Genomic DNA, 115,343 nt, shown 5'->3' with positions numbered 1-115,343 from the left:
CGCAGCATCAAGCGGTGGCTGGTCAGCTCCGCGTCGCTGGGGGTTTCCTTGGTGGTGTGCAGGTGGAACTGGGAGAGGCGCATCGTCGGCTTCGCTGAACGGCAGAAGCCGATATTCTGCCAGTCCGGCCGCCGCGATGGGTGTTGCCGTTGGTTTTGGCCACCTCGACGGGGCCGGTGGCTCAGGCCTTGGGGGTGCAGTAGGCCTGGATGGCGGCCTCGGCCAAGGTCTTCTGGGCGCTGCGCTGCTCGTCGGTCAGGGCGGTATCGGCCGTGCCGTCGCCATCGGCGTCCTGCATGACCTTGCCCGGCCCGTTGAGCAGGGTGAGATTGCCGCGGGCGTCGGTACAGGCCTTGTTCTCGGCCGGGGCGGTGGCGGTCTCGCGCGGGAGCGGGTCCCGGTTCTCGACCTGGCGGGCCTCGTACTTCTGCCCGGCCGGCGGCTTCTCCGAATACTGGGTGACGCCGTTGGCGTCTTTCCACTTATAGACAGTGCCGGCGCTGGCCGTGGCGCTGGCGAGCAGCAGGGCGCTCAGACGGGACAGGGCACGCATGGCAACTCCGGGAACGGGGCAGAACCGCGATTGCAGCACCCCGGGCCGGTGCTGGCAAGCTAAACTGGCCGCATGGATCAGATGAAACCCCCGCCGCGCTCGCGCAGCATTTACCTGCTGCCCAACCTGTTCACCACCGCAGGCCTGTTCGCCGGCTTCTACGCGATCATCGCCGCGGCCAACGGCGACTTCGTGAATGCCGCGGTCGCGGTGTTTGTCGCGGCGGTCATGGATGGCCTGGACGGCCGTGTGGCCCGCCTGACCGGCACCAGCAGCGAATTCGGCGTGCAGTACGACTCGCTGGCCGATCTGGTCAGCTTCGGCATGGCCCCGGCCCTGGTGATGTACCACTGGTCGTTGTCCTGGCTGAAGTTCGACGACCCGGTGCTCGGCCGCGTCGGCTGGGCGGTCGCCTTCCTGTATGCCGCCTGCGCCGCGCTGCGCCTGGCCCGCTTCAACACCCAGGTGACCGTGGTCGACAAGCGCTGGTTCATCGGCCTGGCCAGCCCGGCTGCGGCCGGCCTGATGATGTCCTTCGTCTGGGCGTTCGCTGATGGTAACCTCGGCTGGGACGGCAACCAGCTGCGCTATGTCGCGCTGGGCGTGACCCTGGTGTCGGCACTGCTGATGGTCAGCCGGATCCGCTTCTGGAGCTTCAAGGGCAGTGGCGAGAAAGGACCGCGCGCGGATCGCGTGCCGTTCCTGGCGCTGGCCCTGGTGCCGATCGCCATCGCGATCATGGTCATTGATCTGCCGCGCGTGCTGTTCGCGGTGGGCGTGGTGTATGCCTTGTCCGGCCCGTGCTACTGGGCGTGGCAGCGCACCCGCAAGACGGTCGAGCCGAACGCGTGAGCGGGCAGGCGCTGCCGCCATTGTGGTCGCCGGCGCAGCAGTCCTGGCTGCAGGCGATGGGTTATACGGTGTTCGTCGACGGCAGCGTCGAGCCGGAAGCCGCTGCGGTACCTGATGTCCAGCTCAGCGCGGCGCCGCTCGCCGAGTCGTCCGCGCCGGTGCGCCAGTCGCGGCCGGCACCGGCGGTGGATGCGCCCGCGCCGGTACGCCGAAGCGCGCCGCGCACGGTCGAAGAAGGCGCGCCGCCATCCGTCCCGGCGGCCACGCCGGCACGCGGAGGCGGAGGCCGCCGCGCGGCGGTCCGGATGCCCGATCGCCTGCAGATCGCCCTGTTGCGCGCCTCCGGCTGCAACCCGGCCGAGCCGGACACCCAGGCCTTGATGGCCAGCTGGAACCTGGATGAACTGCGCAGCAGTGCCGCCGCCAAGCGCGCGTTGTGGCCGCAGCTGCGCGCCCTGCGCAAGCGGGGCCGCCCGTGAGCGCGGTGAGCTCGCCGCGGCCGTTGTCGTTGCGCGCGCTGCGCGAAAGCGACCTCAATGCGGTGATGGCCATCGAGGTGCGCGGTTACCCGTACCCGTGGACCCGCGGCATCTTCCAGGACTGCCTGCGTGCCGGTTATCCCGGCCTGGCGATGGAAGAGGATGGCCTGCTGATGGGCTATGGCCTGCTCAGCATCGCCGCCGATGAAGCGCATATCCTCAACATCTGCGTGGACCCGCTGTGCCAATCGCGCGGCCACGGCCGCTACCTGCTGCGCGCGCTGGTGAAGCTGGCGCGTGACCACGGTGCGCACCGGGTGTTCCTGGAAGTGCGCCCGTCCAATACCTCGGCGGTGGCGCTGTACCACAGCGAAGGGTTCAACGAGATCGGCCGCCGGCCGCGCTATTACCCTGCCCGCGACGGGCGCGAGGATGCGCTGGTGATGGCCATCGAGCTGGTCGACGACGACATCCAGGTGATGCCGCCGCTCTGACAGCGTGGGGGGGTGCTACGCCAACCGCAGCACCACTGCCCCGAGCACGATCAGGCCGGCGGCGATCCAGCGTTGGCGGGTAACGCGTTCGCGCAGGAGCCACGCCGAGATCAGGATGCCGAACAAGATCGAGGTTTCGCGCAGTGCGGCGATCATCGCGATCGGCGCGACCGTCATGGCCCACAGCGCCAGCCCGTAGGAGACCAGCGTGCCGATGCCGCCGGTGATGCCGTAGCCCCAGTTGCGGCGCGCATAGTCACGCAGCGCGCTGGCGCGTGTGCACACCGCCCACAGTGGCAAAGGCAGGCCGGAAAGCAGAAACAGCCACAACGTGTAGCTCACCACGGCACCCGAGTGACGCGCGCCCCAACCATCGACCAAGGTGTAGGTGGCGATGACACCGGCATTGAGCAGCGGCAGCCACAGATGCTGGCGCGAGGTGCCGCGGGTCATGCACAGGATGCCCAGGCAGATCAGCCCGATGCCGGCCCACGCGATCCATGCCAGGCGCTCACCCAGAAACAGCGTGCTGATCAGCGCGACCAGGATCGGCGCGCAGCCGCGCATCAGCGGGTAGGACGCGCTCATGTCGGTCACTTGGTAAGTACGCGCGACAAGCACGTAGTACCCGACCTGGAGCAGGGTCGAGGCGGCCAGCCATGGCCAGCTCTGCGCGGCGGGTGTGGGCACGAACGGCAGCGCGATCGCGACAATCACCGCCGCCGAGCCGGTGACCAGGATCGTGGTCAGCAGCGTGTCGGTGCCACGTTTGACGATCGCGTTCCAGCTGGCATGCAGCAGGGCGGCCAACAGCACGATGCAGAAGAGGGACAGCGACATCGTGTCGGCGGTCATTCAATCCGTGGACGAACCCGCATCATGCCGCAGATGGGCAGGCATCGGGCCCGTAACCGCGCGGGCGGGCCCTACCTACGTTATCGGCCCAGGGTAGAGCCACCCCATGGGTGGCTGCACGCCATCCCGCCCCGGAAGGCAGCCACCCATGGGGTCGCTCTACCCTGGCCCCGCAGAAGCAGCCACGCATGGCGTGGCTCTACCCGTGCGCTTACAGCTTCGCGCGCTGCGAACGCAGACCGTCCAGCTGGGCGGTCCATTCGACCAGGCGCACGCGCTCCTGCTCGACCACAGCCGCCGGCACCTTGTCGGTGAACTTGGCCAGCTTGGTCCCGCTCTTTTCCTTCTCCGATTCCACCCGGGCGATTTCCTTGTCCAGGCGCGCGCGCTCGGCACCCAGATCGACCAGGCCCTCCAGCGGCACCAGCAAGGTGAGATCGCCCACGATCGCGGCGGCGGCCGGCGGCGTGTCGCTGCCGTTGGCCAGCCACTCGATGCGCTCCAGCTTGAGCAGGAACGACAGCGAGGAGGTGAAGCGGGTCATGCGCGCGCGGTCGTCGTCGCTGCCACCCTGCAGCAGCAGCGGCACCAGCTTGGACGGCGGCACGTTCAACTCGCTGCGCACTCGGCGCAGCGCGTTGACCATCGACTTCAGCCATTCCACGTCGGCTTCGGCGCGGGCGAAATCACCGGCGAACTCTTCGGCGGTCGGGTACGGCCGCAGCGAGATGGTGTCGTCGGTGAGGCCCAGGCGCGGGGCGACCTGGCGCCACAGCTGCTCGGTGACGAACGGGGTCAGCGGGTGCAGCAGGCGCAGCAGCGCTTCGAGCACGTACAGCAGGGTGTGGCGGGTGCTGTTGGCATCGTCGGCATCGGCGCCGTTGAGGGCCGGCTTGGTCAGTTCCAGGAACCAATCGCAGAACTCGTTCCAGGCAAATTCGTACAGGCACTGCGCCAGCAGATCGAAGCGGTAGTTGGCGTAATGCGTCTGCGCTTCGGCCGAGACCGCGGCCAGGCGCGCGAGGATCCAGCGCTCGGCATCGGTGCGCGGCTGCGGCACGCCGGTGAAGCTGCTGCCCTCAGTGTTCATCAGGGTGAAGCGGCTGGCGTTCCACAGCTTGTTGCAGAAGTTCTTGTAGCCCTCGGCGCGGTTCATGTCGAACTTGATATCGCGGCCGTGGGTGGCGAGCGCGGCGATGGTGAAGCGCAGCGCATCCGCACCGTGGGCGATGATGCCCTCGGGGAATTCGCGGCGCGTCGCCTTCTCGATCTTCGGCGCGTCCTTGGGCTTCATCAGGCCGGTGGTGCGCTTGGCGACCAGGTCCTCGATGGAGATGCCATCGATGATGTCCAGCGGGTCCAGCACGTTGCCCTTGGACTTGGACATCTTCTGGCCCTGCGCATCGCGGATCAGGCCGGTGATGTAGACGTCCTTGAACGGGATCTTCCCGGTGAAGCTGTCGGTGGCCATGATCATGCGGGCCACCCAGAAGAAGATGATGTCGAACCCGGTGATCAGCACCGACGACGGCAGGTAGCGCTCGAAACCGCGCGCGTCCATCGCCTGCTCGTTCGGCCAGCCCAGGGTGGAGAACGGCCACAGCTGCGAGGAGAACCAGGTCTCCAGCACGTCACTGTCCTGGTGCAGGGCGAGGTCGGCGGCGAGGTTGTTCTTCGCGCGCGCTTCGGCTTCATCACGGCCGACATAGCAGTTGCCCGCATCGTCGAACCACGCCGGAATGCGGTGGCCCCACCACAGCTGGCGGCTGATGCACCAATCCTGGATGTTCTCCATCCAGTGGCGGTAGGTGTTGATCCAGTTGGCCGGGACGAACTGGATGCTGCCGTTCTCGACCAGCTCCAGGCCGCGCTTGGCCAGCACGTCCATCTTCACGAACCACTGGTCGGTCAGGTACGGCTCGATCACCTGCTGGGTACGATCGCCACGCGGCACCTGCAGCTTGTGCGCACGGGTTTCGACCAGGATGCCCAGGTCTTCCAGCTCGGCCAGGATCACCTTGCGCGCTTCGTAACGGTCCAGCCCGCGGTATTTCTCCGGGGCGTTGTCGTTGATTGCCGCCACCGGGGTGAACAGGTTGATCATCGGCAGGTTGTGGCGCAGGCCGACCTGGTAATCGTTGAAATCGTGCGCGGGGGTGACCTTGACCACGCCGGTGCCGAACTCGCGGTCGACGTAATCATCGGCGATCACCGGGATCTCGCGGTCGGTCAGCGGCAGCTTCACCATTTTGCCGATCAGGTGCGCGTAGCGCTCGTCTTCGGGGTGCACCATCACCGCGGTGTCGCCGAGCATGGTTTCCGGGCGGGTGGTGGCCACGGTCAGGGTGCCGCTGCCATCGGCCAGCGGGTAGCTGATCGACCACAGGAAGCCGTCTTCCTCCACGCTCTCCACTTCCAGATCGGAAATGGCCGTCTTCAGCACCGGATCCCAGTTGACCAGGCGCTGGCCACGGTAGATCAGGCCCTGCTCGTGCCAGCGCACGAACGCCTCGACCACCGCTTCGGACGGCTGCGGGTCCATGGTGAAGGTGCTGCGCGACCAGTCGCTGGAGGTGCCCAGACGGCGCATCTGGCGCTCGATGGTGTCACCGGACTGCGCCTTCCACTCCCACACCTTCTCGATGAAGCCGTCGCGGCCCAGCGAATCGCGGGTCTCACCGGTGTTGGCCAGCGCCAGGTTGCGCGACACCACCATCTCGGTGGCGATGCCGGCGTGGTCGGTGCCGACCTGCCACAACGTGTCGTAGCCACGCATGCGGTGGTAACGCACCAGTGCATCCATCAGGGTCTGCTGGAAGGCATGGCCCATGTGCAGCGTGCCGGTCACGTTCGGCGGCGGCAGCAGGATGGTGTACGGCTCGCCCTTGCCGGACGGCTTGAAATGGCCGGCCTTCTCCCACGCGTCGTACAGCGCGGTTTCAAAGGTTTTCGGGTCGTAGCTGGAGGCGAGTTGGGTCATGCGGGAACCAGGATCGAATACGGAAGGTGGGGGTGCCGGAAGCTCAGCGCCCGAAGGCGCGGCGGATCTTCTGGTCGGTATGGAACTGTGAGACCGCGTAGGCGGCCCAGATCGCGGCGGGCAGCCAGCCGATCAGCGTGATCTGCAGGATCAGGCAGAGGATGCCTGCGATCGGGCGGCCGATGGTGAAGAAGGCGAACCAGGGAAAGATCAGGGCGATCAACAGGCGCATCAAGGGTCTCCGGGGGCGGCGGCGACCGGACGGGCGCCGCGCGGGTTACATGTCGTATTTGTTCAGGTCAAAGCCCAGTGCCTTGTACTGGCGCCAGCGCTCGCGCAGCGGTTCGCGCGCTTCCGGGTCGGCCGGCACCACTTCCAGCACGCGGTCGCAGGCGGCCAGGTAGGGATCGTCGCGCAGGTTGATCACCAGCGGCCGGGCCGGGGCCTCGGTGCCGGGAACGGCGATCAGCACCAGCGCCTCTTCCTCGTCCATGTCTTCGCCGGCGATCTGGTGCGGGATGTAGGCATCGTTGTCGAACGCCCACAGCAGCTCGTCCAGCTCTTCGGCCTGGGCCTGGTCGCGTGCCAGCACCAGGGTGAACAGCCCGGCGTCATTGGCCTTGCGGGCCAGTTCGCAGACCAGGCGCAATGGCTCGGTCAGGAAGCGGGGCTTGGCGATCAGGTAGAAATCAGCACGGGACATGGCAGGGCCTGGAGCGGAGGGAGAACCCGGCGCCAGGCCGGGCGGGATCGCGGCCACCCGCAGGTGGCCGCGATCGGGCAGGGCATCAGGCGCGGGCGACCTGGTCCAGCAGCCACTGGCTCAGCAGGCCGACCGGGCGGCCGGTGGCCATGCCGCGCTTGCCTTCGTCGCTGGCCACGCCGGCGATGTCCAGATGAGCCCAGCGCTGGCCTTCGGCGAAGCGCGACAGGAAGCAGCCGGCGGTGATCGCACCGGCCCAGCGGCCGCCGATGTTGTAGATATCGGCGAAGCTGGAATCCAGCATCGGCTGGTACTCGTCCCACAGCGGCAGGCGCCAGGCGCGGTCGAACACGTGCTCACCGGCGGCCAGCAGCTCGTTGGCGAGGTCGTCGTGCTTGCTCATCAGGCCGGCGGTCTGGTGGCCCAGCGCCACCAGGCAGGCACCGGTCAGGGTGGCCACGTCGATCAGCGCGGCCGGCTCGAAGCGCTGCGCGTAGGTCAGCGCGTCGCACAGGATCAGGCGGCCTTCGGCGTCGGTGTTGCCCACTTCGATGGTCTTGCCCGACATCGAGGTGATCACGTCCGACGGGCGGTAGGCATTGCCGTCGATGGCGTTCTCGACCGCCGGCACCACCACCACCAGGTTGAGCGGCAGCTTGGCCGTCACGGCCGCGACGAAGGTGCCGATGACGTTGGCGCCACCGCACATGTCGTACTTCATCTCTTCGATGCCGCCCTGGGTCTTCAGATTGACGCCACCGGTATCGAAGGTGATGCCCTTGCCGACCAGCACATAGGGCTTGGCGTCGCCGCCGTTGTTCCACTTCAGCACGACCAGGTGCGGGCGGTTGGCCGAGCCACGGGCCACGGCCAGCAGCGAGCCCATGCCCAGCGCTTCCATCTGGTGCTCGTCCAGCACCTCCGCTTCGGCGCCTGCATGCGCCTGCGCGAACGCGACCGAGGACTCGGCCAGGTAGGCCGGGGTGCAGACGTTCGGCGGCAGGTTGCCCAGCTCGCGGGCGTACTGCACGCCGGCGGCGATGGCCTGGCCCTGGGCCAGCGCCTGGGTGTCGGTGCCGGCAATGGCCAGCGTGGTCAGGCCCGGCTCGTCGGCCTTCTTCTTGCCCAGCGTGGCGCTGTAGCGGTAGGCGGCGTGGTCGGCGGTGATGATGGCCTGGCGGATGTTCCAGGCGGCATCGCGGCCCTTGACCTCGATCTCGGTCAGGGTGAACAGCGCCTGATGGTTGACGCCGCTCTTGAGGGCGCGGCTGGCATCGCCGACCGCCTTGAGGTACTGCGCCACGCCGAACTTGGCCGGCTCGCCCAGCCCGACCACGAGCACGCGTGCGGCGGTGACGCCGGGCAGATCGTGCAGCAGGGTCGTATTGCCGGTCTTGCCGCCCACGTCGCCGCGGGCGATCAGGGCCGACAGACGGCCACCGGACGCGGTGTCCAAGGCCTGTGCCGCGGGGCTCAGGGTCTGGTCGGCATAGGCGCCGACGATGACGCAATCGCACTCGGCCGAGGCCGGCGCTGCGTGGTTCAGGGTGAATTCCAGGGCCATTGATCAGATTCCGTTGGCAAAACCGTACAATCGCGAGCTGTTTACGTCCCGTCAGTAGACTGGGCAGCACCGCGAACGAATCCGAGAGTTTAAACCACCGCCCCATGTCGAAGCTCGATCGCTATCTCCTGCGTGATTTCGTCCAGAGTTTCCTGGCCACCCTCATCGTGTTGCTGGTGGTGAGTGTCGGCGGGGTCCTGGTGGACATCCTCGGCAACATCGCCGACGGCCGTCTGCCTGCCCGCCTGCTGTTCTCCCAGTTGGGCCTGCAGTTCATCGTCTACATGCCGCTGATCCTGCCGCTGGCGCTGATGCTGGGCCTGCTGCTGGCCACCGCGCGGCTCTACCGGGACTCGGAAATGGCGGTCATCACCGCCATCGGTGTCGGCCCCAAGCGCCTGCTGCGGCCCCTGATGATGCTGGTGGTGCCGGTGGTCGGCCTGATCGGGCTGTGCTCGCTGTGGCTGGGCCCCTGGGCCGACCGCACCAGCGAGACCATGATCGACGAGGCCAACCGCAGCGTGGTCATGGCCGGCCTGGAGGCCGGCAAGTTCACCCCGCTGCCCAACGGCGGCGTGGTCTACCTGGCCTCGGTCTCCCCCGACGGCACCCAGTTGGGCAAGGTGTTCCTGCAGCGCCAGAAGGAAGACCGCATCGAAGTGATCTCTGCCGACCACGGCCGGATGTACTTCGAGGGCGCCAAGCAGCGCTATCTGGAGCTGGATGACGGCCACCAGGTCGAGGGCCCGGCCAACGGTGCGCTGGATTACAAGCTGATGACCTTCGCCCGCAACGACGTGGCCATGCCCGACGGTGCCGAGACCCGCAAAGACGATGACCCCGAACTGCTGCGCACCACCGAGCTGTTCGGCGATGAGCGCCCGGAGGCCCAGGCCCAGCTTCACTCGCGCATCGCCCCGCCGCTGATCGCGCTCGCCTTCGCCCTGATGACCCTGCCGCTGGCCCGCAGTTCGCCGCGGCAGCAGCGCTACGGCCGGATGATGCTGGCCTTCATGGCCTACATGGTGGGCATGAACCTGATGTTCATCGGCACCCGCTGGATCGCCGATGGCAAGATCCCCGCCGTGGCGGGCCTGTGGTGGCTGACGCTGCCGTTGCTTGCCCTCGCCCTGTGGATGTATTTCCGCGACGGCAAACTGTCGCGTCCCCGGAGGACCGCATGAACGTGTTGCGCCCCATGCGGTTTGATCTGTACCTGGGCCGTGCCGTGTTCGGCACCGTCCTGCTGACCTGGGCGGTGCTGGTCGGCCTGGACGTGGTGATGGCCTTCTCCGGGGAGTTCAAGGACGTTGGCAAGGGCAGCTACACCGTCGGCCACGCGGCCGCCTGGGTGCTCTACACCGTGCCTCGCCGCGCCTATACCTTCTTCCCGACCGCCGCCGTGATCGGCGCGCTGATGGGCCTGGGCCAGCTGGCCGCCACCTCCGAACTCACCGCACTGCGCGCGCTGGGCCTGTCGCGCAAGCGCCTGAGCGTCTCGGTGGCGATCGCGCTGTCGCTGATGACCGCGGTCATGGTGTTCAGCGGCGAAACGCTGGGCCCCTGGGGCCAGAGCAAGGCCGATGACGTCAAGATCAGCGCAAGGTGGGGCAGCAGCCTGAGCGCGGCCCGCTATTCGGGCGTGTGGGCGCGGGAAGGCGATACCTTCCTCAACGCGATCAGCGGCGACGAGCAGCTGCAGGCCGGGGGCGGCACGCGCCTGATCCTGCACGACGTGCGTCTGTACAAGATCGCCGACGACGGCCGCTTGGCCTCGATGACGTATGCCACCACCGCCGAACATGACGCCAGAGGCTGGGTGTTGAACAAGGTGCGCCGCGATATCTTCGGTGAGCGTTCGGCAACGCGCGAGACGGCCGAGTCCGAGCCATGGGATTCACGCTTGGATGCGGCGGCGCTGGCCAGCGGCATTTCCAAGCCACGCAATCTGACGGCGATGGATCTGCGTAACAGCATCGAGTACCGCAAGCGCAACGGGCTGGATGCGCGCGATTACGAGGATGTGTACTGGAGCCGTTGGTTCTATCCGATCAATGTGTTGGCGTTGTGCCTGGCGGCGATACCGTTCGCGTTCGGTTCGCTGCGCAGTGGCGGTATGGGCAAGCGGTTGTTCCTGGGCATTCTGTTCGCGTTGGGCTTCTGGTTGCTGCAGTTGTTCTTCGGCCGCATGGCCGGTGCGCTGAAGTTCGATTACCGGATTGCGTATGCGTTGCCGCCGATCGTGATGATGGTGGTGTCCGGGTTGTTGTTCCGACGTAAGTCGGGCTGATTCATCCGGCCGGCCTGGCGGCAAACGCCGAAGCCAACGCCAACGCCGACGCCAAAGCGGCCACCATGTGCTGTCGAGCTAGGCGCGACGGGCTCGCCATTCCGGGACCTGCCGCAAGTACGTCCCTGTAGCAACGGTGTTGCTGGAGGGAGTTCGGTCCCTCCAGTAGACGGACGCGGTAGTGCCGGCCGCTGGCCGGCAGCCTTTGGAGATGTGCCCGTGCGCGCTTCAGGCCGGGATTGGTCCGCTTTGAGCGTCGCGCACGCGGGCGTTGAGGATCACCAGCATCTTCCGCATTACCGCCACGATCGCCACTCCTGACGGATCTCGGCTCGACCGCCGTGGATGCTTCGTTTTCCGCGTATCGTCCCGCTGTCGTGGGACATCGGTGCCACGCCCACCAGGCTGGCGATGGCCTTGCCGCTGATCTGGCCCAGCTCAGGCAGGTAGCTGGCCAGCACCGCCTGTAGCCCCGGTCCCACGCCCTTCATCGACTTCAGAATCGTGAGCTGGGGCTGTTGAGCGACTTGCTCGGCAATCTGCTTTCCCAGGCGTTCTACCAGTGTCTGCAAGCGGGTGATGTTGGTCTGCAAAAGCCGTCGCAATTCACGATCACGCACCATTTCCTGCTGCTGTCGCGCTACGGTCAGGGCCTGCATCATCTGTCGACGTGCCCGCACAAATTCCCGCAGTTTCTGCTGCCAAGGCTCTAGTGGCTGGTAGGCCGGCAGTTTCACCAGCGCGGCCATCTGTGCCAATGCATAGGCATCCAAGCGGTCTGTCTTGGCTATTTGGTCCAGCCCCTGAGCTAGTTTCCGCGCCCGAAAGGCATTGGCGCGCACCACCCGATGGCCTGCCTTGTGCAGGAAATCCAGCACGGGCTGCTCATATCCGCCGGTGGCCTCCAGCACGATCTGGATCGCTGGACGCTTCTTCAGCCAAGCGTTCAATTCAACAAAGCCAGAGGGGCTATTGCTGACCTGCAGGGTCTCTCTGTCCGTCGTGCCGACATCCAGCTGGCGCTTGCTTACATCAATCCCGATCCCGTTCATCGCCCGACTCCGTATAGTCTGGAAGGGTCGAGAGCTCCCCCGCTTGCCCAGTCTTATCGCTTCGAGTGTCAGCTCCAGCAACTGTTCGGGCGGATCAAGGGAGATTCCGGCGTGGGCGCCAAGCTACATGGCGATCGCTCAGATCCAGGCTCGTACGGCGGCCCACGCCGGCTCTCGGCACCTAAGCTGCCAGATTCCGAACAGATAAGGCTCGTGTGCTGCCATCCATGGCAGCACACGGTCCCGGCCTGGCAATCCCGCCGCGCCTCCGACAGTGTGCTGGTGGGGGAGGGGAGAGCAGCCGGGCATGGCCCGGCTCTACCCGTTCTGATGGATTGGCGAAGTGACGCTGTTCGTATTGAATCTTGGCGACTGAGCGACTGAGCGACTGAGCGACTGAGCAATTGAGCAATTGAGCAATTGATCGACGAAGGCTTGATCGATTGAGCGAAGGTACGACTTCGCTATGAAGATTGCGCTCCTTACGCGTCTTGATCGCGAGAGCCGGTACTGAGTGCGAAACGTCGGTCACGCAACAAATCCGCTTTGATCAACCGCACTTCGCAATCTGTCAATGCGGAGAGGCGCAGCCCATTTCAGGGCCGTAGTGCGCCATGGATGGCGCACTACGAGCTTACATGGACGTACTTGCAGCGGGCCCAGAAATGGGTTGCGCCTCTCCGCAAACGCACAGAAAACAGAGGCGCTGCTTTCAGCGCTGTTCTGGAAGGCTTTAGAGCGTCAGTGCGTCAGTGCGTCAGTGCGTCAGTACGTCAGCGCGTCAGTACGTCAGTACTTCGGCAGCCGGACAACCCGCGTTCCGCTGGCCCGGTCATGCCAGGTCAACCGCTGCCGATCCAGCAGCGCCCACCAGAACCCCAGGCCGGCCGCCAACACCGACAGCGACCCCACCGCATAGCGCCGCCACAACTGCCCGCGCGTCGGCACCGTGCCGTCCAGCGACACCACCCGCAACCGCCACGGGCGCATCCCCAGCGTCTGCCCGCCGCGGCGCCAACTCATCGTCGCGTACAGGCCCGTCACGACCCAGCAGCAGGCCCACAACGCCCACTGCCACGCACTGAACGGCGCGATGTTCTCGCGCTCCGCATGACCGCTCAACGTGTAGACCGCTACGAACACCGCACCGAGCAGCATCCACAGCGCCAGCGCCGGGAAGACGTCGTACAACAGCGACAACCACCGCCACAGCAGCAACGATGCAGGGCGATCAGCAGGGGGGGGCGACAGCGCGGTATCGGTCATGACCCGGAGCATACCCGGCCGGCCGCCCGCGTTCGATGGCCCACGCGCGGTCTGCTCCGTATGCTGTCCGCATGTCCGATGCCACTACCCCCGCCCTGCGTCGCCAGCTCATCCAGCACCTGCCCGAGCTGCGCGAGGATGACAACGTCCGCATCCAGCGTTTCCTCGACACCGCCTGGGCCGAGCACGGCCTCGCGCGTGCCAGCCTGGACAGTTACCGGCGCGATCTCGAAGGGCTCGCGCGCTGGCGTAATGGCGCCGCCGGCGGGCTGGCTGGCCTCGATCGCGCCGGGCTGTTCGATTACCTCGCTTGGCGCTCCCGCCATGGCTGGTCGCCGCGCAGCAATGCCCGCCTGCTGTCCGCGCTGCGGGCCTTCTTCGCCGATGCGGTTCGCCGCGGCGAGCGCGGCGATGACCCCAGCGCGTTGCTGGATCCGCCCAAGCTGCCGCGGCTGCTGCCCAAGGCGCTGGCCGAAAGCCAGATCGATGCGCTGTTGGCCAGCCCCGATATCGAGACGCCGCTCGGGCTGCGCGACCGCGCCATGCTGGAACTGATGTATGCCGCCGGCCTGCGCGTCAGCGAACTGGTCAACCTGCCGGCCAATGCCGTGAACCTGCGGCAGGGGGTGCTGCGCGTGACCGGCAAGGGCAGCAAGGAACGGCTGGTTCCGCTGGGGGAAGAATCCCAGCACTGGCTTGAGCGCTACCTGGCTGAATCGCGCCCGCAGCTCACCGGCAAGCGCAACGTGCCGACGCCGCAGGAGGGCGCCGTGCCGATGTTCCTGACGCCCTCGCTGCACCCGCTCAGCCGCCAGCAGTTCTGGGGGCTGGTGAAGACGTACGCGGTGCTGGCCGGGATCGACCCCGCCCGGATCAGTCCCCACGGCCTGCGCCACAGCTTTGCCACGCACCTGCTCAACCGGGGCGCGGATCTGCGCGCCCTGCAGATGCTGCTCGGCCACAGTTCGCTGTCCACCACCCAGATCTACACGCTGGTGGCCCGCGAGCACCTGCAGAAGCTGCACGCCAAGCACCACCCGCGCGGCTGAGAGGGTGCCAACCCCGGCCGCGCATCACCGTTCCACTGCGGTCCAGCTGTGTGAGCAGGCAGCTGTGCGAGAATCCAGCCTGACTCCTTACACCGGAATGCTCGATGCTCCGTGTTGCCATTGCGGCGCTCTTCGGCGCGCTCAGCCTGTCTGCCTGCGCGCAGCAACCGTCCGCTCCGGCGGCCAAGACCACTGCCGCCACCCCGGCCGCTGCCGGTGATGCTGACCAGCGCGTGCGTACCGCGCTGCAGCAGCTGGACCCCACCTTCAAGCCTGATTTCATCGGGGCCGCGCCGTTTGCCGGTTTCCGCGAGGTGCTGGTCGGTGGCCAGGTGCTGTATGTCTCCGATGACGGCCGCTACCTGATGCAGTCCCAGCCGTACGACATCCAGAACAAGGCGCCGGTCAGCAGCCAGGGCCTGCTCACCTACCGCCGCAAACTGCTCGATGGCGTGCCGCACACCGAGCGCATCGTGTTTGCCGCGCCGAATGCCAAGTACACCGTCAGCGTCTTCACCGACATCGAGTGCGGCTACTGCCGCAAGCTGCACCAGGACATCGCCGAGCTCAACCGCAACGGCATCACCGTGGAATATCTGGCGTTCCCGCGCATGGGCCTGGGCAGCCAGGACTACACCGACATGATCTCGGTCTGGTGCGCGGCCGATCGCAAGCAGGCCCTGACCGCCGCCAAGACCGGCAAGGCCGTCACCCCGAAGAACTGCACCAATCCGGTGGCCATGCAATACAAGCTTGGCCAGCAGATGGGCGTCAACGGCACCCCGGCCATCTTTGCCGCCGACGGCACCCAGCTCGGTGGCTACCTGCCGCCGGCCCAGCTCAAGGCCGCGCTGGAGCGCGTCTCGGCAGGCGGCAGCCGCTGAAAACAGAACGCCCCGGCCAGGCCGGGGCGTTTTTCTGTCAGCGGAGGAGCGGCCTGCTCGATCAGCGAGGCAGCGTCCCGCGCGACGGTGTCACTTCAAGCCGTCACTGATCGCCTTGGTCAGGGTGCCCTGCGCATCATCGCCGCTGAACTCCCAGAAGAATGCGCCGCCCAGGCCCTGTGCTTTCACATAGCCCATCTTCTCGGTGATCATGGCCGGCGTATCCAGACTCCAGAACGTGGTGCCGTTGGAGATCCACGTGGCCTTGGCGATGTTGTCGGTGTACACCGGCCAGTTGAGGTTCTTGAGCACCTTCCAATCTTCGATACCGGCTTCGTAGGTGCCCGGTGCCGCGCCGCTGGCGCTCTTGTAGAGCCCGTTGTTGCCGCTGGCCACGCCAGTCCAGCCACGCCCGTAGTAGCCGATGCCCAGGTTCAACTTGCTGGCCGGCACCCCGCGGCTGAGGAAGGCTTCCATCGCATCGTTGCTGTTGTAGAGCTTCTGGTCGCCGGTGGAGGGATCAGCCGGTGAATCGAACAGGGCCGAGTGATGGTTGGTCTGCGGATCCCACGCGCCGTGGAAGTCGTAGGTCATCACGTTGATGAAATCCAGGTACGGGTGGTAGCTGGCCGGATCGGTCACGCGCACCTTGTCCACGCCGGCACCGACGGCCACCGTCAGCAGCAGGCCGGGCCGCACTGCATCGAGTTGGCGGCGGAATTCGGCCAGCAGCGCGGTGAAGTTGGCGTTGTCGGCCGGCGTCCCGCAGCTCAGCCCGCAGGCCACCGGATACTCCCAGTCGATGTCGATGCCGTCGAACACGCCGAGCGCCGCACCCGCACCGCCCGCACCGTCGGCCACCGGCAGGTTGCCTTTGATGTAGGCATCGATGCATGAGGCCACGAACGCCTGCCGGTTGGCCGGCTGCGCCGCGCTGGAGAAGCCGCGCGACCAGGTCCAGCCGCCCAGCGAGATCAGCACTTTTACGTTCGGGTGTTTGGCTTTGAGCTGCTTGAGCTGGTTCCAGTTGCCCCGCAGTGGCTGGTCCCAGGTGTCGCCCGTGCCGCTGACGCTATCGCCGGCAGCGAAGGACTTGCCGTAATCGGCGTAGGCATCGCCGCCCACGCCGGTGTTCGAATCGGAGGCCTGGGTCACGCCCACTTCGCAGCGGTTGTTGCGCACGTTGCCGAAGGCGTAATTGATGTGGGTCAGCTTCGCCGCCGAGCCGCTGGTGTCGATGTTCTTGACCTGGTAATTGCGGCCGTAGATGCCCCACTGGGTGAAGTAGCCGATCACCCGCTTGGTGCTACCCCCGCCGCCACCGGCGGCCGTGGTCACGCTGATCGAGCCGCTCTGCGCCGAGGCATTGCCGGCGTTGTCGCGTGCCCGCACCGTGTAGGTATAGGCCGTGCTCGCGGTAAGGCCGCCATCGGTGTACTGGGTGGCGCTGGGCGAACCGACCAGGCTGCCGTTGCGGTACACGTCGTAGCCGGCCACACCGCTGCCGCCGCTGTTGTCGGTGGCCGCGTTCCAGGCCAGGTTCACCGTCGTGGCGGTCCTGGACGGGGAAGCCAGTCCGCCCGGGACGCTGGGGGGCGATGTGTCGTTGCTGGCCGCGGTGACGGTCACATTGACGGTGGCCGAGGAGGTCACCGCGTTGTTGTTGTCGGTCGCCACCGCCTTGAAGGTGTGGCTGCCGGCCGAGGCATTGCTCCAGACCACGCTGTAGGGCGCGCTGGTGTCGATGCCCAGCGAGGTACCGCCGCGGAAGAACTCGACCTTGCTGATGCTGCCGTCGGTATCGCTGGCATTGGCGCTGACCGTGATGCTGCTGCCGGCGGTGAAGCTGGCCCCGGCGGCGGGCGAGGTCAGCGCGACGCTGGGCGGCTGGTTGCTGCCGCTGCCATCGCAGGCACCGAGGTTGGTGTAGTAGGGCGCACCGGCCGGGTGGTCGGGGGGGGCATTCCAGATGTCCTGGTTGGCGCGGTACAGCACGCCGCCTTTCTGCAGGGTCTGGCCGGCCAGATAGATGGCCGCGCCATTCCACTCGGGCGCCCCGGTACAGTTCGCGGCCTGCACCAGTGTGGGCGTGCCGGCGGCAGCGGCCAAGGCCAGCGCCAGCAACCAGCGCCTTCGGCGCGGAAGCAGGGCGGGGGAGGAAAACGATGTCACTGCACGGCGCGCAATCGGGTCTGGCATGGTCGGTCTCCGATCAGGTGGTGTGCGCATGCCGCCGGGATGGCGGCATGCGTGCAGCAGGTCCGGGCGCCGGTGAGAGAGGCCGGCAACGACGTGGGGGACGGACGGCACCTGGCGCTGGGCCAGGTGGTGATAACGTTGTCATGTAATCGACATGCAATCCGTGAACCAGTCGATGGTTCGCGTGTGAACGGTGTCGTCCGCGGCCCCACGCCGGCCGATCCCCAGGGCCGGGCCGCGGCGGCCGACTTGGGTACAATAGTGGGCCCCGTTCCCAACCACGGTTCCCCGGACATGATGGTCCTCGAGGGCGCATCCGCCCTTTCGCCGTTCCGCCGCGAACGTCTTGAATCCCGCCTGCAGTCCCTGGCCGCCGATCTGCGCATCACCGGTGCCTGGCATGTCTACTTCATCCAGACCGAGGGCGATGCGGCCCCGGACCCGGCGATCCTGAGCCGGATCCTGGAAGCGCAGCCGGCGCTGGCCGGGTGCGAGGACGGGGCGGTATCGCGCTTCGTGGTGCCGCGGTTGGGCACGCTGTCGCCGTGGTCGAGCAAGGCCACCGAGCTGGTCCGCGGTGCCGGGCAACCGATCCGCCGGGTCGAACGTGGCCTGCGCATCGATCTGGCCGGCTGGCCGGCCGATGCCGCCGCGCAGGAAGCGGTGATCCGCGCGCTGCATGACCCGATGACCCAGTCCGTGCTGGCCGAGACCGCCCAGGCGCAGGCGCTGTTCAGCGCCCCGGCGCGTGGTGAGCTGGAACGGATCGCCCTGGAAGATCTGGAGGCAGCCAACAGCCGCCTCGGCCTGGCCATGGCCCAGGACGAGATCGACTACCTGCGCCAGCGCTTCGGCGCGTTGGGCCGCAAGCCGTCGGACGTGGAACTGATGATGTTCGCGCAGGCCAACTCCGAGCACTGCCGCCACAAGATCTTCAATGCCAGCTGGACCATCGACGGTGCCGACCAGTCGCACTCGCTGTTCCGGATGATCAAGAACACCCACCAGCAGACCCCGCAGCACACGTTGAGCGCCTACAGCGACAACGCTGCGGTGGTGGCCGGCTTCCCGGCCGCGCGCTATCGCCCTGATCCGGCCACCGGCCAGTACCGCAGCGAGGCCGTGGTCGATTCGGCGTTCTGCATCAAGGTGGAAACACACAACCACCCGACCGCGATCGCCCCGTTCCCGGGTGCGGCCACCGGTGCGGGCGGTGAGATCCGCGATGAAGGCGCGACCGGCCGTGGCGGCAAGCCCAAGGCCGGCCTGACCGGTTTCTCGGTCTCGCACCTGCGCATCCCGACCCTGCCGCAGCCGTGGGAGGCGCCGCGCGCGCTGAACCCGCGCATGGCCCCGGCGCTGGACATCATGCTGGACGGCCCGCTCGGCGGCGCCGCGTTCAACAACGAGTTCGGCCGCCCGAATCTGCTCGGCTACTTCCGCAGCTTCGAACTGCCCGAAGGCGAGGGCCTGACCCGCGCCTACGATAAGCCGATCATGCTGGCCGGTGGCCTCGGCGCGATCGACCAGAACCAGGTCGAGAAGCTGCGCCTGCAGCCCGGCGATGCGGTGATCGTGCTGGGTGGCCCAGCGATGCTGATCGGTCTCGGCGGCGGTGCTGCCAGTTCAGTGGCCTCCGGTGAGAGCGCCGAAGACCTCGATTTCGCCAGCGTGCAGCGCGACAACCCGGAAATGGAGCGTCGCTGCCAGGAAGTGATCGACCGCTGCGTCGCGCTCGGTCTGGACAACCCGATCCGCTGGTTCCATGACGTGGGCGCCGGTGGCCTGTCCAACGCGATTCCCGAGCTGCTGCATGACTCCGGCGTGGGCGGTGTGATCGATCTGGGCAAGGTGCCCGCCGATGACCCGTCACTGTCGCCGATGCAGTTGTGGTGCAACGAATCGCAGGAACGCTACGTGCTCGGTGTGCCGCAGGCACGCCTGGCCGAGTTCGCCGCGCTGTGCGCGCGCGAACGTTGCCCGTTCGCCGCCGTTGGTGTCGCCACCGCTGAAGAGCGGCTCGTCGTGGCGTACGGCGCCACCGTGGGCAATACCCCGGCGGATGCCCCGATCGATCTGCCGATGGACGTGCTGTTCGGCAAGGCGCCGAAGATGCATCGCGACACCGTGCACCCGGCGGCACCGCGCTGGCCGGCGCTGAAGACCGCCGGGCTGGACCTGCATGAAGCCGGTCTGCGCGTGCTGGCCCATCCCTCGGTGGCCTCGAAGAACTTCCTGGTCACCATCGGCGACCGCAGCGTCGGTGGCCTGACCGCGCGCGAACAGATGATCGGCCCGTGGCAGCTGCCGCTGGCCAACGTTGCCATCACCCTGGCCGGTTTCGACAGCGTGGCCGGTGAAGCCATGGCGATCGGCGAGCGCACCCCGTTGGCCCTGCTGGACGCGGCTGCGTCGGCGCGCATGGCGGTCGGTGAAGCGATCACGAACCTGTGTGCGGCGCCGGTGGATGCACTGGAAACGGTGAAGCTGTCGGCCAACTGGATGGCCGCGGCTGGCCATCACGGTGAAGACGCGCTGCTGTATGACGCGGTGCGTGCGGTCGGCATGGAGCTGTGCCCGCAGCTGGACCTGAGCATTCCGGTCGGCAAGGACTCACTCTCCATGCAGGCGCAGTGGCAGGCCGACGGCCAGGCGCACAAGTCGGTGTCGCCGGTGTCGCTGGTGATCTCGGCGTTCGCGCCGGTTGCCGATGCGACCGGCCAGCTGACCCCGCTGCTGGACCGTGACGCCGACAGCGAGCTGTGGCTGATCGGCCTGGGGGCGGGCAAACAGCGCCTGGGCGGCTCGATCCTGGCCCAGGTGCACGCCGACCATTCCGCACTGCCGGCCTTCGCCGGTGCCGTGCCGGATCTGGACGATGCACAGCGCCTGCGTGCCTTCTTCGAACTGATCCGCGATGCGCGCCAGGCCGGCCTGCTGCTGGCCTATCACGACCGCAGCGATGGCGGTGCGTTCGCCGTGCTGTGCGAAATGGCTTTCGCCTCGCGCCTGGGCCTGGATATCACCCTGGACGCCTGGGGCGATGATCCGTTCCGCAGCCTGTTCAATGAAGAGCTGGGTGCGGTGGTGCAGATCGCCAAGGAAGATCGTGCCGCGTTTGCTGATCTGGTCGAGCGTCATGCACTGACCGAATGCGCGCAGCGCATCGCGCGTCCGACCACCGCCCCGGTGGTGCGTGTCTCGCTGCAGGGCGAAAGCCTGGTCGAGTGGCGCTGGGAAGCGCTGTTCGATGCCTGGTGGTCGGTCACCCACGCCATGCAGAAGCTGCGCGACAACCCGGACAACGCCGACCAGGAGCGTGCGATCGCGCGCAACTTCAACGCTCCGGGCCTGAAGCCCAAGCTGACCTTCGATATCAGCGAAGACGTGGCGATGCCCTTCATCAACACCGGCGCGCGTCCGCGTGTGGCGGTGCTGCGCGAGCAGGGCGTCAACGGCCAGATCGAAATGGCGAACGTCTTCGAACGTGCTGGCTTCAGTTCGTTCGACGTGCACATGAGCGACCTGATCGAAGGCCGTGTCGCACTGTCCGATTTCACCGGTCTGGTGGCCTGTGGCGGCTTCAGCTACGGCGACGTGCTCGGTGCCGGCCGCGGTTGGGCCACCTCGGTGCTGGAGCGCAGCGCGCTGCGGGATGCCTTCGCCGCATTCTTCGCCCGCGAGGACAGCTTCGCCTTGGGCGTGTGCAACGGCTGCCAGATGATGAGCCAGCTGAAGGACATCATCCCCGGTGCCGAGCACTGGCCGCAGTTCCGCCGCAACCGCAGCGAGCAGTTCGAAGCGCGCACCGCGTTGCTGGAAGTGGTGGAATCGCCGTCGATCCTGCTGCGTGGCATGGCCGGCTCGCGCCTGCCGGTCGCGGTGGCGCACGGCGAAGGCCAGGCGGTGTTCGCCAATGCAATCGATCAGGCCGCGGCGCGCGTATCGCTGCGTTACATCGATGGCGATGGCAACGTGGCCACCCAGTACCCGCTGAATCCGAACGGCTCGCCCGACGGCATCACCGGCCTGACCACCACCGATGGCCGCACCACGATCATGATGCCGCACCCGGAGCGTACCCCGCGTGCGATCAACCACAGCTGGCATCCGGATGACTGGAACGGTGATTCACCGTGGCTGCGGATGTTCCGCAACGCAAGAGTATGGTGCGGCTGATACTGCGCACCGCATCAAAATCGATGCAGTGAAAATCGCGTGAAGAAACCGCCGGCCTGTCCGGCGGTTTTCTTTTGTGTGGGGCACAAACTGATCGGGAGCAATGAGTTACACGGCGTTACAACGTGAAAATCCGTTATATCGTTTGCTCACATGCAGCTAACAAAAATGCGCAATAACGCGGCGTTTTTGTGACGCGCGACACGGTCATATGAAAATCAACGTCAAAGTCTTGACGTTATTGAAACTGTACGTTAACACTGCATCCTCATTTCGACAGCGTTCAGTTCCACAGTAACCGCATGGATGGCGAGCACGCTGTAGGTATCTGCCAGCCATTGCGCACAACGCAGTAAATCAAGCGAAAAACGCCCCCAGGGGACGTTGGACCACGCGGTCCGGCGTTGGCGTCGCTTTGCCTAAAACCAGCCTAATCAGGAGCCGCATCGATGAATCGGATTTATCGCAAGGTCTGGAACAAAGCACTGGGGCAGATGGTCGTCGCCTCGGAATTGGCCAGCAGCCAGTCCTCGGGTGTCGTCATCGATCAACGCCGAACCTCTGGCGGACGCAACACCGCACTGCTCTCGGCCGCCATCGCGTTGACGCTCGGATTGGGCACGGCAGGCGCCACGCTGACAGCGCACGCGCAGTCGGTGGAAGTGGGTGGGAATGCGAACTGCCTGGTGCTCAACAGCGGCATCGTCGACAGCTGCGTGGTCGATGGCAACGCCACGGCATCGGGCACGAATGCGGTCGCGATCGGCAGCAACAGCACCGCCTCCGGGGCGAACAGCGTGGCGCTCGGCGCCGGCTCGAAGACCAACCGTGCCAACACGGTTTCGGTGGGTGACGCAGGCAAGGAACGGCAGGTCACCAACGTGGCCGCAGGGACCACGGCAACGGATGCGGTGAACAAGGCGCAGCTGGACAAGGTTGCGGTCGCTGCCGAAGGCGCGACCCGCTATTTCAAGGCCGATGGTGACGGCAACGACAGCGACGCGGCGAAGATCGATGGCGAGGGTGCACTGGCCGCTGGGGCCAGTGCCAACGCCGATGGCGACGGCGCAACGGCACTGGGCCGCGGCAGCCAGGCCATCGGCAATGCGACCACCGCAGTGGGCGGCGAGGCCTTGGCCGTCGGCCTCGGGGCGAGTTCGTTCGGGCAGGGCAGCATGGCTTTCGGTGATGCCAGCATCGCGCTCGGCCAGAGCGCCGCAGCGTTTGGTCTGGGTGATGTCGCCCTGGGTGCATCGGCGGTGGCCGCCAGCGAGAACGGCGCAGCAACGGCGATCGGTGGTCTGGCCGAAGCCAGCGCCGACGGTGCGACCGCGATCGGTGGCGGTGCACTGGCCATCGGGCCGGGCAGCACCTCGCTCGGCCGCGGTGCGGCCAGCGCAGGCGAAGCCTCGGTGGCGGTGGGGGCGTTCAGCGTCGCGGTCGCGGATTTCAGCGCGACGCTCGGCGCGAATTCGGCGGCGGTTGCGGTGGGTAGCGTGGCACTCGGTGCCGGCTCGTACGCCGATCGCGTCGACACGGTGTCGGTCGGCAATGCGGACAATGGCCTGCGTCGCCAGATCACCAACCTTGCCGATGGCACCGAAGACAGCGATGCGGTGAACAAGGCACAGCTCGATGAGGTCGGTGCGGTCGCCGCCAACACGAACAAGTATTTCCAGGCCACCGGCAGCAGCGACAGCGATGCCGGTGCGCTTGCGGCAGGCGACAACGCGACCGCGATCGGTGAAGCATCCAACGCGCTGGCCGACGGCGCGACCGCGCTCGGCAGCGGCGCCACGGTCACTGCGCAGAACGCGACGGCCGTCGGCTACAACGCCAGCGCCACCGGTCAGAACAGTGCAGCCTTCGGCACCAACGCGCAGGCCAATGGCCCGGGCAGCGTGGCCGTGGGTGGGGCGGCGGTGGATGCCGACGGCAACCCGCTGATCACCAATGGCGGGGTGCCGGTCGATACCGGCGCAACCAGCGCTGGCGTGGGCGGCACCGCAGTCGGCGCGAGTGCGGAAGCCGCAGGCTTCGCATCGTCCTCGTATGGTGTGGGCGCTTACGCCGCCGGTGCACAGGCCTCGGCGTTCGGCGCGGTGGCCAATGCCACCGGCGACTATTCCACGGCGGTCGGTACGCAGAGCGTGGCGACCGGCAACAGCAGTACCGCCATCGGGGGGCCGGCGGATCTGCTGCCGGGCCTGGGCTTCTTCGTGCAGACCCAGGCCAGTGGCGAAGCCGCCACCGCGGTGGGGGCCGGTGCGATCGCCAGCGGCGATTACGCCGTGGCCAACGGTACGTTGAGCGAAGCCTCGGGCACCGAAGCGACGGCCGTGGGCTACTTTGCCTACGCTCCGGGCGAGGGCGCCACCGCACTCGGCGCAGAGACCTGGGCCAGCGGTGAACTGAGCACGGCGGTGGGCTTCTACAGCACTGCGCGCGGCGCGAACAGCGTCGCCCTCGGCGCCAACTCCACCGCCACCCGGGACAACACGGTCTCGGTAGGTGACGTCGGCAACGAACGTCAGATCACCAGCGTCGCGGCCGGTACCGAAGCCACGGATGCGGTCAACAAGGCGCAGCTTGATGCGGTTGCGACCTCGGCCTCGGCAACCTCGGCGCAGTTCAAGGCGAACGGTGCGGCCAGCGGTGCGGTCGGTGCCTTCGCCGATGGCGAGGATGCGCTGGCGGCCGGTGAAGCCAGCAATGCGCTGGGGGCCGGGGCAACGGCGGTCGGCGGTGGTGCGACCGCGGTCGGCGATGACACCGTCGCGCTGGGCCGCAACAGCAGCGCCACCGGCAACGGCAGCGTGGCCATTGGTGGCCTGGGCCAGGCGTATGACGAGTACAACCAGCCGCTGGTGGATGACCAGGGCAATGCGATCCTGATCGGTGCCACCGCGGCGCCGGACAGCGTGGCGGTCGGTGCCGGTGCACAGGCTACCGGCACCACCAGCAATGCGTTCGGCAGCGGCGCACAGGCCACTGGCAGCAACAGCCTGGCCAGTGGCTACAAGGCACGCGCCACCGGCGATTACAGTGTGGCGCAGGGCGACAACGCCTTCGCCAGCGGTGAAGAAACCACGGCAACCGGCGCGTACGCGTGGGCCACTGCCGATGGCGCCACCGCCTTCGGTTCCAGTGCGTGGGCCACCGAAGCCAACGCCACGGCAGTGGGTCAGTCGGCGTGGGCCAGCGGTACCGGGTCCACCTCGATCGGCTACAACAGCTGGGCACGCGGCAGCAGTTCCACCGCGCTTGGCCGCGGTGCCTTCGGCTACGGCGACAACAGCGTCGCCGTCGGCTTCCAGGCCTTGGGCAACAGCATCAACAGCATCGCCATCGGCACCAACGTGGTCGCCGGCGGTGAAAGCGCGATCGGTATCGGTGCGGGCAGCAATGCCAGCGCTTCCAATACCGTGGCGCTCGGCGCGGGTTCGGTCGCCGACCGTGCCTACACCGTCTCGGTCGGCAACGATGGCCGGCAGCGCCAGATCACCCAGGTTGCCGCCGGAACCGAGGGCAGCGATGCCGTCAATCTGGATCAGCTGACCGCCGCGACGGACCGGTTCCAGGCCAGCGGTGACGGTGTTGCCGTCGCAGGTGGCGAGGAGAGTGTGGCCGCCGGTGCAAACGCGGCGACCGATGGCGACTACGCCACCGCGGTCGGTTCGAGCAGCTTCGCAGCCGGCACCGGTGCATCGGCGATCGGCAGCGGCGCCTTCGCCTTGGCCGACAACGCCAGTGCCGTCGGCTTCAACGCCGTCGCCAGCGCTGCCAATGCAAGCGCAACGGGCGCCAACGCACAGGCGACCGCCGAGTACGCGACGGCGACTGGTGCAGAGAGTCTGGCTTCCGGCGAGCAGAGCACCGCGACGGGTGCGGCCAGCGTCGCCTCCGGCGCCGGCAGCCTGGCCGGTGGTGCACTGTCCGACGCGGCCGGTGAGGAGTCGGTGGCCCTGGGCTACTTCAGCAGCGCCAGCGGTGAGGGTGCGACGGCCGTCGGCGCGGAAAGCGTGGTCAGCGGCACTCTCTCCGCGGGGTACGGGTTCGCTTCCGAAGCGACCGCCAATTACACCACCGCGATCGGCGGTTACGCGGTGGCCTCCGCCTTCAACGCGACCGCGCTCGGCAGTTTCGCCCAGGCGACCGGCTCCAACAGCGTCGCGCTCGGCGGCGATGCCGAAGCCTCCGGCGCGTACAGCACCGCGACCGGCCAGGGCAGCCTGGCCAGCGGCACCAACAGCGTGGCCGTCGGTGGCGCGCTGTTCGGCCTGCTGCCCACCGAAGCCTCAGGCAATTACTCCACGGCCGTCGGTGGTGGGGCGTGGTCGTCGGGCGTGAACAGCACCGCACTCGGCAACGCAGCGACTTCCAGTGGCGCCAACAGCGTGGCGCTGGGTGCCGACTCGATCGCTGACCGCGACGACAGCGTCTCGGTGGGCAGTGCCGATGCGCAGCGCCAGATCACCAACGTCGCTGCCGGTACGGACGGCACCGATGCGGTGAACGTGAATCAGTTGAATGCAGTAGCCGATGCGGCCGCGACGACCAGCAAGTATTTCCAGGCCAGTGGCAGCGCCGACAGCGATGCCGGTGCCTATGTGGAAGGTGACAACGCGCTGGCCGCCGGTGAGGCCGCCAACGCCATCGGCAACGGTGCCACCGCGCTTGGCAGTGGCAGCACCGTGATCGCCAACGAAGCCACGGCACTGGGCTTCAATGCCACGGTCACCGCAGACCACGCCGTGGCGATCGGCAGCAATGCCAACAGCAGCGCCGCTGGCGCGGTGGCGATCGGCGATCTGAGTGCGGCGTCCGGTGCGGCGTCGGTCGCCATCGGCGGCGGCTCGCTGTCGCAGGGCTTTGGTGCCGTCGCGGTCGGTGCTGGCGCCGAGGCCAGCGGTCTGGCCGCCACGGCGGTGGGGTATGGCGCCTGGGCGCTGGGGCGCGAGTCCACCGCGATCGGCAACTTCGCCACGGCGGACGGCTGGCAGGCCAGTGCGTTCGGTGCCAACGCCAACGCGGGCTTCTTCGGTACCGCACTGGGCAGCAATACGCAGGCCGCCGATGTTGCCACCGCCGTGGGTCAGGGCACGCGCGCGGATATCGCTGGCGCCGCCTTTGGCGTGCAGGCCAACGCCGGGTTGTACGGCGTGGCCGTGGGCAACAACGCCGCCACCGCCGAGGATGGCGTGGCCGTGGGCTTCAATGCGCTGGCCGGTGCGGATGCCGGGAGCGCGACCCAGGGCATCCAGACCACTGCCATCGGCAGTGAAGCCTGGGCGACCGAAGATGGTGCCACCGTGGTGGGCTACAACAGCTACGCGCAGGCGGTGAATTCCACCGTGGTCGGCAGCAACACCTGGACCACCAAGGACGCCGACAACAGCGTCGCGCTCGGCGCCGGTTCGCTGGCCGATCGTGCCAATGCGGTGTCGGTGGGCGCCGCACAGGCCTGGACCGATGCGGCGGGCGTGGTGCATCAGGCCATCGACCGGCAGATCACCAACGTCGGTGCCGGTACTGACGACACCGATGCGGTCAACGTCGCGCAGCTGAAGGAGGTGGCGGCCACCGCCGAGGCCACCAGCAAGTACTTCCAGGCCAGCGGCAGCGCAGACAGCGATGCCGGTGCGTATGTGGAAGGCGACAACGCGCTGGCTGCCGGTGAGGCCGCCAACGCCATCGGCGACGGCGCCAGCGCGCTCGGCAGTGGCGCCACCGCCATCGCCGACAATGCCACCGCGGTCGGCTTCAACGCATTGGCAAGTGCCGAAGGTGCCGCAGCACTGGGCAGCGACGCGCAGGCCACCGGCGAAGACAGCGTCGCCATCGGTAACGGCGCCAGCGCCAGCGATATCGGCGCCACTGCCACGGGTGCAGGCGCGCAGGCCGCGGGCGCCTACGCCACGGCCACCGGCAGCCAGGCCACCGCAGAGGGCCAGCAGGCGACCGCCAATGGCTTCCGCGCCAGCGCGTCCGAAGCCGGTGCCTCGGCCTTCGGCAGCTACAGCGAAGCAACCGGCCAGCTCTCGTCGGCGCTGGGCTATGGTGCGGTGGCCTCCAATGCCTACGCCGTAGCGGTCGGTGCGGCCTCGATTGCGTCCGGTTCGGGTGCGGTGGCGGTCGGCGAGTACTCCGAAGCCACCGGCGATGAGAGCGTGGCGATCGGTGGCACGACCTTCTTCGGTCTGCTGCCGTCGCGCGCCTCGGGTACGGGGGCATCGGCCTTCGGTGCAGGCGCCTGGGCGACCGATGACTACGCCACCGCGATCGGCTGGAACTCGTGGGCCGATGCAGGCAGTGCCACCGCGTTGGGCGCCAGCGCCAGCGCAGAAGGCGTGAACAGCGTGGCACTGGGTGCCGGGTCCGTCGCCGACCGTGACAATTCCGTCTCCGTCGGCACGGCCACCGCACAACGCCAGATCACCAACGTCGCCGCGGGTACGGAAGGCACCGACGCGGTCAATGTCGATCAGCTCACTGCAGTCGCCGATGTCGCCGGCAACACCAGCCGGTACTTCCAGGCGTCGGGCAGCGCCGACAGCGATGCCGGTGCGTATGTGGAAGGCGACAACGCGCTGGCTGCCGGTGAGGCCGCCAACGCCATCGGCAATGGTGCCAGCGCGCTCGGCAGTGGCGCCACCGCGCTGGGCAACTATGCCAGCGCGAGTGGCTACGGCAGCAGCGCAACGGCCGATTACGCCTCTGCCTCCGGCTATGGGAGTTCCGCCAGCGGTGACTCCAGCCTGGCCTTGGGGCGCGAAGCCTCGGCGCAGGGAGCGGGCAGCCTGGCGGCCGGTCAACTGGCCAACGCCAGCGGGGCGCTGGGCGTGGCCGTTGGCGCACTCAGCCAGGCCGGGGCGAGCAGTTCGGTCGCCGTCGGTACGCTGGCCAGCGTGGGCGAAGACGGGATCAACGGCATCGCGGTCGGTACGCTGTCCGGCGTCAACAGCGGGGCGCAGAACGCCATCGCCGTGGGCACCTATGCAACCTCGACCGAAGACCGCGCGATCGCGGTCGGTGGCATCTACGCTGGCGTCATCGACGGTGCGCTGATTACCCGCAATACCGTCGCCGATGGTGTGGATGCGATCGCCCTGGGTGGCGGTGCGCGTGCCAGCTCGGACAACTCCGTCAGCCTGGGCGCGATGAGCACCAGCAGCGCCGAGGGCGCGGTGGCGGTCGGTTTCAACAGTGCGGCCACCGCCGCCGACAGCGTCGCCATCGGCACCGCCTCGGTGGCAGACCGGGCCCGCACGGTCTCGGTGGGGGCGGCCGGTTCGGAGCGCCAGATCACGAACGTGGCCGAGGGTGCAGAATCCACCGATGCGGTCAACAAGGCGCAGCTGGACCGGGTCGCTGCCACTGCCGATGCGGTGGGCAAGCACTTCCAGGCCAGCGGCAGCGGTGTCGCCACGGCCAGCGGCAGTGACGCACTTGCCGCCGGCTCCGGTGCCACCGCCAGTGCGACACGCAGCAGTGCGCTGGGGACCGCGGCCGTCGCCTCGGCGACCGGGGCCACGGCGGTCGGTGCCGATGCCTCGGCACGCGGTGCCAACAGCACCGTGCTGGGCCGCCAGGCATCGACCAATGCGACCAACGGTGTGGCGATCGGCAACGGTGCGTTCGCCAGCAACGGGGCCAACAGCATCGCGATCGGTTCGGCGGCAGGTGTCTCCGGTGCCAACGCGGTGGCGCTGGGTGCCGGTTCGCGCGCGGTGGAAGCCAATGTGGTGTCGGTCGGTGGCGGCAACGGCACGGACGGCCCGGCCACGCGCCGCATCGTCAATGTCGGTGCCGGTCGCATCGCCGCGGGCAGCACGGATGCCGTAACCGGCGGCCAGCTCAACACCACCAACCAGCGGGTCGGCGCGGTGGAAACCCAGGTGGGCGACATCGACACCCGCATCGGCTCGGTCGAGAACGTCACCGCCAATGCGCTGACCTATGACGACAGCAGTCGCGACACGCTGACCCTGTCGGGTTTGCAGGGCACCACGCTGGACAACGTCGGCAGCGGCTCGATCGCGTCCGGCAGCCGCCAGGCCATCAACGGTGGGCAGTTGTTCCAATCGCTCACCGATGTCGCCACCTTCCTCGGTGGCGGTGCCAGCGTCGGCATGCAGGGCGTATTCGTTGCGCCGAACTATGTGATCCAGGGCGCGACGTACAGCAACGTGGGCGATGCACTGGGCGCGCTCGACCGCAAGGTCAGCGACCTCGATCAGCGCGTGGCCGGTGGCAGCAGTGGCGGTGCACGGGCACGCACCGCCGCGCTGGCAACCGCCAGCGTTGCACCGGACGCCAGCGTCATGAGCGCCACCAGCGACGACGCCATCGCCTCGGTGCAGGGCACGCCCACCGCCGCCAGCGTGGGCGGCAGCGAGCCGCTCAGCGCACCAGCCGCCGCACCGGCTGCCGTCAACGCGGTGGTGATGGGCGACGGTGCAGTGGCCAGCGGGGCCTCGGCCACGGCCATCGGCCAGGGCGCGACCGCCTCGGCCGCCAACTCGGTGGCACTGGGCCAGGGCTCGGTCGCCGATCGGGCCGATACGGTCTCGGTCGGCAGCGTCGGCAACGAGCGCCAGGTCGCCAACGTGGCGGCCGGCACCCAGGCCACCGATGCGGTCAACAAGGGCCAGCTGGACGGCGGCATCGCGACCGCCAACAGCTACACCGACCAGCGCTTCACCTCGATGGCCGACAGCTTCGACATCTACAAGGGCGAGATCGATCAGCGCCTGCGTCACCAGGACCGTCGCATTGATCGCCAGGGGGCGATGAGCGCGGCGATGCTCAACATGGCCACCAGCGCCGCCGGTGTGCGTACCCAGAACCGCGTCGGTGTCGGCGTCGGTTTCCAGGGCGGCGAATCGGCGCTGTCGCTGGGCTACCAGCGCGCGCTCAGTGATCGCGCCACGGTGACCCTGGGCGGTGCCTTCAGCAGTGATGACAGCTCGGTCGGCGTGGGTGCCGGCTTTGGCTGGTAAGCCGTTTCAACGCGGGGCCGTGCGCGGCCCCGTTGCAACGCAATGCAAGGCCTGAGGGGGCGGGTCACGGGAACCCTGGCCAGGGCCGGCCAGGGAGCTCGCATGGAGTGTTGGCCTGAACAGTCGTTTGATCCATGACCTTGAAGAGGACGTCAACGTGACCAGTAAGCAGAACCTTCGCATCAATGTGCTGGCAGCCGCCGTGCTGTCGTTGTCCGCAGGCGCCAGCGCCTATGCAGCGGGCCTGCCGGCCAAGGAGCCGGTGCGCCAGCCGGCTGCCGCCCAAGGCGCAGAGCGCATCATCGTCAAGTACCGCGCCGGCACCGCTGCGGCCACGGATCGTTCGGCCAAGCTGACGGCCGTGCAGTCGGCGGTCGCCCGCGCCAGTGTCGGTGGCTCCGCCGCCGGCCGTGCCAGTGCCGTGAACCCGCAGATCGTGCGCAAGCTCGGTGTCGGGGCCGATCTGGTCCGCCTGCAGGGCCGCTTGAGCCCGGCCGAACTGCAGAAGGTGCTGGCCGAGATCAAGGCCGATCCCTCGGTGCAGTACGCCGAAGTGGACGTGAAGCTGCAGCGCACCGATGTGCGCCCGCGCGACGCGACCCCCCAGCTCGTGCCGAACGATCCGTACTACGCGCAGTACCAGTGGCATCTGAACAGCGCCACCGGCGGCATCAATGCGCCGGCGGCGTGGGACATCGCCCAGGGCGAAGGCGTGGTGGTGGCGGTGCTCGATACCGGCATCCTGCCGCAGCATCCGGACTTCTCCGGCAATCTGCTGGCCGGTTACGACTTCATCAGCGATGCGGAAACCTCGCGCCGTCCGACCGACGAGCGCGTGCCGGGTGCGCTGGATTACGGTGATTGGGTCGAGAACGACAACGAGTGCTATGCCGGCTCGCTGGCCGATGACAGCTCCTGGCACGGCACCCACGTCGCAGGCACGATCGCCGAGTCGACCAACAACGGTGTGGGCATGGCTGGCGTTGCGTACAAGGCGCGCGTGCTGCCGGTCCGCGTCCTGGGCAAGTGCGGTGGCTACCTGTCCGACATCGCCGATGCGATCACCTGGGCCTCCGGTGGCACGGTGGCCGGCATCCCGGCCAACGCCAATCCGGCCGAAGTCATCAACATGAGCCTGGGCGGCGGCGGCGCGTGTGATGCGCTGTACCAGGATGCGATCAATGGTGCCGTGTCGCGCGGCACCACCGTGGTGGTCGCCGCCGGCAACTCGGCTTCCAACGCGTCCAATTTCCGGCCGGCCAGCTGCGCCAACGTGGTGGCGGTCGGCGCCACCCGCATCACCGGTGGGATCGCCTACTACTCCAACTTCGGCACCGTGGTGGACCTGTCCGGCCCGGGCGGCGGTGGCAGCGTGGACGGCAATCCGGGCGGCTACGTGTGGCAGTCCGGTTACAACGGCCTGACCACGCCGACCTCCGGCGCCTACAGCTACATGGGCATGGCCGGCACCTCGATGGCCTCCCCGCATGTCGCGGCGGTGGCAGCGCTGGTGCAGGGCGCGGTCGCGGCGGCCGGCAAGGATCCACTCACCCCGGCAGCGCTGGAAGCCCTGCTCAAGCAGACCGCACGGGCCTTCCCGGTCACCATCCCGACCGCCACCCCGATCGGCACCGGCATCGTCGATGCCAAGGCCGCCCTGGACAAGGCGCTGGAAGAAGAGTGCACCGAGAACTGCGGCCCGGTGGCCACGCCGCTGACCAACAAAGTGGCCGTGGGCGGCCTGAGCGGCGCCGGTGGCAGCGAAGTGCTGTACAGCTTCGAGGCGCAGGCCGGCAAGGTGTTGAGCCTGCTCACCTACGGTGGCAGCGGCAATGTGTCGGTGTATGTGAGCCAAGGCAAGGAGCCGACCGCGACGGCGTTCGATGCCAAGTCCACGCGTCCGGGCAATAGTGAAACGGTGCGCTTCACTGCACCGGTGGCCGGCACGTATTACATCAAGGTGGTCGGTGAGTCCGCGTTCAGCGGTGTGAGCATCCTCGCCAACCAGTAGGACAGGTAAAAGCCCAACGGGAGTCCGTCATGTGACGGGCTCCCGTTTTTACATCTGGACCGCGTGCAATCCCGCGTACGATCGCGGTGAACTGCTAAAGTCGCAGCGGTTGCCAGGAGAATGTTCTTGAACGCGGTTGCCCAGGATCCCACTGCAGAAGCCACCGCAGAATCCCGCATCGTCGGGGTATTGCTGGAGAAAGGTCGGCTCAAGGACAGCGACCTGGCCCGCGCGCGTCCGCTGCACCGTGAGTCCGGCGGCAGCCTGCTCGGTCTGCTGGTGCGGCTGGGGCTGGTCTCCGAACGCGACCATGCACAGACCTGTGCCGAGGTGCTCGGCCTGCCTTTGCTCGATGCCAAGGCTGTGCCGGAGGCACCGCCCGAAACGCTGCTCGATGGCTTGCCGCTGACGCTGCGTTTCCTCAAACAATTCCATGTCTGTCCGCTGGTACTCCAGGACGGCGTGCTCGATCTGTGGCTGTCCGATCCGCAGGACCCGTATGCGGCCGATGCGGTGCAGTTGGCGGTGGGCCTGCCGGTGCGGCTGCACGTGGGCCTGCGCTCGGAGATCGACGATCTGATCGAGCGCTGGTTCGGCCAGGGCCGCAGCGCGATGGGCGCGATCATCGAGACCGCCGATGGGGAGGGCGCTGCGGTCGACGACATCGAACACCTGCGCGATCTGGCCTCCGAAGCGCCGGTGATCCGGCTGGTCAACCTCGTCATCCAGCGGGCGGTGGAACTGCGCGCCTCGGATATCCATATCGAACCGTTCGAGAATCGCCTGAAAGTGCGTTACCGCGTGGATGGCGTGCTGATCGAAGGAGAAAGCCCGCCGGTCAATCTTACCGCCGCGGTGATCAGCCGCATCAAGATCATGGCGCGGCTCAACATCGCCGAACGCCGCCTGCCGCAGGACGGTCGCATCATGCTGCGCGTGCAGGGCAAGGAGCTCGATCTGCGTGTCAGCAGCGTGCCCACCGCGCATGGCGAAAGCGTGGTGATGCGCCTGCTCGACCGCGACACGGTGGTGTTCGATTTCCATCGGCTGGGTTTCACCGAGGCGTTCCTGCCGCAGTTCCGCAAGGTGCTCGAGCAGCCGCATGGCATCCTGCTGGTGACCGGCCCCACGGGCTCGGGCAAGACCACCACGCTGTACACCGCGCTGAGCCAGCTCAATACCGCCGACGTCAAGATCATCACTGTCGAAGACCCGGTCGAGTACCAGATCGAAGGCATCAACCAGATCCAGGCCAAACCGCAGATCGGGCTGGATTTCGCCAATGCGCTGCGCAGCATCGTGCGCCAGGATCCGGACATCATCATGATCGGCGAAATGCGCGATCTGGAAACGGCCCGCATCGCGATCCAGTCCGCGCTCACCGGCCACCTGGTGCTCTCCACGCTGCACACCAACAACGCCGCCGGTGGCATCACCCGCCTGCTGGACATGGGCGTGGAAGATTATCTGCTGACCTCCACCATCAACGGCATCCTCGCCCAGCGTCTGGTGCGCCGGCTGGAGCCGCAGCATGCGCAGCGCTACCGTGCCTCGCCGGAAGAGATCGACAAGTTCGGCTTGCGCCGGCTGCAGCCGGAGGGGGAGATTTTCCTGTACCGCGCACAGCCCTCGGCGATAGCGCCCACCGGGTATCTCGGCCGCACCACCATCGTCGAGTTCCTGGTGATGAACGATGCGCTGCGCAGCGCGGTGATGCGTCGCGCCGGGATGGGCGAGATCGAACAGATCGCGCGCGCGGCCGGCATGCGCACCATGTATGAGGATGGCCTGTCCAAAGCCCTGCAGGGCCACACCACGCTGGAAGAAGTACTGCGCGTGACGGAGGAATCCTGATGCGCGCATGCGGCCGGCACCCGGTGAGCGGCTGAGCATGGCCCAGTACCGCTACAAGGCGCTCAACGCGCATGGCGAACTGTTCGATGGCCAGATGGAAGCGGCCAGCGAAGCCGAGGTTGCCGCGCGCCTGCAGGACCAGGGCCACATGCCGATGGAGGCGCGCCTGGCCAGCGAGGGTGTCGCGGGGGCGTCGTCCTGGGCGGCGCTGCTGCGCCGCAAACCGTTCGACGGCGGCGGGCTGGTGCAGTTCACCCAGCAACTGGCGACGCTGCTCGGTGCCGGGCAGCCATTGGACCGTGCGCTCAGCATCCTGCTGGAACTGCCCGAAGACGAGCGCACGCGCCGGGTGGTCACCGACATCCGCGACATCGTGCGCGGCGGTGCGCCGCTCTCCACCGCGCTGGAACGCCAGCACGGGCTGTTCTCGCGGCTGTACATCAACATGGTGCGCGCCGGTGAGGCCGGTGGCAGCCTGCATGACACCCTGCAGCGGCTGGCGGATTACCTCGAGCGCAGTGCTGAACTGAAAGGCCGCGTCATCAATGCGCTGATCTACCCGGCGATCCTGCTGGCGGTGGTCGGCGGTGCGCTGCTGTTCCTGCTGGGCTACGTGGTGCCCCAGTTCGCGCTGATGTACGAAAGCCTGGATGTCGCGTTGCCGTGGTTCACCCAGTGGGTGCTCACTGCCGGCCTGGTCGTGCGCGAAGGCTGGATCATCATGATCGTGGTGCCTGCGGTGATCGCGCTGGTGGTGGAGCGGCGGCTGCGGCAACCGGCCACGCGCCTGGCCGTGGACGGCTGGCTGCTGCAGCGCAACGGCATCGGCCCGCTGCTGGCCAAGCTGGAAACCGCGCGCCTGGCCCGTACCCTGGGCACGTTGCTGCGCAACGGCGTGCCGCTGCTGTCCGGCCTGGGCATCGCGCGCAACGTGCTGAGCAACCGCGCGCTGGCCGCCGATGTCGATGCCGCCAGTGACGAGGTCAAGAACGGCAACGGCCTGTCGGCGTCGCTGTCGCGTGGCAAGCGTTTCCCGCGCCTGGCGCTGCAGATGATCCAGGTCGGCGAGGAATCCGGCGCGCTGGATACGATGCTGCTCAAGACCGCCGATACGTTCGAACAGGAAAGCGCGCGCGCGATCGACCGGCTGCTGTCGGCGCTGGTGCCGGTGATCACCCTGGTGCTGGCCTCGGTGGTCGGCCTGGTGATCGTGGCCGTGCTGGTGCCGTTGTACGACCTGACCAATGCCATCGGCTGACCGGCCGCTGGTGAATACCCCAACGATTCGATGCAAGGAGCCTGCCATATGCAACGCCGTCGCCTGACCCGCTTTTCTTCCGCGCGCCACCAGTCCGGCATGAGCCTGTTGGAAATCATCATCGTGATCGTGCTGATCGGGGCGGTGCTGACCCTGGTCGGCAGCCGCGTGCTCGGCGGTGCCGATCGTGGCAAGGCCAACATCGCCAAGGCGCAGGTGCAGACCATGGCCGGCAAGATCGACAACTACCAGCTCGATACCGGCAAGCTGCCGGCCAAACTGGATGATCTGGTCACCCAGCCCGGCGGCAGCGCGGGTTGGCTCGGCCCGTACGCCAAGCCGGCCGACCTCAATGACCCGTGGGGTCATGCACTGGAGTACCGCGTGCCGGGCGAGGGCCAGCCGTACGACCTGATCAGCCTGGGCAAGGACGGCAAGGTGGGTGGCAGCAGTTACGACGCGGACATCCGGTACGAGTAATCGGCATTGGGAGCGCCGTGGCCCGTGTCGATCAGACCGCCGCATCGCGTGCCCGCGGGCAGCCGTGCACGCGGTCTGTCGCTGCTGGAGATGCTGCTGGTGGTCGCCCTGATCGCGATCATCGGCGTGGTCACCGCCACCGCGATGAACGGTGGCATCGATGGCCTGCGGCTGCGCAATGCCGGCAAGGAGATCGCCACCCAGCTGCGCTACACCCGCACGCAGGCCATCGCTACCGGCCAGACGCAGCGCTTCGTGATCGACCCACGTGCGCGGACGTGGCAGGCGGCCAATGGTCGTCACGGCCAGATTCCCGCCGCGCTGGACGTCCGCTTCCGCGGGGCGAGCCAGCTCAGCACCGCGCCGGGGCAGGGCAGCATCGCCTTCTTCGCCGACGGCGCGGCCAGTGGCGGCAGCATCGACCTCAGCACGCGCGGCGCGGTGTGGGAGATCCACGTCGGCTGGATCACCGGCGAAGTCCGTGCCGGCCCGCGCCGGGAGGGCGGATGAAGCGTCAGCGCGGCTATTCACTGCTGGAGGTGATCATCGCCTTTGCGCTGCTGGCGTTGGCGTTGACCCTGCTGCTGGGCAGCCTGTCCGGTGCGGCCCGTCAGGTCGGTCAGGCCGACGTGCGCAGCAGGGCCACGCTGTATGCGCAGTCGCTGCTGGCCAGCACGGGCGTGGAGACGCCGCTTCAGGAAGGCAGCACGCAGGGCGAGTGGGAGCAGGGCAGGTACCGCTGGCGATTGCAGGTGGAACCGTACGCGGAGCCGCGCACGACCACCGCGCCGGTGACCACCGATGTCGGCGGCCCGACCCTGGCGCAGATCACCCTGCAGGTGCGCTGGGGCGAAGGCAACGGCGAGCAGTTGCAATGGCGCAGCCTGCGCTTGTTGCCGCCGGTAACGGGCGCACCGCGATGACGCTGCGCGCGCGCCGCGCCCGCGGCTTCACCCTGATCGAAATCCTGCTGGCGACCGCGCTGCTGGTCGGCGGCCTGGCGCTGGCCTTCGCCACCGTGCGCTCGGCCATGGCAATCAGCCAGCGCGGCGAGCGCATGGCCGCCCAGAACGAGCGCATGCGCGCGGTCGAAGGCTTTCTGCGGCGTCGCCTGTCCACCGCGCTGGTCATCGCGACCTCGCCCCCGGATCCCACCCGTGACCCGGTGTACTTCATTGGCGAGCCGCAGCGGATGCTGTTCGTCTCCGATCTGCCCGGCTACCTCGGCCGGGGCGGGCCGTATGCGCATGAGCTGCAGGTCCGTCGTGCGGGTGGGCAGGAACAGCTGGAGATCGGGCTGACCCTGCTGCAGAACGGCGAGGCGATCGAAGAAGACCCGCCGCGCCCGCCGGAGATGCTGGCCGATCAATTGCGCGAGGTGCGCTTCCGCTATCGCGGCACCGATCCACGCACCGGCCAGCTCACGCCGTGGCTGGACCGCTGGGACGATACCCGGCGGCTGCCGCTGCTGGTGTCGATCGAGATCGCACCGCTGCAGGGGCCGGCGTGGCCACCGATGATCGCAGCGCTCCCGCCGCCGCGCGGGGATCGCCGATGAGGCCGGCGCGCGGTGCCGCGCTGGTGCTGGTGCTGTGGTTGATCGCGCTGCTCACGGCGGTGATCGGCGCATTCGCGCTGAGCGCGCGCGTGGAGCACATGCAGCAGCGCGTGATCGGCGACGACGCCATCGGCCAGGAGTACGCGCGCGCGGGGCTCGAATATGCCCTGCATCGTCTGCAGCCCCGCGCCAGTCAGCCGGCGTGGGTGGCTGACGGTCGCCGCTACCGCTGGACCTTCGACGACCGCCGGATCGACCTGGCGATCCTCGATGAGAACGGCAAGGTGAACCTGAATCTGGCCGATGCCAGCTTCCTCGCTGCTTTCCTGCGTGCGATGGGAGAGGCGCCGGGGAGGGCCCAGCAGCTGGCCGGCGCCATCGTCGACTGGCGCGATGCCGACAGCCTCAAACAGCCCGGTGGCGGCGCGGAGACGCCGGACTACGTCGCGGCCGGCCTGCCCTATGGCGCACGCAACGCGCGCTTCGAGACCGTGGGCGAGCTGCAGCGCGTGCTGGGGATGGATGCGGACCTGTATGCGCGGATCGAGCCGATGCTGACCCTGTACAGCCGCCAGGCGCGGCCCGACCCGCGTTTTGCAGCCGGCCCGGTATTGACCGCGCTGGGGCTGGATGCCGAACGCCTGCTGGCCGAGCGGGAACGTGCGGCGACGGGCGATCAGGCCGGATTGCCTGCCGCACCGCTTGCAGGTGGCAGCGGCACCTATAGTATCGAGAGTCGCGCCACGGACGAACGCGGCCGGATATCGGTACTGCGCGCCGTGGTGAGGACGGGGTCGGCAGGCACGCCGGGAACGGCATACACAGTACTTCGCTGGGAACAGGGAATGGCAGCAAGATGACGGCATGGCGTGACAGTCTGGTGCGGGCCCGCGGGCGCTTGTCGCCTGGCGTGGGCAGCAGCCTGCGCTGGTGGCGGCAGTCCTTGCTGGCCTGGCTGCCGGTGCGGTGGCAATGGGCGATGGGCTGGTCGCGCTCGCGGCTGCTGTTGCAGCGCGATGGTGAGGTGTTGCGCCTGCAACGCCAGACGGGCGAGCAGATCGAGGCGATCGCCGAGCTGCCTTGGCCGGTATCGCCGGCCACCCTGGATACCGTGCTGGATGCGCGCCTGCGCAGCTTGCCGCGGCATTGGTTGCTGCCTGCCGGCAGCGTGTTGCGGCGCCCGCTGCGGCTGCCCGCCGCGGCCGCGGAGCGGCTGCGCGATGTGGTCGGTTTTGAAATTGATCGGCAGACCCCCTTCGATGCCAGCCAGGTCAGCTACGACGTGCGCGAGCTGGGGGCGCTGCCGGATGGCCAGTTGCAGGTGGAGCTGGTGGTGATCCCGCGCGTGCAGCTGGAGCAGTGGGCGCAGCAGGCCGGGCCGTGGGCGCAGGCCGTGGCCGGCATCGATGCGGTGGATGCCACTGGCCAGCCGCTGGATGTCAATCTGCTGCCGGTCGCGCAGCGGCAGCCGTATCGCGACCCGATGGCGCGCTGGAACGGGCTCCTGGCCGTGGGCGCGATCGTGCTGCTTGCGCTGGCCGGCCATCAGCTGATCGACAATCGCCAGGCCGCGGCGGACCAGTTGCGTGAGCAGGTCGATGCCGCCGCGCGTGATGCGCGTCGGGTTGCCGCCGAACGGCAGCAACTGCAGCGTCTGGTCGAAGGCGCCGCGTTCCTGGAGGGCAAGCGTGCCGAGCATGCGAGCACGGTGGAGATCTGGAATGAGCTTACCCGCCTGCTGCCCGATGGCACGTATCTGGAAAAGATGTCGATCGAAGGCAGCACGCTGCAGTTGATCGGGCTCAGCCGCGAAGCCTCGCAACTGGTGCCGCTGCTGCAGGACTCGCCGCTATGGCGCAAGGTCAACCTGACCGGCGTGCTGCAGGCCGATGGGGCGACCAGCGGCCGCGACCGTTTCACGCTGACTGCCGAGCTGCAGCCGCTGCCTGGTGCGACACCGCCTGCCAAGGAGGTTGCCGATGGCAGCACACCCGACGCGCCGTGATCGCTGGCTGGCACTGGGGCTGCTGTTGGCGGTGATCGCCGTGGCCTACCTGCTGCTGGTGCATCCGTGGTTGACCCGCCCGTTGCTGGCGATCAACGCCGACATCACTGCCGTGCAGGAGCGCCAGCAGCGCGTGGAGGCGCAGTTGGCCCAGCGCGGCCAGATCGCCACCCAGCTGGGCGAGGTGCAGGCGGCGCTCGAAGGCCGCCCCGGCTTCCTGCGCGAGGCCACGGCCGAATCGGCCGCTGCCGCGCTTTCCAGCCGCCTGCAGGATGCGGTGGCCTCCGCCAGCCCGGGCAATCGCAGCTGCACGATCAGCAATCGCACGCCACTGCCTGATGCCAGTCGCGAACCGGCCTTCCCGCGCGTGGCCCTGCAGGTGCGCCTGCGGTGCGGCGTGCCGGAGATGGCCGCCGTGCTGCACACGCTGGAGACGGGGACACCGCGCCTGTTCGTGGACAACCTCAATCTGCTGGCGCAGCGCTTCCAGCAATCGCCGAGTGAAACCGGCACCGGCCTGGATGTGTCGTTCGAGCTGGTCGGCTATCTGCGTCCGGGCGCCGCACTGGAGCCCGGTGCGCCTGCGCCGGTACCCCTTCCGCTGCCGGCGGGACAGGACGCTGGGCAGAGCGCTGACCCAGGTGCGGCCCTGCCCAGCGATGCGGCCGAACCCGCGCCGGTATCGGACGCTGCGGAGGAGGTTGAGCATGAAGCTTGAGGCAGCCGGCCTGCGCACCTGGTGGCTGGGGGGCATCGCGCTGTGGGCACTGGCGATCTGGATCGCCACGCTGTTCGGGCTGGGCAGCCGTATCGCGCCGGCCACGGATGGCGATATCGGCCCCGCGCCGTTGCCGCAGCTGGCACCGGCCGCGCCGGAGCGCATGGCCTCGGCCAGCACCTATGCGCAGATCGGTACGCGGCCGCTGTTCGCCGAAGACCGGCAGCCGCGCCCGTATCTGCTCGGCGGCACCGAGCAGGGCACCGCCAGCAGCGTCTCGTTGACCGGCGTACTGCTCACGCCTGACTTCGCCATGGCCATCCTGACCACCGATCAGCGCCAGTCGCTGCGGTTGCGCTTGAACGGTGAGGCGGTGAACGGCTGGCAGCTGCTGGCGCTGGAACCACGCCGGGCCACGGTCAGCGGGCCGGGTGGCACCCAGACGCTGGAACTGCCGGTGTTCAACGGCCAGGGCGGCGAACCGCCGACGGTACTGGGCAGCCCACAGCTCACCACGGTTCCACCGGCCGGTACCGGGGCCCGCCCGATCAATGGCGCAGCCGCCCCGGTGCCCGCACCACCGCCGGCTGCACCCCCTGCGCCGCAGGCAGGAACGCCCTCGAATGCGGCGGCCCCCGCGCAGAACGCGCAGGGCCCCAGCGAAGACCAGATGAAGGCGATCCGCGAGCGCATCCAGGCGCGCCGCCAGCAATTGCAGCAACAACAGCAACAGCAGTCGCAGCAACCGCCCGCGGGCGGCTCCGGCCACAACCCTTAGAGTGACAGCATGACCCTGCGCCTTTTCCCCGTGTCTTTCCTTGTCGCCCTGCTGGTGGGCTGCACCACCGTGCCCGCGCCGGAGGTGCGCCGCGATGCGGTCCTCGACAGCCACCAGGTGGTCGCCGGTGATGGATCCCACGCAGGCGTCGATGCCGAGCCACTGGGAACCAGCAGCGCACCGCAGGCGGTGATCCGCCGCGGCACCGGCACGATGATCAACCGCAGCGCCGCCGCCGCGCCGCAGCCATCGCTGGGCAATGCCTCCACCGGCAATGCGACCTTCAACTTCGAAGGGGAATCGGTGCACGCCGTGGTCAAGGCGATCCTCGGCGACTTCCTCGGCCAGAACTACGTGATCGCGCCGGGCGTGCAGGGCACCGTGACCCTGGCCACGCCCAAGCCGGTGTCCTCGGCGCAGGCCTTGAACCTGCTGGAAATGGTGCTGGGCTGGAACAACGCACGCATGGTCTACAGCGCAGGCCGCTACAACATCGTGGCCGCCGATCAGGCGCTGGCGGGCACCGTGTCACCCAGCACCGCCTCGCCGGCCAATGCGCGTGGCTTCGAAGTGCGCGTGGTGCCGCTGCAGTACATCTCCGCCACCGAGATGAAGAAAGTGCTGGAGCCGTACGCGCGCCCGAACGCGATCGTCAACGTCGACAACGGCCGCAACGTGATCACCCTCGGTGGCACCCGCAGCGAGCTGCAAAACTACCTGCGCACGGTGGAGATCTTCGACGTGGACTGGCTCTCGGGCATGTCCGTGGGCGTGTTCCCGATCCAGTCCGGCAAGGCCGAGCAGGTGGCCGCCGATCTGGAGAAGGTGTTCGGCGAGGAAAGCAAGACTCCCAGCGCCGGCATGTTCCGCTTCCTGCCGCTGGAGAATGCCAACGCGGTACTGGTGATCACCCCGCAGGCGCGTTACCTCGACCAGATCCAGCAGTGGCTGGACCGCATCGATACCGCCGGTGGCAGTGCGCGGCTGTTCTCCTACGAGCTGCGTTACGTCAAGGCCAAGGACCTGGCCGAGCGCCTGGCCGAGGCCTTCGCCAACGAGAACGGCCGCAGCGGCCGTGGCAGCAGTTCGCTGGCGCCGGGCGCGTCGCCGATGGACCTTGGCAGCCGCGATGGCAACAGCAACAGCAATTTCTCCAACACCGGCAGCAGCAACGGCGGCAGCCGCGGCGGGTTGGGCGATGGCACGATGAACCTGCCGCAGCGTCAGTCCGGCAACGCCAGCTTCAGCCTGGAAGTGCAGGGCGATACGGTCGGCGTGTCGGCGGTGGAGGAAACCAACACCTTGCTGGTGCGCTCCACCCCGCAGGCCTGGCGCTCGATCCGCGAAGTGATCGAAAAGCTCGACGTGATGCCGATGCAGGTCCACATCGAAGCGCAGGTGGCCGAGGTCGCGCTGACCGGTGACCTCAGCTACGGCGTGAACTGGTTCTTCGAGCAGGCTGTGGCCACCGGCAAGACCGAGAGCGGCATCGACCTGCCCAGCGCGCTTGGCCGTTCGATCTGGGGCAGCATCTCCGGCTCGGTTGGCAGTGATGGGGTCGGCTGGACCTTCCTCGGCAAGAACGCCGCCGCAGTGGTCAGTGCGCTGGACAAGGTCAGCAACCTGCGCCTGCTGCAGACCCCCTCGCTGTTCGTGCGCAACAACGCCGAAGCCACCCTCAACGTGGGCACCCAGATTCCGATCAACTCGGTGTCGGTCAATACCGGCGTGGGCGGCGACAACACTTACAGCCAGGTCCAGTACCTGGATACCGGCGTGATCCTCAAGGTGCGCCCGCGCATCACCCGCGATGGCGTGGTGTTCCTGGACATCGTGCAGGAGGTCAGCTCGGCCGGCGCGATCCCGAGCGGCTGCGACCCGACCCGCACCACCTGCAACCCGCCGATCAATACCCGCAAGATCTCCACCGAAGCGGCGGTGCAGAGCGGTGACACCATCATGCTCGCCGGCCTGATCACCGATTCCGGCGAAGACGGCTCCAGTGGCGTACCGGGCCTGAGCAAGCTGCCGGTGATCGGTGCGCTGTTTGGCCGGAAGACGTTGAAGTCAGAACGCTCCGAAGTGATCGTGCTGCTGACCCCGACCATCGTGCGCAACGCGCAGGAGTCGCGGAACCTGACCGACGAATACAGCAGCCGCTTCCGTGCGATGGAGCCATTCCCCGAGCGCAAGGGCAAGCGCTGAGCGATGCCAGGCCCCTGCTGTCATCGCAGGGGCCGATCTTGTTACGCTGGCCGCGCCCAAGGGAGCCTGCGATGACACAGCGACACGGCGAAGACGGCAGCACGCAGAGGTCGGCATGAGCACGGTCATCCTGCTGCCGATCGGGGTCGACGATGCCGCGCTGGACCGCTGCCTGGCCGCGCTCGATGCCGGCACCGCAGCGGGCACCGCGATCTGGCTGGCCGATGACGGTCAGGCCGGGCCGCGGGCCCAGGCCGTGATCGAACATTGGCTTGCACAGACGCCGCTGCAGGCCGAGTACACCCGCCGCGCCCGCGCGATCGGCGAAGTCGCCCATCTGGATGAAATGCTCGCAGCGTGTACCGGCGCCGATGTGGTGGTGCTCGCCCCGGATGCGATCCCGGCACCGGGTTGGTTGCAGCAGTTGGAAGCCTGCCTGGCCCGCGATGCCTCGATCGGCTCGACCACGCCGTGGTGCAACGCCGGTGAGACGGCCGCCTGGCCGCGTCTGGGCGAGATCAATCCGCTGCCGGACGATCTGGATCTGGCCCCGCTGGCCCAGGCCTGCGCGGCGATGCCGCCGCTGCATCCCGAGCTGCCCTCGGCGGTGACGCACGCCGTGTTGTTGCGCGGCAACGCCCGGCGCAAGGCCGGCGGGCTGGACATGCACAGCTACGCGTCGTGGAATGCGGCGCTGATCGACCTCAGCCTGCGCATGGCCGGGCTCGGCTGGCGCAACGCCCTGTGCGAGACCGCCTTCGTCGCCCGCGTGGCCGAAGGTGTAACCGGCGAGGGCAACATGGAGGCGTTGGCGTCGCGCTGGCCGGCCTGGCCGCCGCGGCTGGCCGGTTTTCTGATGGCTGATCCACTGCAGCAGGCACGCCACGATCTGCAGCAGCAGCACCGGCAGGCGATAATGCCCAAGGCGCAGGGCGATCTGTTCGCGCCGCCTGTCATTGCCGCCCCGGAGTCGCCCGTTTGAGCCCTGCCATCGCCGCCATCATCGTCAGCTACCAGAGCGCCAGTACGCTGGACGCCTGCCTGCTGCGCCTGCGCGAGGCGCGCGACATCGCCGAAATCCGCGTGGTCGACAACGATTCCACCGACGGCACCCTGGAGATCGTGCAGCGCCATGCCAGCGCCGATCCGCGGGTGCGCTTCATCGCCAATCCGGACAATCCCGGCTTTGCCGCCGCCAACAACCAGGGCGTGGCCGACAGCCAGGCACCCTGGCTGGCCTTCATCAACCCGGATCTGATGGTCGGCCCGGAGACCCTGGCCCAACTGCGCGCACGCGCGCTGCCGCTGGGTGACTGTCTGCTGGGGGTCGAGCAGGTGGACGAGGAGGGCCTGCCGGACGCTGCGGTGCGCCGCCGTGATCCGGATTTCGCCGCGATGCTGCGCAACCCCGGGCAGGGCGGCAAGCTGGCGATCCCGGTCGACCGCAGCCAGCCGCTGCAGGTGGTGCCGGCCCTGTCCGGCGCATTGCTGCTGATGCCGCGCGCCCTGTTCGAGCGGATCGGCGGCTGGGATGCGGGCTACCGCCTGCACGCCGAGGACCTGGACCTGTGCCGGCGCGCACGCGACGCCGGCGCGGTGATCGCGATCGCCAACGACCTGCAGGTCACCCATGTGCGCGGTGTCTCCAGCCGCTCACGGCCGTTCTTCGTGGAATGGCACAAGCACCGCGGGCTGTGGCGGTACTTCCGGAAATTCGAGGCGCCGCAACGTGCCTGGCCGGTGCGCTGCGCGGTGTGGGGCGCGATCTGGGCGCATGCGCTGGTGCAGGTCCCGCGACTGCTCCGCCGCCGGTGAGCATGCGCGTACCCACTTCGGCACCGGGGCGATACGTGCCGTGAACGCATTCCACGCTGAGGGCACCGGCCGTTGGTCGGGCACGGTCGCAGGCGCATAATCTCCAGCATGATCATCCAGTCCCTGCTCGACACCGACCTGTACAAGTTCACCATGATGCAGGCGGTGCTGCATCAGTACCCCGGCGCGCAGGTGCAGTACCGGTTCAAGTGCCGGACCCCGGGCATCGACCTGGCGCAGTTCATCGACCAGATCAACGCCGAGATCGACCACCTGTGCAGCCTGCGCTTCAGCGCCGAAGAGCTGGACTACGTGCGCGGACTGCGCTTCGTCAAACCGGATTTCGCCGATTTCCTCGGCCTGTTCCACCTGGACCGCAAGTACATCGCGCTGCGCCCCTCGACCACCGTGCCCGGTGAGATCGATCTGGACATCACCGGGCCCTGGCTGCACACCATCCTGTTCGAAGTCCCGCTGCTGGCGATCATCAACGAGGTCTGGTTCCGCAACACCACCGACTCGGATTTCAGCGAGGGCGAGCGCCGCCTGCAGGCCAAGACCGCGCTGCTGCGCGATACCCCCGGCTTCGAGCTGTGCCGGATCGCCGATTACGGCAGCCGCCGCCGTTACTCGCGTGAGTGGCACGGGCGGATGCTGCCGATGCTGCGCGACGCGCTCGGTGCGCAGTTCGTGGGCACCAGCAACGTGCATTTCGCCCGGCTCTACGGCATGACCCCGCACGGCACGATGGCCCATGAGTACCTGCAGGCCTTCCAGGCACTCGGCCCGCGCCTGCGTGACTCGCAGGTGGCCGCGCTGGAATCCTGGGCACGCGAGTACCGCGGCGATCTGGGTATCGCGCTGTCGGACGTGGTCGGGCTGGAGGCCTTCCTGCGCGACTTCGATATGTACTTCTGCAAGCTGTTCGACGGCGTCCGCCACGATTCCGGGGATCCCTTCACCTGGGGCGACCGCATGCTGGCCCACTTTGAAAGCCGCCGGGTGGATCCACGCAGCAAGGTGCTGGTCTTCAGCGACGGGCTGAACATCGAAAAGGTGATGCAGCTGTTTGATTACTTCCGCGGCCGCTGCCAGGTGGCCTTCGGGGTCGGCACGCACCTGACCAACGACCTGGGCCCGACCCCGCTCAACATCGTCATCAAGATGGTCCGCTGCAACGGCCAGCCGGTCGCCAAGCTGAGCGATTCGCCGGGCAAGAGCATGTGTGATGACCCGGGGTATCTGGCGTATCTGCGCCAGGTGTTCGAGTTGCCGGCCGAGGGCTGAGTGCTGCGGCTCGGCGGTCGCCCCGCCGTGGTGTCACACTTTTCGGGAGGGTCGGCCGGGGGCATCCCAGACCTGTGATTGCCCTCACGGCCGCCCGGCGCGTCGGGTATCCCACGTTTCCGTTCAGCCCGGCCGCCGCGGGTGACGCGGCGCGTCAGGAAACGACGCAGCGCGCTTGCTATGCAGGAAAGCCAGATGTGCCACAATATTGTGAGGCGTAGTTCACACTTTTGACCGACATCGATGCCGGTAATTGCCCGTATACCGCCTCTGCATCGTGGTTCGTCTAGGCTTTTCAGATGAATTCATCAGCATTGCTTGATTACTACCGTGCCCATGCGTGCTCTACTCAGTGGCGCGGCTTCCTGCTCGCGCTCTGTGAAGAGTTCGACAGCGCGTTGCCCGATGCCGAACTGGCCCGGCTGATGGCGCGTATCGGTGAGCGCTTCGGCCGTGACCACGCACTGCCGGCGGTCGCCACGCTGGACGAACTGCAGCATGCGGCCAACGCCGTGTGGTCGTCGACGGAGTGGGGACAGGTCGTGTTCGAGGAAGCGCCCGAACAGGTGCGCATCCATCACGCGGCGTCGCCGTTGTCGGCGGTGCTCGGCACCCGCGCCGGGTGGGAGACCGGGTTTCTCGAAGGTGTGTACCGGCAGTGGTTCCGCGCCGCCGGGATGATGTCGGTGCTGGATGTGCGCTATCTGCAGAGCGACCATCCCGATGTAGCCACGTACACGCTGTCGCGTGTGTTCTGAATCTCTCCCCCTTTCGATGGTGCCATGAGCAAGCTTCAGCAACCTGCCGATTCAGAGAGCCACGACGACGTGGCCGGTCTCTTCAACCGCCTGGGGGACCGCGATGACACGCGTGCTTACCGGGATTTCTCTCATAGCCAGTCCCGCGTCAGCACGGTAGCCAAGCCGCGCGACGAGGTGCCGCCGCCGATTCCGGCCGTGGTCCTGCCGCCGGTGCCCAATGCCGCAGCGGTGATCGCGCCTGCCCAGGCTGCTCCGGTGGAGACGCCGGCCAGTGCCGCACCGGCACAGAAAACACCGCTGGAACAGCTGTTCCAGCGACTGGCCGGTGCGCGTAGCGCGACGCCGGGGCACAGCCCGCTGAGCCGGCTGCGCGGGGCGTGAAACGTAGCCGGTGATCGCTCGCCGCGCCCTTCGGGGTGGGGCGGGAGTGCCGGCTGATGCAAGGGGATGCCGCTGCGTGCGGCCGTGTTGGGGAACATCATGAGCAAAACTTCCACCCCGAGAGGGGATGCCGTTCTGGCCCGCTTGGCGCTGCTTGCGCTGGTGGTCGGCGGCGCCATGCTGCTGGCCTTCGTGATCACCGTGCCCATGGAGATCGGTCAGCAGTTCCTGTTCTCGGCCGTGGTGTTCCTGATCGCCCTGTGCCTGCGCAATCGCGAGAGCCGGTTGATCCCGCTGGTGTTGATGGGCCTGTCGCTGGTGATGTCCACGCGCTACATGTACTGGCGCCTGACCGACACGATGGGCATGAGCAGCTTCGTCGATCTCACTCTGGGCCTGGGCCTGGTGGCCGCCGAGGTGTACTCGTTCATCGTGCTGGTGCTGGGCTACTTCCAGGTGGCCTGGCCGCTGCATCGCAAGCCGATGCCGTTGCCCGAAGACCAGTCGCTGTGGCCCACCGTGGATGTGCTCATCCCGACCTACAACGAGCCGCTGTCGGTGGTACGCACCACCGTGCTGGCGGCCACCGTGCTGGACTGGCCGGCGGACAAGCTCAACATCTACCTGCTCGATGACGGCCGCCGCGAGGAATTCCGTGAATTCTGCGAGGAGGTCGGGGTGCAGTACATCACCCGGACCAACAACAGCCACGCCAAGGCCGGCAACATCAATGCGGCGCTGAAGAAGACCACGGGCGAATACGTGGCCATCTTCGATTGCGACCACATGCCGACCCGCTCGTTCCTGCAGATGTCGATGGGCTGGTTCCTGTTCGACGAGAAGATGGCCGTGGTGCAGACGCCCCACTACTTCTTCTCGGCCGATCCGTTCGAGCGCAACCTGGGCAACTTCGGGCGCGTGCCCAACGAAGGCGAGCTGTTCTACGGCTTGCTGCAGGATGGCAACGACCAGTGGAACGCGACCTTCTTCTGTGGCTCCTGCGCAGTGATCAAGCGCGGCCCGCTGGAGGAAGTGGGTGGCGTGGCCATCGAAACCGTCACCGAGGATGCGCACACCGCGATCCGTCTGCACCGTGCCGGATACCGCAGTGCCTACATCCCGGTGCCGCAGGCGGCCGGCCTGGCTACCGAGAGCCTGTCGGCACACGTCGGCCAGCGCATCCGCTGGGCCCGTGGCATGGCGCAGATCCTGCGGGTGGACAACCCCATGTTCGCCAAGGGGCTGAGCCTGATGCAGCGCATCTGCTACACCAACGCGATGCTGCACTTCTTCTATGGCCTGCCACGGATCATCTTCCTGACCGCGCCGCTGGCCTTCCTGTTCTTCGGCGCCCACGTCATCCACGCCTCGGCGCTGATGATCCTGGCCTACGCGCTGCCGCACATCGTGATGGCCAACCTGACCAACCTGCGCGTGCAGGGCAAGCATCGCCATCTGCTGTGGAACGAGGTGTACGAGACCACGCTGGCCTGGTACATCCTGCGCCCGACCCTGATGGCGGTGATCAATCCCAAGCTGGGCAAGTTCAACGTCACCGCCAAGGGCGGCCTGGTCCAGCGCAGCTACTTCGATGCGCAGATCGCCCGCCCGTACCTGTTGCTGCTGTTGTTGAACCTGCTGGGCGTGGTGGCCGGCATCGTGCGGATGGTGATGGCCGATACCAGCGGCGAGGTCAACACGATCTGGTTGAACCTGGGCTGGACCGTCTACAACATGATCATGCTGGGCGCGGTCATCGCCACCTCCAGCGAACAGCGTCAGATCCGACGCTCGCACCGCGTGCCGCTGAACATGCGGGCAGTCCTGCACCTGCCCGATGGCCAGGCATTGCCGTGCCGCACGCTGAACTTCTCCACCGGTGGCATGGCGCTGCGGCTGGACCAGTCCCAGCCCGTGCAGCCGGGTACGTACGTGGAGGTTGAACTGGCCCATCGCCAGCGCAGCGAGCGCCTGCCGGCCGAAGTGCGGCACGATCGCGACGACCAGGGCATCAGCATCCAGTTCGGCGAGCTGACCTTGGAGCAGGAACGCTGGCTGGTCACCTCCACCTTCGCCCGTGCCGACATCTGGGTGAAGCTGTGGGGTCGTCATGACCGCGATACGTTCCTGCGTTCCACCACCGACGTCCTCAAGGCCAGCATGCGCGGCTTCCACCGCCTGGGCAGTTTCGTTCTTGCGGGAGGCCGCAAGGATGGCCCCACCCCGCCGCGCACCGGAGATTCCGCATGACCCGTCGTGACCGTTCCCTGTTCCGCCCGGTGCGCGTGCCGCGTCCGTCCGCCGCAGCGGTGGCGTTTACCCTGACCCTGCTGTGTGGCGCGGTCTACGCGCAGGATCCTGCGGTTCCCGCAACGGCCACGCCCGTCGTTGCACCCGCCGATGCCGCCCCGGCAGTGCCCGTGCCGCCTGCCGCGCCAGCGGCTGGTTCGCGGCAGAGCCGCTCCACGCTCAAGCAGCTCGGCATCGATTACGAGATCACCCTGCGCGGCATCCAGGGCACCGCTGGCGTGCCGTTCTCGGTGCGCAACGACCAGGTGGTCGATCGCGCCTCGCTGCATCTGAAATACAGCTATTCACCGGCGCTGTTGCCGGATCTGTCGCACCTGAAGGTCACCGTCAACGACGTCACCGTGGCGACGTTGCCCACGCCGGTCGAGCAGGCCGGGCGGATGATCGAGCGCGACATCGATATCGATCCGCGCATGATCATCGATTACAACCGCATCAACCTGCAGTTGATCGGCCACTACACCCGCGAATGCGAGGATCCGGACCACACCAGCCTGTGGGCCAACATCGACGCCGGCAGCTATCTGGAACTGGGCTGGGCGCCACTGCAGCTGACCAATGATCTGTCGCTGCTGCCGGTGCCGTTCTTCGATGCCCGTGACACCAACCGGCTTGAACTGCCGTTCGTGTTCACTGGTCAGCCGGGGCAGGGGCTGCTGCAGTCGGCCGGTATCGTCTCTTCGTGGTTCGGCGCGCTGGCCGGCTATCGCGGTGCGCTGTTCCCGGCCTCGATCGATACCGTGCCGCTGGAAGGCAATGCGGTGGTCGTGGCCACCCCGCGCAACCCGCCGGCCGGCCTGGTGCTGCCCGACATCAGCGGGCCGACCCTGGCCGTGATCGCCAATCCGAACGATGCCAACGGCAAGTTGTTGCTGGTGCTCGGCCGCGATGACGGTGAGCTGCGCATCGCGGCCACCGCGCTGACCCTGGGCACGCCGTTGTCCGGACCGACCGCCAGCATCGGCGATTTCAAGGAGATCGCGCCGCGCAAGCCGTACGACGCGCCAAAGTGGGTGCCCAGCGATCGCCCGGTGCGAGTCTCCGAACTGGTCCAGCAGACCAGCGAGTTGAATGTGGTCGGTTACCACCCGGACCTGATCCGGATCGGCCTGCAGCTGCCGCCGGATCTGTTCACGTGGCGCCGTGATGGCATCCCGCTGGATCTGCGCTACCGCTACACGCTGCCGGAAGGCGCGAACAAGTCGGCGCTTAACATCAGCATCAACGATGCTTTCGTCACCACGCTGCCCTTGAACGGCCGCCCCGCACCGCGCTCGGTGTCGGAGATGCTGTGGAACAAGATGAAGGCACCGGGCGTGATGCCGATCCAGCAGAAGGTGATGCTGCCGACCGGCCCGTTCTCGTCCAACAGCCAGCTGCGCTTCCACTTCTTCTTTGATCGCCCGCAGGCGGCCGAATGCAAGAACACCTTCCCGGATGTGTCCGCGGCGATCGACGGCGACACCAGCATCGATCTGAGCGGCTTCGACCATTACATGGCGATGCCCAACCTGGCCGCCTTCGGAAATGCCGGTTATCCGTTCACGCGTCTGGCCGATCTTTCCGAGACCGTGCTGGTGCTGCCCAACAACCCCAATGCCGATGACGTCGGCAATGTGCTGACCCTGCTCGGCCGCATGGGGGCCTCGACCGGTTACCCGGCGCTGCGCAACCGCATCATCGCTGCCGGCCAGGTAGGCGAGCACGCCGGCCAGGATCTGGTGGTGCTGGGGTCGCGTCGCAGCCAGCCGCTGTTCGGCGAGTGGGCCGCGCACCTGCCGATCGGCGAGGCGGGGCAGTCGCGCCGTTTCCAGCTGTCGGACTGGGTGTTCGAGCGGATGCCCTCGTTCCTGTCGCCGGATGCGCGCCGCACCGATCTGCCGACCACCGCCGAAGTGTCGGTGCGTCCGGACGCTGGCGATGTCGTGCTGATGGGCTTCGAGTCGCCCCTGCGCAAGGGGCGCAGCGTGATCGCGGTGATGGCCGATGATCCGGCGCAGGTCAACCGCCTGTTCGAGGCGTGGTTCGACCCGGACCGTCTGCGTGACTTCCAGGGCAGCGTGGTGCTGCTGCAGAAGGACAAAGTGCGCAGCCTGGCCGGCAACCAGACGTATTACGTCGGCCACCTGCCGCCGCTGACCTGGCTGCGCTGGTACTTCTCGCAGAGTCCGCTGCTGTTGGCTGGCTTCGTCGGTCTGGCCTGCCTGCTGTTGGCCCTGATCGCGCGCTGGCTGCTCAAGCGCAACGCCAAGTCCCGCATCGGGCTGTCAGGCTGAGCATGCGCGACACGTCCGTCCCCGCGCCGGCGCTCGCGCGCCGCCGCTTTCTGCAGGCACTCGCGGCAGCCGGTGCTGCCGCCGCGTTGCCGCTGAACGCATGGGCGCAGGCCTGTGGCACGCCGTGGCGTGAGTGGCGCACGTTCGTGGATCGGCACATCGAGCCCGACGGGCGCGTGGTCGATCACCTCAACACGGACCTGCGCAGCACCTCCGAATCGCAGTCCTACGGGTTGTTCTTCGCGCTGGTCGACAACGATCCGGTGCTGTTCGACCGCATTCTGGCCTGGACCCGCCGCCACCTCTGCCGCGGCCGCGCCGATCTCAATCTGCCGGCGTGGCTGTGGGGCCGGGCCGCCGACGGCCAGTTCCGCGTGCTCGACCCCAACACCGCCTCCGATGGCGAGTTGTGGATCGCTTATGCGCTGCTTGAAGCCGGCCGCCTGTGGAAGCGCCCGGGCCTGGTCGAGGCCGGGCGCCAGACGCTCGCGCTGATGCGCACGGCCGAAATCGTCGAGCTGCCCGGATTCGGGCCGATGCTGCTGCCCGGCAACCGCGGCTTCGTGCAGGCCGACCGCTGGACGCTCAACCCCAGTTACCTGCCGCTGTTCGTGCTGCGCCGCTTCGCCGCCGTCGATGCACGCGGCCCGTGGGCGCGGCTGGCCGAGCGCAGCGTGGCGATGATCCGCGCCAGCGCCCCGGTCGGGTTCGCGCCGGACTGGATTGCCTGGAACGGCAAGGCCTTCGTGGTCGACGCCGGCAAGGGCGCGCTCGGCAGCTACGATGCCATCCGCTGCTATCTCTGGGCCGGGATGACCGACCCGGCCGATCCGCTGCGGCGCAGCTTGCTTGATGGCCTGTCCGGCCCGCTGTCGATGCTGCGCGCGCAGACCGGCTTTGCCGAGAAGATCGACACGCGTCTGGGGGTCGGCACCGGCGCACCCTCGCCGGGCTTTGCCGCCGCACTGCTGCCGTATCTCAGTGCGCTTGGCCAGCCTGCACTGGCCAAGGCACAGCTGGCGCGGATCCCGACCGGCACCCTCAACTATTACGATCGTGCCCTGGTGCTGTTCGGCAAGGGCTGGATGGATCGCCGCTACCGTTTTTCTGCCGATGGGCGACTGCTGCCCGCGTGGAGTTCGCCATGTTCCGCAAGACCCTGACCCCCCTTTGCCTGGTTGGCCTGTGCGTGTTGACCGTGCCGGCCTTCGCGCAGAACGCGTCCTCGACGCAGCAGCTGGTCAGCCAGGGCAATTACTGGCAGGACCAGGGCCGTGAAGATCTGGCGGCCGATGCCTGGCGCAAGTTGCTGGCGACCGATCCCAACCAGGCCGACGCACTGCTCGGCCTGGGCCTGATCGACCTCAACCAGGGCCGCCGTGCCGAGGCACAGAAGCGGCTGCAGCAGCTGCAGGCACGCCACCCGTCCTCGGCGCAGACCACGCGCCTGCGCATGGCGCTTGGTGGCGGCGGCGGTGGCAACCAGCTGCAGACCGCGCGCCGTGCGGCGGCGGCCGGTCGATACGTCGAGGCGGTACGCGCCTATGACGAGGCCTTCGGTGCGGGCGGCCCGCCCAACGATCTGGCGCTGGAGTACTACCAGGTGCTGGCCGGTACGCCGGAAGGCTGGACCCGCGCGCGCGATGGCTTGCGCCGTATCGCCACCGGCAACAACAACCCGGCCAAGCTCGCACTGGCCCAGGTGCTGACCTACCGCGAGCCGACCCGCCGCGAGGGCATCGCCCAGCTGCGTGCGCTCAGCCAGGCCACCGACACCGCCGGCCCCGCGCGTGCGGCCTGGCGCCAGGCGCTGCTGTGGCTCAACGCCACCACCGCCGATGCCGGGCTGTACCAGGCCTTCCTGGACGTGGTGCCGAATGATCGTGAAGTGGCGGCCAAGCAGGCGCAGCTGCGTGAGCAGGCCATCGCCAACCGTCCCGCGCCGCAGGACCCGAACCAGCGCCTGCTCGGCGAGGGCTTCCGCGCGTTGGACAGCAACAACCTGGCCCAGGCCGAAGCGCGTTTCGCGCAGGTGCTGCGCGTGCGGCCGCGCGATGCCGAGGCACTCGGCGGTCTGGGCTCGGTGCGCCTGCGCCAGGAGCGCTTTGGTGAGGCCAATGAACTGCTGCGCCCGGCCGCTGCGATCAACGGCAAGTGGCGCAGCGCGGCCGATGCCGCGCGCTACTGGCTCACCTTGCAGGAGGTGCGTCGCCAGCCCAGCGGCGATGCCATCGCCCGTGTGCAGCAGGTCATCGCGCTGCAGCCCAAGGAGCCCGCCGGCTATGTCGCGCTGGCCGACCTGCAGAGCGGCAGCGATCCGGCCGCGGCCGAGCGCAGCTACCGCAAGGCACTGGAACTGGATGCCGGCAACGCCGGTGCGCTGCAGGGCCTGGTCGGCCTGCTCGGCCGTCTCGGCCGCGCCGATGAAGCGGCCGCGTTGTTCGACCGGCTGACCCCGGCCCAGCAGGAAAGCGCCGGTGGCCAGTCCGTGCTGCGTGCCAACCTCGCCCGCGCGCGCGCGCAGCAGGCGCTGGCCGAGGGCAGCATCGAGATGGCGCAGATCGAATTGGAAGACGCGCTGCTGGTGCAGCCGCGCGATCCGTGGCTGCGGCTGGAATTGGCGCGGCTGTATACGCGCGCGGGCCGTCCGGATCAGGCCAACGGTGTGATCGAAGGGCTGCGCGCGCTGGACGACAGCTCGGCAACGTCGCTGTATGCGCAGGCCCTGTTCGCCCAGGAAAGCAGTGATTGGCCGCGGGCCTATGCGCTGCTCGAACGCATTCCCACCGCCTCGCGGGATTCTGAAATGACTGCGCTGCATGACACCGCGTGGGTGCAGGTGCAGGCCGCCCAGGCGCGCTCGCTCATGCAGCGCCAGCGCAGTGGCGAAGCGCAGCTGTTGCTGGCCCGCGCCGAAGCCGCACTCGGCGACCGGGTCAAGAATCCGTCCATCGTGGCCGCGTTGGCCGGTGCCTACGCCGACATCGGCAGCCAGCAGCGCGCCCTCGTGCTCGCGCAGCGCCTGATCGAAGGCGGTTCGCCCAGCGTCGACAATCGCCTGGAATATGCCTCGGTGCTGTTGCGCGCCGGTCGCGATGGCGAAGTCGCCGCGATCCTGCGCCAGCTCGCCGACGTGCCGCTCTCGGCGAGCCAGCAGACCCGCTTGAACGATCTGCGCAGCGGTTACGTGCTGCGCCAGGTCGATGCGCTGCGTGAGCTGGGCAATCTGGAAGGTGCATATGCGGTGCTGGCCCCGGCCTTGGCCGAGCGCCCGCAGGATCCGCGCAACATCGCTGCGCTGGCACGGCTGTACGCCGCCGCGGGCGACAACGGCCAGGCGCTGGCGCTGTATCAGCAGCAGCTGCAGTTGGCGCCGGGCGATCTGGATGCGATGGTCGCCGCTGCCGGCAGTGCCGCGGCGATGCGCGACATGGACCTGGCCGAACAGTATCTGGAGCGCGCGCTGAAGCAGGCGCCGGAATCGCCGGATGTGTTGGCGGCCGCCGGCCGTGTGTACCGCGCGGCCGGCAAGAACCGCCGTGCTGAAAGCTACTTCCGCGCGTCGCTGGCGGCTGCCGCGAAGGGCAGTGGCCAGCTCGACAACGGCTACCCGCAGGCCAGCACCGCGATGCTGGCAGGCGGTGGCAGCTTCAATCCCTTCGCTGGCCTCAACCGTGGCGGTGGCACCCGTACCGCAGCGCTGCGCGACGGGGGGCTGCCATTGCCGGCCGCGACTGCCCGTCTGGCTGCCGAACCGCTGCCGATGGACGCCGGTCCGGCGATGGGCATGAGTCTGGGCCCGGCAAGCGTCACCCCGGTGATCGATGCCGATGGCCTGCCGGAGCCGGTCATGGCCACGGCCGCGGCCAGCGGCGGTGTCGGCCTGCCGTTGCCGGTGCCCGGCTCGCGCCAGGTGCCAGGCCAGGCGAGTGCGCCGCGCGCCTCGCGCAACACCGCGCTTGGCCCGCTGCCGCCGGCCACCACCGGCAACGGCGTGCTCGACGAACTGCGCGCGCTCAAGGCCGAGAACAGCAGCAGCCTGGCCGTGGGCGCGGCGTATCGCACCCGCGCCGGCGAAGCCGGCATGGGCCAGCTCGATGACCTGCAGGTGCCGCTGGAAGGGCAGTTCGCGGTCGGCGACGGCAAGCTCAAGGTGGCCATCACCCCGACCGTGCTCGATGCCGGTCGCCCGGATCCCGAGTACACCAGTGCCAGCCGTTTCGGCGGTGGCCCGCAGGCGGCTCTGGCCGGCGCACTGGCGGCTGATCGCACGCCGGTCGATGATCTGGTCGGCTCGTCGCTCTACCAGACCCTGCTGACCCGTGGCGAGAGCAACGCGACCCGCAATCTGATCTACGACCGCGCACTGGACAACGGCCGTTACCAGGAACTGTTCAACCAGACCGATGGCTCGCTGACGCAGGCCGAACGTGCGGCTGCCGCGCGTGCGCTGCTGTTCGCCGATCCGCTGCCCAGCTACATCCTCAGCCGCGATCTGGCCAATACGCCGATCAGCGAGATCGCCACGCAGGTGTTGGGCAATGCCGGCCTGGTGCGCGGGCTGAGCGCGGCCGAGCAGGCCCAGCTCAAGACCCTGTCCCAGGGCGGCGGCGGTTCGCAGACCCCGCAGGCCTTCCAGGACACGCTCTATGCGATGGTGGCCAATGCCGCCGGTGCGCGCCGCATGAGCTCCCAGGATGCCAGCGGTGCCGGCGTCTCGGTCGGCTACGAGCGCGGTGGCTTCCGCGCCGATGTCGGCAGCACCCCGCTCGGCTTCGATGACACCCAGATCGTCGGTGGCATCGGCTACCGCGGCCAGATCGGCGATGCGCTGACCTGGTCCGGCGAAGCCTCGCGCCGCGCCGTGACCGACAGCCTGCTGTCCTTCGCCGGGGTGGAAGACGGGCGCAACGGGCTGCGCTGGGGCGGGGTGACCGCCAGCGGCGCCAAGCTCGCCGCGACCGTCGACAACGGTCAGTTGGGCGGCTACGCCAGTGCGTCGTGGCACCGCCTGGAAGGCGAGAACGTGGCCGACAACGATCGCCAGGAAGTCGGCGTGGGCGTGTACGTACACGCGCTGGAAACCGACAACCAATCGCTGACCGCCGGCCTGAACCTGACCGCGATGCAGTACGACCGCAACCTCAGCGGCTTCACCTACGGCCACGGCGGCTACTTCAGCCCGCAGCGTTATGTGGATGTCGGCTTCCCGGTGCACTGGAACGGCCGCACCGCCAGCGGCCGCGTGGCCTGGCAGCTGGATACCAGCGTCGGCGTGCAGCACTTCAAGGAAGAGGCGGCGCCGTACTTCCCGACCGATCCGGCGATGCAGCAGGCCGCCTACGATGCCGCCTCGATGGCCGCGCTGCTGGGCCTGACCACCGAGTATGTCGATCCGGTCTACACCGGCCAGACCAAGACCGGTGTGTCCTACAACCTCAGCGCTGCGGCCGAATGGCAGCTGTCCTCGCAGCTGTTCCTGGGCGGGCGCATGGAGTTCAACAACGCGCGTGACTACCGGCAGTTCGGCACCAGCCTGTACCTGCGCTTCCTGCTCGACCGCCTCGGCGCCGGGCTGGGCAAGCAGCCGCAGCCGCTGCGTTCGCCGTACGCGTCGGGTGAATGATCGCCGTCATGCGCTGATGACCGGCCCGCTGCCAGGCTTTACCTGGCCGCGGGTGTCCCGCAGGCTTGGCCCGTTCCTGCTGCGAAGAGGCTGATGTCCCGTGACTGATTCCCCATCGTTCCACCCGATGCGCCGCCGCCTGCTGCAGGCGCTGGCCGTGACCCCGTTGTTGGCGTGTTCTGCCAACGGTCCAGCGCGTGGCCCCGGCCCGTGGACGGCGTGGCAGGTGATGCGCGCCTCCAGCGTGACCCCGGACGGCCGCATGGTCGACCACAACAACGCCGACCAGCGCTCGACCTCTGAAGGCCAGTCCTACGCGCTGTTCTTCGCGCTGGTGGACAACGATCAGCCGCTCTTCGACCGCATCCTGCGCTGGACCGAGGACAACCTCGCCGGTGGCAGCATGGCCCAGCGCCTGCCGGCCTGGCTGTGGGGGCGCGATGCCGCCGCCAGCGCCTGGAAGGTGCTGGACGACAACCCGGCCAGCGACTCGGACGTGTGGCTGGCCTACACCCTGCACGAAGCGGCCCGGTTGTGGAAACGGCCCGCACTGCGGCAGACCGCCGAGGCGATGCTGGCCGCGATCCTGGCCCAGGAAGTGGTGAATGTGCCGGGCCTGGGCACGATGCTGATGCCGGGGCCGAACGGGTTTGCGACCGAAGATACCTGGCGCTTCAATCCCAGCTACGTACCGTTGCCGCTGCTGCGCCGGTTCGCCGCACTGGACCCGACCGGGCCGTGGACCACCGTGATCGGCAACAGCGTCCGATTGCTGCGCGATACCGCCCCGCACGGCTTTGCGCCGGACTGGACGGCGTGGCGCGACGGCGGTTTCATCGCCGATCCGGACAAGGGCCCGCTTGGCAGTTATGACGCGATCCGCTGTTACCTGTGGGCGGGCATGACCGCGGTCAACGATCCCAGCTTCCGCCCGGTGCTGGAGGCGCTGCATGGCCCGCTGACGGTGTTGCGCGACGGCCAGCCGGTACCCGAGAAGGTCAACACGCTCACCGGCGCGCGCGAAGGCACCGGCAACTACGGCTTCGAGGCGGCATTGGTGCCGTACCTGCAGGCGCAGGGCGAAGCGGACCGGGCAAAGGCGATGGTGGCTGGCCTGCCCACGCCGGAGCAGCAGCGTGCCGCACCGCCGCGCTATTACGAGCAGGTGCTCAGCCTGTTTGCGCTGGGCTGGTACGAAGGTCGTTACCGCTTCGCCGCCGACGGCCAACTGCGCCCGGCCTGGGCCTGATCCGCCGCCTACCGGCTACCGGTCGGTAGGCGCACCTTCATTCCAGCGCGTAACGCAGCACGAACAACCCGGCCACCAGCCAGACCGCCGGGTGCACCTCGCGCCAGCGCCCGGTGCCGGCTTTGAGCACCGCGTACGCGATGAAGCCGAAGGCCAGGCCATTGGCGATGGAGTAGGTGAACGGCATCGCCAACGCGCACAGCGCGGCCGGCACCGATTCGGTCAGGTCGCCCCAGTCCACATCCACCAGCTCACGCAGCATCAGCCCGGCCACGAACAGCAGGGCAGGGGCGGTGGCATAGCCGGGCACCATCGCCGCCAACGGCGAGAACAACAGGGCGGCCAGGAACAGCGCGGCCACCACCAACGCAGTCAACCCGGTGCGGCCACCGGCCTGCACGCCCGACGCGCTTTCAGCGAAGGCGGTGGTGCTGCTGGTCCCGAGCAGCGAGCCGGCCACGATCGCGGTGCTGTCGGCCAGCAGCGCGCGGCCGAACCGCTTCTGTGCGCCCGGTAGTTTCAGCAGCCCCGCACGACCGACCACGCCGTACAGCGTGCCGGTGGCATCGAACACTTCCACCAGCACGAACACCAGCACTACCTGCAGCAACACTGCGATCGGCGCACCGCCGTCGTGGTGCAGCAGGCCGGGCAGGTCCAGCTGCAGGAAGGTCGGGGCCAGACTCGGTGGCAGCGAGATCAGGCCGTGGAACTGCACATCACCAAGCAGCCACGCCGCACCGGTGACGGCCAGGATCCCGATCAGGATCGCGCCACGCACCTTGCGCGCCTCCAGGATGGCGATCAGCAGGAAGCCGGCCAGCGCCAACAGCGGCGGCGCCGTATTGAGCGGACCGAGTGCGACCAGTGTGTCGGTGTTGGCGATGATCACCCCGGATTTCTGCAGCGCGATGATCGCCAGGAACAGCCCGATGCCGGCCACGATCGCCGCACGCAGCGAGGGCGGGATGCCCGCCACTAGCCACGCGCGTACGCCGGTGAGCGACAGCACCAGGAACACCAGACCGGAGATGAAGACGGCGGCCAACGCCTGCTGCCAGGGCAGGCCGGCGGCACCGACCACGGTGAAGGCGAAAAACGCATTCAAGCCCATGCCCGGGGCCATGCCGACCGGGAAGTTGGCGGCGAACGCCATCACCATCGAGCCCAGTGCAGCGGCCAGGCAGGTGGCGACGAATACCGCACCCGGGTCCATGCCGGTGGTGCCCAGGATGTCCGGGTTGACGAACACGATGTAGGACATCGTCAGGAAGGTGGTCAGGCCGGCCAGCAGTTCGGTGCGCACGGAGGTGCCGTGCTGCTGCAGCTGGAACAGGCGCTCGGGGAGGGACATGGTGGTTATCTCGCGACGATAAGGCGTCACGACCAACGGTCGTGACCTACCGGAATGCAAACGGCCGCGCAGTGCGCGGCCGTTTTTCCTTTCTTATTTCAGCGCCTTGAAGCGCAGGCGCTTCGGCGCGGCGTCGTCGCCCATGCGGCGGCGCTTGTCTTCTTCGTACTCGCGGTAGTTGCCCTGGAAGAACTCCACGTGCGAATCGCCTTCGAACGCCAGGATGTGGGTCGCGATGCGATCCAGGAACCAGCGGTCATGCGAAATCACGAAGGTGTTGCCCGGGAACTCCAGCAGCGCATCTTCCAGCGCACGCAGGGTTTCGATGTCCAGATCGTTGGACGGTTCATCGAGCAGCAGCACGTTGCCACCCTGCAGCAGGGTCTTGGCCATGTGCAGGCGGCCACGCTCACCACCGGACAGCGAGCCGACCAGCTTCTGCTGATCCTGGCCCTTGAAGTTGAAGCGGCCGATGTAAGCGCGCGACTGGATCTCCACACCGTTGATGTTGAGGATGTCCAGGCCGCCGGCGATTTCCTGGAAGACGTTGTGGTTGCCTTCCAGCGCGTCGCGGCTCTGATCCACGTAGGACAGCTTGACGGTCGGGCCGACCACGATCTCGCCGGTATCCGGCTTTTCCTGGCCGGTGATCATCTTGAACAGGGTCGACTTACCGGCACCGTTGGGGCCGATGATGCCGACGATCGCGCCACCCGGAACCAGGAAGTTGAGGTTGTCGAACAGCAGGCGGTCACCGAACTTCTTGGAGACGTTCTTGAACTCCATCACCGCATTGCCCAGGCGCTCGCCCGGCGGGATGAAGATTTCATTGGTCTCGTTGCGCTTCTGGTAATCCACCGACTGCAGCTCTTCCAGGCGGGCCAGACGGGCCTTGCCCTTGGTGCGGCCGCCCTTGGCGTTCTGGCGCGACCACTCCAGTTCCTTCTGGATCGCCTTCTGGCGGGACTTCTCCTGGTTGTCTTCCTGACGCAGGCGGTCGTCCTTCTGGGTCAGCCAGTCGGTGTAGTTGCCCTTCCACGGAATGCCGCGGCCGCGATCCAGTTCCAGGATCCACTCGGCGGCGTTGTCCAGGAAGTAGCGATCATGGGTGACGGCCACGACGGTGCCGGTGTAGCGGGCCAGGAACTGCTCCAGCCATTCCACGGACTCGGCGTCCAGATGGTTGGTCGGTTCATCGAGCAGCAGCATGTCCGGCTTCTGCAACAGCAGGCGGCACAGCGCCACACGGCGCTTTTCACCACCGGACAGGGTACCCACGATGGCTTCCCACGGCGGCAGGCGCAGCGCATCGGCGGCCACGTCCAGCTGGTTTTCCAGGGTGTGTGCATCGCCGGCGGCGAGGATCGCCTCCAGGCGCTCCTGCTCCTTGGCCAGCTTGTCGAAGTCCGCGCCTTCCTCGGCATAGGCCAGGTAGACGGCGTCCAGCTGGGCCTGGGCCTGCAGCACTTCGCCCACGCCTTCCTCGACCGATTCACGCACGGTCTTGGTCGGGTCCAGTTCCGGTTCCTGGGCCAGGTAGCCGACCTTGATGCCGGCCTGCGGGCGGGCTTCGCCCTCGAAATCGGTGTCCACGCCGGCCATGATCTTGAGCACCGTCGACTTGCCGGAGCCGTTCAGGCCCAGCAGGCCGATCTTGGCACCCGGGAAGAACGACAGCGAGATGTCCTTGATGATCTGCCGCTTGGGCGGGACCACCTTGCTGACGCGGTTCATGGTGTAGATGTATTGCGAGGACATGAGGTCTCCGAAGGCGCAACCCTGCGCCCGTTCCGGACGGAACAGGAACAGATGGAAGAAAAGGATGCCCCGATTATAGCCGGAAGCGATCAGTGCCGCCGGGAGCCACGAGCCCCGGGGCTTGCCGCCGCCTGAATGCGGGGTCAAAGCCCTTGAATTGGAAACCGTTTCCAGCCGGAGACCGTTCAGACGGCGTGCGCATGATGGAGCCATCAATCCACCAAGCGAGGCCAATCATGCGCATGAATCGATTTGTGGTCGGGGCCGTTGCCTCGCTGCTGGCCTTGGGCATCGTGGCCCCGGCCTTCGCCGATGACCATCGTGGCCGCGGTCACGACCGCCGGGAGTGGCGTGATGACCGCCGTGACAACCGCCACGATCGCCATGACCGGCACGATCGTCATGACCGTCGCGAGGTCCGCCACGACCGCCGTTACGACCATCGCTACGACAACCGTGGTTACTACCGTCCGGGCCCGCCGCCGCCGCGTGTGGTCTATCGCCCGGCCCCGGGGTATGGCTCCTACGGCTGGGCGCGTGGCCACCGCTACCGTGAGTACTACGGCGGCCCGGTCTACGTGGTGAACGATTACAGCCGCTATTCGGTGCGCCGCCCGCCGCGTGACCACCAGTGGATCCGCGATGATCGCGGCAACCTGCTGCTGGTCGCCATCGCCACCGGGATCATTGCGGACTACGTGATCAACCGGTAAGCAGGATGACAAGAAGGCGCATCCGGTGGATGCGCCTTCTTGCTATCGCACGCCGGCGATCATTCCGGCGGCTGGCGCAGGCAACCTCCGCGCAGGGACGTGCAGCGATCCTCGACGGGACGGATGGCCGCTTCGCTCAGGCGGTACAGCGGCGGGGTGGATGGCTCTGCCAATGGGATCACCGCGAGCGCAGGTAGATTGGCCGCGACCTCGCGCGCCACCTGCCGTGCCTGTTCTGGCCACACTCCAACGATGTCCAGCGTACCGGGGCGGTAGCGGATGTCGTAGTTGCCCAAGCGGGCACCCTGCGCATCGCCGGCGTGGATCGCATAGCGGCCGGGGCGCGCACCGGCATCATCCCCCTCGATGCGCAACACAACACTGTCGATGGCATCGCCGGTGAGCAGCCCTTCGGCGGTATGGCCATTCAGTACAGCGATCTGGCCGATGTTGCTGCGGGCATCGTTGGCGGTGATGGTCAATCCGGCCTTGCCGATGGACAGCACGCCGTTGACGTAGGTGATGTCGTAGTTGGACAAGCCGTTGCCGTCGGCGTTGCTGGCGGTGATGGTGTAGTTGCCGACGTTGGCACTAGCGCTGGCTCCGGAGCTCGCCAGATCGACCTTGCCCACCGTATCACCATGGAGCAGACCATCGACGTTGTAACCGGCCAGGCCGCCGGTTTGCCCATACGTCCTGCTGCCATCATTGGCGGTGATGGTCAATCCGGCCTTGCCGATGCTCAGGACGCCGTCGACGTAGGTGATGTCGTAGTTCGACAGCCCCGTGCCGTCGGCGTTGCTGACGGTGATGGCGTAGCCGCCGACGTTGGCTGTCGCCGACGCGCCATTGCTGCCCAGTGCGACCGAAGAAACGCCATCGCTATTGAGCAGGCCATCTACGCTGTAGCCGGCCAGGACGAGGCTCTGGCCATAGGTCTTGCTGCCACTATCGGCGGTGATGGTCAGCCCGGCTTTGCCGATGCTCAGGACGCCGTCGACATAGGTGATGTCGTAGTTCGACAGCCCCGTGCCATCCGCGTTGCTGGCGGCGATCAGGTAGTTGCCGACGTTGGCCGTCGCCACCATGCCGGTGGATACCAGATCTACTGAAGACACGGTGTCGCCGTTGACCAGACCATGGCTGCCAAAGCCGTCGAGGCCACCGGACTGGCCATAGGTCTTGCCGCCGTTGTTGGCGGTGATCGTCAGTGCCCGTGGATCCACCTGCAGGGTGCCATCGATGAAGCGCAGTGCATAGCCGGCCTGCGAGCTGTCGAGTGATCCCTTTCCGACCCACAGCGCATAGGGTGTGGTGGACACATTGGCCATCGCAGTGGAGCCGGCTGAGGTGATCAACGGAGCGCCACCCAATACGCCGCCGATCCGATCCGCTTCATAAGCGCCGGCTACGCCCTGCATCGCCCCGCTCACGATGTAAGCCTGGCTCAGATCGACGGTATCGCCATAGATCTTGCTCAGGTTTGCACCGGTGACGGTCAAAAGAGGCTGGTAAGCGAACAGGTAGCGGTTGCCGCCGGCCGTTGGCGTTGCGAATGCCGGGGTGTTCCAGAGTGCGGTATTGCCGCTGTCGAGGCCATTGAACTGGTGGTTCAGCATTGGGCTGTCGAGGAAGATGCGCCACTGGCCATTGCCGCCGCTGACATCGAGTGCGGTAGAGCCAACGTCATTGACGAAGCGACCCGCTGTTGCGAGGTCGATTGTGTCGGCACGGATCATGCCGGTGAGGCGCAGCTCGCCATCGCTGCTGGCGCGCAGTGCACCCGTCGTGACGGAGCCCAATCTCAGCGCGTTGGCGGCGTTGATAGCGATATCGCGGCCAGAGAGATCGACTGCTCCAGTGAAATGGTTGCCGGCATCTTTCAACGCGATATCCGCGCCATTGGCATTGAACGAAGACGCGCCGCCTACCCGGAATGCATCGGCTTGGGTAATGCCGCCGGTATCCACGTCGACCGATAGATTTCCGGTAACGTGGAGGCTCGAGCCCAGCGCGGTGAGGTTGGCATCGATGTTCAGATGACTCAACGCGCCAGCCCCCCCGACCGCGCCTGCGATACCCACCTGCCCGCCGGCGTTGATGTCCAACGCGTGCGTCCCGTCGACCGTGCCACCGAACGCGACGCTGCGACCGGCGGCGAGCGCCACATCACGATCCAGCCGCACCGCGCCGGCGTACTCCTGATCCTCGTCGGTGGTGACGTGGCCGCGCAGGGCGATCGTGTCCGCCGTTGCACGCAGGTTGCGTGCATCGACGGTGCCCAGCGGCAGGGTGTTGGCAGCACGGATCGTGATGTCACGACCGGCAAGTGCGACTGAGCCGGCGAACTGGTTGCCCGCGTGGGTCAGCGTGATGTCGCCGATGCCTGCAGCGAGCGTGCTGGCGCCGCCGACCATCAACGCGCCCGTCTGCGTGATCGCGCCCCCATTCGAGCGCGCATCCAACGCACCGGCAAGCGTCATGGCGCCGAGGTTGAGCGCACCGTGGCTGGTCGCGGCCAACGAGGACGCAGACACGCCGCCGAACGCCAGCGCATTGCGATCCGTGATCGCCACCGCGCCGGCACCGACGAGGTCGATCTCGCCTCCGAAATCGTTGTCGGTTCGCGTCAGGGTGATCGCGCCGCCGTTCGTCGCCAGGCGCGTGTCGCCCGTGACCTGGAACGCAGCCGACTGGGTGATGCCATCCCTGTCGCTCGCAAGCGACAGGGTGCCACCGCCGTTGCCGTCGTCGATGGTCAGTGCACCGCTGATCACGATACGCGCTGCATCGGCATCCAGCCCGGCGAGCGCATGGCTGCCGCCGACCGCGCCCCCGAAGCGTATGTCGCCGTCGCCGGCGCGCGCGGTCAGGGTATGCCGGCCACTGGCGGTCGAGTCGACTGTGCCGGTGAACGCAATGTCGCCCGACGCGCTGTCCAGCGCGGTGTCGGCATCGAGCAAGACGCTGCCCCGATAGGTCTGGTCACCCGAGGTGGTAACGGCGGGCGCCAGGTGGATCGTCGTCGCCTGCGCATCGAGGCTGGCCGCGTCCACCTGGCCGAGCACCAGGGTATTGCTGTCGCGGAGCGCGACGTTGCGACCGCGCATGTGGACCCGACCACTGAAGTCGTTGCCGGCGCCGCGCAGATCCATGTCGCGACCCGCATCGAGGGCCGTTGTGCCGCCTGCATCGATGCGGCCACTGGTCTGCACGATGTCCACGCCGCTCGACAGCGCGAGCGCGCCCGCCGCGGAGACATCGGCTCCGAGCACCAGACCGTTCGCGCCATACAGGGACACAGCACCGCCGCCGAGTGTGTGGCCCAGGGCCAATGCGCCGGTCTCCGAGCGCAGGGTCAAGCGCCCCATGCCCGTGTTGACAGCGGTGGCGAGTTCCAGAGTGCCGCCTGCGAGATCGACATTGCTTCCAGCGCCGCTGGCGAGGTCGACGACCCGCAGGGTGTCCTGGCCGCGCAGGACCACGCCTGCACCGGCGCGCGCGCCCACATCGCCGCCGAAGCGGTTGCCGGCATGTGCCACTGCGATCGCGCCGACGGCATCGAAGGATGCGACCGCTGCGACGACGAGTGCGCCGGCCTGGCCGATCGCCGCGCCGCTGTCCGCAGTGAGGCTGCCGCCGACGCGGCCGGCACCGAACACGAGGCCGCCGGTGCCTGCATGCGCGCCCAGGTCGCCGTCGATGTCGAAGGTCCCCAGGGAAAGCGCGCTGCCGGTCAGCGTGGCATCACCCGCGACCCTCGCGTCGGCCAGCGTCAGTCCGGCCACGCTGGTCGCGCGCAGGCTGTCCACGTCGATCCCTTCAAGCGTCAGCGCCGAGGCGGCATCGACGATCGCAGCGCCGCCATCGAGCGACAGCACGCCGCCGAAGCGGTTGGACGCATTGGCCAGGGTGATGTTGCCATTCGCCACGAAGCGGGCGTTGCCTCCGATGTCGTAGGCGCCCTGCTGGGTGTACGCGCTGCCGCTGTCCACGGTCAGCGTATTGGCCACGCGGATGCCGCGGGCAGACACCGTCGCGCCCTCGAGCGCCAGCGACTGCAGACGACGGGACGCACCGGCATCGGCGCCCAGCAAGACCCCGTTGAGGGCGGCGAGTGTCAGCTGGCCGCGGGCGTCGGTTTCCGCGTCGAGGGCACCGGTCACGGCGATCGAGCCGCCCGTGCTGCGCACCGTGTAGTTTCCGCTGCGCACCCCGGTCACGCCGAATGCGATGTTGCCCGCGGTGGTGAGGTTGCCACCGATCGTCGTCAGGTCGCGGACACCACGTGCATCGAACGACGACAGCGCAGTCGCGCCGCCGATGTTGCCCGCGAATGTCGACCAGCGGCCGGTGACGCCGAGTGCGTACGCGCCATCCACGCGACCGCCGAAGTCGACGGCGCCGACGGTACTGGTCAACTGCGTGTCGCGCTCGAGCAGCAGATCGCCACCGTAGAACTGGTAGCCCGCCGTGGTGACCGGTCCGGACAGCCGCAGTTGCGGCGCCCTCGCAAACAGGGCGCCGACGTTCAACGTGCCGAAGCGCAGCATCGCGGCGTCGCTGATGTACGCGTTGTTTCCGCCCAGCGACACGATGCCGCCGAAGGCATTGCCGGGGTTGTCGAATCGGATGTCGCCGTTGGCCTGCAGCGTTGTCGCGCCTGCCACACGCAGCGCGCCCGTCTGGAAGATGGCGCCAGTCGACGTCGCCGACAGCGCGCCACGGACGCTGCCGCCGCCGAAGCTGAGTGCGCTGGACACCGCCGGGCCTGAGGTGGTCGCGTCGAGGCTGCCTACATCCAGCTGCCCCAGTGTGAGAGCACCGGTATTGCGGATGCGGGCATCGCCACCCGAGGTGAGGCTGACCGCGCCCCCGAACCAGTTGTTCGGGTTGGTCAGGGTGATCGCATTGCCGCCGGTGTTGATCGTGCTGGTGCCGCCCACGTTGAGCGGTGCGACCTGCTCCAGCGCGATGCTGTTGCCCACCACCAGATTGCCCTGCACGGTGCCGCCAAGGTTACCGATGCGGTTGCTGGGTGACCCCAGCGTCACGTTCCGCAGGGGGCCGGCAAACTGCAGGGTCCCGGCCGACAGGGTTCCGGAGTTCTGGGTGACATCACCTTCGGCGTACAGCGTGGTGACACCGGCACTGACGTTGCCGGTCTGCACGATGCCCCCGCCGTGGGCCTGTACCACCAGGCTGCCATCGTTGCCCAAGACACTGCTGGCGGTGACCACGCCGCCCAGGTTGATCAGGGACGGCAGCAGGCCCGGCGCTACCGCCGCCTGCAGGTTGATCGCCCCGGCCTGCAGGGTGCCGGTGTTGTTGATGGCGCTGTTGCCGAACGCAGTGGCGGGGGAATTGCTGATGCTGGCCAGGTAGACGCTGATGCCGGTGCCGGGCTCGTAGAGCTGCAGCCGTACCGGGTTGCCCGCCATCAGGTTGATCTGCGCGGCCTGGATGCTGCCGCCATTGGTGACCGCCGCGCCCAGCAGCGATATCGATCCGTTGGTCGCGGTCAGGTTGCCCAGGTTGATGATCTGCGCACCGGTCTGGGCACTGCCCTGGAAATCGTAGACGTCATTGGCCACGCCTCCGTCCAGCGCCATCGTGCTGGCCACCAGGCCGCCGACGTTGACGCTGGATCCTGAGCTGAACATGATCCCGGCCGGATTGATCAGGAACACCTGGCCGTTGCCGTTGAGCAGGCCGGCGATGGTGCTCGGCGTACCAGAATTGATCTTGTTGACGGTGACCGCGCTGCTACCGGGCACCACGAAGTTCACGGTACCGGTACTGCTGATGTCGAAGCTGTTCCAGTCAATCAGCGCCTTGGTCGATGTCTGGTTGACGGTGAGCGCATCGACACCGGAGGGGGTGATGTTGCCAGCCCCTGTGGTCCAGATGCCGCCGGTGGGCAGGGTCGCGGCAAGCCCGGCCGGCGCCCATAGCGCCAGCAGCAGCGGCAGCCAGCGTGGGCGCAGTGCCGGCTGCCGCTGCGAGGACAGGGCAGCACCGGAACCGGCCACGCTGCCACTGGCCAGCTCCGAAGCAACCTGGACGCGGCCCAACGCACGATTGAAGACAAGGCGATAGATACGATTCATGGTCTGTGTTCCTCAGAACGTCAGGCTGATGCCGGCCCAGACGCGCATATCGTCTTGATCGGCAGGTTGGGTGCGGCCGGTCGGGGTGGCAGCGGTCAGGTTGAACTGCAGGCCCTGCGGCAGCCGCAGCTGCAGGCCCAGCCCCGCGCCTTCAAGCGTGAGGGGCTGCAGCCCGAGCCGGCGGTTCTGCGCCACGGGCGAGGTCCTGCCCCAGTCGTAGAACAGCTGGAGCGACAACACGTCTCCCCAGTTGCGGCCTTGGAACGGTGAGGGCAGGGTGGCGAAGCCGGGCGCATCGACCTGGTACTCGAAGGTGGCCTGCACGCCACGATCGCCCAGCGCGGCCGAGAGCGGGAAGGCGCGCACGCTGTTGGGGCCGCCGATGCTGAACTGCTCCATCGGTGTGAGCGCGTTGTCGGTGAACTGGCCAGTGCCACGCAGGTAGAGGCGCTGGTTGCCGGGCAGGGCCTGCAGGCGAGCCGCCGACAGTCGCGTCACCCAGTAGTAGCTGTCGTGGTTGGGATACAGCCAATCGAACGGCGCTGACTCGTCGTTGATCGACTTGCGCGTGCTCAGCTGCACCAGGTTGATGCCGCGCAACCGGCGGTCGGTATGCCGCATCGACAGGCCGGCTTCAAGCACGTCGAACGTATGACGTGAGAGCTGCATGCCGAGGCCATCAAGACGGGATTCCTGGTGGATCCAGCGGCTGGAGACCTGCAGCAGCAGATCGGTACGGTTGACGAATTTCCAGTCCAGCCCGGCTTGCCCGACCGTGGTGGGGCCATGGATTTCCAGCGCCGCGAACGGGCCGTTGTTGAGCTCGATCTCGCTGCGGCTCACGCCGGCCGTCAGGCTCAGACCGTCGATGGCGGAGGAGGGAATGCTCAGCGATAACGCCCCCTGCCAGCTGTCGGCCGGATCCAGCCCGTAGGCGACACTGGCGCCCAGTACATCGGCCGCGCCAAGCGCGTTGAAGGCACTGATACCGAGTTCGGCGCGGTACTTGCCCGTGCTGTCGGTGCCATGGTTGTTCAGCCCGGCGGTGATTTCATACGGATGCGCGCTGTCCTGGGCGACCAGCACGATGTCCGTTTCACCGGCTTGCTGACCGGGCTGCAGCACCGAGGTAACCGACACCCCGGGCAGGTCACGCGCATACAGCAGGGCGCGGTCCAGTTCGGCGCGGCGCAGGGGACGGCCGATCAGCCCCAGGCTGCTGGCGCTGAGCTGGTGGTCGCGGTAGCGCTGGCTGCCCTGCACCAGCACCCGGCCCACCCGGCCTTCCAGGACATTCAGGGTGAGCATCTGGCGCTCGCCGATGTCCTGCGGCGGCACATAGGCCACCGAGACCAGAAACCCTGCCTCGCGATACGTCTGGGTGATCCGCGCGCTGATCTGCTGGATCTGCTCGAAATCCAGCGCGGCGGGCAGCGTTGGGCTGATCTCACGCAGTGCCTGGTTGGCGACGGCCTCCACGGCGGCGCGGCTGATGCCGCTGGCGGGGTGATGACCCACGCCCTCCACGGTGACCCGCGCGATCAGTACGGTCGCGCTTGCGGTGGCGGCCGGTGGCGCAGTGTCGGCGGCCAAGGCGACCTGGCCGAGGGGCGCGGCCAGGGCCAGGACGAGCAGGCCTGCCCGCCGTGGCAGGCAGCACTGACGGAGGGCGGGGGGCGAGAAGCCGGAGCAGCGCATTGGAGCGTTTCCTTACGGTGATAGGCCCCAGGACGGGAAAAACCAGGGCTGATCCTGTTAACCGTCAAAAGTGCGTGACCGCCATCACCGAATCCAGCGTGTGGCTCAAATAATGGGGGCAGGGCGCCTTTGACCGGGCCGGCTGCGCGCAGCCAGGGCGCCGAAGCAGGGCAGCCCCGGCCTGGGAACGGGCTACAATCGACGCCTTTCCTCCCTGTCCTGGAGTACCACCCGATGTTCCCGCGCGACGTCCGCATCGAAAGCTACGATCCCGAACTGGCCAAGGCCATTGCCGCCGAAACCCAGCGCCAGGAAGACCATGTCGAGCTGATTGCCAGCGAGAACTACACCAGCCCGGCGGTGATGGAAGCCCAGGGCAGCCAGCTGACCAACAAGTACGCCGAGGGCTACCCGGGCAAGCGTTACTACGGTGGCTGCGAATACGTGGACATCGCCGAGCAGCTGGCCATCGATCGCCTCAAGCAGCTGTTCGATGCCGACTATGCCAACGTGCAGCCGCACAGCGGTTCGCAGGCCAACCAGGCGGTGTACTTCGCGCTGCTGCAGCCGGGCGACACCATCCTGGGCATGAGCCTGGCCCATGGCGGCCACCTGACCCACGGTGCCAAGGTCAATGCCTCGGGCAAGCTGTTCAACGCCGTCCAGTACGGTGTCGACGAAGCCGGCCTGATCGACTATGACGAGGTCGAGCGCCTGGCGCTGGAGCACAAGCCGAAGATGGTCGTCGCCGGGTTCTCGGCTTACTCGCAGGTGGTGGACTGGGCGCGCTTCCGCGCCATCGCCGACAAGGTCGGTGCCTACCTGTTCGTGGATATGGCGCACGTGGCCGGTCTGGTCGCCGCCGGGGTCTACCCGAGCCCGCTGCCGCACGCCCACGTGGTCACCTCGACCACTCACAAGACCCTGCGCGGCCCGCGTGGCGGCATCATCATCGCCAAGGGGGCAAGCGAAGAACTGCAGAAGAAGCTGCAGTCCATCGTGTTCCCGGGCATCCAGGGCGGTCCGCTGATGCACGTCATCGCCGGCAAGGCCGTGGCCTTCAAGGAGGCGCTGGAGCCGGGCTTCAAGGCCTACCAGCAACAGGTGGTCAAGAACGCCCAGGCGATGGCGGATACGCTGATCGCGCGCGGCTACAAGATCGTCTCTGGCGGTACCCAGAACCACCTGATGCTGGTCGACATGATCGGCAAGGATGTCTCGGGCAAGGATGCTGAAGCCGCGCTCGGCCTGGCCCACATCACCGTCAACAAGAATTCCGTGCCGAACGACCCGCGTTCGCCGTTCGTGACCTCGGGCCTGCGCCTGGGTACGCCGGCGGTCACCACGCGCGGTTACGTGGAGCAGGACTGCGTGGAGCTGGCCAACTGGATCGCCGACGTGCTCGACGCCCCGGCAGATGAGGCCGTGATCGCCCGCGTCCGCGACGCGGTCAGCGCGCAGTGCCGCAAGTACCCGGTCTACGGCTGATATGGACGAGGGCCGGCAACGGCGTATCTACGCCGTGCTGGCCCTGATCTGCGGCATCGTGGGGATGGCCGGCGGCGGCACCTTCGCCGCCATCGGGGTCTGGGTCGCGTTCGTCGAGCCGGCCTATCTGGACCGGGCCTCGCGCCTGTTGATCGGTGGCTGGGGCAGTGCGGGCCTGAGCGGGGTGGCGGGCTGGCTGTGGTTGAGCAGCCGCTATCTCCGACAGGGACGCACCGGCCTGCGCGATGCCGGGCCTTGGCCGTGGGTTGCATTGGGCCTTGGCGTCCTTGCCGCCCTGGCGGTGGTCGGCATGGCATTCTGGCAGGCCGCCGCGAGTCCGATGGCACTGGTTCTGCTGCTGGCAGGGCCGCCGCTGATGTTGCCGGCTGTCATGCTGGTGCGGCTGCGGTGCACGCAAGGCGCCTGACGGGATGAAACCCCTGGGCAGGCAGCGGTGGGGTCTGCTGCTGCATATGGCGTTGTTTGGACTCCCGCATGCCGTGGCGGCGTTTGTCGTGGTTGGGCTGTGCGTGCGCGATGTGCTCCATCAATACGGTGGGCCAGGCGATGCGCCGGGGTGGGCGGCCGCGTGGTTCGTCGCCGCCAGTCTGGTGCTGATCATCTGGTGGGGCCTTGCCCGGCGCTGGTGGCAGGGCGGCTCGGGCGAACTTCTTGCGGCCTCATCGGTGTGGTGGGCTGGCCTGGTGGCCGCCCTCGTGGCAACCGGCATTGCCTGGACGGGTCTGGCGCGGTCGATCGTCCACCATCATCTGTTCGAAGGGCCCGCGCCAGCGGCCGCCCTGCTCCTGATGGCGGGCCTCCCGCTGCTCTCCTGCGCGGCGCACCTGCTATGGCTGCGTTGGCGCGCCAGGTAGGCGGGCGGGCCTTTCCGGGCCGCTATTTGCTGTAGCTGGTCCCTCTCAGGTACCGTTGCGACGCTGCCGTGACCACGGCATGACGTTTTCCCGATGTAAGGCGTTCCATGTACTGTCCGTTCTGCCAGCATGCCGATACCCGTGTGATCGACTCGCGCGTCTCTGAAGACGGCGCGACGATCCGGCGTCGCCGCGAGTGCGAGGCCTGCAACGAGCGCTTCAGCACCCTGGAAACCATCGAACTGAAACTGCCGGCGATCGTGAAAAGCGACGGCAGCCGGGAGGCGTTCGATGCCCGCAAGGTCCGCAGTGGTTTCGACCGCGCGCTGCAGAAGCGCCCGGTCCCCGAGGACAAGATCGAGCTGGCGGTGCGCGCGGTGATGCAGCAGGCGCGTATCTGCGGCGAACGCGAAATCCCATCGATCAAGGTCGGCGAGTTCGTGATGAACGAGCTGCGCAAGCTCGATCATGTCGGCTACGTGCGGTTTGCCTCGGTGTACCGCAGCTTCGAAGACGTGGCCGATTTCCGCGAGGAAATCGAGAAGCTTGAACGGGAGTTGCCCTCCAGCACCGAACAGCTGCAGCTGCTCGGCGATGTGATCGCGCTGACCAAGAAAAAGAAAGGCTGAGCCTGCGCCGCATCGCGGCCACCACGGCTGAGCTACCATCGCGGCTGCCTGCCGCCGGATGCTCACCGCCATGACTGACTTCACCGCTCTCGACCACCAGCACATGGCGCATGCGCTGCGCCTGGCCGAGCGCGCCGCGTATACCGCGCGGCCCAACCCGATGGTCGGCTGCGTGGTCGCACGCGATGAGGTCGTGGTGGGTGAGGGCTGGCACCAGCGCACCGGCGGCCCGCACGCGGAAGTGTTCGCGCTGCGCCAGGCGGGTGAACAGGCGCGCGGCGCCACCGCCTACGTCACCCTGGAGCCGTGCGCGCACTACGGACGCACGCCCCCGTGTGCACTGGCCTTGATCGAGGCTGGGGTGACACGCGTGGTGGCGGCGATGCGCGATCCTTTCCCGAAGGTTGATGGGGGGGGCTTCGTGCTGCTGCGCGAGGCCGGTATCGCGGTGGCCGAAGGGCTGATGGCCGCCCAGGCGCGCGAGCTCAACCACGGTTTCCTCTCACGCATCGAACGCGGGCGCCCTTGGGTGCGGGTGAAGCTTGCGGCCAGTCTGGACGGCCGTACCGCGATGGCCGATGGCAGCTCCAAATGGATCACCGGTGCGGCCGCCCGGGAAGATGTGCAGCACTGGCGTGCGCGTGCGGGTGCGATTCTCACCGGCGCGGCCACCGTGTTGGCCGATGACCCGATGTTGACCGTGCGGCTGGCCGACACCGACGTGCTGCCGCCGTTGCGGGTGGTACTCGATGCGCGGCTGCGCTCGCTGGAATGTGCGCGGGTGCGCGAGGGTGGGGCACCGACCCTCTATGTGCACGACGCCGCGGTCAGCCCGCCGGATGCCGCCGATGCGGAATTCGCCAGCGTGCCCAGCCATGATGGTCGTCTGGATCTGGGCGCGGTATTGGCGTTGCTCGGTGAGCGCGGCATCAACGAAGTGCATACCGAAGCCGGCGCCACCTTGGCCGGTGCGTTGCTGGCCGGTGGCTGGGTCGACGAACTGCTGCTGTACCAGGCGCCCACGCTGCTCGGCGAGCATGGGCTGCCGCTGCTGTCCGGTCTGGGTATCCACGCGATGGACCAGCAGCGGCAGATGCGGGTGGTGGACAGGCGCCAGGTGGGTGAGGACCTGCGCCTGTTGCTGCGCCCATAAAAAACGGGCCCCTTGCGGGACCCGTTCGATCATGGCGCGGCGCGGACGCCGCAGCCCGATCAGTAACCAACGTGTGTGCCCTCATATCCACGGGCGCAGCACTCAGCGGGCTAGCTTAACACTTATTTAACTTAAAGCCCCCAGTCAGGGTGCCCTGTTACACTAGCCGCGCCGGTTCGCCGGTACACAAACGTCTTCAGGGCGGGGTGCGATTCCCCACCGGCGGTAGGTGCGCAAGCACGAGCCCGCGAGCGCTTCCCGGTCCCCGGGAAGGTCAGCAGATCCGGTCCGATGCCGGAGCCGACGGTATAGTCCGGATGAAAGAAGACGGTGCGGCCGGGCCTTGTGCTCGGCGTGCACCTATATGCCTTGCGGCGTTTTTCGCTCACTTTCCGCGGAGAACGTTCCTTGTTTACTGGAATCATCGAAGGCGTCGGCCGTCTGGCCGCACGCGACACCCTTGGCGGCGATGTCCGCTTCACCTTTGACGTGGGCACCCTGCCGTTCGAGAACGTGCAGATGGGCGAGAGCATCGCCATCAACGGGGTCTGCCTCACCGTCATCGCGTATGACGCCACCCGCTTCCAGGCCGACGCCTCCACCGAGACGCTGGGCCTGACCACGCTGGGGCAGCTGGCCGACGGCGCCGTCATCAATCTCGAACGCGCGATGCGCCCGACCGATCGCCTGGGTGGCCATCTGGTCAGCGGCCATGTCGATGGCCTGGGCCAGGTGCTGTCGGTGCATGACGATGCACGTGCCCAGCGCTGGCGCTTCGCCGCGCCGGCCGCGCTGCTGCGCTACATCGCCAAGAAAGGCTCGATCTGCGTGGACGGGGTCAGTCTGACCGTCAACGAAGTGGACGAACAAGGCTTCGAGGTCGCCCTCATCCCGCACACCGTCGCCAACACCGCCTTCGCCGCTACTGCCGTGGGCAGCGCGGTCAATCTTGAAATCGATCTGGTCGCCCGTTACGTCGAACGTTTGTTGGGTGCAGGAGCACGCGCATGAATTTCGCCCCCATTCCCGAGATCCTCGAGGACATCCGCCTCGGCCGCATGGTCGTCATCGTCGATGACGAAGACCGTGAGAACGAAGGCGACCTGATCATGGCCGCCGAGCTGGTCAAGCCCTCGGACATCAACTTCATGGTCACCCATGGCCGTGGCCTGGTGTGCCTGCCGCTGACCCGCGAGCGTGCGGCCGACCTGGGCCTGGCCCCGATGGTGCAGGCCAATACCGCGCAGTTCCAGACCAACTTCACGGTCAGCATCGAGGCCGCCGAAGGCGTGACCACCGGCATCTCGGCCTACGACCGTGCGCACACCATCCGCACCGCAGTGAAGCCCGATGCCAAGCCGGCCGACCTGCACCAGCCGGGCCACATCTTCCCGCTGATCGCCCAGCCGGGCGGCGTGCTGACCCGCGCCGGGCATACCGAGGCCGGCGTCGATCTGGCCATGCTGGCGGGCCTGGAGCCGGCGGGCGTGCTGGTGGAGATCCTCAACCCGGATGGCAGCATGGCGCGCCGCCCGGAGTTGGAGGTGTTCGCCCGCGAGCACGGCCTGAAGATGGGCTCCATCGCCGACCTGATCGCGTACCGTCTGGCCACCGAGAAGACGGTCGAGCGCGTCGACGAGCGCGAGATCGAGACCGAGTTCGGCCCCTTCACGCTGGTCACCTACCGCGATCGGATCGCCCACGACCTGCACTTCGCGCTGGTCCGCGGCACCCCGGATGCCGAGCCGACCCTGGTCCGCGTGCAGGTGGAAAACCCGCTGGCTGATCTGCTGCACTGGCGCCGCGATGATTTCGGCGTGGCCTCCACCGATGCCCTGCGCGCCATCGCCGCCGCCGAGCGCGGCGTGATGGTGGTGCTGTCGGCGCCGCGCGACACCAACAGCCTGCTGGCCCGCCTGCGCCAGCAGCCGGTGCCGGTCGTGCCGGGCAAGGACAAGGACGTGAGCCAGTGGCGCCGCAACGGCGCCGGGGCGCAGATCCTGTCCGACCTGGGCCTGGGCAAGCTGCGCGTGCTGGGCACCCCCCGCCGCCAGATCGGCCTGGCCGGGTATGGCCTGGAAGTGGTCGAGACGGTGGAGAACACGTCATCGCAGGCGCGCTGACGTCGCGCCGCTTCGCGGCAGCCCCCTGACTCAGGGGGCTTTTGCACCCGACCCGTCCCGTAACGCGCGGCGACCCGGCTACACGCGGCCATGCGCTAGAATATTCACCTATTAAATGGACCCCACGCCGAACATGAGCCATTACGAAGGCGACCTCCGTACTCCGGAAAAGGCCCGTTTCGCCATCCTCGCCAGCCGCTGGAACGCCCGCATCACCGACGTGCTGGTGGCCGGTGCGCGGCAGAGCCTGGCCGGCAACGGGATCGACGAGTCCGCCATCGACGTGATCCGCGTGCCCGGCGCATGGGAACTGCCGCTGGTCGCCGCGCGTCTGGCGGCCGCCCATCAGCATGCCGCGATCATCACCCTGGGCTGCGTGATCCGGGGCGATACCCGCCATTACGAACACGTGGCCGACCGCTGCGCCGAAGGCCTGATGCGCGTGCAGCTGGATTTCGGCGTGCCGGTGCTCAATGGCGTGCTGGCGGTGGAACGGGTCGAGGATGCCGACGCCCGCGCGGGTGGCAGCCACGGCAACAAGGGTGAGGAAGCCGCACTGACGGCGTTGGAAATGGTCAATCTTCTGGAGCAGCTGCCATGAACAAGTCAAACCCGGGCAAGCCCTCCGGTAAGCCCGTCCGCCGTGATGGCGTCGACCCCGTGCTGCGTTCGCGCGCGCGTCGTCGTGCCCTGCAGGCGATCTATGCGTGGCAGATCTCCGGTGGCAACGCGCAGAGCGTGATCGCCCAGTTTGCCCATGAACAGGCCCGCGAAATCGCGGATCTGGCCTACTTCGAAGCGCTGGTGCATGGCGTGCTCGACAACCGCAAGGATCTGGATGCGGCGCTGGACCCGTACCTGGATCGTGGGATCGAGGAAGTGGATGCGATCGAACGCGCCGCGCTGCGCGTGGCCGCCTATGAGATGCGCTTCCGCCTGGACGTGCCGTACCGCGTCGTGATCAACGAAGCGATCGAGTCGGCCAAGCGTTTCGGTTCCGAGCATGGCCACACCTACGTCAATGGCGTGCTCGACCGGGCCGCGGTGGAGTGGCGCAAGGTCGAATCGGGTCACTGATCCGCCCCGTGTCCCTTGCCGAATTTGCTCTGATCGACCGCATCCGTGCGCGCACCACCGCGCGCGCCGATGTCGTGCTCGGCATCGGCGATGACGCCGCGCTGCTGCAGCCGCGTGCGGGCGAACAGTTGGTGATCACCACCGATACGCTCAACAGCGGCGTGCATTTCCCGGTCGAAACCCCGGCCTACGAGATCGGCTGGAAAACCCTCGCGGTGAACCTCTCCGATCTCGCCGCCATGGGCGCCCGTCCGGCGTGGTGCACCTTGGCGCTGTCCTTGCCGGACGCCGACGCGGACTGGATCGAAGCCTTCGCCGATGGTTTCTTCGCATTGGCCGACGAGCACGACATCGTGCTGGTTGGCGGCGACACCACGCGCGGGCCGCTGTCGCTCTCGGTGACCGCGATCGGGCAGGTCGCGCCCGGCCAGGCGCTGCGTCGCGATCGTGCCCAGTTGGGGGATGACATCTGGGTCAGTGGCACGCTGGGCGATGCCGCCGGTGCCCTGCGCCTGTGGCAGCAGAACCGGTTGAAGGTGGCGGTCGCCACGCTGCTCAGCGATGACGAAACGCTGCGCGAGCGCCTGCTGCGTCCGATCCCGCGCGTAACGCTTGGCCTGCGCCTGCGTGCCTACGCACATGCGGCCGTGGATATCTCCGATGGTCTGCTCGCTGATCTGGGCCATATCGCGGCCTGCAGCGGCGTGCGCGCGGAAGTGGAGGCCGATGCGTTGCCGATCTCGTCGGCCCTGCGCGAGCAGCTCGGGCGCGAGGGTGCCCGCGACTGCGCGCTGCGTGGCGGCGACGACTACGAGCTGTGCTTCACCGTCGCGCCGTCGCAGCGTGACGCGATCCATGCCTTGTCGGCGTCCCTGGGCTTGCCGCTGACCCGGATCGGCCGGATCGTGGAAGGACAGGGCGTGCACTGCGCTGATGCCGACGCCACCGACGGTGGCTACCAGCACTTCTCCGAACGTCGCTGACGCCCATCACACCGGCGGCAGCACCTTCCCCGGATTGAGAATCCCATCCGGATCCAGTGCACCCTTGATCGCGCGCATCGCCGCCAGCGTGGCCGGGGTGAACGCCTGTGCCATGAAATCGCGCTTGGCCAGGCCGATGCCGTGTTCGCCGGAGAGCGTGCCGCCCAGTGCCAGGGTCAGCGCGAACACGCGCGGCAGCGCCGCATGGGCGCGTGCGTTCTCGCCGGCATCGTCCGGGTGGTAGAGGATGTTGACGTGCAGGTTGCCGTTGCCGGCATGGCCGAAGGTGACGATCGGCAGAGCGAACTCCGCCGATAGTGCCTGCACCCCGGCGACCAGCGCGGGAATGCGCGACACCGGGACCACCACGTCTTCGTTGATCTTGCCCGGTGCGATGCTGCGCAGCGCCGGTGACAGCGCCTTGCGCGCGGCCCACAGGGTTTCGCGCGCGCTGCCTTCCATCGCCACATCCAGCGCGATCAGACCGTCGCCTTCGGCGGCCGCCGCGAGGGCCTGCAGCAGGTAGGGCAGGGTGTCGTGGTCGCCGTCGGCCTCCACCAGCAGCATCGCGCCGGCCTCGGGCACGTCAGCCCCATTGCGACGCAGCAGCTCAAGGCTGCGCGCATCCATGAACTCCAGGCGCGTGGGCACCACCGGCTGCGCCATCAGGCGCGACACCGCCTGCGCGGCGGCGTCCGCATCGCGGTAGAGCACGCGCAGCCCGGCCTGCGTCACTGGCAGCGGGGTCAGCTTCAGGGTCGCTTCCACGATCAGGGCCAGCGTGCCTTCGCTGCCGACCAGCAGATGGGTCAAGTCGTAGCCGGTGGCGTCCTTCGTGTACGGCCCGCCGCAGGTGATCAGTTCACCGGCACCGGTGACGGCAACCAGACCGAGCACGTTGTCGCGGCTGGTGCCGTACTTCACCGCGCGCGGGCCACCGGCATTGCAGGCGAGGTTGCCGCCGATGCTGCAGATCTCCGCACTGGAAGGGTCCGGCGGCCAGAACAGGCCGTGCGGCATCAGCGCCTGCTGCAGGTCGCCGTTGAGCACGCCGGGTTCGACCACCGCGCAGCGGTCGCCGGGCTGGATGGCGAGGATACGGTTCATCCGCGCGAACGAGAGCACGATGCTGCCTTCCATCGGCACGGCAGCGCCGGTGGTGCCGGTGCCTGCGCCGCGCGCGACCAGGGCGATGCGATGTTCGCGGCAGGCGCGGACCAGGGCGACGACCTGCTCGCGATCGCGCGGGAAGGCGACACCGGCCGGCAGCGTGTGCCGCCACGAGTTGTCCTGGGCATGTGCGTTGCGTGCGCTGTCATCCGTTCGCCAGCCGTCGTCGCCGAGCAGCGCATGCAGGGTGGCAACGAACGCCGTGGGCAGGGCAGGGGTCATCATCAGGTCCGGGAATCAACAGGGGCACGTTGGATCGCGCGCCAGCCGATCACGGCCAGCGCCAGTGGCAGCCACACCCAACGCAGTTCGGAAAGGACGGTCGCCATCCCGCGCGCGCTGAAGAACTGCGGCGCGAAGGGCGAGACGCGGATCGGGCGCCAAGGGGCGAAGACGCGTTCGCCGCTCCAGGGCCACCACAGTGCGACGCCAAGGCCACCGGAGGTCAGTGCATCCAGCAGCGGGTGCGACAGCGCGCAGAGGCCGACGAACGCGCCCGCCTGCACGGGCGTGGCGCGCAGGCGCCGGTGCAGCAGCGCGGCGAGCACGGCCATCAGCGCGGCGAACAGCATCGAATGGCTGGCGCCCCGATGGCCGAAGCTGTCGGCGTAGGGAATGTGCAGCGCGAAGGCGAGCACGTCCGCATCCGGCAGCATGGCCGCGACCACGCCGGCGGCCAGCAATGGCGTGGCGATGCGGCCGCGATCGGCGGCGCACCACAGCGCCAGCGGGATGGCGGCGTGGGTGAAGATGGAGGGCATCAGCAGTCTTCCAGCCGGAACGCGTCGCGCAGCCAGTTCAGCTGCGGGGGCTCGCCACTGGCTTCAACCACGTCGAAGCGGCAGGGCTGCTCGGCCAGCCAGGGATGGGATTGCAGGAACAGCTGCGCGGCGATCACCAGCTTGCGTCGCTTGCGCAGATCCACCGAGGCCGCGCCGCCGCCGAAGCGGGCGTCCGCGCGGTAGCGGACTTCCACGAAAACGACTACATCACCGTCGCGCATGATCAGGTCGATCTCACCGCGGCGATACCGCGCATTGGTGGTGACCGGGCGCAGCCCGGCCTCACGGAGATGGTGCTGCGCGGCAGCTTCCACCGCCGCGCCACGTACCGCGCGCCCGGTGGGCACGTGGCTCAGTTGCTGCTGGCGATCGGCATCGGCCGGCCGCCGCTGAAGGTCGACCACGCCGGCACCCGCAGTACGTTGCCGTTGCTGTCCAGGAACAGGGTGCCGGTGGCGCCGGCCAGGCCGCCTTCGGTGGCGACCTTGTCCAGGTAAGCGCTGATCTTCCACGCATCGAAACCGAACGCGAACAGGCGACCGGAGGCGCCACGCGCCGAGGGCAGGATCTGCCCGGCGGTGGAGGCGGCCGGCAGGCCGGGCACGCCGCGCACGTTCCAGGCTTCGTTGGGGTAGACGATGCCGTCCAGCGCCATGTCTTCTTCCGGCTTGCCGGCACCGACGGTCAGCTGCGAGGTGCCGACGCGGCTCGCGCCACCGGCACCGGCCAGCGCCAGCTGCGGGGTCAGTGCACGCGCCTGCGGCGCCTTCACCGCCAGCAGCACGCCGTCGATGGCGCCTGCCGCGCGCACCTGCGCACCGATGTCGCCGACGGTGTCGCTCACGCCGATGGTGGCCACCACCTGCCCGCCACGCTGCGCGAAGCGCTCGCGGAAGGCGGCCGCGGCACGGCGGCCGTTGTCGTCGTTGCTGTGGATCACCAGCACCTTGCTGCGCTCGCGGCCGCGCAGGTATTCGGCGGCGATGATGCCGTCGTCTTCCGGGGCCAGCGAGAAACCGGCGCTGCCGGCCGGCGGGGTGTCCTTGCCGCGGTTCAGGGCGAGCACCGGCACGGGCAGCTCGCGGCGGCCGAAGACGGCATCCACTTCGTCGCGCCCCAGCGGGCCGACGATGAAATCGGCACCGGCGGTCACGGCCTTGTCGTAGGCGGCCAAGGCACCGGCGGCGGTACCGGCGGTGTCGATGAACTGGATGTCCGGGCGACGGCGGGTTTCGCCGTAGTAGCCGCTGAGCAGGCCATCGCGGACCGGCTGCGCGGCGGTGGCCAGGCGGCCGCTGAGCGGCAACAGCACCGCCATCTTCACCGGCGGGCGGTAGCCATCGCTCATCGCCGGCGGGCGCTTGCTGGTATCGAACTGCGAGGCGCCTTCGCGATCGAACGGACGCGGCAGCGGCAGGCCACGGGCGATCAGCGCACGGCCGGCGAAGTTGTACAGCGGTTCATTGGCCGGCAGCGCCGCCGCGCGCGCGCGCAGGGTGGCATCGTCCAGCGTGCCGAGCAGGCCGGCGATGGCCTGCTGGTTGTCGCTGCGCGCTTTGCCGGTCAGTGCGGCGTGCGCACGGGCGCGCTCGAGCGCGGCACCGAGGTTGTCGCCGGTGGCCTGCAGTGCGTTGGCGCGGGCCAGGTGCCAGCGGGTTTGCAGCGAGGGGGTGACCGCGTCGGCCGGTTCTTTCAGCGCGGCCAGCGCCTGCGCCGGCTGCTTGTCGGCCAGCGCGAGTTCGGCGGTGGTCAGCTGGTAGCGCTGGAGGCTGGCGCCGCTGAGCTGGCGCGCGGTGAGCTGGGCCAGCAGGGTGCGGGCGCGGGTGGCATCGCCGGCTTCGTGCCAGGCAAAGGCGGCATCGGCCAGGGCGGCGCTGCGGGCACTGCCGCGCAGGGTGTTGGCCAGCGCTTCCAGCCGGACCGCCGCATCGCGCGGCTTGCCCTGCTCGATCAGCGCCAGGGCCTGGCTCTGGGCCGGCGAATCCGGCGCACTGGTGAAGCTGGTCGTGGCGCAGCCGGCAAGCAGCATCAGCGACAACGAAAGGGCGGAGATCCGTACGACGGGCTTGTTCATGATCAGGTCCATTCGATGGGGGCAGCGGCCGTGGCCGGGGAACGGTACGATTCTACCCTTGACCACGGAAGAGCCGCTGATGAGTGCTGTCCCCACGCTGTATGTCGTTGCCACCCCGATCGGCAACCTCGCCGATCTGACCCCGCGCGCGCAGGACGTGCTGCGTTCGGTGGCCGCGATCTGCGCTGAGGACACCCGCCGCAGCGGCCAGCTGTTGGCCCACTTCGGCATCCAGCAGCCGCTGGTGGCCCTGCATGACCACAATGAAGAAGCGTTGTCGCAGCGGATCGTGGCGCGCCTGCTGGCGGGCGAGTCGCTGGCGCTGGTCAGTGATGCCGGCACCCCGCTGGTCAGCGACCCGGGCTACCGCCTGGTCCGCGCCGCGCGCGAAGCCGGGATCAAGGTCAGCCCGATTCCCGGCGCCTGTGCGGCGATCGCCGCGCTCAGCGTGGCCGGCCTGCCGAGCGACCGCTTCACGTTCGAAGGCTTTCTGCCGGCCAAGGCGTCCGGCCGCCGCGAGCGGCTGCATGCGCTGGCCGGTGAAACCCGCACGCTGGTGTTCTACGAATCCTCGCACCGGATCACCGAATCGCTGGCGGACATGGTCGCCGCGTTCGGGCCCGAGCGGCCCGCGGTGCTGGCGCGTGAGCTGACCAAGCTGTTCGAGACCGTGCTGGATGGCGATCTGGCCTCGCTGCTGCAGCAGGTCGAGGCGGACGACAACCAGCGCAAGGGCGAGTTCGTGGTGATGGTGCAGGGCGCGGCCGACGATGAGGAGGCTCAGCTGGTTCAGGGCCGGCGCCTGTACGCCAAGCTGAGCGAGCACCTGCCGCCCTCGACCGCAGCCAAGCTGGCGGCGGAAATCACCGGTGCCCCGCGCAAGGCGTTGTACGGCGGGTAACCGCGATCGTCCTTGTTTTGTGGGACAATGCGCGCGGCGGAGTCGGCCAGACAGTCGCGTCATCCCTTGCGGATGCCGAGGAAAGTCCGGGCTCCACAGGGCAAGGTGCCAGGTAACGCCTGGGCGGCGCGAGCCGACGGAAAGTGCAACAGAAAGATACCGCCTACGTTCCCTTCGGGGAGCCGGTAAGGGTGAAATGGTGCGGTAAGAGCGCACCGCGAGTCTGGTAACAGACCGGCACGGCAAACCCCACCTGGAGCAAGACCAAATAGGGACCTAATGGCGTGGCCCGCGTCGGGTCCGGGTAGGTTGCTTGAGCGCTGCGGTGACGCAGCGCCTAGAAGAATGACTGTCCACGACAAAACCCGGCTTATCGGCCGGCTCCGCCGCTTTTTTCGCGGACTCGCGAAAAAAGCCCCAAGGTTTGCAGCGCAAACCTTGGGCCCCGGGCTACCAGCCTCCAATTCCCCGCGCCTGACGGCGCGCCCCCTTTGACTAAAGGGGGCTGTTACTCGGCTTGATTGTCCTGGGCGTTGAGTACCTGTTGATCACGGCGCTGTCCCTACCGGCTTAGCCGTGCGTTGCCAGCGTCGTTTCACCCACACAGACACCCTCTGCATCGAACCGCCGCTCGGTGATGAAGCCGTGGCCGTTGGCGTCCAGCACGATGATCGTGCTGGCGCGGGTGCCGTACTCGGGGCTTCGGATGAAGGGGGACGACAGCCAGCGCTCGCGCTCCAGGCCGATGCCGGTATCCGGCAGGGTGCTGTCCTCAGCGCGGGTTTCATCACGCAGGGCCTTCCACAGCGGGGCCAGATCATCGTCGCCGTGGTCCACCCATGCGCGCAGTGCTGCGTTCAATGTCACGGTTTTCGGCCACGGCGCATCCAGCGGCCCGTTGGACATGCCATGGATGCCCGGCGCCAGCGACTGGCGGTGCAGGGGGTGGTTGCCCAGGAACTGGCAGCTGTCGCGATCGGCCAGTAACAGATTGAAGGGGGCGAATTCGACTGCCCGCCGCGCGAGCTCGTCCGCGAACAGTGCGGCCGGCGCGGCATCACGCAGATAGTCGGCCACCAGTGCGCCGCGGGAGGGGCCGGTCTGCCGGGCTTGCGGATCGCGGACGTTGGTCACCACCGCCATCCGCCCCGCCGGGCCGATCCCGGCCCAGGTCCCTCCCGAGCGCAGGTCGCGGCCGGCGGCCACTCCGTCATCCGGTGCGGGCCATCGGCGCAGGGCGGCGGTCGGCCGCGCGTGGAACTCATCGCGGTTACCGGCCATCACCAACGGCCAGCGGGGGAGGGTTTTCCAGGCAAGCGCGAGCAGACACATGCCTCACAGTGTGCCGGTTCTGCGCAGCGCCGGGGCGATGGCGACCCCGTCAGGGATGAATACGGGCGGATGTTTCACGCGGTCTCCACAGGCCTGAACTTCGGCGAAATCTCAAAAAATGAGACGAAACAGCAACTTGTGGATAAGCCTTGAACAAGTCTCTAAACATTGCTGCAAGCCCTTGATGTTCAAAGTGATTTCCCCTTCGCAAAGTTGTTGACAACCCAATCGGCACTGCTAAGGTGGGCATCAGAGGGGAAACCGGGTTTTTTGTGGTTTTTCGTGGTTCAATGTTTCACCGGGCGAAGGAAAGGTGAAAACGTCGTGTTTCAAGGCGAGACGGCCATCACTGTTGACGACAAAGGGCGCATGGCGGTTCCGACCGCGCATCGCGACCTTGTCGCGCGTGTGAGCAACAACCGTCTGGTCCTGACTTACAACCCGTTCGAGTCCGGCTGCCTCTGGTTGTACGCCGAACAGGAATGGGAACGCGTCCGTGATGACGTCATGTCCAAGCCCAACACACAGCGCGTCGTGCGCCTCCTGCAACAGAAGCTGGTCGGTTCGGCCGCGCATCTGGAGTTGGACGGCAACGGCCGCATCAGTATTCCCGCCAGCCACCGTGGTGCCGTTGGCATTGAAAAGAAGGCGGTGCTGCTCGGTATGGGCGACAAATTCGAATTGTGGAGCGAGCAGGCTCATCGCGCGTTGATCCAGCAGACGTTGTCTGACGAGGATCTCGGCGATGGGTTGCTCGACCTGAAGTTGTGAGCCGGGGTGCCCGGATGCGCGGAGCAGCGCAGACCGGTCACCTTCCGGTGTCGCAGCCGCCGGCAGGCCACCTGCCGGTCCTGTACACGCAGGTCCTGGATGGCCTGAAGGTGATCGAAAACGGAGTGTATCTCGATGGCACGTTTGGTCGTGGCGGTCACGCCCGCGGCGTGCTCGAGCAACTCGGTCCTGGAGGCCGGCTGCTGGTCATGGACAAGGATCCGGAGGCGATTGCGGTAGCCGAGCGTGATTTCGCGCCGGACCCGCGCGTCTCGATCTTCCGTGGCAGCTTTGCTGATCTGCTGCACTGGGAGGCCACCGCGCAGGGCCTGGATGGCGTGCTGTTCGACCTGGGCGTGTCCTCGCCCCAGCTGGATGTCGCCGAGCGCGGTTTCAGCTTCGGCAAGGACGGCCCGCTGGACATGCGCATGGATCCGGACAGCGGTGAAAGCGCGGCGCAGTGGCTCAACCGTGTTGAAGAGCGCGAGCTGATGGACGTGCTGTGGACCTACGGCGAAGAGCGCCAGGGTCGCCGCATCGCCAAGGCCATCGTCGCCCGCCGCGACAAGCAACCCTTCACCCGCACCGCCGAGCTGGCGGAGTTGATCGCCTCGGTGATGCCGCGTGGCAAGGACAAGATCCACCCGGCCACGCGCAGCTTCCAGGCGATCCGCATCCATATCAACCGCGAACTGGCCGACCTTGAGGCCGGCCTGGACGCGGCACTGGCACGCCTCAAGCCCGGTGGCCGGCTGGCGGTGATCAGCTTCCATTCGCTGGAAGACCGCATCGTCAAGCAGTTCATGAACCGCTACGCCAAGGCACCGCCGAGCAACCGCCGGTTGCCCGAGCTGGCCGCCTTCGTGCCGACGCTGGACCTGCACGGTGGCGCCATCAAGGCCGAAGACGACGAGCTGGCGGTCAATCCGCGCTCACGCAGCGCCGTGCTGCGTGTCGCCGAAAAGCGCGAGGTGGCTGGATGAGCCGCCTGCTGTTGATCGTGCTGCTGGCCTGCACCGTCGCCTCGGCGATCGGTGTGGTGTTCATGCGCCATCGCCACCGCCAGACCTTCGTGGAGCTGTCCCGGGTCGAGCGTGCGCGCGATGAGATCAACATCGAGTTCGGTCGCCTGCAGCTTGAGCAGGCCACCCTGGCCGAGGCCACCCGGGTCGACCGCGTCGCCCGCGAGCGCCTGGGCATGAAGTTCCCCGAAGCGACCGATGTCGTGGTGATCCGGCCATGAACAAGTCCGGCCGCAACCGTGCGCGCAACAGCTTCAACCTCCGCCAGCGCCTGAAGTGGGTGGGGCTGGCGCTCGGCCTGTGCTCGGTCTCGCTGGTCGGCCGCGCCGCCTACGTGCAGATCATCAACAGCGAGTTCTACCAGCGCCAGGGCGAAGCGCGTTACCTGCGCGAACTGCCGATCAACACCTCGCGCGGCATGATCACCGACCGCAATGGCGAGCCGGTGGCGGTGTCCACCCCGGTCGCCTCGATCTGGGTCAACCCGCAGGAACTGCTGCGTTCGCCGGACCGTATCCCCGAGCTGGCGACCGCGCTGGGCATGCCGCTGGATGAGCTGACCTCCAAGCTCTCGCAGAAGGCCGATAAGGAATTCATGTACCTGCGCCGCCGGATCAATCCGGACGACGCGGAAAAAGTGGTCGCGATGAAGATCCCGGGCGTGGCCTCGCAGCGCGAGTTCCGTCGTTTCTACCCGCAGGGTGAGGCGATGGCGCACGTGCTCGGCTTCACCAACATCGACGACCGCGGCCAGGAAGGGCTGGAGCTGGCCTTCGACGAATGGCTGCGCGGCAAGGCCGGCGCCAAGCGCGTGATCCGCAACCGCAAGGGCGACACGGTGGAGAGCGATCTGCTGCGCGCCGCCGAGCCGGGCAAGGACCTCACCCTCAGCATCGACCGCCGCATCCAGTTCCTGGCCTTCAAGGAGCTGCGCAACGCGCTGATCGAGAACAAGGCCGCGGGCGGCTCGATGGTGATCATGGATGTGGCCACCGGCGAGATCCTGGCCATGGTCAACCTGCCCACCTACAACCCCAATGCCGTGGGTGGCGCTGCGCCGGATACCCGCCGCAACCGCGCGGTGACCGATCTGGTCGAGCCGGGTTCGACCATGAAGCCGCTGACCATCGCCTCGGCGCTGCAGTCCGGCGTGGTCACCAAAGACACTACGGTGGACACCAACCCGGGCTACATGGCGCTGGGCCGCTACACGATCAAGGACGTGCCGCGGAACAATGGCGTGCTCACCGTCACCGGCGTGATCACCCGCAGTTCGAACATCGGGGCGGCCAAGATCGCCGCCAAGATGCCGGACCAGGTCTTCTACGACCACATTCACAGCTTCGGTTATGGCGTTGCCCCGCACAGCGGCTTCCCGGGCGAATCGGCCGGCGTGCTGCCGCGCCCGGCGCGCTGGAGTGGTCCCTCCAAGACCACCATGTCCTACGGCTACGGCCTGAATGTCAGCCCGCTGCAGATCGCGACCGCCTACTCGGCGCTGGGCAACGGCGGCAAGCTGATCGCGCCGACCTTCGTCAAGGGCCAGCGCAACGAAGGCAAGCAGATCATCGACGAGAAGATCGCCAAGGAAGTCGTGGCGATGATGGAAACCGTGGTCACCCAGGGCGGCGCCAAGCAGGCGGCGGTGCTGGGTTACCACGTGGCCGGCAAGACCGGCACCGCCCGCAAGGCCGGCCCCGGCGGTTACGAGCGTGGCCATTACAACGCGCTGTTCGCCGGCGTGGTGCCCGCCACCAACCCGCGCTTCGCCACGGTGATCGTCATCAACGACCCGCAGGGCGGCAAGTATTACGGCGGCCTGGTCTCCGCGCCGGTGTTCCACAACGTGATGGAGGGCGCGCTGCGCCTGATGGACGTGCCGCCGGACGACATCGAGTCGTGGCTGGCCGCCCAGCAGTCCGGAAAGATGGGCCACTCGGCCTCGGTGCTGCCGATGCCGCCGCCGGAAACGGTGATCGCGCCCGATGCCGCCGCAGAATTCGATGCCGCGCTGCCCAGCGCGCACGCCACAGTGCCGCCCGCGCAGGGAGGCACGCAATGAGCCAGATGATGTTGCTGTCGCAGTTGCTTCCCGATGTGGTGCTGAGCCACGACCCGACCATCACCGGCCTGGTGCTGGACAGCCGTGCGGTGCGCCCGGGCAATGCCTTCGTGGCGATCGCCGGCTTCGGCGCGCACGGGCTGGGCTTCGTCGATCAGGCCCGCGCCAACGGCGCCGGGGCGATCCTGTTCGAGCCGCCGGCCCCGGCCGAGCTGCCGGCCCCGGCCGATGCGATTGCCGTGCCGGGCCTGCGCCACCGCATGGGCACGATGGCCGATCAGTTCCACGGCCACCCCTCGCACGCGATGACGATGGTCGGGGTGACCGGCACCAACGGTAAAACCTCCACCGTGCAGTTGCTGGCCCAGGCCTGGCACCTGCTCGGCACCCGCAGCGGCAGCATCGGCACGTTGGGCGTCGGCCTTTATGGCGATGTCGTGCCGACCGGCTTCACCACGCCGCTGGTGCTGCAGATGCATGAGGTGCTGGCGCAGCTGCGCGACGGGGGTGCCCAGGCCGTGGCGATGGAAGTCAGCTCGCACGCGCTCGATCAGGGCCGCGTGGATGCCGTGCATTACGACGTTGCGGTGTTCACCAATCTCACCCGCGACCATCTCGACTATCACGGCGACATGGCGCAGTACGGTGCGGCCAAGGCCAAGCTGTTCCACCGCGACGGGCTCACGGCCGCCGTGGTCAACCTCGATGACAGCTTCGGCAGCGAACTGCTGCGCACCGTCGGGGAGACCGTGCGTCCGATCGGCGTGAGCTCGCGCGGTGCCGCACAGGCCACCGTACGCGCTGATTCACTCGCCCTGGATGGCCGCGGCATCGCCTTCGATCTGGTCGTGGACGGTCAGCGCCACCCGGTGCAGTCGCCGCTGCTGGGCCGCTTCAACGTGGACAACCTGCTGGCCGTGGCCGGTGCGCTGTATGCGCTGGATCACGCCCCAGCCGCGATCGCCGCGCTGCTCTCGCAGCTGCAGCCGATCGCCGGCCGCATGAACCGCCTGGGCGGCGAGGGTGGCCTGCCCACCGTCGTGGTCGATTACGCGCACACCCCGGATGCGCTGGAACAGGCACTGGCCAGCGTGCAGGGCCATCTGGCCGGGCGCCTGATCTGCGTGTTTGGCTGCGGCGGCGAGCGCGATACCGGCAAGCGCCCGCAGATGGCCGCCATCGCCGAGCAACACGCCGACGTGGTGATCGTCACCGACGACAATCCGCGCGGCGAAGACGGCGACGTGATCGTGGCCGACATCCTCAAGGGATTTGATGCACCCGCTGCCGTCACCGTGCAGCGCGACCGCGCCGCCGCGATCGCCACCGCGATCGGCCAGGCCGGTGCGGGCGATATCGTGCTGATCGCCGGCAAGGGTCACGAGCCCTATCAGGAGATCCACGGGGTCAAGCACGCCTTCGATGACACCGAGGTGGCCGGCCGTGTGCTGGCCGCGCGCGTAGACAACGCGGGCATGCCGCGCATGGAGGCACCATGAAGCGCACCCCCCTGTCGCTGATCGCTCACTGGGCCGGTGGCGAGATCCATGGCGAAGATACCGCCATCGATGCCATCAGCAATGACACCCGTACGCTCGCGCCGGGCAGCCTGTATGTGGCGCTGCGTGGCGAGCGTTTCGATGGCCATGACTTCGCGGCCGACGCGCTCGCGCGCGGTGCCTCGGCGATGCTGGTCGAGCGCCTGCTCGATGTCGCCCTGCCGCAGATCGTGGTCGCCGACAGCGAACACGCCCTGGGCCGCATCGCCGCCGGCATGCAGCGCGACCGCGACACCGCGGTCTTCGCGATCACCGGCAGCAACGGCAAGACCAGCGTCAAGAGCCTGCTGCTGGCGATCCTGGAACATGTGGCACGTGACGACCGCAAGGTGGTCTACGCCAACCCGGGCAACCGCAACAACGAGATTGGCCTGCCGCTGGCGGTGCTCGATGCGCCGGAAGATGCCGACTACGCCGTCTACGAGATGGGCGCCGGCAAGCCGGGCGACATCGCCTACCTCACCGAGATCGTGCGCCCGCACTACGCGCTGGTGAACAACATCGCCCCGGCGCATCTGGAACGCATGGGCAGCCTGCAGGGCGTGGCCACCACCAAGGGCGCGATCTACGCGGCGCTGCCTTCCGATGGCGTGGCCGTGATCAATGCCGATGACGCCTTCGGGATCTGGTTCGAACAGCACATCGTCGGCCAGCCGCCGCGCTGCCGCGTGCTGCGCTACGGCCTGGAGCACACCGCCGATGTCACCGCGCGTGCGATCCGCCCGGCCGCGCAGGGCAGCCAGTTCGTGCTGTGCACGCCCGCGGGCGATGCCGAGATCACGCTGGGCCTGCCGGGCCGGCACAACATCAGCAACGCGCTGGCCGCTGCCTCGCTGGCGCTGGCCGCGGGCATTGCGGTGGCGCAGATCGCCGCCGGCCTGGCCCGCGCCGAGCCGGTGCCCGGCCGCCAGATCGCGCACCAGCTGCCCAGCGGCGCGGTGCTGATCGATGACAGCTACAACGCCAACCCCGGTTCGCTGGCCGCCGCCATCGATGCCCTGGCTGCCTCGAAGGACGAGGGCTGGCTGGTACTGGGCGACATGCGCGAACTCGGCCCGGACGGCGAGGCGCTGCATGCCCAGGCGGGTCGCCGCGCCCGCGATGCCGGCCTGAAGCGGCTGTACACGCTCGGCCCGCTGAGCGCCGCCGCCTCGACCGCCTTCGGTGAAGGCGGCCAGCAGTTCCAGAGCCATCAGGCCTTGGCCACCGCGCTCGCCGCCGAACTGCATGCCGGCGTGCGCTGCCTGGTCAAGGGCTCGCGTGGCAGCGCCATGGACACGATCGTCAAAGCGCTGCTCGCGCAAGGAGAGGAAACCCCCAATGTTGCTTGAACTGGCCCGATGGCTGCAGCAGTTGGAGAGCCTGTTCGGGCTGTTCGGCTACCTGACCCTGCGCGGCATCCTCGCGGCGCTGACCGCCCTGTTCCTGTCGCTGTGGCTCGGCCCGGCGATGATCCGCAAGCTGGCCCAGTTCAAGGGCGGCCAGCCGATCCGTACGGATGGTCCGCAGACCCATTTCGCCAAGGCCGGCACGCCGACCATGGGCGGCTCGCTGATCCTGCTGACGATCACGCTGTCGGTGCTGCTGTGGGCTGACCTGCGCAACCGTTATGTCTGGCTGGTGCTGGCCGTGATGCTGTGCTTCGGCGCGATCGGCTGGTACGACGACTGGATCAAGATCGTCCGCCGCGACCCGAACGGCCTGAAGTCGCGCTGGAAGTACCTGCTGCAGTCGATCTTCGGTCTGGCGGCCGGTCTGTTCCTGTTCTACACCGCCGATGTCCCGGCGGCGATGACGTTCTACATCCCGATGTTCAAATCGATCGCGCTGCCGCTGGCCGGCATCAGCTTCGTGGCCATCGCGTACTTCTGGATCGTCGGCTTCTCCAACGCGGTCAACCTGACCGACGGCCTGGACGGGCTGGCGATCATGCCGACCGTGCTGGTCGCCTGCGCGCTGGGCGTGTTCGCCTATGCCTCGGGCAACGTGGTGTTCTCCAGCTACCTGCAGATCCCGCAGATCCCGGGCGCCGGTGAGCTGGTCATCATCTGCGCGGCGATCGCCGGCGCAGGCCTGGGCTTCCTCTGGTTCAACACCTATCCGGCCATGGTCTTCATGGGCGATATCGGCGCGCTGGCGCTGGGTGCGGTGCTGGGCACGATCGCGGTGATCACCCGCCAGGAACTGGTGCTGGTGGTGATGGGCGGCGTGTTCGTGATCGAGACGCTGTCGGTGATGATCCAGGTCGCTTCGTTCAAGCTGACCGGCAAGCGCGTGTTCCGCATGGCGCCGATCCACCACCACTTCGAACTGAAGGGCTGGCCGGAGCCGCGCGTGATCGTGCGCTTCTGGATCATCTCCGTCGTGCTGGTCCTGATTGGCCTGGCCACGTTGAAGGTCCGCTGATGAACGACCTGTCGCGCCAAGCCACCCGCCTGGAAGCCATCGGAGGCCACTTCGACAAGTGGCTGCTGGGTGCGATCATCGCGCTCACCGGGCTGGGCGTGGTGATGGTCGCGTCGAGCTCGATCGCGTTGATGAGCAGCCCGTTCTATTACCTCAACCGCCACCTGATCTTCCTGGCGGTGGGTATCGGCCTGGCGATCATCGCCATGCGCACCGAGCTCAAGAGCATCGAGCAGTACAACCAGATCCTGCTGCTGGGCTGCTTCGCGCTGCTGGTGGTGGTGTTCATCCCAGGCCTGGGCAGCAGCGTCAACGGTGCCCGCCGCTGGATCAACCTGGGCATCTCCAAGTTCCAGACCGTCGAAGCGGTGAAGGTGCTCTACATCGTGTGGCTGTCCAGCTATCTGGTCCGCTTCCGCGATGAGGTCAACGCGACCTGGCCGGCAATGCTCAAGCCGCTCGGCGTGGCCGGCGCGCTGGTGGTGCTGCTGCTGCTGCAGCCGGACTTCGGCTCGTCCACGCTGCTGCTGGCGATCACCGCCGGCATGCTGGTGCTGGGCGGGGTCAACATGCCGCGCATGTCCATGCCGGTGATCATCGGCATGGTCGGCATGAGCGCGCTGGCGATCATCGAGCCGTACCGCATGCGCCGCATCACCTCCTTCCTGGATCCGTGGGCCGATCAGCAGGGCGACGGCTACCAGCTCTCCAATGCGCTGATGGCCGTGGGCCGTGGCGAGTGGACCGGCGTGGGCCTGGGCAACTCGGTGCAGAAGCTCTATTACCTGCCCGAAGCGCATACCGACTTCATCTTTTCGGTCACCGCCGAGGAGCTGGGCTTCCTCGGCACCTGCCTGATCATCTCGCTGTATGCGCTGCTGGTCGGCCGCACCTTCTGGCTGGGCATGCGCTGCGTGGAAATGAAGCGCCACTTCTCCGGCTACATCGCTTTTGGCATCGGCCTATGGATCAGCATGCAGAGCTTCGTTTCGATCGGGGTCAACCTCGGCATCCTGCCGACCAAGGGCCTGACCCTGCCGCTGATCTCCTCCGGCGGCTCCAGCGTGCTGATGACCTGCGTGGCGATGGGCCTGCTGCTGCGCGTTTCCTATGAACTGGACCGCGCCGAGCGCCGCCAGGCCGTGCGCATGGGCGCCGACCAGGATGGCCCGTTGCCCGGCGATGTTCCCAAGGCCGACAGCGCCAGCGCGGTCGCCGCGGCGATGCAGGACAGCGGCAACCGCGACACCGCACCGCGTGACAGCGCCACCCGTGGCACCAGCCGCATGCAGCAGCGCATCGAACCGACGCTGGGGAGAATGGGATGAGCACGCCTCGCCTCGATCCGTCCCAGCGCCCGGTCATGATCATGGCCGGCGGTACCGGTGGGCACATCTTCCCCGGCCTGGCCGTGGCCAAGGTGCTGCGCGAACGTGGCGTGCCGGTCACCTGGCTCGGTGCAGATGGCGCGATGGAAACGCGCCTGGTGCCGCAGCACGATATCCACATTGATACGCTGGCCATCGCCGGCCTGCGTGGCAAGGGCAAGCTGGCCCTGATCGGCGCACCGCTGCGGCTGCTGCGTGCGATCCGTGCGGCCGGCTTCCTGATCCGCGATCGCCAGCCGCGGGCGGTGATCGCCTTCGGCGGCTTCGCCTCCGGCCCCGGCGGTATCGCCGCGCGCCTGCATGGCCTGCCGCTGCTGGTGCACGAACAGAACCGCGCACCGGGCCTCACCAACCGCGTGCTGTCGCGCTTCGCCCGTCGCGTGCTGGCCGGTTTTCCGGGCAGCTTCGCCAAACGCGAGGAAGCGGTCGGTAACCCGGTGCGTGCCGAGATCGCTGCGATCACGCCGCCGGAGCTGCGCCTGGCCAACCGTCAGGGGCCGCTGCGTCTGCTGGTGCTTGGCGGCAGCCAGGGCGCACGCGCGCTCAACAACGCAGTGCCCAAGGCACTGGCCGCACTGGGCGCTGGCATGCCGGTGCAGGTGCGCCACCAGAGCGGCGAGAAGCTGCATGCCGAAGCGCTGCAGGCGTATGCCGATGCCGGTGTGCAGGCCAGCGTGGAACCGTTCATTGCCGATATGGCCGAGGCGTTCGCCTGGGCCGATCTGGTGGTGTGCCGCTCCGGCGCCTCCACCCTGGCCGAGCTGTGCGCCGTCGGTGTGGGCAGCGTGCTGGTGCCGTTCGCTGCGGCCGTCGACGATCACCAGACCCGCAACGCGGAGTATCTGGTCGAGCGCGGCGCCGCGGTGTTGCTGAAGCAGGATGAAACGCTGGCGACGCAGCTGGAAGGCGTGTTGCGCGATTTGTCCGAACATTCCGCCCGACGCATGCAGATGGCCAACGCCGCGCGTGCCCTGGCCAAGGTCGATGCCGCTGAGCGCATTGCCGACATCATTCTCGAGGAATCCAAATGAACACCGCTACGCGCGCCAGCCTGGCGCGAGGCCGCGCATGATCCGCCGCCTCCACGACACCAACGACCTGGTACGCGCGTTCCCGCGCGTGCACTTCGTCGGCATCGGCGGCACCGGCATGAGCGGCATCGCCGAAGTGATGCTGACGCTGGGCTATGAAGTGTCCGGTTCGGACAATGCCGACAACGCCGCGACCCGCCGCCTGGCCGGCCTGGGTGCGCGCGTGATGCGCGGCCACTCGGCGGCCAACGTGCTTGGTACCGACTGCGTGGTCGTCTCCAGCGCGATCCGCGATGACAACCCGGAACTGATGGAAGCGCGCAGCCAGCGCATTCCGATCATGCCGCGCGCGGCGATGCTGGCCGAACTGATGCGCTTCCGCCGCGGCATCGCGGTGGCCGGCACGCACGGCAAGACCACCACCACCAGCCTCACCGCCGCGGTGCTGAGCGAAGGCGGGCTGGACCCGACCTTCGTGATCGGCGGCCAGCTGCTCGCCGCCGGTGCCAACGCCAAGCTCGGCGGTGGCCAGTGGCTGGTGGCCGAAGCCGACGAAAGCGATGGCAGCTTCCTGCGCCTGAACCCGCTGGTCTCGGTGATCACCAACATCGATTCGGACCACCTGGAAAACTACGGCAACGATTTTGCCCGCGTCCAGGCCGCGTTCGCCGAGTTCCTGCAGCGCCTGCCGTTCTACGGGCTGGCGGTGCTGTGCATCGACGATCCGGAAGTGGCCGCATTGGCCGCGCAGACGCCACGCCATGTCATGAGCTATGGCATGAGCAGCAACGCTGACGTGCGTGCCGAGGATGTGGTCCAGGACGGGCCGCGCATGCATTTCACCCTGCGCCTGCCGGAAGGCAGCAGCCACCCGGTGACGCTGGCCCTGCCGGGCGAGCACAACGTGCTCAACGCGCTGGCCGCCGCCGCCGTGGGCTGGCAGCTGGGCGTGGCGCCGGAGGCGATCGCGCGTGCGCTGGAGAGCTTTGCCGGCATCGGCCGCCGCTTCAATGACCTGGGCATCGTCACCACGCACACCGGTGCCAAGGTCCGCGTGATCGACGATTACGGCCACCACCCGCGTGAGCTGGCCGCCGTGTTCGCTGCTGCCCGGGGTGGCTGGCCGAGCCAGCGCCTGGTCGTGGCGTTCCAGCCACACCGTTACAGCCGCACCCGCGATCAGTTCGATGCCTTTGCCGCGGTGCTGTCCGAAGTGGATGCGCTGGTGCTGAGCGAGGTGTACCCGGCCGGCGAAGCGCCGATCCCGGGCGCCGATTCGCGTTCGCTGGCCCGCGCCATCCGTGCGCGCGGCCGCAGCGAGCCGGTCGTGGTCGGCAACGCCGCCGAACTGGCCCACGTGCTGCCCGACGTGCTGCAGGACGGTGACCTGCTGCTGATGATGGGGGCCGGTGACATCGGCTACATCGCCCAGCAGATCGCCGGCGAAGGTTTCCAGGAGACCCCGGCGGCATGAACGCGCTGACCTTCCCGCCGCTGCGCCTCACCGACCCGGCCATGTTCGGCCGCGTCGCCGTGCTGCTGGGTGGTACCTCCAGCGAGCGCAACGTCTCGCTGGATTCCGGCCGCAACGTGATCGAAGCGCTGCGCGCGCGCGGCGTCGATGCGATCGCGGTCGACGGCATCCCGGCCCTGGCGCTCGCGCTGGTCGAGAAGCGCTTCGACCGCGTCTTCAACATTCTCCACGGCCATAACGGCGGTGGCGAAGATGGCATCGTGCAGGGCCTGATGGAAGCCTTCGGCGTGCCCTACACCGGCTCGGACGTGCTGGGCTCGGCGTTGAGCATGGACAAGATCCGCACCAAGCAGGTGTGGCTGTCGCACGGCCTGCCGACCCCGCGCTTCATCGCGCTGGACCAGGCCTCCGACGTCCACGCCGCCGCGGCCGAGCTCGGCCTGCCGGTGGTGGTCAAGCCGGCCAATGAAGGCTCCAGCGTTGGCATCAGCCGCGTGGTGGAAGAGGCCGGCCTGGATGAGGCGGTCGCGCTGGCGGTGCGCTATGACGGCCAGCTGCTGATGGAGCAGATGGTGGTCGGCGACGAGTTGACCGTGGCGATCCTGGGCGACCAGGCGCTGCCGTCGATCCGCATCGTGCCCAAGGGCCAGTGGTACGACTACAACGCCAAATACATCGCCGAGGACACCCAGTACCTGTGCCCGGGCCTGGAGGGCGAGGATGAAATCGAGATCCGCCGCCTCGCGCTGGCCGCGTTCCGCGCCGCCGGTTGCCGTGGCTGGGGCCGGGTGGACGTGATGCGCGACCGCAGCAGCGGCCGCTTCTACCTGTTGGAAGTGAACACCGCGCCGGGCATGACCAGCCATTCGCTGGTGCCCAAGGCGGCCAGCCAGGCCGGGATCGGCTTTGAAGAGCTGGTCTGGCGCGTGCTGGAACAGACCCTGCCGGGTCACGCCGCACAGGAGCACCGCCACGCATGAACGCGGTGCTGCGCATCTTCGTCTGGTTGCTGGCCCTGTCGGTCGTGGCACTGCCGGTGGTGGCGGTGCTCAACGGCTGGGTCGGTGCCGAGCGGTGGCCGTTGGCCAAGCTGCGCGTGCACGGTGAGTTCAAGCGGGTGCCGGCCGAGCAGCTGCAGCAGGTGGTGCTGCCCTATGCGAAGTCCGGCTTCTTCGCGGTCAAGCTGCAGGATGCGCAGGACGCCATCGAAACGTTGCCGTGGGTGGAAAGCGCGCAGGTCCGCAAGCAGTGGCCGGACGTGCTGGAAATCACCCTGGTCGAGCACAAGCCGTTCGCGCGCTGGGGCCATGACCGCCTGCTCTCCGAGCAGGGCAAGTTGTTCGCCACGCCGAAGAAGCTGCAGGACCTGGAACTGCCCGACCTGGATGGGCCGGACAGCCAGACCGAAGAAGTGGTGGCGCTCTACAACGATGCGCGCGCGCTGTTCGCGCCGGCCGGCGTGGACGTCAAGCGGGTCACCATGGACGCACGCGGCAGCTGGTCGCTGGTGCTGAGCAATGGCACCGAAGTCGTCGTCGGCCGCGACGATGCCCGTTCGCGCCTCCAGCGCTTCGTACGCGTGCTGCCGCAGCTGGCCAATCAAGCGGCGCCGATCGAGCGCGCCGACCTCCGATACACCAATGGTTTCACGCTGAGCTGGGGTACCCCGGTTCCGGCCGCACCGGCCACGCCGGCCACTGTGGCGCACAGGACGCAGGACAGGACATGAATCGCAAGGGTGACAAATCACTGATCGTTGGTCTGGATATCGGCACCTCCAAGGTGGTGGCGCTGGTCGGCGAGTATTCGCCGGGCAATCCGATCGAGGTCATCGGCATCGGCTCGCACGAATCGCGCGGTCTCAAGCGCGGCGTGGTGGTGGATATCGAATCGACCGTGCAGTCCATCCAGCGTGCGGTCGAAGAGGCCGAGCTGATGGCCGGCTGCGAGATCCGCTCGGTGTATGCCTCGATCTCCGGCAACCACGTGCAGTGCAAGAACTCGCCCGGCATCGTGCCGATCCGCGACGGCGAAGTGACCTGGGGCGACCTGGATCGCGTGCTGGATGCGGCCAAGGCGGTGGCGATCCCGGCCGACCAGAAGATCCTGCATGCGATCCCGCGCGAGTACGTGCTGGACGATTCGCAGGAAGGCATCCGCAACCCGGTCGGCATGACCGGCGTGCGCCTGGAAGTGCATGCCCACCTGGTGGTGTGCGCACAGTCGGCCGCGGCCAACATCTCCAAGTGCGTGCAGCGCTGCGGCCTGCAGGTCGATGACCTGGTGCTGTCCTCGCTGGCCTCCAGCGTGGCCGTGCTGACCGCCGACGAGCGCGAGCTGGGCGTGGTACTGGTCGACATGGGCGCCGGCACCACCGACCTGGCCGTGTTCGTGCAGGGCGCGATCTGCCACACCGCCTCGCTGCCGATCGCCGGCGACCACGTCACCAACGACATCGCGCACATGCTGCGCACGCCGACCCCGGAAGCCGAGCAGATCAAGGTGCGCTATGCCTGCGCCCTGGCCCAGTTGGCCACCGCCGAGGAAAGCATCCAGGTGCCCAGCGTCGGCGATCGTCCGCCGCGCCGGATGCCGCGCCACGCACTCGCCCAGGCGGTGCAGGGCCGTTACGAGGAAATCTTCGAGATGGTGCAGGCCGAACTGCGCCGTTCCGGTTTCGAGGAACTGGTGCGCGCCGGCATGGTGCTCACCGGTGGCGCCTCGAAGATGGAAGGCGTGGTCGAACTGGCCGAGGAAATGCTGCAGATGCCGGTGCGCGTGGGCATTCCGCAGCACGTCACCGGGCTGGGCGAAGTAGTGGGCAACCCGGTGCATGCCACCGGCGTGGGCCTGCTGCTGATGGGCAGCCAGATCGAACACCCGCGTCGCCCGTCGCTGCCCACCGGCCGCGCCGGCAGCATGTTCAAGAAGCTCAAAACCTGGTTCCGCGGCGAGTTCTGATCGCGGTTCGCAACACGCAGTACACATGCAATACGCGATAAGCAGTTCCCGAAAAATCCACGTAGTCCACGCAACACAGGCAACACCCCGCAGTGCGAAGTAGCAACACCGGCCCACGGGTCGTTCTTTGAAGCAGGCAATACCGCCGCGGTTGGCTCTATCCAGCCGGGCATACCAACTACAACTCGCCGGCACGATGGGTGGGGAGGACAGGAGAAGGAATCTCCGCAGCCCCCGTCCCGCGTAAACGGCAACAAGAGGACACGGACATGGCGCATTTCGAACTGATTGAAAAGATGGCACCCAATGCGGTGATCAAGGTGATCGGCGTGGGCGGCGGCGGCGGTAACGCCGTGGCGCACATGGTCAGCACCAGCGTGGACGGCGTGGAATTCATCACCGCCAACACCGACTCGCAGGCCATCAAGAATTGTGGTGCCAAGCTGCAGCTGCAGCTGGGTACCAACGTCACCAAAGGCCTGGGCGCAGGCGCGAACCCGGAAGTCGGCCGCCAGGCCGCGCTGGAAGACCGTGAGCGCATCATGGACGCCCTGCAGGGGGCGGACATGGTGTTCATCACCGCCGGCATGGGCGGCGGCACCGGCACCGGTGCAGCCCCGGTCGTGGCCCAGCTGGCCAAGGAGATGGGCATCCTGACCGTCGCCGTGGTCACCAAGCCGTTCCCGTTCGAAGGCCGTCGCCGCATGCAGGTCGCGCTGAAGGGCATCGAAGAACTGAGCCAGCATTGCGATTCGCTGATCACCATCCCGAACGAAAAGCTGATCACCGTGCTGGGCCGCAACGCCACCATGATCCAGGCCTTCCGTGCCGCCAACGACGTCCTCCAGGGCGCCGTGCAGGGCATCGCCGACCTGATCGTGCGGCCGGGCCTGATCAACGTCGACTTCGCCGACGTGCGCACCGTCATGTCCGAAATGGGCCTGGCGATGATGGGCACCGGCACCGCGCGTGGCGATGACCGCGCCCAGGCCGCTGCCGAAGCCGCCATCCAGAACCCGCTGCTGGACGATGTGAATCTGGCCGGTGCCAACGGCATCCTGGTCAACATCACCGCCGGCGCCGACTTCACGATGGCCGAGTTCGACGAGATCGGCCGCACCATCGATGGCTTCGCTTCGGAAGATGCCACCGTGGTCGTGGGTACCGTGCTGGATCCGGACATGCAGGACGAAGTCCGCGTGACCGTGGTCGCCACCGGCCTGAACCGTGCCGTCACCGCCAAGACCCAGCGTCCGGGCGAGCGCGCACCGATCAAGCTGGTCCGCAACGCCACCACCGGCCAGCCGGAGTTCGGCGAGTTCGACAACGGCGGCGATGCGGTCTCCAAGGCCGTGGGCGGGATGGGCATGGGCATGGGCCTGCGTCGTCCGAGCGCCGACACCGTGGCCCCGTCGGCCCCGAGCGCATCGGGTCCGGCCGCCGCTGAACTGCCGAACGATTACCTGGACATCCCGGCGTTCCTGCGCCGCCAGGCGGACTGAGTACTGCGTGCCGGGGCCTTGTCCTCCCCGGTAAGCACCTCCATGTCCCATGCTGCCGGGCCAGGATCGGCCCGGCAGTCTGACCGCCGTCGTGCATCGCGCACGTCCGGGCAGTGCTGTCGACGCACCACGGTTCACGGAAGGGACAGCGGTAGTGCGTGTTATTCTTGTTTGTCACAGCCGCGCTGACCGCGCGCTTTCTGGTCCTGCCCCCCGATGATTCCGCAACGCACCCTCAAGAACACGATCCGCGCCACCGGCGTTGGCCTTCACAGTGGTGACAAGGTCTACATGACTCTGCGCCCGGCCCCGGTCAACCACGGCATCGTCTTCCGTCGCGTCGATATGGACCCGGTGGTGGAAGTGCCTGCGCGTGCGGATCTGGTCACCGAAGTCACCCTGTGCACCGGCCTGACCTATCACGAGGCCAAGATCCAGACCGTCGAACACCTGATGTCGGCCCTGGCCGGCCTGGGTGTGGACAACATCATCGTGGAGCTGTCCTCGGCCGAGCTGCCGATCATGGACGGTTCCTCCGGCCCGTTCGTCTTCCTGCTGCAGTCAGCGGGCATCGCCGAGCAGGACGCGCCGAAACGCTTCATCCGCATTCTCAAGACGGTGGAAGTCACCGACGGCGACAAGGTCGCCCGCTTCGAGCCGTACGAAGGCTACAAGCTCGGTTTCACCATCCAGTTCAACCACCCGATGATCCCAGCCAAGCAGTCGCGGGCGGAAATCGAGTTCTCGACCCTGGCCTACACCAAGGAAATCTCGCGCGCCCGGACCTTCGGCTTCATGCGGGATCTGGAGTACATGCGCGAGCGCAACCTGGGCCTGGGCGGTTCGATGGACAACGCCATCGTGCTTGACGAGTTCCGCGTGCTCAACGACGACGGCCTGCGCTACGCCGATGAGTTCGTGCGCCACAAGATCCTCGATGCGATCGGCGATCTGTATCTGGCCGGCGGCCAGGTGCTGGGCGCGTACGAAGGCTTCAAGTCGGGCCACGCGCTCAACAACAAGCTGGTGCGCGCGCTGCTGGCCGATGCCAGTGCATGGGAGTGGGTCAGCTATGACTCGCCCGCGGCCGCCGCACCGGTCGTCTACGGTCTGCCGGCGTACGCCTGAGTCAGGTGTGGGCGCAAGCCATTGATTTAAAAGGAAACGAGACGGCGCCCACGGCGCCGTTTCTGCGTTCAGGGCTGCGCAGGCGCGGAGCGCGGCGTGACCTTGACGTCAATGAACCGTGGGGGTGCACAGCGCACAGATTTGTGAACCTCATCAAGGTTTCTACCGAATTTAACGTTAATTTAATAAAACACTAACGACTGGCAGCGGTTCCGCCGCTACAGTGCAGACCGGCTCCCAGCCAAAGTTCACGTGATCGTGACGCGGCCGGGAAGGGGCGGGATGCCCCGATGGCTTCACGATTTGGAGGAATCCACATCGCGCAGACAAGCCAACGCGTCGCGTAGCCCTTTGTGCGTGGCGGCTGAAACAGCGTGGGGGCCATTCCTGTTGTCGATCGCTGGGGAGCGTGGGGGAGGGGCAGATGCTGTTTTGACGGTCACCTTGGTGACCTTCAGCCCGATGGACCGGGCCGCGTCGATCAACTGTGCTTCGGCAAGCCGGACCTTGGCGTGCCACACGGGAGATTCGACGAGAAAAACGAGGTGCTCGCCGTTTACATTCGCCAGCCGGCAACGGGTGGCCAGTGCAGGCGGCAAATGGGGGCGCAATTGACGGTCCAGCGCGTCGAGCCACAAGGCACGACGCAGCGGGTTACCGGCTTTGTCCGCCATGACCGCATCCAGCGCCGGCTTCGGCGTGGATGGGGAACGGGCACTGGATTTCGGCTCAGACATGAAAACTCACTGATGGCATTCAAAAAGATCGTAATCAAAACGCGTGAAGGACAGGCCAAGACGCCGCTGGCGCGTTTGCGTTTCTACTTCGAAGATTCCCCCCGGGCCCTGCTGGGCAGTGTGCTGGGGGTGGGCTGCCTGATCGGCTTCGGTGCCGGTATCGGTGGCAGCATGTTCAACGATTCCCGGCTCCACGCCAAGGTCGCACAGCAGGAACGCGAGCTGGCGCAGGCCCAGAAGGACGCTCAGACCCAGGTCAACGCGCTGGCTGCGCGGATGGGCGAGCTGCAGGCGCAGGCCACCCGTCTCAATGCGCTGGGCGAACGCCTCACCCAGATGGGCAAACTGGAAGACGGTGAATTCGACTTCAACGAGACCCCCGGCCTCGGTGAAGGCGAGCCCGGCCCGACCCAGGACATCCCGGTCAGCGCGGTCAACGCCGACTTACAGGTGCTGGAGCAGCGCTTTGCTGCTTCAGGCCGCCAGCTGTCGGTGATGGAGTCGCTGATGTTCGACCACCAGCTCGAACAGAACGCCGTGCCCTCGCGCATGCCGATCCGCAACACCTACATCACCTCCAACTTCGGGACCCGCAGCGATCCGTTCGGTCGTGGTGCGGCCACCCACAAGGGCATGGATTTCCACGCCAAGGTCGGTGACCCGGTGATGTCGGTGGCCGACGGCGTGGTCAGCTTCGCCGGTGTGAAGGGCGGCTACGGCAATGTGGTCGATGTGGACCATGGCAATGGCTATGTGACCCGCTATGCGCATAATTCGCGCCTGGTGGTGAAGCCGGGCGATCTGGTCCGGGCCGGCCAGGAAGTGGCCAAGGCCGGTTCCACGGGCCGTTCCACCGGTGCCCACGTGCACTTCGAGGTCTGGGAACGCGGCCAGGTGGTCAATCCGCGCAAGTTCCTCGGTGATGGCGGCAATACCCCGGTCGGCCGCGTTTCGCGGGGCTGATCACGGTAACGAACTTGAACGGGGGTGCTTGAAACGCCGGACCCCCGTCCCAAGCTACAATGGGTGTTGCCATAGACAGGGCGCGGTGCGCCCTGTTTCGTTTGCGGCGTGCGCATCCCCTGGGGAGAGCGCCGCCGTTGGGGCGTCTCATTCCAACCGGTTCCTTCAATGATCAACAGCCTGCTTACCCGCGTCTTCGGCAGTCGTAATGAACGACAGCTGCGCCAGCTCAACCGCATCGTCGCCAAGATCAATGCGTTGGAGCCGGAAATCGAAAAGCTCTCCGACGAGCAGCTCAAGGCCAAGACCCCGGAATTCAAGCAGCGCATCGCTGACGGTGAGGCCCTGGACAAGGTGCTTCCCGAAGCGTTCGCGGTCTGCCGTGAAGCCAGCCGCCGTGTGCTGGGCATGCGCCATTACGATGTACAGCTGATCGGCGGCATGGTCCTGCACCTGGGCAAGATCGCGGAAATGCGCACCGGTGAAGGCAAGACCCTGGTCGCCACGCTGCCGGTGTATCTGAACGCGCTGGAAGGCAAGGGCGTCCACGTGGTCACCGTGAACGACTACCTGGCCCGCCGTGACTCGGCGCAGATGGGCAAGCTCTACAACTGGCTGGGCATGAGCGTGGGCGTGGTCTACCCGGGCATGCCGCATGGCGACAAGCGCGAGGCGTATGCCAGCGACATCACCTACGGCACCAACAACGAATTCGGCTTCGATTACCTGCGCGACAACATGGCGCTGTCCCGTGCGGACCGCTACCAGCGCGGCCTGCATTACGCGATCGTCGATGAAGTCGACTCGATCCTGATCGATGAAGCCCGTACCCCGCTGATCATCTCCGGCCCGGCCGATGATTCCCCTGAGCTGTACATCCGTGTCAACCGCGTCGTTCCGCACCTGATCAAGCAGGAGGCCGAGGAAGGCGAAGGCGATTTCTGGGTGGACGAGAAGGGCAAGCAGGTCCATCTGTCCGAAGCGGGCATGGAACATGCCGAGGCACTGCTGGTGGAAGCCGGCATCCTCAATGCCGAGACCGAAGGCCTCTACGCCGCGCAGAACCTGACCGTGGTGCACCACCTCAACGCGGCGCTGCGTGCGCATGCGATCTACCAGCGCGACGTGGATTACATCGTGCGCGATGGCGAAGTGGTGATCGTGGATGAATTCACCGGCCGTACCCTGGCCGGCCGCCGCTGGTCCGATGGCCTGCACCAGGCGGTGGAAGCGAAGGAAGGCGTGCCGGTCCAGCGTGAGAACCAGACGCTGGCGAGCATCACCTTCCAGAACCTGTTCCGCATGTACAAGAAGCTGTCCGGCATGACCGGTACGGCCGATACGGAAGCCTACGAGTTCCAGAGCATCTACAACCTGGAAGTGGTGGTGATCCCGACCAACCGCCCGACCATCCGCAAGGACGGTTCGGACCAGGTGTTCCTCAACCGCAACGGCAAGTTCAACGCCGTGCTGGCCGATATCCAGGCCTGCAACGAGCGCGGCCAGCCGGTGCTGGTGGGTACCACCTCGATCGAAACCTCGGAGATGCTGTCCGAGCATCTGCGCAAGGCCGGTGTGCACCACGAAGTGCTCAACGCCAAGCAGCATGACCGCGAAGCGACCATCATCGCCAACGCCGGCATGCCGGGCGCGGTGACCATCGCCACCAACATGGCCGGCCGTGGTACCGACATCGTGCTGGGCGGTTCGCTGGAAGCGCAGCTGCATGAGCTGGGCGAAGAGGCGACGCCGGAACAGCGTGCCAAGGTCAAGGCCGAATGGCAGGTCCGCCACGATGCGGTCAAGGCGGCCGGTGGCCTGCACATCGTCGGCACCGAGCGCCATGAGTCGCGCCGTATCGATAACCAGCTGCGTGGCCGTTCGGGCCGCCAGGGCGATCCGGGTTCGTCCCGCTTCTACCTGTCGCTGGAAGACAACCTGATGCGCATCTTCGCCTCGGACTGGGTCCAGAAGGCGATGCGCATGATGGGCATGAAGGAAGACGACGTCATCGAGGATCGTCTGGTCAGCCGCCAGATCGAAAAGGCGCAGCGCAAGGTCGAAGCGCACAACTTCGATATCCGCAAGAATCTGCTGGACTTCGACGACGTCAACAACGATCAGCGCAAGGTGATCTACAGCCAGCGCGATGAGCTGCTGGATGCCGAATCGGTGAAGGACAACGTGGATGGCATCCGTGGCGATGTGATCTTCGATGTGGTGGCGCGCTTCGTGCCGCCGAACTCGATCGACGAGCAGTGGGACCTGCAGGGTCTGGAAGCAACGCTGGCATCGGACTTCGGCATCGACATGTCGCTGACCGAACTGGTCAAGGCACACGAAGAGCTGGATGCCGAGGGCATCGCCGAGAAGGTGCAGGCCAAGGTCGACGAGCATTTCGCGGCGAAGGAAGCCGGCGTGGGCGACGAGACCATGCGCGCGCTGGAGAAGCACGTGATGCTGACCGTGCTGGACCAGAGCTGGAAGGAGCACCTGGCACGCATGGATTACCTGCGCCAGGGCATCTACCTGCGCGGTTATGCGCAGAAGCAGCCGAAGCAGGAATACAAGAAGGAAGCCTTCGAACTGTTCTCGGAGATGCTGGAGAACGTGAAGCGCGAAGTGGTGACGTTGCTGGCGCGCGTGCGTATCCGCAGCGAAGAGGAAGTGGCGGCGCTGGAGCAGGCCGAGCGCCAGCAGGCGGAGGCACGTCTGCTGCAGTCGCAGTTCCAGCACCAGGACGCGGGCGGTTACGGTGCGGACGAAGAGGCCGCGCAGGTGGAGGCGGCGCAGAACGGCGTGGCGCAGGTCAGCCGCGATGAGCCGAAGGTCGGCCGCAACGATCCGTGCCCGTGCGGCAGCGGCAAGAAGTACAAGCACTGCCATGGTCAGCTGAGCTGATCGGTTGATTGGAAGTGCTGAAGAAGCCCCGCCTTGTGCGGGGCTTTTTTGTGGTTCTTCATTGACGGCGTGGCGCCTCGAATGTCCATGGCGTGAGGCGACCGGGCAGCCCCGTCCAGGACACGCCGTAAATACCTCCTTGTAGGCTCGACACCCGCATCCATGCGGGTGACGGTCCTTCCCGGAGCAGCCCGGTCGCCTCGTGACAGTGGGTTGCGATAGCGGTGGGCAGATCAAGGGCCGCTTTGCGAACCCACCACATGCGAGCTCCGTAGCGACCGATAGGCCCCTGGGCAAAATCAAGGAGGAGGCCGTCGCCGCCAGGCGGCGGCCGGGGGACATTTGCCGAGGGGCCTATCGGTCGCTGCGGGGCCCTCACGCTCGCGGTAGACCTGAGCGAAGACACCACCAGGAAATCCGCACTCCACCTCGACGGTACCCGCAGGGGCATTGCGTCACCCGGCCCGGTTTGGGCATTCTCCGGGTATGTCATCTCCCCTTCGTTCGATCCATGTCGTGGCCGGCGTCATCACCGATGCCCGTGGCCGCATTCTGCTCAACCGTCGTACCGAGAACCGCGATATGGCCGGCCTGTGGGAATTCCCGGGCGGCAAGCGGGAAGCCGGCGAGACCTCCGAGGAGGCGCTGGTGCGGGAGCTGCGCGAGGAGCTGGGGATCGAGGCGGAGATCGGTGAGTGGATCATGGAGGTGCCGCAGATCTACCCGGACAAGCGGCTCCGTCTTGAGGTGCGCCGGGTCCAGGGCTGGAAGGGCTCGCCGCGGGGCCGCGAGGGGCAGGCGATCACCTGGGTGGCGCCGGACAAGCTCCACCGGTATTCGATGCCGCCGGCGGACCTGCCGGTGGTCGCGGCGTTGCGGCAGCCGGACCGGTACCTGATCACCCCCGAGCTGGAGGGCGAGGAGGACAGCGTCCACCAGGCCTGGCTGGGACGCTTGGCGCAGGCACTGGAGAGCGGGGTGCGCCGCGTACAGCTGCGCACGCCGTCCAGCCCGGCGCGGGTGGCGCTGGCCGAACGCGTGATCCAGCAGCATGGACCACGGACCCAGTGGCTGGTGAACCGGGACATCGACCTGGCCGGGCGGCTGGGGGTCGGGGTGCATCTTGGCAGTGAGCAGCTGCTGGCGCTGGGCGAGCGGCCGCTGCCGGCGGGTCAGCTGGTGGCGGCGTCCTGCCACGATCTGGCGCAGTTGCAGGCGGCGCAGCGGCTGGGATGTGATTTCGCGGTGCTGGGCCCGGTGCAGGCGACGACCAGCCACCCGGATGCCACGCCGCTGGGCTGGGCGGCCTTCGAGGCGCTGCGCGAGCAGGTGTCGTTGCCGCTGTATGCGCTGGGCGGGATGACACCCGGCGATATCGAGCAGGCGCGCCGCCATGGGGCGCAGGGCATCGCGGCGATCCGGTCGCTGTGGCCGGCTACAGCGTGATCCAGAAGCAGCCGTACTGACGGCGCAGGCCGAATACCGTACGGGCCGGGGTGGCGGCGCTGCCGAGGGTCTGTTCGATGCGCAGGCCGACCGGACGGGGACGTGAGGGGGGCTCGGCACTGCCCGCCGTGGCGAGTGCCGGATCGACCAGCGGCGGAGCCGTATCCGGGTAGACCGGCGCGATGTCGATCAGCGGGCGTTTCACCACCGATTCCAGCCGACCGATGATGGTGTTGGCGGTCGCGTTGGAGACGTTGCTCCAGAGGTAGATCGACGACAGCCGGTTGACGTCCTGCGCGCTGACCGCGTCGCGGATCTGCCCGGTCAGTTCACTGAGCCGGCGCGCGCAGCCGGCGCGGTAGATGCCGGTGTTGCCGACGCTCGCGGTGCGCGGGGGCATACGGGCGGTGGCCCCCAGTGCATCGCAGCGGCGATCGGTGAAGACGGTTTCGCCTTGGGCCGTGGTGCAGCGGTTCACGCGCTGCGGCGCCTGCGCCAGGACGGGGGGCGAAGGCAGGCACAGCGCACACAGCAGGAGCCACACGAACGGTTTCATCGCAGCAGCGTAGCGGCGTGGGCGTTATCTGCAAGCGATGCGTGGCGGCCTCACCCGCGCAGCAGTTTCAGCACCTGGGTGGTCGGCTTGGCCAGGTTGAGCGTGTAGAAGTGCAGGCCCGGCGCGCCGCCAGCGACCAGGCGTTCGCACAGGCTGGCCACGACCTCGGCACCGAACGCGCGGACCGCTTCGGCATCGTCACCGTAGGCCTGCATGCGCTTGCCGATCCAACGCGGGATCTCCGCACCGCACTGCTCGGAGAAGCGCCGCAGCTGGCTGAAATTGGAGATCGGCATGATGCCTGGCACGATCGGCACGGTGACCCCCAGCTTGCGTACCGCATCGACGAAGTGGAAGTAGGCATCGGCGTTGAAGAAGTATTGGGTGATCGCCGCATCGGCACCGGCGTCGATCTTGGTCTTGAAGTGCTTCAGGTCCAGCAGCGCGTCATTGGCCTGCGGGTGGGTCTCCGGATACGCGCCCACTTCGATCCGGAACGCATCACCATGCTCGGCGCGGATGAAGCTGATCAGCTCGGAGGCATACCGCAGGTCGCCGGGGTGGCCCATGCCCGAGGGCAGGTCACCGCGCAGGGCGACGATGCGGCGGCAGCCGATCGCGCGGTACAGCTTGAGCAGTTCGCGGATCTCCTCGCGGCTGCCACCGACGCAGGACAGGTGCGGTGCCGCCTCGAAGCCATGGTGCTGCTTGAGGTGACGCACCGTCTCGGAGGTGTAGCTGAGCGTCGAGCCGCCGGCACCGAACGTACACGACACGTACTCCGGCGCGAACACCTTCAGCTTGGCCGCGGTCCGGTCCAGCTGGGCACGCTGCTCGTCGGTCTTGGGCGGATAGAACTCGAAGCTGATGGCGGTCATGGGCGGGGCGCGTCGGCGGGTGTGGTTTAATCATATCTCTTCATCGCGATGAATGTGAAGTGCGTGACAGTCGTCTGCACATCGCGCCGCCTACACTGAGCGTGACTTCATCGGAGCACCCGCCATGCAGATTCTCGTCACCGGTGGCACCGGCTTCATCGGCAGCCGCCTGTGCACGCGGCTGCTGGCCGCGGGCCATGACCCCATCGTCCTCACCCGCCGGCCCGGCCGGAACCCGCAGAAGGGCGTGCGCAGCGTTGCAGCGCTGGAGGAAGTCGGCCCGGTCCAGGCGGTGGTCAACCTGGCAGGCGAGCCGCTGACGGAGGGCCGCTGGACCGATGAACGGAAACAGGCGCTGCGCGATTCCCGGATCGGCACGACGCAGGCGCTGCTGGCCTGGATGGCCGCGCTGCCTGAACGGCCGAAGGTGCTGGTGTCCGGCTCGGCGATCGGTTGGTACGGTCCCCGCGACAGCGCGCCGCTGGATGAGACCGCCTCGCCCGGCCACGACTTCGCCGCGATGCTGTGCCGGCAGTGGGAGGCCGAGGCGCTCAAGGCCGAGGACCTCGGCGTGCGCACCTGCGTGCTGCGGACCGGCATCGTGCTCGAACGTGAGGGCGGCGCACTGCAGAAGATGCTGCCGCCGTTCCGGATGGGGCTCGGCGGGCCGATGGGCGATGGGCGGCAGTGGATGAGCTGGATCCATCGCGAGGACCTGGTCGGGATGATCCTGTGGCTGCTCACCACCGACCGGGCACGCGGCGCCTACAACGGCACGGCGCCCGGCACGGTCAGCAACCGGACCTTCGCCACCACGCTGGGCGAGGTGCTGCACCGTCCGGCGCGGCTGACCACCCCGGCATTCGCCTTGAAACTAGGCTTCGGCGAAATGAGCGGGCTGCTGCTGACCGGGCAGAACGTGCAGCCGGTGCACGCCTTGGCGGAGGGATTTGTCTTCCAGTATCCATCGCTGCCGGCGGCCTTGCAGGCCATCGTGGGCGCGCCGGATCGCTGAGGCGCGGATGTTCATCCGCCGCTGCCGACCGCTCATCGCCGGTCTGCGGCCGCTGCTCATGTAATTGCCCCTGCCGCGTCGACCCGCGCCACGCTTCATGCTCACCCAGCAGGAGCCTGCCATGTCGACCGTCCGTCCCCGCCGCATCTACTCCATCGCCCCGTTGGCTGCGCTTGCGCTGACCGCATGGGCCACCTTGGTCAGCCCCGCCCATGCGGGCACCGAGCGCTTCCAGGATCTGCAGGTCGAGGTGATCGGCAGCGGCCGCCCGGTGCTGATGATCCCGGGCCTCAACAGCGGTGCCCAGGTCTGGCGCGAGACCTGCGCCGCGCTGCAGCCGCAGGTGCAATGCCACCTGATCCAGCTGCCGGGCTTTGCCGGTGCGCCTGCGGTGGTCAGCGATGACTTTCTGAGCGCCATGCGCGATCGCCTGCTGGCCTACAGTGCGGACCGCAAGCTCGATCATCCGGCCGTGATCGGCCACAGCCTCGGTGGTGTGCTGGCGCTGCAGATGGCGATCGCGGCGCCGCAGAAGGTCGGGCCACTGGTGATCGTCGATGCCCTGCCGTACTTCGGCGCGGTCCAGAATCCGGCCGCGACACCGGCCACGCTCACGCCGATGGCCGAGCAGATGCGGGCCGGCATGCTTGCCGCCGACGCCACGCAGTACGCGGCGCAGACCGACGCGGCGGTCGCCAACATGGCGCACGCCCCCGAGCATGTTGCGACCTTGAAGCAGTGGGGACGCGACAGCGATCGCGCCACCACCGCCAACGCGATGTACTCCATGACGATGACCGACCTGCGCCAGCCGATCGCCGGCATCACGGCCCCGGTGCTGGTGCTGGGCGCGTGGGCGGCCTATCAGCCGTATGGTGCGACCGAAGCCAGTACGCGGCAGGTATTCGCCACCCAGTACGCCGCGCTGCCCGGTGTGCGGATCGAGATGAGCCGCGCGGGCTACCACTTCCTGATGTGGGATGATCCGCGCTGGCTGCAGACGCTGATCCGGGGCTTCCTCGAGCTGCCTGCAGCGCCCTGATCGAGACCGGCGTGGAGACGATGAGCGAGAAGCGGGCAGCACGCGATACCGGTTTCTGGTGGCGCAACAGCGCGGTCTGGTTGGCCTACCTTGGCGTGAGCCTGCTGCTGGGGTTCACCTACGGCGGGCACTGGTCCGGCATCGTCCTGATCTCTGTGATGGTGTCGCTTTCGCTGTGGGTGGGCAGCGCGTTCATCCGCGGCTATGCGCTGCGGCATGATTGGCTGCAGCGCGATCTGCTGGGATTGACCTGGCGGCTGCTGCTCGCGGTGGTGATCGTGGCGGCGGCCACCCAGGTGCTCACCGCTGCCGCGCTGTTGCCTGCGTTGGCCTGGGACTGGGTGCAGCTGCCGGGACAGCGTGCGAACTATCGCCCGGCCGCTGTCTTCGGCTACTGGTTCAATACCGCCATCGTGCTGAGCGTGTGGTGCGCGCTGTGGACCGGCCGCCGCGCGCTGCAGCGTGCCCGGCACAGCGAGATGGCGCAGCTGCGCGCCGAAGCGCAGCGGGCGACGCTGGAGCACCAGGCGCTGCGTGCACGGCTCAATCCCCACTTCGTGTTCAATGCGCTCAACAACCTGCGTGCACTGATCAATGAAGACCCGGCGCGTGCGCGCGACATGGTCACCCATCTATCCAGCACGCTGCGCCACGCCCTGGTGCATACCGACGGGGGCTGGGTCACCTTGGCCGAGGAGTGGCGCGTGGTACAGGACTACCTGGCGGTGGAGGCGATCCACTACGAAGACCGCCTGCGCGTTCACACCGATATCGAGCCGGCCGCGCTGTCCGCGCGGTTGCCGCCGATGGCGCTGCAGCTGCTGGTGGAGAATGCGATCAAGCACGGCATCGCAGTCCATCCCGGCGGCGGCGAGCTGACGATCCGCGTGCGCCTCGATGGTGGCCAGCTGCGGGTGGCGGTGGCCAATCCCGCCGCGCACGACGCCAGCAGCGAGGGCCATGGCATCGGGCTGGCCTATCTGCGCGCGCAGCTGGGCATCGACGCGGGGCCATCATCTTCCGGCCGGGGCACGTTCCTGCTGGAGCGTCAGAGCGAGCGCATGCTGGCCCGCCTGGAGGTGCAGCAATGAGCGCCTCACTGCGCGTGTTGATCGTGGATGACGCGCGGCTGGCGCGCCGCGAGCTGCGCACCCTGCTGGCCGCGATCCCGTGGGTGGCGTGTGTCGGCGAGGCCGACGACGTGCCCGCGGCACGCGAGGCGATCCTGCGCGAGCAGCCCGATCTGGTGTTGCTCGATGTGCAGATGCCCTCGGGCGAGGGCTTCGATGTGCTCGACGGACTGGAGACGGTGCCGATGGTGGTGTTCGTCACCGCCTACGACCAGTACGCGGTGCGCGCCTTCGAAACCAACGCGCTCGACTACCTGGTCAAACCGGTGGAGGCAGGCCGCCTGCAGGCGGCGCTTGAACGCGGCCGGGAGCGCCTCTCGGCACCGGCTGCCCCCACTGCGACGGACAACGTGCGCGATGCGCTGGGTGCCGAGGATCAGGTGTTCCTGCGCGATGGCGAACGCTGCTGGTTCGTGGCGCTCGGCGAGATCCGCAAGGTCGTGGTTGACGGCAACTACGCGCGCCTGTGGTTCCGCGACCAGAACGCGGTGCTGGCACGCAGCCTCAGCACGCTGGAGGCACGGCTGTCGCCGGCGCTGTTCTTCCGCGCCAACCGCAACACCCTGGTCAACCTGCGTCGCGTGCGTGCGATCGAGCCCTCGCTGAGTGACGGATATGACTTGACCCTCGATGACGGCAGCCAGGTGGAGGTCTCGCGGCGGCAGGCCCGCGAGCTGCGTGAGCGGCTGGCGCTGTAGGGCGCGTGCCGCACGCGTTACCCTGTGTGGGATCTCTGCCGCCTGATTGTGCCCATGTCCATCGTCCTCACTGCGTTCGCCCGGCCCCGCCTGTTCCCCCGCGTGCCGCGCGGCAACACCATCCAGGACTGCAGCGCCGAGCAGTTCGAACAGCACCTCAACACGCATGCGCCGTTCAAGGTGCTCGATGGCTACGCGCCCTTCTGCAAACTGCATGTGTACGAAAACTGGACCTCCACGCGCTGCCTGACCGTACCGATCACGGAGGCCAACCGTCACCAGCTGCGCAGTGGTTATGAAGCGCGCAACCGCGAGGAACTGCCGGTGCTGGTGCGCTGGTTTGAAGGCGTGGAATCGCCGCGCGCGAACTACCTGGTGGTGATCCTGTACAGCGCCGAGCAGTTGGCCAAAGAGGGCTCCCCCATCGATGCGGAGTGGGGCATCGTCTTCAGTCTGTCTGACGCATGAGGCAAGCGTCACGGGGAGCCGGCCAGCGGCCGGCACTACCGGTCAACGGGCTTTGCCGATGCTTGCGTAGCTGCCGCCGGTGAGCTGCATCAGATCGGCCGGTGCCAGCGCCACCTCCAGCCCACGCCGCCCGGCACTGACGTGCACGGTCGGCAGCATCTGCGCGCTCGCCTCCAGGAAGGTGCGGTGCTTCTTTTTCTGCCCCAGCGGGCTGATCCCCCCGACCAGGTAACCGGTCGCGCGCTGCGCCGCCTCGGCGTTGGCCATCTCGCACTTCCGGCAGCCGGCCGCTGCGGCGAGTGCCTTGAGGTCCAGGGTGCCGCTCACCGGCACGATCGCCACCAGCAGCTCGTGCTTCTCGGTGCTTGCCAGCAGTGTCTTGAACACCTGCGCCGGATCCAGCCCGAGCTGCTCTACTGCCTCGCCACCATAGGACGTGGCGGTGGCGTCATGGTGGTAGGACAGCACGCTGTGCGCGATGCCGAGCGTCTTGAGCAGGTTGATGGCAGGGGTCATGGGCGCATCGTAGCGTGGGGTGCGGCGTGTCGGCTTGACCCAGCCTATCGGACCAGGCGTACCGACCAACGGTCGGTACCTACCTCGTTCTGCGCACTGACCCACGGTCGGTGCCGCCCGCCTGGCAGGTCACGATCGTTGGTCGTGATGGCGCTCAACCCACAAAAAAAACGGGCGCCTTCCGGCGCCCGTCTGTTTTCAACGCAACTGGACCGGCATGCCGATCAGTAGCGGTAATGCTCCGGCTTGAACGGACCTTCCACCGGCACGCCGATGTAATCGGCCTGTTCCTGGCTCAGGGTGGTCAGCTTCACGCCGATCTTTTCCAGATGCAGGCGCGCCACTTCTTCGTCCAGCTTCTTCGGCAGCAGGTACACCTTCTTCTCGTAGCTGTCCTTGTTCGCCCACAGGTCGATCTGTGCGAGCGTCTGGTTGGCGAACGAGTTGGACATCACGAAGCTCGGGTGGCCGGTGGCGCAGCCCAGGTTGACCAGAC

88 protein-coding genes, 1 other RNA gene, 2 pseudogenes and 1 riboswitch (2 of these 92 only partly in view) are annotated in these 115,343 nt (G+C 67.8%); of the genes and pseudogenes, 67 read left to right on the top strand and 24 right to left on the bottom strand.

Features of this window, described 5'->3' with window-relative positions; translation table 11 throughout:
* Both AC1DIQ_RS14525 and AC1DIQ_RS14520 read right to left on the bottom strand, forming a co-directional pair.
* Positions 1-83: the 5' portion of a proline--tRNA ligase gene (locus AC1DIQ_RS14525; RefSeq protein WP_121042597.1), read on the bottom strand. The gene continues 1,609 nt to the left of window position 1, outside the view; 83 of the gene's 1,692 nt are visible here — the first part of the coding sequence; the start codon lies at positions 81-83; its stop codon lies off the left edge, out of view.
* A 98-nt stretch (positions 84-181) separates the two neighbouring features.
* Positions 182-553, bottom strand: coding sequence for a DUF4124 domain-containing protein (locus AC1DIQ_RS14520; RefSeq protein WP_478050284.1), 372 nt, complete (start codon positions 551-553; stop codon positions 182-184).
* 72 nt (positions 554-625) lie between these two features.
* Here AC1DIQ_RS14520 and pssA point away from each other — a divergent pair, with 72 nt between their 5' ends.
* Genes pssA through rimI form a run of 3 tightly spaced genes read left to right on the top strand, consistent with a single transcriptional unit; the run spans position 626 to position 2,378 of the window.
* Entirely contained in the window at positions 626-1,405 is a 780-nt protein-coding gene (gene pssA / locus AC1DIQ_RS14515) for a CDP-diacylglycerol--serine O-phosphatidyltransferase (RefSeq protein WP_121042601.1), read from the top strand.
* Positions 1,402-1,884 carry a hypothetical protein gene (locus AC1DIQ_RS14510; RefSeq protein WP_226956622.1) on the top strand — a complete coding sequence of 161 codons (483 nt, stop codon included), beginning with the start codon at positions 1,402-1,404 and terminating at the stop codon, positions 1,882-1,884. Before pssA ends, AC1DIQ_RS14510 begins: the two co-directional genes overlap by 4 nt.
* A complete protein-coding gene (gene rimI, locus AC1DIQ_RS14505; protein ID WP_121042847.1) occupies positions 1,881-2,378 on the top strand; it encodes a ribosomal protein S18-alanine N-acetyltransferase in 498 nt (165 codons plus the stop codon). Before AC1DIQ_RS14510 ends, rimI begins: the two co-directional genes overlap by 4 nt.
* A gap of 15 nt (positions 2,379-2,393) precedes the next feature.
* On the opposite strand, the gene AC1DIQ_RS14500 is transcribed toward rimI, so the two are convergent.
* From AC1DIQ_RS14500 to AC1DIQ_RS14480, 5 genes are all read right to left on the bottom strand, one after another.
* A complete protein-coding gene (locus AC1DIQ_RS14500) occupies positions 2,394-3,218 on the bottom strand; it encodes an EamA family transporter (RefSeq protein ID WP_478050283.1) in 825 nt (274 codons plus the stop codon).
* Between the two features lie 226 nt (positions 3,219-3,444).
* A complete protein-coding gene (locus tag AC1DIQ_RS14495; protein ID WP_461770659.1) occupies positions 3,445-6,213 on the bottom strand; it encodes a valine--tRNA ligase in 2,769 nt (922 codons plus the stop codon).
* 43 nt (positions 6,214-6,256) lie between these two features.
* On the bottom strand, positions 6,257-6,445 hold the full coding sequence (locus tag AC1DIQ_RS14490; protein ID WP_121042605.1) for a YqaE/Pmp3 family membrane protein: 189 nt from the start codon (positions 6,443-6,445) through the stop codon (positions 6,257-6,259).
* A gap of 45 nt (positions 6,446-6,490) precedes the next feature.
* Entirely contained in the window at positions 6,491-6,916 is a 426-nt protein-coding gene (locus AC1DIQ_RS14485; RefSeq protein WP_019182556.1) for a DNA polymerase III subunit chi, read from the bottom strand.
* A gap of 85 nt (positions 6,917-7,001) precedes the next feature.
* Positions 7,002-8,480 carry a leucyl aminopeptidase gene (locus AC1DIQ_RS14480; protein ID WP_478050282.1) on the bottom strand — a complete coding sequence of 493 codons (1,479 nt, stop codon included), beginning with the start codon at positions 8,478-8,480 and terminating at the stop codon, positions 7,002-7,004.
* Between the two features lie 104 nt (positions 8,481-8,584).
* Here AC1DIQ_RS14480 and lptF point away from each other — a divergent pair, with 104 nt between their 5' ends.
* Positions 8,585-9,664, top strand: a complete 1,080-nt coding sequence (gene lptF / locus AC1DIQ_RS14475; RefSeq protein ID WP_121042609.1) for an LPS export ABC transporter permease LptF — start codon at positions 8,585-8,587, stop codon at positions 9,662-9,664.
* Positions 9,661-10,770, top strand: a complete 1,110-nt coding sequence (gene lptG, locus AC1DIQ_RS14470) for an LPS export ABC transporter permease LptG (RefSeq protein WP_428999466.1) — start codon at positions 9,661-9,663, stop codon at positions 10,768-10,770. Before lptF ends, lptG begins: the two co-directional genes overlap by 4 nt.
* Positions 10,771-10,998: 228 nt before the next feature.
* Here lptG and AC1DIQ_RS14465 read toward each other — a convergent pair.
* Together AC1DIQ_RS14465 and AC1DIQ_RS14460 are read right to left on the bottom strand one after the other, a co-directional pair.
* Positions 10,999-11,822: pseudogene (locus AC1DIQ_RS14465) on the bottom strand (IS110 family RNA-guided transposase).
* 789 nt (positions 11,823-12,611) lie between these two features.
* Positions 12,612-13,100 (bottom strand): RDD family protein, encoded by a 489-nt coding sequence (locus AC1DIQ_RS14460; RefSeq protein ID WP_152152439.1) that lies wholly within the window; start codon positions 13,098-13,100, stop codon positions 12,612-12,614.
* Positions 13,101-13,159: 59 nt separating this feature from the next.
* Between AC1DIQ_RS14460 and xerD the strand changes: the two genes are divergently transcribed.
* Positions 13,160-14,137 carry a site-specific tyrosine recombinase XerD gene (gene xerD / locus AC1DIQ_RS14455; RefSeq protein WP_478050281.1) on the top strand — a complete coding sequence of 326 codons (978 nt, stop codon included), beginning with the start codon at positions 13,160-13,162 and terminating at the stop codon, positions 14,135-14,137.
* A 104-nt stretch (positions 14,138-14,241) separates the two neighbouring features.
* Positions 14,242-15,021 (top strand): thioredoxin fold domain-containing protein, encoded by a 780-nt coding sequence (locus tag AC1DIQ_RS14450; RefSeq protein ID WP_121042615.1) that lies wholly within the window; start codon positions 14,242-14,244, stop codon positions 15,019-15,021.
* A 90-nt stretch (positions 15,022-15,111) separates the two neighbouring features.
* Here the strand turns inward: AC1DIQ_RS14450 and AC1DIQ_RS14445 are convergent, their stop codons facing one another.
* A complete protein-coding gene (locus AC1DIQ_RS14445) occupies positions 15,112-17,220 on the bottom strand; it encodes a glycosyl hydrolase family 18 protein (RefSeq protein WP_478050280.1) in 2,109 nt (702 codons plus the stop codon).
* 294 nt (positions 17,221-17,514) lie between these two features.
* On the opposite strand from AC1DIQ_RS14445, the gene purL reads away from it, so the two are divergent.
* From purL to bcsZ (AC1DIQ_RS14325), 24 genes are all read left to right on the top strand, one after another.
* Positions 17,515-21,399, top strand: coding sequence for a phosphoribosylformylglycinamidine synthase (purL, locus tag AC1DIQ_RS14440; RefSeq protein WP_478050279.1), 3,885 nt, complete (start codon positions 17,515-17,517; stop codon positions 21,397-21,399).
* Between the two features lie 449 nt (positions 21,400-21,848).
* Positions 21,849-30,401, top strand: a complete 8,553-nt coding sequence (locus AC1DIQ_RS14435) for an ESPR-type extended signal peptide-containing protein (RefSeq protein ID WP_478050278.1) — start codon at positions 21,849-21,851, stop codon at positions 30,399-30,401.
* A 157-nt stretch (positions 30,402-30,558) separates the two neighbouring features.
* Positions 30,559-32,412, top strand: coding sequence for a S8 family peptidase (locus AC1DIQ_RS14430; protein WP_461770655.1), 1,854 nt, complete (start codon positions 30,559-30,561; stop codon positions 32,410-32,412).
* A 126-nt stretch (positions 32,413-32,538) separates the two neighbouring features.
* A complete protein-coding gene (gene gspE, locus AC1DIQ_RS14425) occupies positions 32,539-34,266 on the top strand; it encodes a type II secretion system ATPase GspE (RefSeq protein WP_282258083.1) in 1,728 nt (575 codons plus the stop codon).
* A 37-nt stretch (positions 34,267-34,303) separates the two neighbouring features.
* A complete protein-coding gene (gene xpsF / locus AC1DIQ_RS14420; protein ID WP_282258220.1) occupies positions 34,304-35,524 on the top strand; it encodes a type II secretion system protein XpsF in 1,221 nt (406 codons plus the stop codon).
* 48 nt (positions 35,525-35,572) lie between these two features.
* Positions 35,573-36,004 (top strand): type II secretion system major pseudopilin GspG, encoded by a 432-nt coding sequence (gene gspG, locus AC1DIQ_RS14415; RefSeq protein WP_121042627.1) that lies wholly within the window; start codon positions 35,573-35,575, stop codon positions 36,002-36,004.
* Positions 36,005-36,094: 90 nt separating this feature from the next.
* Positions 36,095-36,514, top strand: coding sequence for a type II secretion system protein XpsH (gene xpsH, locus AC1DIQ_RS14410; RefSeq protein WP_226956624.1), 420 nt, complete (start codon positions 36,095-36,097; stop codon positions 36,512-36,514).
* Entirely contained in the window at positions 36,511-36,927 is a 417-nt protein-coding gene (xpsI, locus tag AC1DIQ_RS14405) for a type II secretion system protein XpsI (protein WP_282258088.1), read from the top strand. The genes xpsH and xpsI overlap by 4 nt, the downstream gene beginning before the upstream one ends.
* Positions 36,924-37,562, top strand: coding sequence for a type II secretion system protein J (locus tag AC1DIQ_RS14400; RefSeq protein WP_121042857.1), 639 nt, complete (start codon positions 36,924-36,926; stop codon positions 37,560-37,562). Before xpsI ends, AC1DIQ_RS14400 begins: the two co-directional genes overlap by 4 nt.
* Entirely contained in the window at positions 37,559-38,422 is an 864-nt protein-coding gene (locus AC1DIQ_RS14395; protein ID WP_282258090.1) for a type II secretion system minor pseudopilin, read from the top strand. The genes AC1DIQ_RS14400 and AC1DIQ_RS14395 overlap by 4 nt, the downstream gene beginning before the upstream one ends.
* Entirely contained in the window at positions 38,419-39,567 is a 1,149-nt protein-coding gene (locus tag AC1DIQ_RS14390) for a PilN domain-containing protein (protein ID WP_121042636.1), read from the top strand. The genes AC1DIQ_RS14395 and AC1DIQ_RS14390 overlap by 4 nt, the downstream gene beginning before the upstream one ends.
* A complete protein-coding gene (gene gspM, locus AC1DIQ_RS14385; protein ID WP_121042638.1) occupies positions 39,542-40,285 on the top strand; it encodes a type II secretion system protein GspM in 744 nt (247 codons plus the stop codon). Before AC1DIQ_RS14390 ends, gspM begins: the two co-directional genes overlap by 26 nt.
* Positions 40,275-41,063 carry a general secretion pathway protein GspN gene (locus AC1DIQ_RS14380; RefSeq protein ID WP_121042640.1) on the top strand — a complete coding sequence of 263 codons (789 nt, stop codon included), beginning with the start codon at positions 40,275-40,277 and terminating at the stop codon, positions 41,061-41,063. The genes gspM and AC1DIQ_RS14380 overlap by 11 nt, the downstream gene beginning before the upstream one ends.
* Positions 41,064-41,072: 9 nt before the next feature.
* On the top strand, positions 41,073-43,268 hold the full coding sequence (gene gspD, locus AC1DIQ_RS14375) for a type II secretion system secretin GspD (RefSeq protein ID WP_478050277.1): 2,196 nt from the start codon (positions 41,073-41,075) through the stop codon (positions 43,266-43,268).
* 115 nt (positions 43,269-43,383) lie between these two features.
* On the top strand, positions 43,384-44,250 hold the full coding sequence (locus AC1DIQ_RS14370) for a glycosyltransferase family 2 protein (protein ID WP_478050276.1): 867 nt from the start codon (positions 43,384-43,386) through the stop codon (positions 44,248-44,250).
* Positions 44,247-45,083: a glycosyltransferase family 2 protein gene (locus AC1DIQ_RS14365; protein ID WP_152152412.1), complete on the top strand. Its 837-nt coding sequence runs from the start codon at positions 44,247-44,249 to the stop codon at positions 45,081-45,083. Before AC1DIQ_RS14370 ends, AC1DIQ_RS14365 begins: the two co-directional genes overlap by 4 nt.
* Before the next feature lie 108 nt (positions 45,084-45,191).
* Positions 45,192-46,370, top strand: coding sequence for a nicotinate phosphoribosyltransferase (gene pncB / locus AC1DIQ_RS14360; RefSeq protein ID WP_121042648.1), 1,179 nt, complete (start codon positions 45,192-45,194; stop codon positions 46,368-46,370).
* Between the two features lie 299 nt (positions 46,371-46,669).
* Positions 46,670-47,128, top strand: a complete 459-nt coding sequence (bcsD, locus tag AC1DIQ_RS14355) for a cellulose biosynthesis protein BcsD (RefSeq protein WP_226956620.1) — start codon at positions 46,670-46,672, stop codon at positions 47,126-47,128.
* A gap of 24 nt (positions 47,129-47,152) precedes the next feature.
* Positions 47,153-47,512: a hypothetical protein gene (locus tag AC1DIQ_RS14350; RefSeq protein ID WP_478050275.1), complete on the top strand. Its 360-nt coding sequence runs from the start codon at positions 47,153-47,155 to the stop codon at positions 47,510-47,512.
* A 99-nt stretch (positions 47,513-47,611) separates the two neighbouring features.
* A complete protein-coding gene (gene bcsA, locus AC1DIQ_RS14345) occupies positions 47,612-49,762 on the top strand; it encodes a UDP-forming cellulose synthase catalytic subunit (RefSeq protein ID WP_152152410.1) in 2,151 nt (716 codons plus the stop codon).
* On the top strand, positions 49,759-52,098 hold the full coding sequence (gene bcsB / locus AC1DIQ_RS14340) for a cellulose biosynthesis cyclic di-GMP-binding regulatory protein BcsB (RefSeq protein ID WP_193222790.1): 2,340 nt from the start codon (positions 49,759-49,761) through the stop codon (positions 52,096-52,098). Before bcsA ends, bcsB begins: the two co-directional genes overlap by 4 nt.
* Before the next feature lie 2 nt (positions 52,099-52,100).
* The gene (bcsZ, locus tag AC1DIQ_RS14335) at positions 52,101-53,261 is read left to right on the top strand and encodes a cellulose synthase complex periplasmic endoglucanase BcsZ (RefSeq protein ID WP_478050274.1); all 1,161 of its coding nucleotides are present in this window, start codon (positions 52,101-52,103) and stop codon (positions 53,259-53,261) included.
* Positions 53,243-57,724, top strand: a complete 4,482-nt coding sequence (locus AC1DIQ_RS14330; RefSeq protein ID WP_478050273.1) for a cellulose biosynthesis protein BcsC — start codon at positions 53,243-53,245, stop codon at positions 57,722-57,724. The genes bcsZ (AC1DIQ_RS14335) and AC1DIQ_RS14330 overlap by 19 nt, the downstream gene beginning before the upstream one ends.
* A 127-nt stretch (positions 57,725-57,851) precedes the next feature.
* Entirely contained in the window at positions 57,852-58,973 is a 1,122-nt protein-coding gene (gene bcsZ / locus AC1DIQ_RS14325; protein WP_478050350.1) for a cellulose synthase complex periplasmic endoglucanase BcsZ, read from the top strand.
* Positions 58,974-59,010: 37 nt separating this feature from the next.
* Here the strand turns inward: bcsZ (AC1DIQ_RS14325) and AC1DIQ_RS14320 are convergent, their stop codons facing one another.
* Both AC1DIQ_RS14320 and ettA read right to left on the bottom strand, forming a co-directional pair.
* On the bottom strand, positions 59,011-60,327 hold the full coding sequence (locus AC1DIQ_RS14320; protein ID WP_152152404.1) for an NCS2 family permease: 1,317 nt from the start codon (positions 60,325-60,327) through the stop codon (positions 59,011-59,013).
* 93 nt (positions 60,328-60,420) lie between these two features.
* Positions 60,421-62,085, bottom strand: coding sequence for an energy-dependent translational throttle protein EttA (gene ettA, locus AC1DIQ_RS14315; RefSeq protein ID WP_121042662.1), 1,665 nt, complete (start codon positions 62,083-62,085; stop codon positions 60,421-60,423).
* 236 nt (positions 62,086-62,321) lie between these two features.
* Here ettA and AC1DIQ_RS14310 point away from each other — a divergent pair, with 236 nt between their 5' ends.
* Positions 62,322-62,798, top strand: coding sequence for an RcnB family protein (locus AC1DIQ_RS14310; protein WP_478050272.1), 477 nt, complete (start codon positions 62,322-62,324; stop codon positions 62,796-62,798).
* Between the two features lie 59 nt (positions 62,799-62,857).
* Here AC1DIQ_RS14310 and AC1DIQ_RS14305 read toward each other — a convergent pair whose 3' ends face one another.
* Both AC1DIQ_RS14305 and AC1DIQ_RS14300 read right to left on the bottom strand, forming a co-directional pair.
* On the bottom strand, positions 62,858-68,908 hold the full coding sequence (locus AC1DIQ_RS14305) for an MBG domain-containing protein (protein ID WP_478050271.1): 6,051 nt from the start codon (positions 68,906-68,908) through the stop codon (positions 62,858-62,860).
* Positions 68,909-68,920: 12 nt separating this feature from the next.
* Positions 68,921-70,606, bottom strand: a complete 1,686-nt coding sequence (locus tag AC1DIQ_RS14300) for a ShlB/FhaC/HecB family hemolysin secretion/activation protein (RefSeq protein WP_478050270.1) — start codon at positions 70,604-70,606, stop codon at positions 68,921-68,923.
* A gap of 234 nt (positions 70,607-70,840) precedes the next feature.
* Between AC1DIQ_RS14300 and glyA the strand changes: the two genes are divergently transcribed.
* From glyA to thiL, 10 genes are all read left to right on the top strand, one after another.
* A complete protein-coding gene (glyA, locus tag AC1DIQ_RS14295) occupies positions 70,841-72,094 on the top strand; it encodes a serine hydroxymethyltransferase (protein ID WP_121042670.1) in 1,254 nt (417 codons plus the stop codon).
* A gap of 34 nt (positions 72,095-72,128) precedes the next feature.
* Positions 72,129-72,521: a hypothetical protein gene (locus tag AC1DIQ_RS14290; protein WP_183073804.1), complete on the top strand. Its 393-nt coding sequence runs from the start codon at positions 72,129-72,131 to the stop codon at positions 72,519-72,521.
* A gap of 4 nt (positions 72,522-72,525) precedes the next feature.
* Positions 72,526-72,969: a hypothetical protein gene (locus AC1DIQ_RS14285; protein ID WP_478050269.1), complete on the top strand. Its 444-nt coding sequence runs from the start codon at positions 72,526-72,528 to the stop codon at positions 72,967-72,969.
* Between the two features lie 107 nt (positions 72,970-73,076).
* The gene (gene nrdR, locus AC1DIQ_RS14280; protein WP_019182518.1) at positions 73,077-73,598 is read left to right on the top strand and encodes a transcriptional regulator NrdR; all 522 of its coding nucleotides are present in this window, start codon (positions 73,077-73,079) and stop codon (positions 73,596-73,598) included.
* 70 nt (positions 73,599-73,668) lie between these two features.
* Positions 73,669-74,751 carry a bifunctional diaminohydroxyphosphoribosylaminopyrimidine deaminase/5-amino-6-(5-phosphoribosylamino)uracil reductase RibD gene (gene ribD / locus AC1DIQ_RS14275; RefSeq protein ID WP_478050268.1) on the top strand — a complete coding sequence of 361 codons (1,083 nt, stop codon included), beginning with the start codon at positions 73,669-73,671 and terminating at the stop codon, positions 74,749-74,751.
* Positions 74,752-74,939: 188 nt separating this feature from the next.
* Positions 74,940-75,084: riboswitch (FMN riboswitch) on the top strand.
* A gap of 75 nt (positions 75,085-75,159) precedes the next feature.
* Positions 75,160-75,762: a riboflavin synthase gene (locus AC1DIQ_RS14270; protein ID WP_070426607.1), complete on the top strand. Its 603-nt coding sequence runs from the start codon at positions 75,160-75,162 to the stop codon at positions 75,760-75,762.
* Entirely contained in the window at positions 75,759-76,874 is a 1,116-nt protein-coding gene (gene ribB, locus AC1DIQ_RS14265; protein WP_121042678.1) for a 3,4-dihydroxy-2-butanone-4-phosphate synthase, read from the top strand. Before AC1DIQ_RS14270 ends, ribB begins: the two co-directional genes overlap by 4 nt.
* Positions 76,875-77,007: 133 nt before the next feature.
* Positions 77,008-77,475: a 6,7-dimethyl-8-ribityllumazine synthase gene (gene ribH / locus AC1DIQ_RS14260; protein WP_121042680.1), complete on the top strand. Its 468-nt coding sequence runs from the start codon at positions 77,008-77,010 to the stop codon at positions 77,473-77,475.
* The gene (gene nusB, locus AC1DIQ_RS14255; RefSeq protein WP_121042682.1) at positions 77,472-77,951 is read left to right on the top strand and encodes a transcription antitermination factor NusB; all 480 of its coding nucleotides are present in this window, start codon (positions 77,472-77,474) and stop codon (positions 77,949-77,951) included. The genes ribH and nusB overlap by 4 nt, the downstream gene beginning before the upstream one ends.
* A gap of 8 nt (positions 77,952-77,959) precedes the next feature.
* Complete coding sequence (gene thiL, locus AC1DIQ_RS14250; RefSeq protein WP_282258158.1) at positions 77,960-78,934, top strand: thiamine-phosphate kinase; 975 nt, start codon at positions 77,960-77,962, stop codon at positions 78,932-78,934.
* Positions 78,935-78,940: 6 nt separating this feature from the next.
* Here the strand turns inward: thiL and AC1DIQ_RS14245 are convergent, their stop codons facing one another.
* The 4 genes from AC1DIQ_RS14245 to AC1DIQ_RS14230 are packed head-to-tail and all read right to left on the bottom strand — an operon-like array spanning position 78,941 to position 82,960.
* Positions 78,941-80,326, bottom strand: a complete 1,386-nt coding sequence (locus AC1DIQ_RS14245; RefSeq protein WP_282258160.1) for an FAD-binding oxidoreductase — start codon at positions 80,324-80,326, stop codon at positions 78,941-78,943.
* A 2-nt stretch (positions 80,327-80,328) separates the two neighbouring features.
* Entirely contained in the window at positions 80,329-80,865 is a 537-nt protein-coding gene (locus AC1DIQ_RS14240; protein ID WP_478050267.1) for a metal-dependent hydrolase, read from the bottom strand.
* Positions 80,865-81,233 carry a YraN family protein gene (locus tag AC1DIQ_RS14235; protein ID WP_478050349.1) on the bottom strand — a complete coding sequence of 123 codons (369 nt, stop codon included), beginning with the start codon at positions 81,231-81,233 and terminating at the stop codon, positions 80,865-80,867. The genes AC1DIQ_RS14240 and AC1DIQ_RS14235 overlap by 1 nt, the downstream gene beginning before the upstream one ends.
* Positions 81,234-81,238: 5 nt before the next feature.
* On the bottom strand, positions 81,239-82,960 hold the full coding sequence (locus AC1DIQ_RS14230; RefSeq protein ID WP_478050266.1) for a penicillin-binding protein activator: 1,722 nt from the start codon (positions 82,958-82,960) through the stop codon (positions 81,239-81,241).
* Between the two features lie 79 nt (positions 82,961-83,039).
* On the opposite strand from AC1DIQ_RS14230, the gene rsmI reads away from it, so the two are divergent.
* Positions 83,040-83,861: a 16S rRNA (cytidine(1402)-2'-O)-methyltransferase gene (gene rsmI, locus AC1DIQ_RS14225; protein WP_121042690.1), complete on the top strand. Its 822-nt coding sequence runs from the start codon at positions 83,040-83,042 to the stop codon at positions 83,859-83,861.
* A gap of 38 nt (positions 83,862-83,899) precedes the next feature.
* Positions 83,900-84,250: RNase P RNA component class A (gene rnpB / locus AC1DIQ_RS14220), an RNA gene on the top strand.
* A gap of 181 nt (positions 84,251-84,431) precedes the next feature.
* Here the strand turns inward: rnpB and AC1DIQ_RS14215 are convergent.
* Positions 84,432-85,193 (bottom strand): NRDE family protein, encoded by a 762-nt coding sequence (locus AC1DIQ_RS14215; RefSeq protein ID WP_152152381.1) that lies wholly within the window; start codon positions 85,191-85,193, stop codon positions 84,432-84,434.
* Positions 85,194-85,517: 324 nt separating this feature from the next.
* Here AC1DIQ_RS14215 and mraZ point away from each other — a divergent pair, with 324 nt between their 5' ends.
* The 15 genes from mraZ (at position 85,518) to lpxC (ending at position 102,497) form a co-directional block, all read left to right on the top strand.
* Positions 85,518-85,964: a division/cell wall cluster transcriptional repressor MraZ gene (mraZ, locus tag AC1DIQ_RS14210; protein WP_019182494.1), complete on the top strand. Its 447-nt coding sequence runs from the start codon at positions 85,518-85,520 to the stop codon at positions 85,962-85,964.
* Positions 85,965-85,978: 14 nt separating this feature from the next.
* On the top strand, positions 85,979-86,947 hold the full coding sequence (gene rsmH, locus AC1DIQ_RS14205; protein WP_121042694.1) for a 16S rRNA (cytosine(1402)-N(4))-methyltransferase RsmH: 969 nt from the start codon (positions 85,979-85,981) through the stop codon (positions 86,945-86,947).
* Positions 86,944-87,207, top strand: a complete 264-nt coding sequence (ftsL, locus tag AC1DIQ_RS14200) for a cell division protein FtsL (protein ID WP_152152380.1) — start codon at positions 86,944-86,946, stop codon at positions 87,205-87,207. Before rsmH ends, ftsL begins: the two co-directional genes overlap by 4 nt.
* Entirely contained in the window at positions 87,204-89,048 is a 1,845-nt protein-coding gene (locus AC1DIQ_RS14195) for a peptidoglycan D,D-transpeptidase FtsI family protein (protein WP_350463607.1), read from the top strand. Before ftsL ends, AC1DIQ_RS14195 begins: the two co-directional genes overlap by 4 nt.
* Positions 89,045-90,547 carry a UDP-N-acetylmuramoyl-L-alanyl-D-glutamate--2,6-diaminopimelate ligase gene (locus AC1DIQ_RS14190; protein ID WP_478050265.1) on the top strand — a complete coding sequence of 501 codons (1,503 nt, stop codon included), beginning with the start codon at positions 89,045-89,047 and terminating at the stop codon, positions 90,545-90,547. The genes AC1DIQ_RS14195 and AC1DIQ_RS14190 overlap by 4 nt, the downstream gene beginning before the upstream one ends.
* On the top strand, positions 90,544-91,938 hold the full coding sequence (locus AC1DIQ_RS14185) for a UDP-N-acetylmuramoyl-tripeptide--D-alanyl-D-alanine ligase (protein WP_478050264.1): 1,395 nt from the start codon (positions 90,544-90,546) through the stop codon (positions 91,936-91,938). The genes AC1DIQ_RS14190 and AC1DIQ_RS14185 overlap by 4 nt, the downstream gene beginning before the upstream one ends.
* Entirely contained in the window at positions 91,928-93,013 is a 1,086-nt protein-coding gene (gene mraY, locus AC1DIQ_RS14180) for a phospho-N-acetylmuramoyl-pentapeptide-transferase (protein WP_088433957.1), read from the top strand. Before AC1DIQ_RS14185 ends, mraY begins: the two co-directional genes overlap by 11 nt.
* Positions 93,013-94,341 carry a putative lipid II flippase FtsW gene (ftsW, locus tag AC1DIQ_RS14175; protein WP_121042702.1) on the top strand — a complete coding sequence of 443 codons (1,329 nt, stop codon included), beginning with the start codon at positions 93,013-93,015 and terminating at the stop codon, positions 94,339-94,341. Before mraY ends, ftsW begins: the two co-directional genes overlap by 1 nt.
* Positions 94,338-95,432: an undecaprenyldiphospho-muramoylpentapeptide beta-N-acetylglucosaminyltransferase gene (murG, locus tag AC1DIQ_RS14170; protein ID WP_121042704.1), complete on the top strand. Its 1,095-nt coding sequence runs from the start codon at positions 94,338-94,340 to the stop codon at positions 95,430-95,432. Before ftsW ends, murG begins: the two co-directional genes overlap by 4 nt.
* Before the next feature lie 37 nt (positions 95,433-95,469).
* The gene (murC, locus tag AC1DIQ_RS14165) at positions 95,470-96,906 is read left to right on the top strand and encodes a UDP-N-acetylmuramate--L-alanine ligase (RefSeq protein WP_121042706.1); all 1,437 of its coding nucleotides are present in this window, start codon (positions 95,470-95,472) and stop codon (positions 96,904-96,906) included.
* On the top strand, positions 96,903-97,886 hold the full coding sequence (locus AC1DIQ_RS14160; RefSeq protein ID WP_121042708.1) for a D-alanine--D-alanine ligase: 984 nt from the start codon (positions 96,903-96,905) through the stop codon (positions 97,884-97,886). Before murC ends, AC1DIQ_RS14160 begins: the two co-directional genes overlap by 4 nt.
* Positions 97,883-98,635 carry a cell division protein FtsQ/DivIB gene (locus AC1DIQ_RS14155; RefSeq protein WP_121042710.1) on the top strand — a complete coding sequence of 251 codons (753 nt, stop codon included), beginning with the start codon at positions 97,883-97,885 and terminating at the stop codon, positions 98,633-98,635. Before AC1DIQ_RS14160 ends, AC1DIQ_RS14155 begins: the two co-directional genes overlap by 4 nt.
* Positions 98,632-99,867: a cell division protein FtsA gene (gene ftsA, locus AC1DIQ_RS14150; protein ID WP_017355446.1), complete on the top strand. Its 1,236-nt coding sequence runs from the start codon at positions 98,632-98,634 to the stop codon at positions 99,865-99,867. Before AC1DIQ_RS14155 ends, ftsA begins: the two co-directional genes overlap by 4 nt.
* A gap of 269 nt (positions 99,868-100,136) precedes the next feature.
* A complete protein-coding gene (gene ftsZ, locus AC1DIQ_RS14145; protein ID WP_019182482.1) occupies positions 100,137-101,369 on the top strand; it encodes a cell division protein FtsZ in 1,233 nt (410 codons plus the stop codon).
* A 216-nt stretch (positions 101,370-101,585) separates the two neighbouring features.
* A complete protein-coding gene (lpxC, locus tag AC1DIQ_RS14140) occupies positions 101,586-102,497 on the top strand; it encodes a UDP-3-O-acyl-N-acetylglucosamine deacetylase (protein WP_088433963.1) in 912 nt (303 codons plus the stop codon).
* Between the two features lie 296 nt (positions 102,498-102,793).
* Here the strand turns inward: lpxC and AC1DIQ_RS14135 are convergent, their stop codons facing one another.
* Entirely contained in the window at positions 102,794-103,234 is a 441-nt protein-coding gene (locus AC1DIQ_RS14135) for a DciA family protein (protein WP_026069663.1), read from the bottom strand.
* Positions 103,235-103,246: 12 nt separating this feature from the next.
* Here AC1DIQ_RS14135 and AC1DIQ_RS14130 point away from each other — a divergent pair, with 12 nt between their 5' ends.
* From AC1DIQ_RS14130 to AC1DIQ_RS14120, 3 genes are all read left to right on the top strand, one after another.
* Entirely contained in the window at positions 103,247-104,197 is a 951-nt protein-coding gene (locus tag AC1DIQ_RS14130) for a M23 family metallopeptidase (RefSeq protein ID WP_019182479.1), read from the top strand.
* Between the two features lie 168 nt (positions 104,198-104,365).
* The gene (gene secA, locus AC1DIQ_RS14125) at positions 104,366-107,098 is read left to right on the top strand and encodes a preprotein translocase subunit SecA (protein WP_121042712.1); all 2,733 of its coding nucleotides are present in this window, start codon (positions 104,366-104,368) and stop codon (positions 107,096-107,098) included.
* Positions 107,099-107,584: 486 nt separating this feature from the next.
* Positions 107,585-108,544, top strand: a complete 960-nt coding sequence (locus tag AC1DIQ_RS14120) for a Nudix family hydrolase (protein ID WP_152152370.1) — start codon at positions 107,585-107,587, stop codon at positions 108,542-108,544.
* Here the strand turns inward: AC1DIQ_RS14120 and AC1DIQ_RS14115 are convergent.
* Both AC1DIQ_RS14115 and metF read right to left on the bottom strand, forming a co-directional pair.
* Entirely contained in the window at positions 108,534-109,100 is a 567-nt protein-coding gene (locus tag AC1DIQ_RS14115) for a hypothetical protein (protein WP_282258209.1), read from the bottom strand. The genes AC1DIQ_RS14120 and AC1DIQ_RS14115 overlap by 11 nt on opposite strands.
* Before the next feature lie 50 nt (positions 109,101-109,150).
* Positions 109,151-109,978, bottom strand: a complete 828-nt coding sequence (gene metF / locus AC1DIQ_RS14110) for a methylenetetrahydrofolate reductase [NAD(P)H] (protein ID WP_121042718.1) — start codon at positions 109,976-109,978, stop codon at positions 109,151-109,153.
* A gap of 124 nt (positions 109,979-110,102) precedes the next feature.
* On the opposite strand from metF, the gene AC1DIQ_RS14105 reads away from it, so the two are divergent.
* The 5 genes and pseudogenes from AC1DIQ_RS14105 to AC1DIQ_RS14085 form a co-directional block, all read left to right on the top strand.
* Entirely contained in the window at positions 110,103-110,993 is an 891-nt protein-coding gene (locus AC1DIQ_RS14105) for a TIGR01777 family oxidoreductase (protein ID WP_478050263.1), read from the top strand.
* 121 nt (positions 110,994-111,114) lie between these two features.
* The gene (locus tag AC1DIQ_RS14100; RefSeq protein WP_478050262.1) at positions 111,115-112,035 is read left to right on the top strand and encodes an alpha/beta fold hydrolase; all 921 of its coding nucleotides are present in this window, start codon (positions 111,115-111,117) and stop codon (positions 112,033-112,035) included.
* A gap of 20 nt (positions 112,036-112,055) precedes the next feature.
* Entirely contained in the window at positions 112,056-113,126 is a 1,071-nt protein-coding gene (locus tag AC1DIQ_RS14095) for a sensor histidine kinase (RefSeq protein WP_478050261.1), read from the top strand.
* Positions 113,123-113,863 (top strand): LytR/AlgR family response regulator transcription factor, encoded by a 741-nt coding sequence (locus tag AC1DIQ_RS14090; protein WP_478050260.1) that lies wholly within the window; start codon positions 113,123-113,125, stop codon positions 113,861-113,863. Before AC1DIQ_RS14095 ends, AC1DIQ_RS14090 begins: the two co-directional genes overlap by 4 nt.
* 54 nt (positions 113,864-113,917) lie before the next feature.
* Positions 113,918-114,310: pseudogene (locus AC1DIQ_RS14085) on the top strand (DUF3228 family protein); the annotation flags it as partial.
* Between the two features lie 63 nt (positions 114,311-114,373).
* On the opposite strand, the gene ybaK reads toward AC1DIQ_RS14085, so the two are convergent.
* Both ybaK and ahcY read right to left on the bottom strand, forming a co-directional pair.
* Positions 114,374-114,847 carry a Cys-tRNA(Pro) deacylase gene (gene ybaK / locus AC1DIQ_RS14080; protein WP_121042730.1) on the bottom strand — a complete coding sequence of 158 codons (474 nt, stop codon included), beginning with the start codon at positions 114,845-114,847 and terminating at the stop codon, positions 114,374-114,376.
* Positions 114,848-115,071: 224 nt separating this feature from the next.
* On the bottom strand, positions 115,072-115,343 hold the 3' end of the coding sequence (gene ahcY, locus AC1DIQ_RS14075) for an adenosylhomocysteinase (protein ID WP_152152356.1). The gene runs 1,174 nt beyond the window's last position; only the last 272 of its 1,446 coding nucleotides appear in the window; its start codon lies beyond the right edge, outside the window — the gene reads right to left on this strand; its stop codon occupies positions 115,072-115,074.

Source organism: Stenotrophomonas sp. 05L413 (genome assembly GCF_056397945.1).
The sequence above is the reverse complement of the archived record's forward strand: the minus strand, read 5'-3'. Positions and strand labels throughout refer to the sequence as shown.

Coding starts and splice junctions, on each gene's coding strand:
- AC1DIQ_RS14520 (WP_478050284.1), bottom strand. CDS start 553: ATGCGTGCCCTGTCCCGTCTGAGCGCCCTGCTGCTCGCCAGCGCCACG.
- pssA (WP_121042601.1), top strand. CDS start 626: ATGGATCAGATGAAACCCCCGCCGCGCTCGCGCAGCATTTACCTGCTG.
- AC1DIQ_RS14500 (WP_478050283.1), bottom strand. CDS start 3,218: ATGTCGCTGTCCCTCTTCTGCATCGTGCTGTTGGCCGCCCTGCTGCAT.
- AC1DIQ_RS14495 (WP_461770659.1), bottom strand. CDS start 6,213: ATGACCCAACTCGCCTCCAGCTACGACCCGAAAACCTTTGAAACCGCG.
- AC1DIQ_RS14490 (WP_121042605.1), bottom strand. CDS start 6,445: ATGCGCCTGTTGATCGCCCTGATCTTTCCCTGGTTCGCCTTCTTCACC.
- AC1DIQ_RS14485 (WP_019182556.1), bottom strand. CDS start 6,916: ATGTCCCGTGCTGATTTCTACCTGATCGCCAAGCCCCGCTTCCTGACC.
- AC1DIQ_RS14480 (WP_478050282.1), bottom strand. CDS start 8,480: ATGGCCCTGGAATTCACCCTGAACCACGCAGCGCCGGCCTCGGCCGAG.
- lptF (WP_121042609.1), top strand. CDS start 8,585: ATGTCGAAGCTCGATCGCTATCTCCTGCGTGATTTCGTCCAGAGTTTC.
- lptG (WP_428999466.1), top strand. CDS start 9,661: ATGAACGTGTTGCGCCCCATGCGGTTTGATCTGTACCTGGGCCGTGCC.
- AC1DIQ_RS14460 (WP_152152439.1), bottom strand. CDS start 13,100: ATGCTCCGGGTCATGACCGATACCGCGCTGTCGCCCCCCCCTGCTGAT.
- xerD (WP_478050281.1), top strand. CDS start 13,160: ATGTCCGATGCCACTACCCCCGCCCTGCGTCGCCAGCTCATCCAGCAC.
- AC1DIQ_RS14450 (WP_121042615.1), top strand. CDS start 14,242: ATGCTCCGTGTTGCCATTGCGGCGCTCTTCGGCGCGCTCAGCCTGTCT.
- AC1DIQ_RS14445 (WP_478050280.1), bottom strand. CDS start 17,220: ATGCCAGACCCGATTGCGCGCCGTGCAGTGACATCGTTTTCCTCCCCC.
- purL (WP_478050279.1), top strand. CDS start 17,515: ATGATGGTCCTCGAGGGCGCATCCGCCCTTTCGCCGTTCCGCCGCGAA.
- AC1DIQ_RS14435 (WP_478050278.1), top strand. CDS start 21,849: ATGAATCGGATTTATCGCAAGGTCTGGAACAAAGCACTGGGGCAGATG.
- xpsF (WP_282258220.1), top strand. CDS start 34,304: ATGGCCCAGTACCGCTACAAGGCGCTCAACGCGCATGGCGAACTGTTC.
- gspG (WP_121042627.1), top strand. CDS start 35,573: ATGCAACGCCGTCGCCTGACCCGCTTTTCTTCCGCGCGCCACCAGTCC.
- xpsH (WP_226956624.1), top strand. CDS start 36,095: ATGCTGCTGGTGGTCGCCCTGATCGCGATCATCGGCGTGGTCACCGCC.
- xpsI (WP_282258088.1), top strand. CDS start 36,511: ATGAAGCGTCAGCGCGGCTATTCACTGCTGGAGGTGATCATCGCCTTT.
- AC1DIQ_RS14400 (WP_121042857.1), top strand. CDS start 36,924: ATGACGCTGCGCGCGCGCCGCGCCCGCGGCTTCACCCTGATCGAAATC.
- AC1DIQ_RS14395 (WP_282258090.1), top strand. CDS start 37,559: ATGAGGCCGGCGCGCGGTGCCGCGCTGGTGCTGGTGCTGTGGTTGATC.
- AC1DIQ_RS14390 (WP_121042636.1), top strand. CDS start 38,419: ATGACGGCATGGCGTGACAGTCTGGTGCGGGCCCGCGGGCGCTTGTCG.
- gspM (WP_121042638.1), top strand. CDS start 39,542: ATGGCAGCACACCCGACGCGCCGTGATCGCTGGCTGGCACTGGGGCTG.
- AC1DIQ_RS14380 (WP_121042640.1), top strand. CDS start 40,275: ATGAAGCTTGAGGCAGCCGGCCTGCGCACCTGGTGGCTGGGGGGCATC.
- gspD (WP_478050277.1), top strand. CDS start 41,073: ATGACCCTGCGCCTTTTCCCCGTGTCTTTCCTTGTCGCCCTGCTGGTG.
- AC1DIQ_RS14370 (WP_478050276.1), top strand. CDS start 43,384: ATGAGCACGGTCATCCTGCTGCCGATCGGGGTCGACGATGCCGCGCTG.
- pncB (WP_121042648.1), top strand. CDS start 45,192: ATGATCATCCAGTCCCTGCTCGACACCGACCTGTACAAGTTCACCATG.
- bcsD (WP_226956620.1), top strand. CDS start 46,670: ATGAATTCATCAGCATTGCTTGATTACTACCGTGCCCATGCGTGCTCT.
- AC1DIQ_RS14350 (WP_478050275.1), top strand. CDS start 47,153: ATGAGCAAGCTTCAGCAACCTGCCGATTCAGAGAGCCACGACGACGTG.
- bcsA (WP_152152410.1), top strand. CDS start 47,612: ATGAGCAAAACTTCCACCCCGAGAGGGGATGCCGTTCTGGCCCGCTTG.
- bcsB (WP_193222790.1), top strand. CDS start 49,759: ATGACCCGTCGTGACCGTTCCCTGTTCCGCCCGGTGCGCGTGCCGCGT.
- bcsZ (WP_478050274.1), top strand. CDS start 52,101: ATGCGCGACACGTCCGTCCCCGCGCCGGCGCTCGCGCGCCGCCGCTTT.
- AC1DIQ_RS14330 (WP_478050273.1), top strand. CDS start 53,243: ATGTTCCGCAAGACCCTGACCCCCCTTTGCCTGGTTGGCCTGTGCGTG.
- bcsZ (WP_478050350.1), top strand. CDS start 57,852: ATGCGCCGCCGCCTGCTGCAGGCGCTGGCCGTGACCCCGTTGTTGGCG.
- AC1DIQ_RS14320 (WP_152152404.1), bottom strand. CDS start 60,327: ATGTCCCTCCCCGAGCGCCTGTTCCAGCTGCAGCAGCACGGCACCTCC.
- ettA (WP_121042662.1), bottom strand. CDS start 62,085: ATGTCCTCGCAATACATCTACACCATGAACCGCGTCAGCAAGGTGGTC.
- AC1DIQ_RS14310 (WP_478050272.1), top strand. CDS start 62,322: ATGCGCATGAATCGATTTGTGGTCGGGGCCGTTGCCTCGCTGCTGGCC.
- AC1DIQ_RS14305 (WP_478050271.1), bottom strand. CDS start 68,908: ATGAATCGTATCTATCGCCTTGTCTTCAATCGTGCGTTGGGCCGCGTC.
- AC1DIQ_RS14300 (WP_478050270.1), bottom strand. CDS start 70,606: ATGCGCTGCTCCGGCTTCTCGCCCCCCGCCCTCCGTCAGTGCTGCCTG.
- glyA (WP_121042670.1), top strand. CDS start 70,841: ATGTTCCCGCGCGACGTCCGCATCGAAAGCTACGATCCCGAACTGGCC.
- AC1DIQ_RS14285 (WP_478050269.1), top strand. CDS start 72,526: ATGAAACCCCTGGGCAGGCAGCGGTGGGGTCTGCTGCTGCATATGGCG.
- nrdR (WP_019182518.1), top strand. CDS start 73,077: ATGTACTGTCCGTTCTGCCAGCATGCCGATACCCGTGTGATCGACTCG.
- ribD (WP_478050268.1), top strand. CDS start 73,669: ATGACTGACTTCACCGCTCTCGACCACCAGCACATGGCGCATGCGCTG.
- ribB (WP_121042678.1), top strand. CDS start 75,759: ATGAATTTCGCCCCCATTCCCGAGATCCTCGAGGACATCCGCCTCGGC.
- ribH (WP_121042680.1), top strand. CDS start 77,008: ATGAGCCATTACGAAGGCGACCTCCGTACTCCGGAAAAGGCCCGTTTC.
- nusB (WP_121042682.1), top strand. CDS start 77,472: ATGAACAAGTCAAACCCGGGCAAGCCCTCCGGTAAGCCCGTCCGCCGT.
- AC1DIQ_RS14245 (WP_282258160.1), bottom strand. CDS start 80,326: ATGACCCCTGCCCTGCCCACGGCGTTCGTTGCCACCCTGCATGCGCTG.
- AC1DIQ_RS14240 (WP_478050267.1), bottom strand. CDS start 80,865: ATGCCCTCCATCTTCACCCACGCCGCCATCCCGCTGGCGCTGTGGTGC.
- AC1DIQ_RS14230 (WP_478050266.1), bottom strand. CDS start 82,960: ATGAACAAGCCCGTCGTACGGATCTCCGCCCTTTCGTTGTCGCTGATG.
- rsmI (WP_121042690.1), top strand. CDS start 83,040: ATGAGTGCTGTCCCCACGCTGTATGTCGTTGCCACCCCGATCGGCAAC.
- AC1DIQ_RS14215 (WP_152152381.1), bottom strand. CDS start 85,193: ATGTGTCTGCTCGCGCTTGCCTGGAAAACCCTCCCCCGCTGGCCGTTG.
- rsmH (WP_121042694.1), top strand. CDS start 85,979: ATGCGCGGAGCAGCGCAGACCGGTCACCTTCCGGTGTCGCAGCCGCCG.
- ftsL (WP_152152380.1), top strand. CDS start 86,944: ATGAGCCGCCTGCTGTTGATCGTGCTGCTGGCCTGCACCGTCGCCTCG.
- AC1DIQ_RS14195 (WP_350463607.1), top strand. CDS start 87,204: ATGAACAAGTCCGGCCGCAACCGTGCGCGCAACAGCTTCAACCTCCGC.
- AC1DIQ_RS14190 (WP_478050265.1), top strand. CDS start 89,045: ATGAGCCAGATGATGTTGCTGTCGCAGTTGCTTCCCGATGTGGTGCTG.
- AC1DIQ_RS14185 (WP_478050264.1), top strand. CDS start 90,544: ATGAAGCGCACCCCCCTGTCGCTGATCGCTCACTGGGCCGGTGGCGAG.
- mraY (WP_088433957.1), top strand. CDS start 91,928: ATGTTGCTTGAACTGGCCCGATGGCTGCAGCAGTTGGAGAGCCTGTTC.
- ftsW (WP_121042702.1), top strand. CDS start 93,013: ATGAACGACCTGTCGCGCCAAGCCACCCGCCTGGAAGCCATCGGAGGC.
- murG (WP_121042704.1), top strand. CDS start 94,338: ATGAGCACGCCTCGCCTCGATCCGTCCCAGCGCCCGGTCATGATCATG.
- murC (WP_121042706.1), top strand. CDS start 95,470: ATGATCCGCCGCCTCCACGACACCAACGACCTGGTACGCGCGTTCCCG.
- AC1DIQ_RS14160 (WP_121042708.1), top strand. CDS start 96,903: ATGAACGCGCTGACCTTCCCGCCGCTGCGCCTCACCGACCCGGCCATG.
- AC1DIQ_RS14155 (WP_121042710.1), top strand. CDS start 97,883: ATGAACGCGGTGCTGCGCATCTTCGTCTGGTTGCTGGCCCTGTCGGTC.
- ftsA (WP_017355446.1), top strand. CDS start 98,632: ATGAATCGCAAGGGTGACAAATCACTGATCGTTGGTCTGGATATCGGC.
- ftsZ (WP_019182482.1), top strand. CDS start 100,137: ATGGCGCATTTCGAACTGATTGAAAAGATGGCACCCAATGCGGTGATC.
- lpxC (WP_088433963.1), top strand. CDS start 101,586: ATGATTCCGCAACGCACCCTCAAGAACACGATCCGCGCCACCGGCGTT.
- AC1DIQ_RS14135 (WP_026069663.1), bottom strand. CDS start 103,234: ATGTCTGAGCCGAAATCCAGTGCCCGTTCCCCATCCACGCCGAAGCCG.
- AC1DIQ_RS14130 (WP_019182479.1), top strand. CDS start 103,247: ATGGCATTCAAAAAGATCGTAATCAAAACGCGTGAAGGACAGGCCAAG.
- secA (WP_121042712.1), top strand. CDS start 104,366: ATGATCAACAGCCTGCTTACCCGCGTCTTCGGCAGTCGTAATGAACGA.
- AC1DIQ_RS14120 (WP_152152370.1), top strand. CDS start 107,585: ATGTCATCTCCCCTTCGTTCGATCCATGTCGTGGCCGGCGTCATCACC.
- AC1DIQ_RS14115 (WP_282258209.1), bottom strand. CDS start 109,100: ATGAAACCGTTCGTGTGGCTCCTGCTGTGTGCGCTGTGCCTGCCTTCG.
- metF (WP_121042718.1), bottom strand. CDS start 109,978: ATGACCGCCATCAGCTTCGAGTTCTATCCGCCCAAGACCGACGAGCAG.
- AC1DIQ_RS14105 (WP_478050263.1), top strand. CDS start 110,103: ATGCAGATTCTCGTCACCGGTGGCACCGGCTTCATCGGCAGCCGCCTG.
- AC1DIQ_RS14100 (WP_478050262.1), top strand. CDS start 111,115: ATGTCGACCGTCCGTCCCCGCCGCATCTACTCCATCGCCCCGTTGGCT.
- AC1DIQ_RS14095 (WP_478050261.1), top strand. CDS start 112,056: ATGAGCGAGAAGCGGGCAGCACGCGATACCGGTTTCTGGTGGCGCAAC.
- AC1DIQ_RS14090 (WP_478050260.1), top strand. CDS start 113,123: ATGAGCGCCTCACTGCGCGTGTTGATCGTGGATGACGCGCGGCTGGCG.
- ybaK (WP_121042730.1), bottom strand. CDS start 114,847: ATGACCCCTGCCATCAACCTGCTCAAGACGCTCGGCATCGCGCACAGC.